General features: G+C 68.0%; 77 protein-coding genes and 1 pseudogene (1 of these 78 cut by a window edge). 34 read left to right on the top strand and 44 right to left on the bottom strand.

What is annotated here, in order from left to right; translation table 11 throughout:
- The 3 genes and pseudogenes from OL599_RS13480 to OL599_RS13470 all read right to left on the bottom strand — a co-directional run.
- Positions 1-333: pseudogene (locus tag OL599_RS13480) on the bottom strand (hypothetical protein); the annotation flags it as partial.
- Positions 334-384: 51 nt separating this feature from the next.
- The gene (locus OL599_RS13475; RefSeq protein WP_264714303.1) at positions 385-1698 is read right to left on the bottom strand and encodes a glycosyltransferase; all 1314 of its coding nucleotides are present in this window, start codon (positions 1696-1698) and stop codon (positions 385-387) included.
- Positions 1695-2330: a TetR/AcrR family transcriptional regulator gene (locus OL599_RS13470; RefSeq protein ID WP_264714302.1), complete on the bottom strand. Its 636-nt coding sequence runs from the start codon at positions 2328-2330 to the stop codon at positions 1695-1697. The genes OL599_RS13475 and OL599_RS13470 overlap by 4 nt, the downstream gene beginning before the upstream one ends.
- 200 nt (positions 2331-2530) lie before the next feature.
- On the opposite strand from OL599_RS13470, the gene OL599_RS13465 reads away from it, so the two are divergent.
- Entirely contained in the window at positions 2531-4243 is a 1713-nt protein-coding gene (locus OL599_RS13465; protein ID WP_264714301.1) for a calcineurin-like phosphoesterase C-terminal domain-containing protein, read from the top strand.
- 216 nt (positions 4244-4459) lie between these two features.
- Here OL599_RS13465 and OL599_RS13460 read toward each other — a convergent pair whose 3' ends face one another.
- Positions 4460-5179: an FkbM family methyltransferase gene (locus OL599_RS13460; RefSeq protein WP_264714300.1), complete on the bottom strand. Its 720-nt coding sequence runs from the start codon at positions 5177-5179 to the stop codon at positions 4460-4462.
- 18 nt (positions 5180-5197) lie between these two features.
- Between OL599_RS13460 and OL599_RS13455 the strand changes: the two genes are divergently transcribed.
- Together OL599_RS13455 and OL599_RS13450 are read left to right on the top strand one after the other, a co-directional pair.
- On the top strand, positions 5198-5680 hold the full coding sequence (locus tag OL599_RS13455) for a hypothetical protein (RefSeq protein ID WP_264714299.1): 483 nt from the start codon (positions 5198-5200) through the stop codon (positions 5678-5680).
- A gap of 53 nt (positions 5681-5733) precedes the next feature.
- Positions 5734-6480, top strand: a complete 747-nt coding sequence (locus OL599_RS13450) for a tyrosine-protein phosphatase (RefSeq protein ID WP_264714298.1) — start codon at positions 5734-5736, stop codon at positions 6478-6480.
- Between the two features lie 230 nt (positions 6481-6710).
- Here the strand turns inward: OL599_RS13450 and OL599_RS13445 are convergent, their stop codons facing one another.
- A complete protein-coding gene (locus OL599_RS13445; RefSeq protein ID WP_264714297.1) occupies positions 6711-7391 on the bottom strand; it encodes a haloacid dehalogenase type II in 681 nt (226 codons plus the stop codon).
- Positions 7392-7407: 16 nt separating this feature from the next.
- Positions 7408-8121, bottom strand: a complete 714-nt coding sequence (locus tag OL599_RS13440; protein ID WP_264714296.1) for a DUF1223 domain-containing protein — start codon at positions 8119-8121, stop codon at positions 7408-7410.
- 13 nt (positions 8122-8134) lie between these two features.
- Here OL599_RS13440 and OL599_RS13435 point away from each other — a divergent pair, with 13 nt between their 5' ends.
- Both OL599_RS13435 and OL599_RS13430 read left to right on the top strand, forming a co-directional pair.
- Positions 8135-8356: a hypothetical protein gene (locus OL599_RS13435; RefSeq protein WP_264714295.1), complete on the top strand. Its 222-nt coding sequence runs from the start codon at positions 8135-8137 to the stop codon at positions 8354-8356.
- Positions 8353-9861, top strand: coding sequence for an ABC transporter substrate-binding protein (locus tag OL599_RS13430; RefSeq protein WP_264714294.1), 1509 nt, complete (start codon positions 8353-8355; stop codon positions 9859-9861). Before OL599_RS13435 ends, OL599_RS13430 begins: the two co-directional genes overlap by 4 nt.
- On the opposite strand, the gene OL599_RS13425 is transcribed toward OL599_RS13430, so the two are convergent.
- The 10 genes from OL599_RS13425 to OL599_RS13380 form a co-directional block, all read right to left on the bottom strand.
- On the bottom strand, positions 9830-10765 hold the full coding sequence (locus OL599_RS13425; protein WP_264714292.1) for a Gfo/Idh/MocA family protein: 936 nt from the start codon (positions 10763-10765) through the stop codon (positions 9830-9832). The genes OL599_RS13430 and OL599_RS13425 overlap by 32 nt on opposite strands.
- A gap of 3 nt (positions 10766-10768) precedes the next feature.
- The gene (locus OL599_RS13420; protein ID WP_264714291.1) at positions 10769-11359 is read right to left on the bottom strand and encodes a DUF3501 family protein; all 591 of its coding nucleotides are present in this window, start codon (positions 11357-11359) and stop codon (positions 10769-10771) included.
- Positions 11360-11373: 14 nt separating this feature from the next.
- Positions 11374-12717 (bottom strand): heterodisulfide reductase-related iron-sulfur binding cluster, encoded by a 1344-nt coding sequence (locus tag OL599_RS13415; RefSeq protein ID WP_264714290.1) that lies wholly within the window; start codon positions 12715-12717, stop codon positions 11374-11376.
- Between the two features lie 59 nt (positions 12718-12776).
- Positions 12777-13196, bottom strand: a complete 420-nt coding sequence (locus tag OL599_RS13410; RefSeq protein ID WP_264714289.1) for a rubrerythrin family protein — start codon at positions 13194-13196, stop codon at positions 12777-12779.
- 160 nt (positions 13197-13356) lie between these two features.
- Positions 13357-14370, bottom strand: coding sequence for a succinylglutamate desuccinylase/aspartoacylase family protein (locus OL599_RS13405; RefSeq protein ID WP_264714288.1), 1014 nt, complete (start codon positions 14368-14370; stop codon positions 13357-13359).
- A gap of 14 nt (positions 14371-14384) precedes the next feature.
- On the bottom strand, positions 14385-15365 hold the full coding sequence (locus OL599_RS13400) for an ABC transporter ATP-binding protein (RefSeq protein WP_264714287.1): 981 nt from the start codon (positions 15363-15365) through the stop codon (positions 14385-14387).
- The gene (locus tag OL599_RS13395; RefSeq protein ID WP_264714286.1) at positions 15362-16333 is read right to left on the bottom strand and encodes an ABC transporter ATP-binding protein; all 972 of its coding nucleotides are present in this window, start codon (positions 16331-16333) and stop codon (positions 15362-15364) included. Before OL599_RS13395 ends, OL599_RS13400 begins: the two co-directional genes overlap by 4 nt.
- Positions 16330-17241: an ABC transporter permease gene (locus OL599_RS13390; protein WP_264714285.1), complete on the bottom strand. Its 912-nt coding sequence runs from the start codon at positions 17239-17241 to the stop codon at positions 16330-16332. The genes OL599_RS13395 and OL599_RS13390 overlap by 4 nt, the downstream gene beginning before the upstream one ends.
- Positions 17228-18178 (bottom strand): ABC transporter permease, encoded by a 951-nt coding sequence (locus OL599_RS13385; protein WP_264714284.1) that lies wholly within the window; start codon positions 18176-18178, stop codon positions 17228-17230. The genes OL599_RS13390 and OL599_RS13385 overlap by 14 nt, the downstream gene beginning before the upstream one ends.
- 23 nt (positions 18179-18201) lie before the next feature.
- Complete coding sequence (locus tag OL599_RS13380; protein WP_264714283.1) at positions 18202-19788, bottom strand: ABC transporter substrate-binding protein; 1587 nt, start codon at positions 19786-19788, stop codon at positions 18202-18204.
- Positions 19789-19886: 98 nt separating this feature from the next.
- Here OL599_RS13380 and OL599_RS13375 point away from each other — a divergent pair, with 98 nt between their 5' ends.
- Genes OL599_RS13375 through OL599_RS13365 form a run of 3 tightly spaced genes read left to right on the top strand, consistent with a single transcriptional unit; the run spans position 19887 to position 24411 of the window.
- On the top strand, positions 19887-22079 hold the full coding sequence (locus OL599_RS13375; RefSeq protein ID WP_264714282.1) for a N,N-dimethylformamidase beta subunit family domain-containing protein: 2193 nt from the start codon (positions 19887-19889) through the stop codon (positions 22077-22079).
- Positions 22076-23119, top strand: coding sequence for a malate/lactate/ureidoglycolate dehydrogenase (locus OL599_RS13370; protein WP_264714281.1), 1044 nt, complete (start codon positions 22076-22078; stop codon positions 23117-23119). The genes OL599_RS13375 and OL599_RS13370 overlap by 4 nt, the downstream gene beginning before the upstream one ends.
- A 14-nt stretch (positions 23120-23133) precedes the next feature.
- On the top strand, positions 23134-24411 hold the full coding sequence (locus OL599_RS13365) for a Gfo/Idh/MocA family protein (RefSeq protein WP_264714280.1): 1278 nt from the start codon (positions 23134-23136) through the stop codon (positions 24409-24411).
- A gap of 34 nt (positions 24412-24445) precedes the next feature.
- On the opposite strand, the gene OL599_RS13360 is transcribed toward OL599_RS13365, so the two are convergent.
- Entirely contained in the window at positions 24446-25582 is a 1137-nt protein-coding gene (locus OL599_RS13360; RefSeq protein WP_264714278.1) for a M20 family metallopeptidase, read from the bottom strand.
- A gap of 122 nt (positions 25583-25704) precedes the next feature.
- Here OL599_RS13360 and OL599_RS13355 point away from each other — a divergent pair, with 122 nt between their 5' ends.
- The 3 genes from OL599_RS13355 (at position 25705) to modC (ending at position 29346) form a co-directional block, all read left to right on the top strand.
- Complete coding sequence (locus OL599_RS13355; RefSeq protein WP_264714277.1) at positions 25705-27405, top strand: M28 family metallopeptidase; 1701 nt, start codon at positions 25705-25707, stop codon at positions 27403-27405.
- A 178-nt stretch (positions 27406-27583) separates the two neighbouring features.
- Positions 27584-28270: a molybdate ABC transporter permease subunit gene (gene modB / locus OL599_RS13350; protein ID WP_264714310.1), complete on the top strand. Its 687-nt coding sequence runs from the start codon at positions 27584-27586 to the stop codon at positions 28268-28270.
- On the top strand, positions 28267-29346 hold the full coding sequence (gene modC, locus OL599_RS13345; protein ID WP_264714276.1) for a molybdenum ABC transporter ATP-binding protein: 1080 nt from the start codon (positions 28267-28269) through the stop codon (positions 29344-29346). The genes modB and modC overlap by 4 nt, the downstream gene beginning before the upstream one ends.
- Before the next feature lie 33 nt (positions 29347-29379).
- Here the strand turns inward: modC and OL599_RS13340 are convergent, their stop codons facing one another.
- From OL599_RS13340 to OL599_RS13320, 5 genes are all read right to left on the bottom strand, one after another.
- Positions 29380-31107 (bottom strand): tetratricopeptide repeat protein, encoded by a 1728-nt coding sequence (locus OL599_RS13340; protein WP_264714275.1) that lies wholly within the window; start codon positions 31105-31107, stop codon positions 29380-29382.
- A gap of 30 nt (positions 31108-31137) precedes the next feature.
- Positions 31138-32313, bottom strand: coding sequence for a TIGR03118 family protein (locus OL599_RS13335; RefSeq protein ID WP_264714274.1), 1176 nt, complete (start codon positions 32311-32313; stop codon positions 31138-31140).
- Positions 32314-32628: 315 nt separating this feature from the next.
- Positions 32629-33522, bottom strand: coding sequence for an efflux RND transporter periplasmic adaptor subunit (locus tag OL599_RS13330; RefSeq protein ID WP_264714273.1), 894 nt, complete (start codon positions 33520-33522; stop codon positions 32629-32631).
- A gap of 8 nt (positions 33523-33530) precedes the next feature.
- The gene (locus OL599_RS13325; protein ID WP_264714272.1) at positions 33531-33731 is read right to left on the bottom strand and encodes a DUF1656 domain-containing protein; all 201 of its coding nucleotides are present in this window, start codon (positions 33729-33731) and stop codon (positions 33531-33533) included.
- Positions 33728-35779, bottom strand: a complete 2052-nt coding sequence (locus tag OL599_RS13320) for an FUSC family protein (RefSeq protein ID WP_264714271.1) — start codon at positions 35777-35779, stop codon at positions 33728-33730. The genes OL599_RS13325 and OL599_RS13320 overlap by 4 nt, the downstream gene beginning before the upstream one ends.
- A gap of 218 nt (positions 35780-35997) precedes the next feature.
- On the opposite strand from OL599_RS13320, the gene OL599_RS13315 reads away from it, so the two are divergent.
- From OL599_RS13315 to rpiB, 9 genes are all read left to right on the top strand, one after another.
- Positions 35998-36741: a FadR/GntR family transcriptional regulator gene (locus OL599_RS13315; protein WP_264714270.1), complete on the top strand. Its 744-nt coding sequence runs from the start codon at positions 35998-36000 to the stop codon at positions 36739-36741.
- A gap of 22 nt (positions 36742-36763) precedes the next feature.
- Positions 36764-37657 carry an NAD(P)-dependent oxidoreductase gene (locus OL599_RS13310; RefSeq protein WP_264714269.1) on the top strand — a complete coding sequence of 298 codons (894 nt, stop codon included), beginning with the start codon at positions 36764-36766 and terminating at the stop codon, positions 37655-37657.
- Positions 37657-38562, top strand: coding sequence for an amidohydrolase family protein (locus OL599_RS13305; protein WP_264714268.1), 906 nt, complete (start codon positions 37657-37659; stop codon positions 38560-38562). Before OL599_RS13310 ends, OL599_RS13305 begins: the two co-directional genes overlap by 1 nt.
- A gap of 133 nt (positions 38563-38695) precedes the next feature.
- Positions 38696-39592 (top strand): NAD(P)-dependent oxidoreductase, encoded by an 897-nt coding sequence (locus OL599_RS13300; RefSeq protein ID WP_264714267.1) that lies wholly within the window; start codon positions 38696-38698, stop codon positions 39590-39592.
- Positions 39593-39605: 13 nt separating this feature from the next.
- Positions 39606-40283, top strand: a complete 678-nt coding sequence (locus OL599_RS13295) for an amino acid ABC transporter permease (RefSeq protein WP_264714266.1) — start codon at positions 39606-39608, stop codon at positions 40281-40283.
- Positions 40284-40285: 2 nt separating this feature from the next.
- Positions 40286-40960, top strand: a complete 675-nt coding sequence (locus tag OL599_RS13290; RefSeq protein ID WP_264714265.1) for an amino acid ABC transporter permease — start codon at positions 40286-40288, stop codon at positions 40958-40960.
- Positions 40957-41694, top strand: coding sequence for an amino acid ABC transporter ATP-binding protein (locus OL599_RS13285; RefSeq protein ID WP_264714264.1), 738 nt, complete (start codon positions 40957-40959; stop codon positions 41692-41694). Before OL599_RS13290 ends, OL599_RS13285 begins: the two co-directional genes overlap by 4 nt.
- A gap of 25 nt (positions 41695-41719) precedes the next feature.
- Positions 41720-42505: a transporter substrate-binding domain-containing protein gene (locus tag OL599_RS13280; RefSeq protein ID WP_264714263.1), complete on the top strand. Its 786-nt coding sequence runs from the start codon at positions 41720-41722 to the stop codon at positions 42503-42505.
- Between the two features lie 70 nt (positions 42506-42575).
- On the top strand, positions 42576-43025 hold the full coding sequence (rpiB, locus tag OL599_RS13275) for a ribose 5-phosphate isomerase B (protein ID WP_264714262.1): 450 nt from the start codon (positions 42576-42578) through the stop codon (positions 43023-43025).
- A gap of 136 nt (positions 43026-43161) precedes the next feature.
- On the opposite strand, the gene OL599_RS13270 is transcribed toward rpiB, so the two are convergent.
- The 5 genes from OL599_RS13270 to OL599_RS13250 form a co-directional block, all read right to left on the bottom strand.
- A complete protein-coding gene (locus tag OL599_RS13270; protein ID WP_456306701.1) occupies positions 43162-44037 on the bottom strand; it encodes a dihydrodipicolinate synthase family protein in 876 nt (291 codons plus the stop codon).
- Positions 44038-44157: 120 nt separating this feature from the next.
- Positions 44158-44406, bottom strand: a complete 249-nt coding sequence (locus OL599_RS13265) for a MoaD/ThiS family protein (RefSeq protein ID WP_264714260.1) — start codon at positions 44404-44406, stop codon at positions 44158-44160.
- 5 nt (positions 44407-44411) lie between these two features.
- On the bottom strand, positions 44412-46688 hold the full coding sequence (locus tag OL599_RS13260; RefSeq protein WP_264714259.1) for a xanthine dehydrogenase family protein molybdopterin-binding subunit: 2277 nt from the start codon (positions 46686-46688) through the stop codon (positions 44412-44414).
- Between the two features lie 7 nt (positions 46689-46695).
- Positions 46696-47172 carry a (2Fe-2S)-binding protein gene (locus OL599_RS13255; protein WP_264714258.1) on the bottom strand — a complete coding sequence of 159 codons (477 nt, stop codon included), beginning with the start codon at positions 47170-47172 and terminating at the stop codon, positions 46696-46698.
- On the bottom strand, positions 47172-48032 hold the full coding sequence (locus tag OL599_RS13250; RefSeq protein ID WP_264714257.1) for an FAD binding domain-containing protein: 861 nt from the start codon (positions 48030-48032) through the stop codon (positions 47172-47174). Before OL599_RS13250 ends, OL599_RS13255 begins: the two co-directional genes overlap by 1 nt.
- A 227-nt stretch (positions 48033-48259) precedes the next feature.
- On the opposite strand from OL599_RS13250, the gene OL599_RS13245 reads away from it, so the two are divergent.
- Positions 48260-49435, top strand: coding sequence for a BaiN/RdsA family NAD(P)/FAD-dependent oxidoreductase (locus tag OL599_RS13245; protein ID WP_264714256.1), 1176 nt, complete (start codon positions 48260-48262; stop codon positions 49433-49435).
- 11 nt (positions 49436-49446) lie between these two features.
- On the opposite strand, the gene OL599_RS13240 is transcribed toward OL599_RS13245, so the two are convergent.
- Positions 49447-50466 (bottom strand): threonine/serine dehydratase, encoded by a 1020-nt coding sequence (locus OL599_RS13240; RefSeq protein WP_264714255.1) that lies wholly within the window; start codon positions 50464-50466, stop codon positions 49447-49449.
- Between the two features lie 144 nt (positions 50467-50610).
- On the opposite strand from OL599_RS13240, the gene OL599_RS13235 reads away from it, so the two are divergent.
- Entirely contained in the window at positions 50611-51366 is a 756-nt protein-coding gene (locus tag OL599_RS13235) for an SDR family NAD(P)-dependent oxidoreductase (RefSeq protein ID WP_264714254.1), read from the top strand.
- A gap of 81 nt (positions 51367-51447) precedes the next feature.
- Here the strand turns inward: OL599_RS13235 and OL599_RS13230 are convergent, their stop codons facing one another.
- The 4 genes from OL599_RS13230 to OL599_RS13215 form a co-directional block, all read right to left on the bottom strand.
- Positions 51448-52092, bottom strand: a complete 645-nt coding sequence (locus tag OL599_RS13230) for a TenA family protein (RefSeq protein WP_264714309.1) — start codon at positions 52090-52092, stop codon at positions 51448-51450.
- 78 nt (positions 52093-52170) lie between these two features.
- The gene (locus OL599_RS13225; RefSeq protein WP_264714253.1) at positions 52171-53199 is read right to left on the bottom strand and encodes a phytanoyl-CoA dioxygenase family protein; all 1029 of its coding nucleotides are present in this window, start codon (positions 53197-53199) and stop codon (positions 52171-52173) included.
- Between the two features lie 36 nt (positions 53200-53235).
- Entirely contained in the window at positions 53236-54420 is a 1185-nt protein-coding gene (locus OL599_RS13220; RefSeq protein ID WP_264714252.1) for a MalY/PatB family protein, read from the bottom strand.
- 160 nt (positions 54421-54580) lie between these two features.
- A complete protein-coding gene (locus OL599_RS13215) occupies positions 54581-56095 on the bottom strand; it encodes a M81 family metallopeptidase (RefSeq protein WP_264714251.1) in 1515 nt (504 codons plus the stop codon).
- A 154-nt stretch (positions 56096-56249) separates the two neighbouring features.
- Between OL599_RS13215 and OL599_RS13210 the strand changes: the two genes are divergently transcribed.
- The 11 genes from OL599_RS13210 (at position 56250) to OL599_RS13160 (ending at position 69998) form a co-directional block, all read left to right on the top strand.
- The gene (locus OL599_RS13210; protein WP_264714250.1) at positions 56250-57860 is read left to right on the top strand and encodes an ABC transporter substrate-binding protein; all 1611 of its coding nucleotides are present in this window, start codon (positions 56250-56252) and stop codon (positions 57858-57860) included.
- 5 nt (positions 57861-57865) lie between these two features.
- On the top strand, positions 57866-59317 hold the full coding sequence (locus tag OL599_RS13205; RefSeq protein WP_264714249.1) for a M81 family metallopeptidase: 1452 nt from the start codon (positions 57866-57868) through the stop codon (positions 59315-59317).
- Between the two features lie 85 nt (positions 59318-59402).
- The gene (locus tag OL599_RS13200; RefSeq protein ID WP_264714248.1) at positions 59403-60653 is read left to right on the top strand and encodes a sarcosine oxidase subunit beta family protein; all 1251 of its coding nucleotides are present in this window, start codon (positions 59403-59405) and stop codon (positions 60651-60653) included.
- Between the two features lies 1 nt (position 60654).
- Entirely contained in the window at positions 60655-60930 is a 276-nt protein-coding gene (locus tag OL599_RS13195) for a sarcosine oxidase subunit delta (RefSeq protein WP_264714247.1), read from the top strand.
- Positions 60927-63857 carry a sarcosine oxidase subunit alpha family protein gene (locus OL599_RS13190; protein WP_264714246.1) on the top strand — a complete coding sequence of 977 codons (2931 nt, stop codon included), beginning with the start codon at positions 60927-60929 and terminating at the stop codon, positions 63855-63857. The genes OL599_RS13195 and OL599_RS13190 overlap by 4 nt, the downstream gene beginning before the upstream one ends.
- Positions 63844-64437 (top strand): sarcosine oxidase subunit gamma, encoded by a 594-nt coding sequence (locus OL599_RS13185; RefSeq protein WP_264714245.1) that lies wholly within the window; start codon positions 63844-63846, stop codon positions 64435-64437. The genes OL599_RS13190 and OL599_RS13185 overlap by 14 nt, the downstream gene beginning before the upstream one ends.
- Positions 64438-64512: 75 nt before the next feature.
- Entirely contained in the window at positions 64513-65535 is a 1023-nt protein-coding gene (locus tag OL599_RS13180; RefSeq protein WP_264714244.1) for an ABC transporter ATP-binding protein, read from the top strand.
- Positions 65528-66499 carry an ABC transporter ATP-binding protein gene (locus tag OL599_RS13175; protein ID WP_264714243.1) on the top strand — a complete coding sequence of 324 codons (972 nt, stop codon included), beginning with the start codon at positions 65528-65530 and terminating at the stop codon, positions 66497-66499. Before OL599_RS13180 ends, OL599_RS13175 begins: the two co-directional genes overlap by 8 nt.
- 9 nt (positions 66500-66508) lie before the next feature.
- A complete protein-coding gene (locus OL599_RS13170; protein WP_264714242.1) occupies positions 66509-67462 on the top strand; it encodes an ABC transporter permease in 954 nt (317 codons plus the stop codon).
- Positions 67459-68424, top strand: coding sequence for an ABC transporter permease (locus tag OL599_RS13165; RefSeq protein WP_264714241.1), 966 nt, complete (start codon positions 67459-67461; stop codon positions 68422-68424). The genes OL599_RS13170 and OL599_RS13165 overlap by 4 nt, the downstream gene beginning before the upstream one ends.
- Positions 68355-69998, top strand: coding sequence for a peptide ABC transporter substrate-binding protein (locus tag OL599_RS13160; protein WP_264714240.1), 1644 nt, complete (start codon positions 68355-68357; stop codon positions 69996-69998). Before OL599_RS13165 ends, OL599_RS13160 begins: the two co-directional genes overlap by 70 nt.
- Here the strand turns inward: OL599_RS13160 and OL599_RS13155 are convergent.
- A complete protein-coding gene (locus OL599_RS13155) occupies positions 69977-71197 on the bottom strand; it encodes an NAD(P)/FAD-dependent oxidoreductase (RefSeq protein WP_264714239.1) in 1221 nt (406 codons plus the stop codon). The genes OL599_RS13160 and OL599_RS13155 overlap by 22 nt on opposite strands.
- Positions 71194-72774 (bottom strand): FAD-dependent oxidoreductase, encoded by a 1581-nt coding sequence (locus OL599_RS13150; RefSeq protein ID WP_264714238.1) that lies wholly within the window; start codon positions 72772-72774, stop codon positions 71194-71196. The genes OL599_RS13155 and OL599_RS13150 overlap by 4 nt, the downstream gene beginning before the upstream one ends.
- A 55-nt stretch (positions 72775-72829) precedes the next feature.
- Between OL599_RS13150 and OL599_RS13145 the strand changes: the two genes are divergently transcribed.
- Positions 72830-72994, top strand: a complete 165-nt coding sequence (locus OL599_RS13145) for a hypothetical protein (protein WP_264714236.1) — start codon at positions 72830-72832, stop codon at positions 72992-72994.
- Positions 72995-73085: 91 nt separating this feature from the next.
- On the opposite strand, the gene OL599_RS13140 is transcribed toward OL599_RS13145, so the two are convergent.
- The 10 genes from OL599_RS13140 to OL599_RS13090 all read right to left on the bottom strand — a co-directional run.
- Positions 73086-75884 carry a tetratricopeptide repeat protein gene (locus OL599_RS13140; RefSeq protein WP_264714235.1) on the bottom strand — a complete coding sequence of 933 codons (2799 nt, stop codon included), beginning with the start codon at positions 75882-75884 and terminating at the stop codon, positions 73086-73088.
- 63 nt (positions 75885-75947) lie between these two features.
- Entirely contained in the window at positions 75948-77489 is a 1542-nt protein-coding gene (locus OL599_RS25900) for a Hint domain-containing protein (RefSeq protein WP_283949699.1), read from the bottom strand.
- A 434-nt stretch (positions 77490-77923) separates the two neighbouring features.
- A complete protein-coding gene (locus OL599_RS13125) occupies positions 77924-78472 on the bottom strand; it encodes a hypothetical protein (protein WP_283949698.1) in 549 nt (182 codons plus the stop codon).
- Between the two features lie 172 nt (positions 78473-78644).
- Positions 78645-80270, bottom strand: a complete 1626-nt coding sequence (locus tag OL599_RS13120) for a class I adenylate-forming enzyme family protein (RefSeq protein WP_264714234.1) — start codon at positions 80268-80270, stop codon at positions 78645-78647.
- 67 nt (positions 80271-80337) lie between these two features.
- Entirely contained in the window at positions 80338-81153 is an 816-nt protein-coding gene (locus OL599_RS13115; protein WP_264714233.1) for an enoyl-CoA hydratase/isomerase family protein, read from the bottom strand.
- 31 nt (positions 81154-81184) lie between these two features.
- Positions 81185-82183 carry an ABC transporter ATP-binding protein gene (locus OL599_RS13110; protein ID WP_264714232.1) on the bottom strand — a complete coding sequence of 333 codons (999 nt, stop codon included), beginning with the start codon at positions 82181-82183 and terminating at the stop codon, positions 81185-81187.
- Positions 82180-83187 (bottom strand): ABC transporter ATP-binding protein, encoded by a 1008-nt coding sequence (locus OL599_RS13105; RefSeq protein ID WP_264714231.1) that lies wholly within the window; start codon positions 83185-83187, stop codon positions 82180-82182. Before OL599_RS13105 ends, OL599_RS13110 begins: the two co-directional genes overlap by 4 nt.
- Positions 83184-84116, bottom strand: a complete 933-nt coding sequence (locus OL599_RS13100; protein ID WP_264714230.1) for an ABC transporter permease — start codon at positions 84114-84116, stop codon at positions 83184-83186. Before OL599_RS13100 ends, OL599_RS13105 begins: the two co-directional genes overlap by 4 nt.
- Positions 84109-85050 (bottom strand): ABC transporter permease, encoded by a 942-nt coding sequence (locus OL599_RS13095; protein WP_264714229.1) that lies wholly within the window; start codon positions 85048-85050, stop codon positions 84109-84111. Before OL599_RS13095 ends, OL599_RS13100 begins: the two co-directional genes overlap by 8 nt.
- A gap of 73 nt (positions 85051-85123) precedes the next feature.
- Positions 85124-86628, bottom strand: partial view of a class I adenylate-forming enzyme family protein gene (locus tag OL599_RS13090; protein ID WP_264714228.1) — the 3' portion only. It continues 112 nt past the right edge of the window; only the last 1505 of its 1617 coding nucleotides appear in the window; its start codon lies off the right edge, out of view; it ends in the stop codon at positions 85124-85126.

The following is an 86628-nucleotide window of genomic DNA, read 5'->3' as shown; positions in this document are numbered from 1 at the left end:
GGTGGCGCCGATGGTGGCCGCGCACAGGGCGGCGATCGCGAGCGTTCGGGCCCGCCAGCGGGCTTGCGCGGCCAGGAGCGCGGCCAGGCCGCCATAGACCAGGGCGGCCGCGGCGGTGTGGCCGCTGGGGCTGCGCAGGTCCGGCAGCACCGGCGGCGCGCCGAACGCAAAGACCGCGAGCTTGAGCGCGCCGACCGCCGCGAAGGTTGCGGCGATCGCGGCGCACCACGCCAGCGCGCCGCGCCCCCAGCCTGCCAGCCAAAGCGACAGGGCGATGGCGACAGCGAGAGGCAGGACCACGGCCTGGTCCGCGAAATCGGTGACGAACAGCATCGGCCGTGATCCTGCCACGGAAGGCGCGGGCGACGAAGCGGCCGCCCGGCATCAGCAGGCGTGGGCGAGCGGGCCAGGCCGGACGGCGGGCGCGGCGGCTTCCTCGATTTCCTCGACAAGGCTCGCGGTGCGCCCAGGGGCGGCGATGGCGCCCGACAGGCGGGAAGCGGCGGCGTGGAAGGACGGTTCGTGCAGCAGACGGAGCAGCGCCGCGCGGATCTGCTCCGGGGCAGCGTCGCGGGGCAGTTCCAGCCCGGCGCCGTGGCTGACGACGCGGGCGGCGTTGTCGTGCTGATCGCGGCCCATCGGCAGGACGAGCAGCGGCACGCCATGCGACAGCGCGCGGATCACCGTGCCATGGCCGCCATGGGTGACGACGACACGGGCGCGACGCATCACCTCGTCATGCGGGGCCGCGGGGACGATGACGACATTGGGCGGGGTGGGCAGCGGCGCGTCGCCGAGACCGGGGCCGGTGGTGACGAGGCCGCGCACCGGCAGGTCGCCGAGGGCCGTGGCGATGGCTTCGATGGTGGCACCCTGGTTCTGGAACGTGGTGCTGAAGGCGACCAGGACGAGCGGATCGGGGTGCAGATCCGGCCATGGCGACTCCCAGTCCCCGGCCCAGGCAGGCTGGCCCAGCAAAGGGCCGACATAGCGCACGGGCGGGGGCAGCCAGGCGGCCTGGAAGTCGAAATCCGGGCTGGTCGCCAGCAGCACGCGCCGCGCGATTGCGGCCTGGTCGCCGACGAAGTGCAGCGGGCCGAGGCCGAGGGCCATGCGGGCGGCGTTCACCGACGGCAGGCCGCCGTTCAGCATATCCGCGAAGCCGGCCTGGATGCGGGCGTGTTCCTCCTGCTCGGCCGGGGTGCGGGCCGGAAGCAGGCCGAGGCCCATCGGCGGCATGCCGGGCAGCGGGTACACGCTGATATTGGGGCATAGCAGCACCAGCGGCGTGCCGGACGCCTCGGCGGCGGTCATGACGCCGAACAGCAGCTCGTTGCCGACGATGAGGTCGGCAGGGCGGCGGGCGAGTTCGTCCAGCACGTCCTGCGCCTGCGCCAGGGCGGGGCCGCACATGATGGTGTCGCGCAGCCGTTCGAAGCCTTCGAGGCCCGATCCGGCCTCCCAGTCGCGCAGCGTGTCGGAGGCGCTGCTGCGGTCGGTGCGGTTGGGGGCGCGGCGCCAGGGGGTGAAGGCGGCGCCAGTCTCCATGGCCTCGGGGCCGATGACGGAGTCGGCGATCAGGCGCACGCGGTGGCCGCGGGCGACCATCTGGCGGATGGCGGAAAGGATGGGAGGCACGTTGCCGCCCCCCTCCCAGGTTGCGAAGAGGATGTCGCGCGGAGGGCAGGCGGCGGTCATGTATCTCCTCCTGTCTTCGGGGTGTTCGCTTCGGGTCGTGGCGGGCAGGCCAGCAGCTTGCGGGCCATGTCGGTCATCAAGGCGGCGGTTGCGGCGGCGGAATGTCCGAAGTCGCGGCGCAGCAGCTTCCAGACCTGGACGTCGGTGGCGGCGTAGAGCTGGTCGCAGAGGCGGGCCCGGTCCGCTTCCGGCCAGCCGGCGAGGCCGTCGGCGAAGGTATCGGCGACCCAGGCGCGGTGACTGGCACGGCCGCTGTCCAGCATCTCCTTCAGGATGCCGGAGCCGGGCTCCTGCGCCTGCATGCGCACCACGATGTCGCCTACCAGGTCGTAATCGGCGACCAGGGCGGCCATGCGGCGGTCGATCTGCGCACCCGCAGGCACGGCCCGGCGGGCGTTGATCTCGTCGGTGAGGCGTTCGGCCAGGGCCCGCAGCAGGCCGTCCTTGCCGCCGAAATGGCGGATCACGGTCTGGCGGGTGGTGCCGGCGCCGACGGCGACCTCGTCGAGGGTGATCTCGTCCAGCATGCGGTCGCGCAGGAGGGCGAAGAACACGTCTATGCTGCGGTGGCGGATGTCCGCGGTAGCGGCGGCGCGGGCGACCTGTCGGTAGCGGCGGGGCGCGGCGGGCATTTCTTGTTACTTAGAGTTATTCGAATAACTACGCGTAACGTGGAATTTCCCGTGGAGTCAAGCCTGCGCTGGCGGGGCAGCATCTGAGTCTCGCATGGCTCCATCGCAATTCTTGCAAGCCGTCCCCATGCGCCCGGTCGGGCGCAACCGCATCGTCCGAAATTCCGGCTAGACTCTCCTCGACAGTGCGGGAGGCGCGCATGGCCAACGACATCCTCCACTCCCACGGCATCACCCGCCGCGACGTCATGGCCGGCGCGGCCGCATCCGGCGTGGTGCTGGCCGCCGGTGCGGCGCAGGCACAGGGGCGCGCGGTGCGGCCGGCGCAAGGGATGGTGTTCGAGGACGCCGATGGCAGCCGGCGCCGCAACGCCGCGAGCCGGGGGGTACCGGGGGTGATGGTGTCCAACGGCCGCGACGTGGTGAAGACCGATGCCGACGGACGCTGGGCCTTGCCGGTGGCCGACGGCGATTCGCTGTTCGTGATCAAGCCCTCGGGCTGGATGACGCCCGTGGATGCGGCCGGCCTGCCGCGCTTCGCTTATGTGCACGCCCCGGTCGGCACGCCGGCGGCGCTGGATCTGCGCTTTCCCGGCCTGGCGCCGACAGGGCCGCTGCCGGAGAGCATCGACTTCCCGCTGCGCCGCCAGGACGAGGCGACGCGGTTCGACGCCGTCCTGTTCGCCGATCCGCAGCCGGAGAGCCTGGTGGAGCTGGGCTACGTTCGCGACGACGTGGTGGCACAGCTGGGCGCCCTTCCCGCCTCAGGCGTGACGCCGGCCTTCGGCATCACCGTCGGCGACCTGATGTTCGACGACCTGTCGTTGTACGAGCGCCATAACCGCATCGTCGGCACCATCGGGCTGCCCTGGTACAACTGCCCGGGCAATCACGACATGAACCTGGAGGCACCGGACAACCGGCATTCGCGTGAGACGTTCAAGCGCGTGTTCGGGACGCGCTACCATGCCTTCCAGTACGGCGGGGCCACCGTGTTCGTGCTGGACAATGTGGAGTATCTCGGCGCCGATGCGGCCAAGCCCGGCAAATCCGGCGCGTATCGCGGCTTGTTCGGCCCGCGGCAGCTGGCCTTCGTGCGCAACGTGCTGGCGCAGGTGCCCACCGACAGCCTGGTGGTGTTCACCTTCCACATTCCGTTGCGCACGCTGTCGGGCACCGATCCGATCTTTGCCGCCGTCGATGCCCAGGCATTCCTGGAAGCGATCTCGACGCATCCGCACAGCGTGAGCTTCAGCGGCCACACGCACACCAACGAGCACTGGTATTTCGGCGCCAGCGACGGTTTCGCCGGCGGCACACATCACCATCACGTGCTGGCGGCGGTGAGCGGAAGCTGGTGGAGCGGACCGGCCGACGCGCGGGGCATTCCCGCGGCTCTGGAAATCGATGGCAGCCCGAACGGGTTTCATATCCTGTCGGTCGATGGCACGCGCTGCGCCACCACGCTGGTGCCGGCGCACGAGCCACAGCGCGGCCAGATGCGCATCGTGCTGGACAGCCAGTTCCACGGCGGCGCGCGCGAGGTGATGCGCGACTCCCAGCCGGGCGCGCTGCTGGGCAGCCCGATCGCGCGGGAGGCGGTGGCCTCGACGCGGGTGGTGGTGAATGTGTTCGATGGCGGGCCGCGCACGCAGGTGGAAATGGCCGTGGGGCAAGGCGGGGCGTATGTGCCGATGCGCCGGACCGAGCGGACGGATCCGTTCGTCGAGGCCATGTATGCCCGCAACGCCGGGACCATGAAGCCCTGGGCCAAGCCGGGATTGTCGAGCCATGTCTGGCAGGCCCCCCTGCCCGCCGGCTTGCCCTCGGGGGCGCATCGGATCGCCGTGCGCGCGACCGACGAATACGGGCGCACCCACCAGGGATGGATGGTGCTGGAGGTGACGGCATAAGCGGCAGCCCGGGCCGGTTGCCTGGGCCCGGGTTGTCCTGTCTGCTGCGGTACGACGGGCACGGGGGGTGGATCAGGAGGGGCCGCGTCCGCCGGACCGGGCGGCACAGGCGGCGCGGGTGCCCCTCCCGTTGCGGTCTTCTTCGAGCAATGACCAACAACAACGCGGACGGCCGTCAGGAATCTCCCTGGTCGCCGTTCGGCGCTCGGTGTGGGATCAGGCGATCCGACGCAATCCTGAACGCACAGCCGCTACATGCGCGGTTCCGCGCTCGGCAGCGATGCGGTCCATCAGCCGCCGATGCGCGAACAGTGCATCCACACCCAGCGCGCCGATCAGCTCATATCCCCGCGGCTCCAGCAGCGCTCTGGGCTCTGTCCACTTGCCGGCGTTGTCCTCGATGGTGAACAAATCGATCGTGACCTTGGAGAAATCGATGGATCGGAGCACATCCATCTCCGCACCTTCGACATCAAGGCTGAAATAATCGATATGCGTCACGCCCGCCTCAGTCAGCACGTCGCTGACCGGACGCACCGCCACCCAACCGACGCGAAATGTCGGCTTGTCTGGCTTGCTGGCGTAATGCCGCTCAAGGTATTCGATATCGCCGTGCGGCATATAGCGCATCAAGCTCGACCGGTCCCCGGCTTCGAGATACATCAGATCTATCGGTTGGGTACCAAGCGCGCACCGGAAGCATTGCGAATTTGGCCGGCGTTCCACGATCTTGGCGAACAACTGCGGCTGCATCTCGACCAGCACGCCGCGCCAATCCAAGGCTTTCTCGAAGAACCAGGTGTTTGAGATGGTGTAGGCGTCGTGTGCGCCGGCCTCGAAGAACGTTCCGCCGCGATGGGGCATCAAATTCTCATGAATGAAGCGGTCTTGGCGCCACTGCGAGCGATATTCGACGGGCGGCTGCTGGTTTGGCATGTGCGGCCTTCGAGATAAGTGCTGCAGCAGAATGGCCCGACGCGTAGGATGACTGCAAGTCGGACGGGCCCGCAAATCGTCGCCCCTACCGGTGCCGGCTTCGTCCGCTCCGCCCCGGAATACACGATCACGTTCGGCCCCATCGAGCGCACGACCGAACTGCCCACCATCGTCCGCACCGCGCGGCTCCCCGAGATCGCACGCACTGTCCACCTGCACAGAGAGGCGTCCATGGCAACGAAATGGGTTTTTGAACTGTGGACGCCGCAAGGTGTCACGGCGCAGATCTACCGCAATTTCGGTTTCACCCTGCCATTGGCCGGCGACTCCATCGCCTCGATCGTGAGTATCAGCGCCGTTGGCGCGGTGACCGGAGCGGCGGACGATCTGGTGTTTGCGGAGCAGGCAATCGGCCCGAACGACGCGGGACGAGCGGGACAGATCGTTTCAGCGAAAGTCAGCGGCGGGTCGTACAACACGGGCAATCAGCCAGAGCGGTGATGGCAGGAAATAACGATGGGCCGGTTCCTCCGCGATCAGGCGGGGAGCGCCCGATGCTCGACGCGGACCTGCCGCGCGCGCTGCCGCTGCAGGGGGCGTCCAATGTGCGCGACCTCGGGGGATGGCCGGCCGCCGGCGGGCGGCGGGTGCGGTTCGGGCGCGTGTTCCGGGCGGCGGCGCTGTCCGGACTGACGCAAGCCGATGCCGCGGTGCTGGCGGCCACAGGGCTGGGCACGGTGTGCGACCTGCGCGGGGAGAAGGAGCGGCAGAAGGCGCCGTCACGCCTGCCTGGCGTGACCACGCATGCGCTGTCGATCGAGCCTTCGCTGGGGGCGTCGTTGCGCGACATCGCGGCGCGGCGCACCGCCACCGGCGCGGACGTGATGATGCTGATGCGGCGCGCCTACACGGCCTATGCGCTGGAATGGGCGCATCGCTACCAGGCGATGTTCGCCCTGCTGCTGGCCGAGGACGCGCCGCCGCTGTTGTTCCATTGCTCGGCCGGAAAGGACCGCACCGGGTTCGGGGCGGCGCTGCTGCTGACCGCGCTGGGCGTGGAGGCGGATGCGGTGCGCGAGGATTATCTGGCGACCAATCGCCTGTGGCGCGGCGACGCCGAGCTGGCGGCGGCGCTGCCGCCGGCCGTGGCGGACGTGCTGCTGCGCGTGCATCCGGAATTGCTGGACGCGGCGTTCGGCGCGATCAGGGAGTCGCACGGCACGCTGGAGGCGTATCTGGAGCAGCGCATCGGCGTGGATGCCGGGCGGCGCGCGGCGTTGCAGGCGCGCCTGCTGGAGTAGCGACAGGCCGGCGGCGCGGGCCTTCGCCTTCATATGCTCCGGGGTCGGCGTGTGGCGCCTGCCGGCTCATACCAGCGGCCATGAAGAATGACCGCTGGTACGAGTCGTTATTTTGCGCGCCGCCGCCCACCAAGCCCGCGACAGGCACGCGCTTGCGTGCCGCAAGCGGATCGGCGCGCGATACCAACGGCCCTTGACGATGGAAGGGTCATCGTCAAGGGCCGTTGGTATCAGACCAGGAGCGGCAGCGCCTGGTCGAGCGTGCGCAGTTCGGCGTCCGGCCGGCCCGGCAGGTTCTCGGGCGGATGGGCGTCGCGGTTGCACCAGACGACGCGCAAGCCGAAGGCGGAGGCGGCCCAGGCATCCCAGGCGTTCGCGGAGAAGAAGCAGATTTCGCCAGCGCTGACGCCGAGGCTGTCGACGGCGAGCTGGTAGACGCGGGGATGGGTCTTGAAGACGCGCACCTCGTCGACGGAGAGCACGGCGTGCAGGTTGCCATCGATGCCCGGCTGGGCGACCAGCGGCGCCAGCATCGCCGGCGAGCCGTTGGACAGGATGGCGGTGCGGTAGCCGGCCGCGACGAGGCGTCGCAATACGCCAGGCACTTCGGGGAATGGCGACAGCGTCAGATAGAGGTCCAGCAGCCGGGTCCGCAGCGCGGGGTCGTCGATGCCCAGGGCATGCATGGCGTAGTCGAGCGCGTCGGCGGTGATCTGGTCGAACGGGACGTAGCGGTCCTGCAGGCTGCGCAGCCAGGAATATTGCAGCTGCTTGTCGCGCCACAGCGCCGTCAACGGCCCGGCCTTGTCGCCGAGCGTGTCGCGGCAGCGCGCCGCGGCGGAGGCGAAGTCGAACAAGGTGCCGTAGGCGTCGAAGACGCAGGCGCGGATGCCCGTGAGGCGGCCGGTCATGCGGTTGCTCCGGGACTCAGCTCTGGCGCTTTGCGGGGGCGTCCGGGACGCGGGCGGCGGCGAGGATGCGGCCGTCCGGCGCCTGGACGATGACGGCGGCGTGCTCGCCCGCGGGGGCGGCGTGGCGCAGGCCAAGCTCGGCGCCCTGCCAGTCGGCCACCGGTTCAAGCGCGCGGACGATGTTGGATTCCAGCAACGTGGCGCCGGCGTTCTCGCCGCGCCCGACCTTGGTGACGTGCTGGCCATCGTAGCCGATCAGCAGAACCTTGCCGGCGCCGGCGCCGCTGCCGACGGTGATGGCGATCTCGTCGCCGTCGCGGGTGACGCCGAGCGGCAGGGCGGTGGCGGTGGCGGCCGCCTTGTCGAGGGCGGCGATGACGCCGTCGCGGTCGGAGCCCACGATGTCGCGCGTGCCGTCGACGATGGCCTGCGGGGTGTAGATGGTGCCGAGCCCGGAGACGCCGGTGTAGCCGCGCTGGCGGGTGGTGGCGGCGTCGAGCGAATACGGGTCGCGCCAGCCCAGGTTGTTCCAGTAGGTGACGTGGAAGGCGAGCGGCAGCACGTCCGGGCGGGTGCGGGCGAGCTCGGTCAGCAATTGATCGGCCGGCGGGCAGGACGAGCAGCCTTGCGAGGTGAACAGCTCGATGACAACGGGGCGGACGCCGTCCGCGGCATGGACCGGCAGGGTGGCGACGGCGAGCAGCACGAGTGAGAGCCCGATCTTGCGCATGCGATCCCCCGATATGACCATCCAGGAAGGACTCGACGGCGGCAGCGGCGTTACGGAGCGGCTTTGCGGGTGGAAGCCGCGTCGTTACCATAGCATGATCGACGGCCGCGCACATGCGGATGGAGGCGGCATCTTCGGCTCGCGCGACCGTTTCATGCAGCGGGATCGCGAGGGCTTCGTCATCCTGACATCAGCCTGGCGTGCAAAATCAAGAGCGGAGGAAGAAACGTCATGAGATTGCTGAAGGCGGCCATGCTTGGGCTGAGCGTGTTGACGGCGGCGGGCGCGGCGCAGGCCGCGGGCACGCTGCGCATCGGGCTGCAGGATGACCCGGACCGGCTGGACCCCGCGCTCGGGGGAACGTTCGCGGGGCGCATCGTGTTCGCGAGCCTGTGCGACAAGCTGGTGGACCTGACGGCGAAGCTGGACTTCGCGCCGCAACTGGCGACGGCATGGTCCTGGTCGGCGGACGGGCGGGCGTTGACCATGACGTTGCGCCAGGGCGTGACGTTCCATGACGGCGAGCCGATGACGGCAGAGGCCGTGCGCGACAACCTGGAACGCTATCGCAGCGCGCCGGAGAGCGTGCGCAAGGCGGAGCTGAAGGCGGTCTCGGCGATCGAGGTGGTGGATGCGCAGACGGTGCGGCTGGTGCTGTCGCAGCCCTTTGCGCCGCTGATCGCGGTGTTGTCGGACCGCGCGGGCATGATGGTGTCACCGAAGGCGGTGGCGCGGCTGGGCAAGGATTTCTTCACCGCGCCGGTGTGCTCGGGGCCGTTCAGGTTCACCGAGCGGGTGGCGCAGGACCGGATCGTGCTCGACCGGTTTCCGGGCTACTGGAATGCGGGGGCAATCCATCTCGACCGAGTGGTGTTCCGGCCGATCGCCGATACGACGGTGCGGCTGGTGAACCTGCAGGCCGGGCAGCTGGATATGCTGGAGGAGCTGGCGCCGTCCGATGCCGGGAAGGTGAAGGCGGATGCGAAGCTGCGGCTGGCGGCGGTGACGGGGCTGGGTTACGCGGCGATCAACTTCAATGTCGGCCATGGGCCGCGCGCGGATACGCCGATCGGGCGCGACCCGCGCATTCGTGCCGCGCTGGAAGCGGCGATCGACCGCGATGTGATCAACAAGGTGGTGATGGACGGGCTGTTCGTGCCCGACAACCAGACGGAGCTGCCGGACAGCCGGTATTTCAACCCGAAGGTTCCGGTGCCGCCGCGTGACCTGGCGCGCGCGAAGGCGTTGCTGAAGGAGGCAGGAGTCGAGCATCCCAGCTTCGAGTTCAAGGTGGCGAACACCCCGCGCGACGTGCAGGTGGTGGAGGTGATCCAGGCCATGGCGGCCGAGGCCGGGTTCGACATCAAGGTGTCGGCGGGCGAAGTGAACGCGAATATCGAGGCGATGAACCGCGGCGACTACCAGGCGCACCTGAATACCTGGAGCGGGCGGTCCGATCCCGATTTCAACATCTCGATCTTCATCGCCTGCGACGGGTTCCAGAACTGGGGCAAGTACTGCAATCCGAAGCTGCAGGAGGTGCTGGAGCGTGGCCGCGCCGTGACCGACCCGGCGCAGCGGCAGGCGCTGTATCATCAGGCGGTGGAGATCTACGCGCAGGACCGGGCGATCCTTTACCTGTACCACCCGACCTGGCTGTTCGCGCATAGCGCGGCGCTGCAGGGGTTCGTGACGGTGCCCGACGGGATCATCCGGCCGCAGGGGTTGCGGCTGGAGTGATCCAGGCCCGCTCGGCGGCAGCCAGCGCCGCAACCGCGTCCGCGGCGCTGGCGCCCTGGGCGGGACCGCCGCCGACCCAGGCGGCGAAACCTTCGGCCTGACGGCGCAGGGCGTCATGGAAGACGGCGTCGGCGTCGGGGGGCCACAGGAAGCGGCATTCGGCGGCGTCCTGCGTGCCGAAGACTTCGACGCGGCAGATGTCGCCGGCCGGGAAGCGGCGGCCGAGCGACACCAGGGCCGTGCTGCCGCCGGACAGGTCGCACAGCGCCTGGGCGCTCTCGGCGTCGCCCGGGACCGGCGGATCGGCCGAAACGGTGGCGGCGGATGCATGCAGGCGGGTGATCTCCTGGCCGGTCAGCCAGCGGATCTGGTCGAATTCATGCACGCCCATGTCGATGAAGATGCCGCCGCTGCCGGTGCGGAATGCGGGCGGCGGGGGACTCGCGTCCCACTGGTGGCAGGCGACGTGGTAGAGGGCGCCGAGTTCGCCGGCCATGATCCGGGCGCGCAGGCGTTGCAGGGAAGGAACGAAGCGGCGCCAATAGGCGACCTGCAGGGGAATGGCGCGCGCGGCGGCGAGATCGGCGGCGTGCTGGGCCTGGGCCGCAGTGAGGCCGCAAGGTTTTTCGCACAGGATGGGCAGGCCGGCCTCGGCAAGGCGGGCGACGGCGGACAGATGCAGCGTGCTCGGCACCGCGACCAGCGCGCCGTCGAGGCCGCCGGCGCGGAGCATGGCGTCGACGTGCGGATGCACGACGAGTCCCGGGGCATCGAGCGCCGCACGGGTTTCGGCTGAAGGTTCCGCCACCGCGACGACACGCACGGCGTCGCTGGACGCGAGGGCGCGCAGATGGGTGCGCCCCATCCGGCCGGCGCCAACGAGGCCGAGGCGGAAGACCGTCATCGGTCAGTCGAAATCGGTGGCGAGTTCCGCGCGGACGTCCTCGGGCATGGCGGCCATGTGGCCGTATTGCGGATGCGACAGGCCGAGGATGACCGGGGTGCCCGGCGTGCGGAAGGCGGCGATCTGTTCCGGGGTGAAGTGGAAATGCACGAACTGCACGGACGACGCCTTGCCTTCGGCGGTGGTGCGGTCCTGGTCCTGCTCGGGGTCCCCTTTCACGTCGTGGGCGCCGAAGCGCAGGAAGGCCGTCTCCTCGACGCCGCCGAGGCGGCCGAGGATGCGCTTGCGGCGATCGGGGTCGTCGATCTCGATCATGAAGGTCGCTGACAGGTCGCGGCCTTGCGGCACCAGCGGGTTGTAGGCGGCGAGCTCGTCGGGGACCTGGCCTGCGCCGCCGCGTTCGATGAACAGCATTTCGTGGATCTGGTGCCACATGGTGCGCCAGCTCTCGAAATAGAAGGTGACGTGCGGGCCCACTTCGATGCGGCGGCGGCGCTTGATGGCGGTCATGGTGCGCCGCCATTCGGCCCGCGTGCGGGCGTATTCGTCGATCGGCAGGATGTCCGATGTGTCGATCAGGTGCTTGTTCGCCATGCGGGTTTCCATGATCAGGCGCCGATGCCGTAGGCGCGGGCGAGGAGCTGGATCGGGTGGGTCACGCGCTCGGGCTTCGCGGCGTCGCCGCCGAGCTTGTCGATCCCTTGCATGATGTGCACGCCGGCCAGCGGGCATTCGGAGGTGACGAAGGATTTGCCGCTGTCGCGGGCCTGGCGGGCGACGGGGCGGCCGACCTTGAGGGCGGTGGGGAAATTCGCGGTCTTGAAGCCCCAGGCGCCGCCATGACCGGAACAGCGCTCGATCACCTGCACGTCGGCTTCGGGCAGCAGGCGCAGCATTTCCGCGGCTTTCTGGCCCATGTTCTGCGCCCGCGCGTGGCAGGCCATATGCACGGCCATGCCGCCGCCGACAGGCTGCAGGCCCGGGGCGAGGCCTTCCTTGCGGGCGATGTCGACGACGTATTCGCTGATGTCGTAGGTGGCGGCGGACAGGCGTTTCACATCGGCATCATCGGGCAGAATCAGCGGCCATTCGGATTTCAACATCAGCGCGCAGGACGGCACCAGGGCGATGACGTCGTAGCCCTTGTCGATCCAGCCGCGCAGCTCACCGGCGACGATGCGGGCGTTGTCCGCCACCTTGTCGATACGGCCCTGTTCCAGCAACGGCATGCCGCAACAGGCGGGGTAGACGACCTCGGTCTGCACGCCGTTGCGCGCCAGCACGGCCTGGGTGGCCACGCCCAGGTCCGGATCGTTGTAGTTCACGTAGCAGGTGGCATAGAGCACGGCCTTGCGGCCGTAGGCGGGGGCATCCTCGTTCACGGATGGAGGCCCGGCTTTCGCGCGGGCGGTGAAACTCCTGGTCGTGTAGTCCGGCAATTCGGCTTCGGGATGCAGGCCCGCGAACTTGTCGAGCAGCTTGCGGGTGCGGGTGTTGGCGCGGTCGGTCGCCCAGTTGGCGATCGGCGCGGCCAGGGATGCAAGCTTGCCGTTGCGGTCGGTCTGCGCGAGTTCGCGGTCGGCGCGCGGCAAGGCTCCCTGTTTCGCTTCCACCGCGCGATAACGCAGCATGAGATGCGGAAAGTCGACGTTGAAGGCGTGTGGCGGCACGTAGGGACATTTCGTCATGTAGCACATGTCGCAGAGCGTGCAGGCGTCGACGACCGGTGCGAAGTCCTTGCTTTCGACAGTGTCGAGCTCGCCGGATTTCGAGGCGTCGATGAGGTCGAACAGGCGCGGGAAGGAATCGCAGAGATTGAAGCAGCGCCGGCAGCCATGGCAGATGTCGAAGACCCGGCGCAGCTCGGCGTCGAGCTTCGCTTCGTCATAAAAATCGGGGTCCTGCCAGGCCAAGGGATGGCGTGTGGGCGCCTCGAGGCTGCCTTCTCTCATGTTCGTCCCTGCGCTGCTCGAAAAATGGAAAGGGGGCAGAGCCCCCCTTCCCGGCCGCGTTATTTCAGATCGTCGAAGGCACGCTGGAAGCGCCCGGCATGCGAACGTTCTGCTTTCGCTAGCGTTTCGAACCAGTCGGCGATCTCGTCGAAGCCTTCCTCGCGGGCCGAACGGGCCATGCCCGGATACATGTCGGTGTATTCGTGCGTCTCACCGGCGATGGCGGCTTTCAGGTTGTCGCCGGTCTTGCCGATCGGCAGGCCGGTGGCGGGGTCGCCGACGGCTTCGAGGAATTCCAGATGGCCGTGCGCATGGCCTGTCTCGCCTTCCGCCGTGGACCGGAACACGGCCGCAACATCGTTGAAGCCTTCGACGTCGGCCTTCTGGGCGAAATACAGATACCTGCGATTGGCCTGGGATTCGCCGGCGAAGGCGTATTTCAGGTTCTCTTCGGTCTTGCTTCCCTTGAGCGCAGCCATGGACACTCCCCTTCGGCTCGGTTGACGACCCGGATCGGCGGAGCCGCCGGGACTGAGCTACATTAGGGGTGGAGGCGCGCCTTTTCCAGCGCGTGCCCGCCTGCCATTTTGCCGAAATGACGGCCCTTGATGCTGAAACGATCATCAAGGGCCGCTTGCATCAGTCGCTGCCGAGGTGGAAGAGGCAGTCGCCGCGCACGGTGCGGCCGGGGACGCGTTTGCACATCACCAGGCCCGCGTGCTGGAACGAAACGACGGCCGGCGGCGCCCAGGGGGTTTCCGGCGTGAAGATGCGGGCGGCGGGTTGGCCGGCCTGGACCGTGTCGCCCAGTTCCACAAGCGGCTCGAACACACCGGTTTCCGACGCGTAGACGAAATGGTCCGGGCCGGAGACGTTGACGAAGCGGGTGGGCGCTTCGCCCGCGATGCGTTCGGATGGCGGCAGGATGCCGGCATGGACCAGCAGGTTGCGCAGGCCGCGCTCGGCGATCTTGAGGCCGGCCGGCGTGAGCGTGCCGCTGCCGCCCAGCTCGGTGCCCAGGGCCGGGATGCCGAGGCGCTCGGCGCCGCCGGAGAGGGTGTGGTCCTCACCGGTGCCGCTGCCGCCGACGGTGATGTAGGCCAGCGGCGAGGCGAAGGCTTCAAGCATGGCCTTCATCTTGTCGAACCGCTTGGGGTTGGCCGGGCGCTTCATCAGCGCACAGGGGACGTACATCAGCGATGAGCCGCCGGAATGCAGATCGCAGACCAGGTCGGCCATCGGCAGCAGCGTGCTCTCGATGAAATAGGCGATCTGCTGGGTGACGGTGCCGTCGGGATCGCCGGGGAAGCTGCGGTTGAGGTTGCCGTCGTCGATGGGCGAGGTCCGGCGGCCGGCCATGCCCGCGGGGAAGTTGGCCATCGGCAGCAGGATGACGCGGCCGGTGATCTGCGCGGGGTCCAGCGTGCGAGCGAGATTGCACAGGGCGATCTGGCCTTCGTACTCGTCGCCATGATTGCCGGAAACGAACAGCGCGGTGGGGCCGGCGCCGTTGCGGATCACCACGACGGGAATGGGAATGAAGCCATAGGCGGACGAATGGACGGAGTGGAACAGCCGGATGAATCCGGTCTGCTTGCCGTCCTTCTCGAAATCGACATCGGGGACCAGGCGGCTGCGGCGGGGGTCGAGCATGGTGGGGCCTCTTCTCAGACGGGATTGACCAGATGGCATGCGACGTGATGCGCGGGTGCGGGTTCGGTCAGGGCCGGCTCCTGCACGCGGCAGATCGGCATGACATGCGGGCAGCGTGTGTGGAAGCGGCAGCCGGACGGGGGATTGAGGGCGCTGGGAATGTCGCCGGCGATGCGCACGCGCCGGCCGCGGGCGCGGTCCTGCGGGCGGAGCACCGGCACGGCGGCGATCAGCGCCTGGGTGTAGGGATGCTGCGGGGCGCTGTAGATGGCATGCTTTTCCGCGACCTCCACGACCTTGCCGAGATACATCACGGCGACACGATCGGAGATGTGCTTCACCACGCTGAGGTCGTGGGCGATGAACAGGAAGGTGAGCCCGAGTTCCTTCTGCAGGTCCTGCAGCAGGTTGACGATCTGGGCCTGGACGGACACGTCGAGTGCCGAGACCGGCTCGTCGCACACCACGAATTTCGGATTCAGCACGAGCGCGCGGGCGATGCCGACACGCTGGCGCTGGCCGCCGGAGAATTCGTGCGGGAAGCGCTGCGCCGCGCGGGCCGGCAGGCCGACCAGGCGCAGCGCTTCCGCGACCTTCGCCCGCGTGGCCGCGTCTGCGCGCGCGCCGTGGATCAGCAGCGGCTCCATGATGATGTCTTCCACGGACATGCGCGGATTGAGCGCGCCGTACGGGTCCTGGAAGATGATCTGCATGGCGCGGCGGTGCTGGCGCATCGCCTTGGTGCTGAGGCCGGTGATCTCGTGGCCGTCGAAATCGATGCGGCCGCCGGTGGGCTCGATCAGCCGGATCAGCAGCCGGCCCAGCGTGGACTTGCCGCAGCCGGACTCGCCGACCAGGCCGAGCGTTTCGCCGGACCGGATCTGCAGGTCCACGCCGTCGACGGCGCGCAGGGCGGTGGTGTGGCGGCGCAGGAAGCTGCCGCCGCGCACGGCGAAGTGCTTGGTGAGGCCGGTGGCGGAAACGAGCGCGGTCACGCGAGGATGTCCGTGCGTATGCACGCCGAGGCGTGGCTGGCATCGACCGCCACCAGCGGCGGGATGGCGGCGCTGCAGGCATCGATGCGGTGGCCGCAGCGCGGGGCGAAGCGGCAGCCGGCCGGGCGGCGGGCGGGCTCGGGCAATGAGCCGGGGATGGCGACGAGGCGGTTGCGGTCCTGCTCCAGCGTCGGCACGCAATCGAGCAGGCCGCGCGTGTAGGGATGCAGCGGCCGGTCGAACAGGCGGGCCACCGGGGCCTGTTCGACGATGCGGCCGGCATACATGACCAGCACGCGGTCGGCGGTCTCGGCGATGACGCCCATGTTGTGGGTGATGATCATGATGGCCATGCCAAGCTCGTCGCGCAGGTCCATCAGCAGGTCGAGTACCTGCGCCTGGATGGTGACGTCGAGCGCGGTGGTGGGTTCGTCGGCGATGAGCAGACGCGGGCGGCAGGCGAGCGCCATGGCGATCATGACGCGCTGGCGCTGGCCACCGGACATCTGGTGGGGATAGTCGCCGAGCCGGCGGACCGCCGAGGGGATGCCGACGCGGTCGAGCATCTCGATGGCGCGCAGGCGCTGGTCGCGCACGGAGATGGCTTCGTGGGCGCGCACCGTCTCCATGATCTGCTCGCCGATGGTCAGCACCGGGTTGAGCGAGGTCATCGGCTCCTGGAACACCATGGAGATGCCGGCGCCGCGGATGCGTTCGAGGCGCGTTTCGGACATGCCCGTGAGCAGTTCGCCGGCGAAGTGCACCGAGCCGCGCACCACGCGCGCCGGCGGCTGGGGCAGCAGGCCCATGATGGTGAGCGCCGTGACGCTCTTGCCGCTGCCGGATTCCCCGACGATGCCGAGGATCTCGCCTTCATCGAGGTCGAAGCTGATGTCTTCGACAGCGGTGACCTCCCCGCGTTCGGTCTTGAACGCGGTGGTGAGGTCGCGGACTTCCAGCAGGCTCATTGCTGGATCCGCAGGCGGGGATCGAGCACGTCGCGCAGGCCGTCACCCAGCAGGTTGAGGCCCATGACGGTGATCATCAACGCGATTCCGGGAATGGTGATGATCCAGGAGGCTTCGGACATGTATTGGCGGCCCTCGGCCATGATGTTGCCCCAAGTGGGCGTGGGCGGGACGGCCCCGAGGCCGAGGAAGCTGAGCGTCGCCTCCGACAGCACCGCGTAGGCGAACAGGAAAGAGAGCTGCACGATCAGCGGGGCCATGGCGTTGGGCAGGATGTGGCGGCGCAGGATGCGCCAGTGGCCGGCGCCGGCGGCGACCGCCGCCTGCACGTATTCCATCTCGCGCAGCACGATCACCGAGGAGCGCACGATGCGGGCGGTGCGCGGGATGTAGACCACCGCCAGTGCGAGGATGACATTGAACGTGGACGGGCCGAGCACGGCGGTGACGCCGATCGCGAGCAGGATGGCGGGGAAGGCCATCAGCGCGTCGTTCACGCGCATGAGCCCGTTGTCGAGACTGCGGAAATAGCCCGCGAGCGCGCCGATGAGGGTGCCGAAGATGGCGTTCAGCAGAACCACGGAGAAACCGATCACCACCGAGAGCTGCGCGCCCCAGATGACGCGCGACCACAGGCTGCGGCCGAAATTGTCGGTGCCGAAGATGAAGGTTCCGTCGGGTGGGCGGAACTTGTAGCGCATGGCGAGCTTGGTGGGATCCACCGGAGCGATGATCGGCGCGAGTATCGCGGCGGCGAGGATGATGCCGAACAGCCCGATGCCGGTGAGGAACAGCTGGTGGCGGAACAGGCGCCGCAGCGTCATCCAGGCCGGATGCTGCCGATGGATCGGCACATCCTGGATATCGGCCTCGGCATCCGGGCGGGACGGGGCATCAGGGAGATTCATAGCGCACCCGCGGATCGAGCAGAGCATAGCAGGCATCGACGGCGATGTTGATCATCACCAGGAAGGCGGTGGTGAGCAGCAGGCCGCCCTGCACCATCGGGTAGTCGCGGTTCAGCACCGCCTGGGTCAGCAACTGGCCCATCCCGGGGATCGAGAACAGGGTCTCCGTCACCACGGAGCCGGAGATCAGCAGGCTCACGATGATGCCGACGACGGTGGTGATGGGGATCAGCGCATTGGCGAGCGCGTGCTTCATCACGACGACGCGGCGCGGCAGGCCCTTGGCGCGTGCCGTGCGGATGTAATCCTGGCGCAGCACTTCCAGCATCGTCGAGCGGGTGATGCGCGCGAGCAGGCCGACCTGCAGCAGGGCGAGCGAGATCGCCGGCATGGTGGACGTGCGCAGCCAGCCCACCGGGTCGTCCGTGAAGGCGATGTAGCCGCCGGTGGGCAGCCAGCCCAGGCGCACCGCGAACAGGATGATCATGAGCAGGCCGAGGAAGAAATTCGGCACCGAGATGCCGAGCATCGCGAACATCATGGCGAGCTGGTCGATCACCGTGTTCTGCCGCAATGCCGCGAACACGCCGCTGCAGAGCCCGAAGACAACGGTGATGACCAACGCGTACGCGGACAGCGCCAGCGTGACCGGCAGGCGCTGCAGGGTGGCGCCAACCACATCCTGGCCGAGCAGGATGGAGCGGCCGAGGTCGCCATGCGCCAGGGCCGTGTACCATTTCAGCATCTGCAGGAAGAACGGCTCGTCCAGCCCGAGATCGGCGCGGATCTGGGCGAGCTGCGCGGGGGTGGCGCTGAGCCCGCCGATGACCGAGGACGGGTCACCGGGAATCAGCCTCATCATCCCGAAGGTGATGAGGCTGACGATCAGCAGCACAGGCACGGCGCCGGCGAGGCGCCGCAGGATGACTCCAGCCAAGCTCTATCGCTCCCTCGCGGTGGTCAGTTGCTGAACCACACGTTGGACATGCGCGGGATGCGGAAGGGCTTGAAGCCCTGCACATTGGCGCGCACGCCCTGAACCTTCGTCAGCGAGCCGAACGGCAGCGCGTAGACCCGCTCGTAGATCAGCGCCTGCATGCGCGCGAACGCCGCCTGCCGGTCCTTGGCGTCCGGCTTGCTGTTCATGTCGTTCCAGGCCGCCATCAGATCGGGATCGTCCTTGCCATCCTTCGGCTTGTAGTTGGCGTTGGGCGGGGTGAAGAACTGCATGGTGGCGAGCGCGCCCAGCGCCGGCTGGGTGCCGTAGCCGGTGAAGAAGAAGTTCCAGCCGGTGTCGGGCTTCAGCTGCATGTTCACCGAGGTCGGCCAGTCCACCACCTTCAGTTCGGCCTTGATGCCGACCGCCTTGAGCTGCTCGGCCATTACCAGCGCCGCATTGTACATGGACGCGTAGTCCTTGTTGGTGAGCAGCACAACCGGCTCACCCTTGTAGCCGGACTGCGCCAGGAGCTGCTTCGCCTTGGCGGGGTCCTTGATGTTGTAGAACTCCTTGCCCGCGTCCGTATAGCTGGGCTGGTTCGGATACTGGAAGCCGACATTGAGCCGGTAGTTGCCGTCGGTCGCGGCATCCATGATCTCGTCCATGTCCAGCGCCGCCTGCACCGCCTTGCGGAACAGCACGTTGTCGGTGGGCGCCACCGACGTGTTGGGCGCCGCGACCTGGATCCACCAGTTCAACAGCGGCACGATGGCGATGTTCTTGTCCTTCTTGAGGTCATCGAGCGCCTTCGTGGGCAGATCCTCGACGCCCTGCAGCTCGCCGGTCTTGAGTCCGGCCACGCGCGCGCCAGGTTCGGTGACGATGCGGAACGTAACCGTATCGAAGCAGGCCTGCTTGTAGCCGCCGAAGCCGGTCCGCTCCTCGAAATGGGTGTTGGGCGTGTAGCCGTCGTAGCGCTTCAGCTTCACGTGGCTGCCGGGGACGAAATCGACGAGCTGCCACGGGCCGGTGCCGATGGTCTTGAGCTGCATCGGGGCATCGTCCTTCTGCTCGGCGGGCACGATCACCACCGGGACGGAGAACGAGCTGAGCAGCTCGATGAAGGTGGGCTGCGCTTCCTTCATGCGGATGATGAAGGTGGACGCGTCGGGCGCTTCCCACTTGTCGACGTTCTTGAACATGCCGCGCTCAAGGCCGAGGCGCGCATAGCGGTCGAACGAGGCGACGACGTCGGCCGAGGTCATCGGCTTGCCGTTGTGGAACTTCACGCCGTTGCGCAACTTGAACGTGTAGGTCAGGCGATCGGGCGATTCCGTGTAGGAATCCGCGAGATCCGGGATCGGGTTGTTGTTCTCGTCGCGCGTGATCAGCGTCTCGAAGATGTTCATCGCGACGTTGCGCGTGGAAATCGTGTTCGAGGCCGGCTGGTCGAGGCTGTTGACGTTGGCCTCCTGGCCGAAAACAAAATCGCCGCCGACACGTGGGCACTTGAACGGAGCCGCAAGGGCTGGAACTGTGCCGAACGCCATCGCGACGCAGGCCACGGTGGCTGCCAGGCCTGAGCGGGCCAGGATCGCTTTCTCCATCGACGTGTCTCCCGGATGTTGCGACGCAGCAAGGCGTCGAGATCCAAATCTTCGTGGACGGTTGGTAGTGCCGTCAAGCCAGACCCCGGAATGAATGAATGAAAAACCAGGAACTCCCGATCACCGGCTATCTCGACCGCTTCTCCCACCGGCCAGGCGAACGCTTTTCCGCGCATGTCAGCCTGCGCGACCCTGGCGCCTATCGGGCGCGGCTGGTGCGCGTCATCGGCGGCGACGCGAACCCGGCCGGGCCGGGGCTGCGGCTTGCCGATCTCTCGCACGTCTTTGCCCGCGAACTGCAGGGGCGCCGGCAGGCTATCCGGTTGGGATCGCACGGCATTGTCGACCATGGGCCGGTGCGGGCGGCGGGTGCGGCGTGCACCTGGACGGCGCTGGTCTGGACCGCGATCCCCCAGTCGGGCGGCACCGTCCTGGCCGAAGAAGGCGGTGGCGCGGCGGTCGCCTTGGCGGTGGGTGCGGCGGGCGCATGTGCGTCCCTCGCCTGGCCGGGTGGAGCGGTGCGCGTGGAGACGGCCGTGCCGCTGCAGCCACGCCGCTGGTACCGGCTGTGGCTGTCGGCCGATCCGGCGACAGGGCGGGTGGTCGTCGGGCAGCGGGCGCTGGGCGATGACGCGGCGGTGGCCGTGCCGGCGGACGCGCCGGGCATTTCGCTGCCGTCCGGCGGCGTTGTGCTGTTCGCGGCCGAGCATGCCGTGGAGCCGCGCGGGCATTTCACCGGCAAGATCGAGGATCCGGCGATTATCCCCGGGTTTCACGCCACGTGGCCGGAGGCGCTTGTCATGCCGGATGGCGGCGCGCTGGCGGCCTGGGACTTCGCGGACGGTATCGGCAGCCAGAGCGTGACCGACACCGGGCCGCAAGGCTGCCACGGGCGGCTGGTGAACCTGCCGACGCGCGCCGTGGTCGGGGCCCGCTGGAGCGGGCGGGAGATGTGCTGGCGGCACGCGCCGCGCGACTATGCCGCGATCCATTTCCACGACGACGACCTCGACGATTGCGGCTGGGAGGCGGATTTCGACTGGACGGTGCCGGACGACCTGCCCAGCGGCGCCTATGCGCTGCACCTGTCCTGCGCCGGCGGCGAGGACTGGCTGCCGCTCTACGTGCTGCCCAGGCGGGCCGGTCCGTTCGCGAAGGTAGCGTTCCTGGCATCGACGTTCACCTACCAGGCCTATGCCAACCATGCGCGCGGCAATGCCGACGCCGCGTATCTGGAGCGGGCGCAGGCATGGGGTGCGTATCCGCACAATCCCGATCAGTATCCGATCTATGGCCGGTCCACCTACAACCGGCACAGCGACAACAGCGGCATCGCATTTTCGTCGCGCCGGCGGCCGGTGCTGACGATGCGGCCGGGGTTCATGACGTTCAACGATCCGCGCGGCTCGGGGCTGCGGCACTATCCGGCGGACACGCATCTGCTGGCCTGGATGGAGGCGAAGGGAATCGCCTTCGACGTGATCACCGACGAGGATCTGGATGACGAGGGCCCGGCGCTGCTGGCGCCGTATCGGGTGGTGCTGACCGGATCGCATCCGGAATACCACACGGCGAACACGCTGGATGCGCTGCAGGCCCATACGCAGCATGGCGGCCGGCTGTGCTATCTCGGCGGCAACGGGTTCTACTGGCGGATCGCCCGCGATCGCGACCGGCCGCACATGATCGAGCTGCGCCGGGCCGAAGGCGGCATCCGTGCCTGGGCGGCCGAGCCGGGCGAGTATTATCATCAGATCGACGGCCAGTACGGCGGGCTGTGGCGGCGCAACCGGCGGCCGCCGCAGATGCTGGCGGGGGTGGGATTCTCGGGCCAGGGGCGCTTCGAGGGGACCTATTACCGCCGCCTGCCCGCCTCGTTCGACCCCGCCTTCGCCTGGATGTTCGCGGGCGTCGACGGCGACACCATCGGCGATTACGGCCTGTCGGGCGGTGGCGCAGCGGGGTTCGAGCTGGATCGCGCCGATCCGGTGCTGGGCACGCCGCCGCAGACGGTGATCCTGGCACGGTCTGAGAATCCGCCGGCCTCGTTCGTGACCGTGCCGGAGGAGCTGCTGTCGCATCTCGCCACCGTCACCGGCGAGCCGCCGGCGGAGTTGATGCGCGGCGAGATCGTGTATTTCGACACGCCCTCCGGCGGCGCGGTGTTCGCTGTCGGCTCCATCACCTTCTGCGGCAGTCTGTGGCGGGAGGGTCCGGATGGCGGAGGCTTCACCGGGCCCGTCTCAAGACTGCTGGAAAACGTCGTACGTCGCTTCTCGGGGGAATCATGATCATCGACCATACGTCTCTGCGCGCGCTGACGGTGCGCATCCTGCGTGCCGGCGGCAGTGCGCCCGAGGAGGCGGACACCGTCGCGGACCACCTGATCGAGGCGAACCTGTCCGGCCATGACAGCCATGGCGTGGGCATGCTGGTGGCCTATTGCCACAACCTGGAGACCGGCACGCTGGTGGCGAACCAGGCGCCGGAGATCGTGCAGTCGTCGGACAACATGGCGGTGTGGGACGGGCATGGCGGCTATGGCCAGGTGATCGCGCGGCAGGCGATGGCGTGGGCGATCGCGGCCGCGCAGAAACATGGCGTGGCGGTGCACGGATTGCGCAACTCGCATCATATCGGCCGCGTCGGCACCTATGGCGAGATCGCTGCGCGCGCCGGGCTGGTGTCGATCCATTTCGTCAACGGTGCCTCCGGCCCGCCGCCGGTGGCGCCGTTCCGCGGCCGTGAGGGGCGGTTCCTGACCAACCCAGTCTGCATCGCCATTCCCGGCACCGCGCAGACCGCGCCGGTGATCCTGGATTTCGCCACCAGCCGCATCGCCCTGGGCAAGGTGCGTGTGGCGAACAACGCAGGCAAGCCGGTGGTCGAAGGCGCGCTGCTGACGGCGGAAGGCCAGCCGACGACGGATGCCGGCGTGATCTATTCGCAGCCGCGCGGCGTGGTGCTGCCGTTCGGCGAGCACAAGGGATCGGGCCTTGCGCTGATCTGCGAGATCCTGGCCGGCGCCATCGTCGGCTCCGGCACGTTGCAGACCAATACGCCGCCGGATCGGGGCATCGCCAACGGCATGCTGACGATCGTGATCGATCCCACGCGAATGTCGACGCGCGAGTACATGGAGACCGAGATCGACGGGCTGATCCGGTGGGTGAAGTCGGCGGCACCGGCCGACCCCGATCTGCCGGTGCTAGTGGCGGGCGAACCGGAGCGGATGGCACGGGCGGAGCGCATGGCGAACGGCATTCCGGTCGACGACACCACCTGGGCGCAGATCCGCGACGCCGCGGCCCGGTTGCAAGTGGCGATCTGACAGGAGGCCGGGCGATGACGATGACACCACTTGCGGAGCTGCGCGTCGGCTTCGTGGGCGCGGGGTTCATGGCGCGGTTCCATTTGCAGTCGCTGCTGGGCGTGCGCAAGCTGCGGGTCGCCGGCGTGTTCGCGCCGACGCCGGCGCGGCGGCAGGCCTTCGCCGACGACGCCAACCTGATGGACCTCGGGCCGTGCCGGGCGTTCGACAGCCTGGAGGCGATGCTGGCGAGCGGCGAGATCGATGCGATCTGGCTGGTGACTCCGAACCACGTGCGGCTCGATGCGATGCGGGCCATTCATGCCGCGCGGCGGGCCGGGCAGACCGGCGTGTTCGCCATCGCCTGCGAGAAGCCGCTGGCGCGCACGCTGGCGGAGGCGCGGGAGATGCTGCGGCTGGCCGAGGATGCCGGCCTGATCCATGGCTATCTGGAGAACCAGCTGTTCTCGACCGCTGTTCAGCGCGGCCACGACATCATCTGGCGCCGTGCCGTGCCGAACACGGGACGGCCGTATATCGCGCGGGCGGCCGAGGAACACAGCGGGCCGCATGAGCCGTGGTTCTGGAACGCCGGGCAGCAGGGTGGCGGCGTGCTTTCGGACATGATGTGCCATTCCGTGGAGGTCGCGCGCTATCTGCTGACGGCGCCGGGCGAAACCCGCGACGCGCTACGGCTGCGCAGCGCCAATGCGAGTGTCGCGACGCTGAAATGGCGGCGCCCGGCCTATGCCGAGAAGCTGCGGCAATCGTCGGGCGGCGCGGTGGACTACGTGAACCGGCCGGCCGAGGATTTCGCGCGGGGCATGCTGACCCTGGAGGACCCTGACGGGAACGAAGTGGTGATCGAGGCGACGACGTCCTGGGCCTATGTGGGGCCGGGTCTGCGGATCACCCTGGAGCTGCTGGGGCCGGAATACGCCATGGAATACAACTCGCTGGGCACGGGGTTGAAGGTGTTCCTGTCGCGCGCCGTGTCGGGCCGCGCCGGCGAGGACCTGGTGGAGAAGCAGAACGCCGAACAGGGCTCGATGCCAGTGCTGGAGGACGAAGCGGGCGTCTACGGCTATACGCTGGAAAACCGGCATTTCGCCGACTGCTTCCGCCGACGCGAGGCGCCGATGGAAACGTTCCGTGATGGCGTAGCCGTGGTCGAGATGCTGATGGCGCTGTACCGCTCCGCCGAACTGGGCCGTACGGTGATGCTGCCGGATCCCGCGCTGGAGACTTATGTGCCGGAGGCGGCCCGCCGCGACCAGAGCACCATCGCCATAGGTGGAACCACCGGACGATAACGTTGTTCGTGGAAACAGGAAGCCGGACCGGCGGTCACGCCAACGTCTCGAACAGGCCCAGCAGAAGCTGCGCGCGCGGGACCAGCGAGGAGACGTAAAGCTGTTCCTCATGGGTGTGGGCGCCCTTCCCGTCCACACCCAGGCCGTCGAGCGTGGGGGCGATCGCAGCGGTGAAGTTGCCGTCGCTGCCGCCGCCGGTGGCGAGGTCGGCGAGCTCGAAGCCGAGGCCGGCGGCGATGGCCTTCGCGTGTTCGAACAGCGAAGCGATCTCGCCCGATTTCTCGTAGCCGGGACGGTTGAGGCCGCCGGTGATCTGCAGCGTCACGTCGGGGTCGTAGGGTTTGAGCGCCTGCACGCGCGCGATGGCGGCGGCAGCGATTTCGGGGTTGGGAACACGCATGTCGAACTCGGCATGCGCCTCGGACGCGACCACGTTGGCGCGGGTGCCGCCGGCGATGACGCCGACATTCACGGTGAGGCCGGTGGCGTAGTCGGTCATCGCTTCGAGGGCGAGGATCTGGCGCGCCAGTTCCTTGATGGCGCTGCGGCCGTCCTGGTGGCGGGTGCCGGAATGGGCGGGCACGCCGCGGACATGGATCTCGAAGCGCGCGGTGCCTTTGCGCGCGGTGACGACTCGGCCGCCTTCGCGGGCGGGTTCCGTAACCAGCACATAGCGGGCGCGGCGGGCTTCGCGCTCGATGATGTCGCGAGAGGTGCCGCTGCCCACTTCCTCGTCGGACAGCAGCAGGTGGCGGATGGGCAGGCTGGTCTCGCGGCCCGTGCGCACGAGGTGGCGCATGGCGGCGAAGGCCAGGTGGGCGCCACCCTTCATGTCGTAGATGCCGGGACCGAAGGCGCTGTCGCCTTCCACCCGGAACGGCAGCTTCGTGGCCAGGGTGCCGATATCGTGCACGGTGTCGGTGTGGCTGAGCACCAGGATGCCCGGGCCGTCACCGCCCCAGGGGGAGGTAATCAGAAGGTGATCGCCGAAGCCGTCGCGGCCGGGAATGCGCTCGATGCGCGCGCCGATGGCCGCGTAGTCCTGCTGCACCTGGTCGGCCATGCGGTTGACGGCGGCCGCATCGGTGGTGGGGCTTTCGATTTCCACCCAGCTGCGGATGCCCTCGAGGATTTCGGTCTGGTCCAAAGGCGGCAGGTTCGATGTCGGCATCCGGCTCTCCGTTCGCGCGTATCGGTGCACGGTAGGACGCGTTCCGGCGTCGTGGCCACCCTCTTTCCCCGCGCGTGCGACGCCGTTACGGTTGACGCCTTCCGACAGCAGGACATCACCCCATGCCCGATCCCACTCTCGTTTCGCTCGTCGAGTCCGTCAGCGCCCCTGCCATGATGGCGCATCTGCGGGAATTCGCCCGCTGGGTGAAACTGTCGGGAACGGCGGAAGAAATGGAAAGCCTGCGCTATGTGCGGGCGCGGCTGGACGAATACGGGTTCCGCACACAGATGCTGCTGCACGATGCGTATATCAGCCTGCCCGGGCCGGCGCGGGTGACGGTGGACGGCTCGGCGCTGAAGGCGCTCACGCATTCCCATTCGCAGGCCTCGCCGGCCGGCGGGGTCTCAGGGCCGCTCGTGGATGTCGGCGAGGGCACGGCGGCCGATTTCGCCGGGCGCGACCTGCGCGGCTGCATCGTGCTGGCCGAGGGGATCGCCAATCCGGCGGTGGCGCGGCGCGCGTCCCTCGCCGGCGCGGCGGGGCAGTTGCATATCAGCCCGCATCATCACCTGCATGAGATGTGCATCTCGCCCGTCTGGGGCAGCCCGAGTGCGGAGACATTGGCGGAGATGCCGACGACGGTGGCCTGCACGGTGTCGCATGCGGACGGGATGGCGCTGCGTGAGCGGCTGGCGCGCGGCGAGCAGCCCGGCGTGGTGTTGCATGCCGAGGTGGATACGGGCTGGCGCAAGACGCCGATCCTGGTGGCGGAGATGGACGGGCCGGATGGCGGCGCGGACGAGCCGTTCGTTCTGTTCTCCGGCCATCACGACACCTGGTATTTCGGCGTGATGGACAACGGTGCCGCCAACGCGACGATGCTGGAGACGGCACGGCTATGCGCGAGCAGGCGGGGCGAGTGGGCGCGCGGCCTGCGGCTGTGCTTCTGGTCCGGGCATTCGCACGGGCGGTATTCCGGTTCGACCTGGTATGTGGACGAGCACTGGGACGAGTTGGAGCGGCGATGCGTGGCCCATGTGAACGTCGATTCCACCGGCGGCATGGGCGCCACCGTGCTGGAGAACGCAGCCGCGGTTTCGGAGCTGACGCCGCTGGCGGCGGAGGCCATTCGCGAGCGGACGGGGCATCAGTACCTGAGCAAGCGCAAGTCGCGCTCCTCGGACGATTCGTTTCCCGGGATCGGCATCCCCTCGATGTTCGGGGCGCTGAGCGAGCAGCCGCCGGGGCCGGTGAAGATGCGCAACAGCCTGGGCTGGTGGTGGCACACGCCGGAAGACACGATCGACAAGCTGGACGAGGCGTTCCTGGTGCGCGACACGAAGGTGTTCGTGCACGTGGTGTGGAAGCTGCTGTCCGATGCCGTGCTGCCGCTGGACTACGCGACGCACGCGCGGGCGCTGCTGGCGGAGCTGGCGGGCATCGGCGCGGCCCTGGGCGGGCGGTTCGCGCTGGAGACGCTGGTGCAAGGGGCCGAGGCGCTGCGCGACAAGGCCGAGGCCGTGGCGGCGCGCGCCGAGGCGGCCGGGCCCGAGGAGACCGCACGGATTAACCGCGCGATCATGCATGTGTCGCGGGCCCTCGTGCCGGTGGACTATTCGCGTGGCGACCGGTTCGCGCATGACCCTGCCCTGCCCCAGCCGCCCTGGCCGGCGCTGCAGCCGGTGCGCGACCTGGCCGCGACCGCGCCAGGGTCTGATGCGGCGCAGTTCCAGACCGTGAGCGCGATGCGCGCGCGCAACCGCGTGGCGTTTGCCTTGCGGCAGGCGAACGAAGCGCTCGACAGCGTATTGCACGATTGAGTCGCGCACCGACCGGCAACCGCGCTTCAGTGCCCCCGGGCTACAGCAGCGTCTCCACCATATGCGGGAGCATTGCCTGGCAGCCTTCGCCGTAGGGGCCGAGTTGTTCGATATGCACAATCCACTATAACGTTCGCGGCCCGCCACAGGTCGCTGCGGGCCGAGACGGAGGTGGCCGATCCTATCGCCGGAGGAATGGGACGCGGTACGGCTGACGCTGGCCGTGGCAGCGCGTGCGGTGGGCTTCGGCCTGCCCGTCGCGGTGCTGGCGGCCTGGGTGCTGACGCACGGCCGCTTTCCTGGCCGCACGCTCATGGACGCGCTGGTGCATCTGCCGCTGGTGCTGCCGCCCGTCGTCACCGGTTGGCTGCTGCTGATCGTCTTTGGTGTGCGCGGCCCTGTGGGCGCGGTGCTGCATGACTGGTTCGGCGTGCGACTGGTCTTTACCACGGCGGGGGCCAGCCTGGCCTGCGCGGTGATGACCTTCCCGATCATGGTCCGGTCCGTCCGGCTGGCGCTGGAAGCCGTGGATCCGGGGTTGGAACAGGCCGCGCGCACGCTCGGGGCCAGCCGGCTGGACCGGCTGTTCACCGTGACGTTGCCGCTGGCTGCACCGGGCATCCTGGTCGGCGCCGTGGTCGCCTACGCCACCTGCCTGGGCGAGTTCGGCGCCGTGATCACGTTTGCCGCCAACATCCCCGGCGAGACCCAGACCCTGCCGCTGGCCATCTATGCGGCGTTGCAGACGCCGGATGGCGAGGCGGTGGCGGCACGGCTGTCGCTGGTGGCCATGGGGCTGGCGATGGGCGGGCTGCTGCTGTCGGAATTCCTGGGGCGGCGGCTGAACGCGGCGATCGGGCGATGACATTGTCGGTCGCGCTGCGGCACCGGTTCGCGGGCGCCGCCATGGATATGCGGTTCGAGGCGCCGACCCCCGGCGTGACCATGCTGTTCGGCCCGTCCGGCGCGGGCAAGTCCACGGTGATCGCGGCCGCCGCAGGATTGCTACGGCCGGAGTTGTGCCACATCGCCGTAGACGGGCGGGTGCTGGCCGACACCGAGGCCGGCATCTGGTTGCCGCCGGAGCGGCGGCGGGTGGGGCTGGTATTCCAGGACGCGCGGCTGTTCCCGCACATGTCGGTGGCCACCAACCTGCGCTACGGGCAGCGGCGGGCGCCGGCGGGGCCGATCGGGTTCGACGATGTCGTGGAACTGCTGGGCATCGGCGCGTTGCTTGAGCGCCGGCCACGGACGCTGTCGGGCGGCGAGCGGCAGCGCGTGGCCATCGGCCGGGCGTTGCTGGCGCAACCGCTGCTGCTGTTGATGGACGAGCCGCTGGCGAGCCTGGACGCCGCGCGCAAGGCGGAGATCCTGCCCTACCTCGCCCGCCTGAAGACCGCCTTGCGGCTGCCGGTGCTGTACGTGACGCACGCGCTGGAGGAGATGGTGCGGCTGGCGGACTCCGTGGTGCTGATCGAGGCCGGGCGCGTGGTGGCCGCGGGGTCGCTGGCCGAGATCGCCGCGCGCGGCGACTTGCCGCTGGGCCTGCGCGACGACGCGGGCGCGGTGTTTGCCGCCCGTGTCGCGGCGCATGACACGGCGCGGCGGCTGACGCGGCTTGATGCGGCGGGTACGCCGATCCTGGTGCCGCTGGTGGCCAATGCGATCGGCACCGGCGTGCGCGTGCGCGTTCCGGCACGCGAGGTGATCCTGGCCCGAGAGGCGCCCGTGGGGATCAGCGTGCAGAATGTGCTGCCCGGGACGGTGCGCGCGATCACCGAGGACGCGCCGCGCCATGCCGCACTGGTCGAGGTGATGACGGGCAGCCGCGCCGTGCTGGCCCGCGTGACGCCGGATGCGGTGGAGCGGCTGGGCCTCGCGCCCGGCGCCGGCGTGATCGTGATGTTCAAGTCGGTCGGCGTGGAGGTGACGCCGGAATAGGGCGTGGCGACAGCTTCTGCGCCGGCGCACCGGCTACGACAACGGTGCCAGTTGCCGCGCGGCTTCCGGCAGCCCCTGGTCGGCGGCCTGCTTCAGCCATTTTCGGGCCATCGGGATGTCGCGCTCACCCGCCACCCCGCGCGCGAGATACCAGCCGAGCAGCATCTGCGCCTGGGGATGTCCGCGTTCCGCCGCGGCGAGGAACCAGCGCTGCGCCGCCTTGGGATCGGCCGCCACCGCATAGCCGCCGTTGTGCAGCGCCCCGAGTGCATACATGGCCCCCGCGTGCCCCCGCGCCGCCGCGCGCTCGAACAGCGCCTTGGCGGCTGGATGGTCGCGCGGGCCGCCACTGCCGCTGACCATCATCTCCGCCAGCGCCACCTGCGCATCGACGACGCCGATCGCGGCCGCCCGCGCGATCCATGTGCGGCCTTCGATTGCATCGGCCGGCACGCCGCGCCCATCGGCAAGCATCCGCCCGTACCAGTATTGCGCAACCGGGATCGCCCTGGCGGCACGGCGCAGCCATGCCACCGCCTGACGTTCGTCGCGCCTCGCACCGATGCCCTCGGCCAGGCAGACGCCGAGGTTGCAGGCGGCCATCAGGTCGCCGGACGCGGCCGCGTCCTGGAACTGCTGGCGAACCGCCACGAGGTCTTCGGGCTTGCCGCCGGCGCCGGTCAGGACGAGGTTCGCGAGGTCGGTTTGCGCCAACCGGTCGCCCGCTTCGGCGGACAGGCGCAGCCAGTGTGCCGCCTCGTCGGGATCGCGCGGCACGCCGGCGCCGGACAGGTGCAGCCGCCCGAGCCGGCGCCCCGCGGTCCTGTGTCCGGCTTCGGCGGCGCGGCGCAGCCAGATCGCCGCCTCCGCGAAATTCGCAGGGAGCTTGCCGTGCCCGGAATACAGCTCGGCAACCAGTGCGGCGGCGGTGGGTTCGCCCGCCAGCCCGGCGCGCCGCAACCAGGTTTCGGCCTCATCGGGATTCCGTGCAACGCCGCGCCCCTCGAGCAGGGCCATCCCCCAGCGCGCCTGCGCGACGTGGTGGCCTTTCTCGGCGGCCGTGCGATAAAGTTGCGCCGCGGCGACTTCGTCGCGCGATGTGCCGGTGCCGCGCTCGGTCATCACGCCAAGCATGCAGATCGCCGCCGGCAGGCCCGCCTCGGCCGCGCGACGCAGATACGCGACGATCAGCCGCTGATCCTTTTCGTCCTGCGCCGCCTGGGCAAGCGACTGCGCGTAACCGAGGGCGCCCTGCGGGCAGCCGGCGTCCGCCGACCGCTTATACCAAAGCCACCCCTCCTCGGGATTGCGCATCTGCTCGGGGCCGCAGGTCAGCAGGAAACCGAGCACCGCCTGCCCGTCGGGCGAGCCGGCCTCGGCGGCCCGTCGGGCCCATTTCTCCGCCGCGGCGAAATCCGGATTCCCCACGGCGCCGTCGGTGAACAACGCGCCCGCCAGCCGGTCGGGCGCCGCGCACCCACCGTGGGCGTGCTGCAAGGCGAGCAGCCACTGCGCCGCGACGCAGCCCAGTTCGGCGGCGCTTTCGAGCCAGCGCATGGCTTCGACCCGGCTGGGGGGGACGCCCGCGCCCTCCAGGTAGCAGCGCCCGACCCGGTATCGCGCCTCCGCGCTGCCCGCCTTCGCGGCGCGGACGAACAGCGCAAACGCGTCCGCCGCCCGCGCCTGATCGAACAGCCTGTTGCCCCGCCGCAAGGCCGCTGATGGAGACAGGCGGCGGACGAGCACGCCGAGCAACGCCATGCCGCCGATCCCCGCACGCCGGATCTATGGTCAGCCGTTGCCCGAATGGGCGGACGGACCGGTCATCTTCCCCGGATCGGTGTCGGGGGCCGCGGTGAGGCTGCCGAACAGGCCGTGGGCCTCGTTCAGCACGCCCGCCGTGAAGTAGAGCGCGTTCGGGTCGCTGCCGGCGGAGGCATTGCCTGTGGAAAGAGCCCAGAGATCGCCAATGACGATTGGCTTGCCGTCGGGACCGAGCAGCTTGCCCTCGAAGTGGTCGTTCTTCGGATTGAAAGCGTCGATCTTGCCGTCGCCGAAGTTGCCGATCAGCAGGTCATTGGAAAACTCACCGAAATGGGATGGGGCAATCGCCAGTCCCCAGGGCGAATTCAGCACGCCGCCCGATGCAACCCGGTGCAGCATATGGCCGTCCAGGCTGAACTCATCCACGAAGCCGTGGCCGGCGCCGGCCACGTCGTCATGCTTGTCGGCATTCTGCAATGCGAAGGTGACGAATAGCTTCCCGTCGAGGACCTGTACGTTGAACGGCGCGTAGCCCGCGGGCAGCTTCGGGTCGGTGAAGCTCTTCACCGGCATGAAGTTCTGGTCGAACACGTCGACAGTACCGTGGCGGAAATTCGCCGCATAGAGGAATACCCCCTTGGCGGTCTCGCCGATCGCGAGGCCCTTGTAGACGGCGCCTTCGCCATCGCTGCCGGCACTGGGATTGCTGGAATTGTCGACGGCAAGGATCGACTGCGAGCCGCCGTTCCAGCCGGAAATCGTCCCGTCCTCGGTCGCGAAAAGGAAGGCGGCCGGAGATCCGTTGGACAGGGTGAACGCACCCTCGGTTCTGAAGGCGTTGAAGACCTGGCCGGTCGGGGAGGCCGTACCCGGCTGCTGGCCAGGGGGGGTGGCGATCGTCTTCTCGCTGCCGCCGGCAACGACAACCGGATTGCCGGCGCCATCGTTGATCGACGCGACACCGGCGCCGTTGTCCGACACCCAGAACGGGCCGGTTGGGCTGAACGACATTCCCCACGGGTTGATCAGGTCCGGATTGATGTTCGCGGCGGGAACGAAGCCGTCGGAGATCAGATTGGTTTGCGTGTAGGCATTATCGCGATCGTTTTCATGGTGATGGCCATGGCGCCCGTGATCATCGCCACCTTCATGATCGAGCATCGAATCGTGCAGACGGCTGAACATTGAGAGGAGCGAATCCATCATGGTGTCTCCACGCCGATTGCAAAGATCACCCTGGCCCTCGGCGACTCGCCGGGCACCCCGGGCTTCTTCCGCAACACAGACGCCGGTCCCGGCCACTTATTCCCATGCAGTTCGAAGCTCACGCAGAGGTGCGCGTACCGATGCCCGGCCCATTTGCCAAGGACACAGTGTTTCGGCTTCCGCCTGTAGCTGGCTGAAGAAAGCAGGGTCGTCGTCGAGGGCATTGAAGCATCGATTGCTGGCGGACAGCACGGCTGAAGCCGCCATGACCGCCTCGTGATGTCTCTGGCATTGGTGCTGGCGACGTGCCTTCTATTTCGCCGCTTGCGCCGCCGCCTGCTGCGGCAGCACTTCGACCGTCGCCGTCCGCCCGGCCACCAACTCGACTTGCGGCGGCACATGGTCGAGCGTGATGCGGACCGGGACGCGCTGTGCCAACCGGACCCAGGTAAAGGTCGGGTTCACGTCGGCAAGCAGCGAACTGCTCAAGGTCCGCTCGCGGTCGGCGATGCCGGCGGCCACGCTGTCAACGTGCCCGATGATGTCCGCATCCTGGCCCATCAGATGCACCAGCGCGCGGTCGCCGATCCTGATGCGCGGCAGCTTGGTTTCCTCGAAGTAGCCATCGACATGAAAGCTGTCGCTGTCCACCAGCGCCGCCACGCCTTCGCCGGTGGTGACGTAGTCGCCCGGCCGCATGCCGAAATTGGTGATCGTGCCATTCACCGTCGCCTTGACCGCGGTGCGTTCGAGGTTCAGCTGGGCGAGGTTCCGCTCCACCAGGGCCTGCTGGTATGCGGCGGTCGCGATCTGGTCCGCGGCCGCGCGTTGCTGCTGCGCCTCCTCCGACACCGAGAGGTTGGAGAGCGAACGGTAGCGTTTCATCTCCCGTTGCGCCTCCTGGGCCGCCGCCGTCTTGCTGGCCAGGACGGCTTCGGCCACCTGCAGCGCCAGCTCATAGCGTACGGGGTCGATGCGGAACAGGATCTGGCCGACGTGCACCGTATCGTTGTCGTGGACCAGCACCTCGCTGACCAGGCCGGACACATCGGGTGCGACCTGGACCACGTCGGCGCGTACTCGGCCGTCGCGTGTCCAGGGCGCGTCCATGTAGTAGATCCAGAGCTGCCAACCGACGACGGCGGCCATGGCGACCATGACCAGTGTGACGGACAGGCGGCCAAGAATAGCGAGCAGGTTTCTCATTGTGCCAATCAGAGCGGGATCAGGGCGACGATGGCGCCCAGGACGATGACCAGAAGGGCAAGGTCGAACAATGGCCGATGCCAGACGAAACGGTAGAAGCCGAGCGCGCCAAGCCCACGGCGGACGGCCCCACAGACCAGCAGCGCGGCAACCATCCACAGCAGCAGCGGCGAGACGAAGATGCCGTAGAGATCGACTTCGCGGATCATACCGCGGCCTGCAATGCCGGCGGCACAGGAGCAGCCCCCGGCTCATAGGGCGGCGCATCAGGGAACAGGCCGCGCCGGATGCCGACGATCTGCAACAGGACGTCGCGGGTGTTCGCGTCCGGTGCCGCGGTGACGTCGCGGATGGCCCGGTCGATCGCCTCGCGCAGTGCCACCGCCGGTGGTGCCGGCACTTCGCTGCGGTAGTACTTCGCCACCGCCTCAAGCAGCTGACGCACGGCATCGCCCGCCGGGCCGGCCAGGAGTGCGGCGCCGCGCTGCAGATCGACCACGTTCAGCCCGATGCGCAGATCGGTCAGCATGTCCGTGGCCGCCAGCCCCCTGCCGGCCTGCACCGTGGCAAGCCGCGAGACGAGCATGCCGAGCCGATCGATCATCACGCCAGCGAATGCTGACCGGTCACGCGCATCGGGATGGGTGGCGGCGCTGGCGATGTCCGACCAGCCCGCCCGCAGCAGCCGCCACGCGCTCCATTCCGCGCCGACAGACCGCACGATGCCCGTGACCACGGCCGCGGTGCCCATGCCTACGACCAGCCCCAGGCCGTTGCCGGCGAAGCTCGTGAAATCCCCCGAGTAGCGGCCCTGCAGGCCCATCAGCGACGCGCCATTGGCCGCCAGCGCCATGCCGGTGCCGAAGGTTGCCGGCAAGGAAATCAGCAGGCCGACGGGGATGAAGAACACCGCCAGGGCAAGCGCCAGCATCTCGAAGTCGTGAACCATCGGCAGCACCGCGAACAGGTAGACGGTATCGACGATCACCGCCGCGACCGAGACGTAGAGAAGGTTCACGATGGCCGGCGCCGGATCGTCCTGGGCCGCGAAGAACGAGCAGGCGATGGCCGCCATCTGCGCCGCCATCGCGCCGTCCGGCCAGGCCGAGGCGATCCAGAATGTGCAGATCAGGCCGATCGTGAGGGCGGCGGAAAAGCCCGACAGCAGGGCCATGCCGTGGTCCCGATGCTGCAAGGCGGTTGCCGCCTCCTTGCGCGGAATCACGAGCGTCGTGGGCATACGGGGGCTGCCGGACGCGATCTGATCGAGCAAGGCGTGTGCGTCCTGTTTGATCATCGTCAGCTCGCGCAACCGCATGAGCAGGCTCGTCAGCATGATGTCGTTCCAGCGTGATTGCGGACCGAGCGGCAGCTCGAGCCCGGCGATCGTCTGCCGCAGGCGCACGCCCTCCGCTTGCGGCGCGTTCACTCCGGCGCGGACCCAGGCCGCCAGCTCATCGAGCAGACGCCGCAGATCGGGCGTTATCCCGCCCGCCTCGCGCAGTGCTGCAACGCGATCGCCGACGCCGCTCAGCGCCGGAAGGAGCATCAGGATGCGCTGCTGTAGCGCCGTTATCGGCCGGGTGGCGACCTGCAGCTTGGAGGTATCGAAGGCAAGATAGGAGATCAGCATCCCGATCTCCACCGCGTCGGCCGCGAGCCGCCGGCGGATGGCGCGAGTCTGCGCATCCTCGGGCAATCCCGCCAGCGCCTGCAGGGCCCAGGCGTTGGCATCGCGCAGCCAGGACTGGATCCGGAAAGTCAGCACCGAGCCGGCCGGCCGCGGCAAGACGACGCTGCCGACCAGCGTCGTGCACATGATGCCGAGCGAGATCTCCTCGGTTCGCGAGAGCGCACTCTCGAAGATCGCGTCGGGCGCGGCGACGCTGGGGAAGCCGATAATGGCCGCGGTGTAGCCGGCCAGCATGAAGATGTAGCTGCGCGGCGAGCGATCGAGCACCGCGGCGTAGAGGCACAGCCCGGTCCACAGCGCCATTGCGGCGCTCAGCAGTTCCGGCGCGCTCGCGAGGTTGGGGACCAGTACTACGGCCGCCGTCGCGCCCAGCAGCGTGCCGCAAAAGCGATAGAGGGACCTGGAGCGCATGGCGCCGGTCAGCGGCTGCGCCACGATATAGGCGGTGGCCATCGCCCAGTAGGGCCGCTCCAGATCCAGCGCGAGCGCGATCCAGAGCGCGAGCATCGCGCCCGCGAACGTCCTGATCGCGAACAGCCAGTCACGCAGGCCAGGCAGTGTCATCGACCGACCCTCATCCCGCCGGTCCTGCCTGTAGCATAGGCCGACGGGCGCCCTTCAGCACAGATGCGCGCACGCGGGCGGGTTTCCAGATCCTGCGCGGGGCCCGTCCCGGGCATCCGTACGCGGACCGGCCGGAATGTCCTCGCTGATGCCGTGCAGGCTGGTTGACCGCCCATCAGGTGGTCAGTAGTGTGGTCATACCACATCAGGTCAGGCACGTGGAAAAGCCGCAGATCACCCGCCCGGAGGACGCCTGCGGCAAAGGCTTCGACAAGGTCTTCGCCTTTCTGCGTGAACAGTTCCTCGCCGGGGCCATCAAGCCCGGCGACCGGCTGACCCCGGAGCGTGAACTCTGCCAGCGGCTCGGCGTGTCGCGGCCGGTCTTGCGCGAGGCGTTGCGCGCGCTCGCCATGATCGGCGTGGTCGAGATCCTGCACGGCGTCGGCACCATCGTCCGCCGCCCGGATGTCTCGGTGCTGGGCGAGTTTTTTGCCTTCGCCCTCGCCCAGCGGGCGGACATGACCGACGACGTGATGCAGGCGCGCATCGCCATCGAGTGCCAGGCCATAAGGCTGGCCTGCCAGCGCGCCACGCTCGCGGATATCGAGCGCCTGCGCGGCGCCCTCGACCATATCCGGTCCACGATCGACGACCCGACGGCCGGCGCCGAGGCCGATCACGCGTTCCACGACGCGATGGTGCGCGCGAGCAAGTCGGAGACGTTGCTGTGCCTGTATCAGGCCATGGGCGAGGTATTGCGCCAGTCGCACCGCGACCGGCGCGATCTCGTGCGCCGCTACGGCAACATGAAGGACCACGTCGCCCAGGATCACGAACGGCTGTTCCAGGCGATCGTCGCCCGCGACGAGCGCAACGCCGACGACATCCTGCGCAAGCATTTCGCCATCGGCGACGAGTATCGCCGGCGGGCGGCGCTCGCCGATCCGTCGGCGCCGACCTGACCGCATTCCGGGGAGCGCGCATATGAGCAACGCCGCAACGAAGGATGTCATCGGCTTCATCGGCATCGGCCTGATGGGCACCCCCATGACGCTGCGGCTGCTCGACCAGGGCCGGAAAGTCGTCGTGTGGAACCGCGAACCCTCCCGCGCCGATCCGGTGGTGGCGGCCGGTGCAGTCTGGGCCCCGTCGCCGCGCGCGGTGGCCGAGGCCAGCGACATCGTGCTGCTCTGCGTGCTGAACACCGAGGCCGTGTCGGACTGCATCTGGGGCTCCGATGGTGTGGCCGAGGCGGCGCGGGGTGCGCGCCTGTTGATCGACCATTCCACCATCGATCCCGCGGCGACGCGCGATTTCGCCACGCGCCTGAAAGCCAGGACGAGCGCCGGCTGGGTTGATGCGCCGGTCTCGGGCGGGCCGGCGGCGGCGCGGACGGGCACGCTGACGATCATGGCGGGGGCGGGCGACACGGATTGGGTAGCGGCGCGGCCGGTGCTTGCCGATCTCGGCGCCAATATCACGCGCGTCGGCGGCGTGGGTGCCGGGCAGGTCGCCAAGATCATCAACCAGGCGATCGTCGGATCGGGCTTCGTGCTGATGGCGGAAGCGCTGCGCCTGGCCGAGCAGGCCGGGATCGACGCGGCGGCGATACCCGCGTGCCTGGCCGGCGGATTCGCGGACAGCACGCTGCTGCAGCGCGTGTATCCGCAGATGCAGCGCCGCGCCTTCGATCCGCCGTTGAGCTTCTCGCGGCAGTTGCTGAAGGACATGAAGGCGGTCACGGCATTCGCGGACGGCCTGCAGCTCTCGCTGCCGATGGTGCAGACCGCCTGTGCGCGCTACGCCGCGCATGTGGGGCGCGGCCACGGGATGGAGGACAGCGCCTCCATCCTGCGGCTCTATGAAGAGCAGCCGTGATGCAGACGACGCCGCTTCCCATCGTCGATGCGCACCAGCATTTCTGGAATCTCGACCGCAATCGCCATCCCTGGTTGAGCGATCCCGAGCCGATCCCGTTCCGTTACGGCAGCTACGCGGCGCTGCGCCGCAACTACCTGCCGGCCGACTACCGCCGCGACACCGCGCGCCACCGCATCGCGGCGACGGTCCATGTCGAGGCAGAGTTCGAGCCTGCGCGTCCGGTGGCGGAGACGGATTGGCTGACCGCGCTGGCGGCTGCGGAAGGTCTGCCGAGCGCCTGCGTGGCGCAGGCCTGGCTGGACCGGGACGACGTCGCCGATGTGCTCGCGGCCCAGGCGGCTCGGCCGCTGGTGCGCGGCATCCGCCACAAGCCGCGCAGCGCGGCAACGCCCGATGCCGCACGCCGCGGCGCGCCCGGCTCGATGGATTGCCCGGTGTGGCGCGGCGGCTACGCGCTGCTCGCCAGGCATGGCCTGAGCTTCGATCTGCAGACGCCCTGGTGGCACATGGATGCGGCCGCAGCACTGGCCATCGATTTTCCGGACACGCCGATCATCATCAACCACGCGGCCCTCCCGTCGGATCGGTCGGCGGAGGGATTGGCGGCATGGCGCGCCGGGCTGGCGACGGCGGCGCGGGCGCCGAATGTCGCGCTGAAGATCTCGGGGCTCGGGCTGCCGGGGCAGGACTGGCGCTATGACGCGAACGGGCCAGTGATCCGCGACGCCATCGCGATCTTCGGGCCCGAGCGATGCCTGTTCGCGAGCAACTTCCCGGTGGACAGCCTGATCGGCAGCTATGACGCAATTGTCGACGGATTTCTCCGCGCTATCGCCGACCGTCCGGAAGCGGAACAACGGCTGCTGCTGCACGACAACGCGGTGCGCGTCTACCGGCTGTAGACGGCGTGCCCAAGCAAGACCAGACGGAGGCGACAACAATGATCATCACGCGACGCCGCCTCGGCCTCTCCGCCGCCCCCACGTTGGCGGCCTTCCCTTGGCTATCAATCAGACCCCTGTGAACAAGAGACCCATGACAGAACACGCGACACCCGGAACAGTCGGCTTCATCGGCCTCGGCACGATGGGCTGCCACATGGCCCGCAACCTGCTGAAGGCCGGCCACGCCGTGCATGCGTACGACGTCCGCCCCGAGGCAGTGGCGGAGATTTCCGGGGCCGTGCCCGCCGCCAGTATTGCCGAGGCCGCGCGCGCGGCGGACATCGTGATCACCATGCTGCCCGATACACCGGATGTGGAGGCGGTGGTGCTCGGGCCGGGCGGCCTGGCCGACAATCCGCCGCCTGGCGGCATCGTCGCGGACATGAGCACGATCTCGCCGCAGGCCGCACGGCGCATGCACGGGTTGCTGGCCGGGCGCGGCGTGGAATTGATCGACGCGCCGGTCTCCGGCGGGCCGGTCGGTGCGCTCAACGGCACACTGACCATCATGGCCGGCGGCAGCGCGGCCGCCTTCGCCCGCGCGCGGAGCTTCTTCGCCGCCATGGGCACGACGGTTACGCATGTCGGCGGCCCCGGCGCCGGGCAGACGGTGAAGCTCTGCAACCAGGTGATGGTCGCCATCAACATCCAGTCCTGCTGCGAGGCGCTGGCTCTGGCGCGAGCGTCCGGCGTGGATCTTGCGCAGATGCGGGAGGTATTGATGGGCGGATCGGCGGCGTCGTGGATGCTCGATCGGCTCGGGCCGGCCATGATTTCCGGTGACGCCAGCGCGGGTTTCCGCATCGACCTCATGCTGAAGGATCTGCGCCTCGTTGCCGAAATGGCGCAGTCCCTGGCCGTGCCCCTGCCTGGCACCGCACTGGTCACCAGCCAATACGTGGCCGCGCGTGCCCATGGCGAAGGTGGCAACGGCAACCAGGCATTGTTCCGCGTCTACGACCGCATGACCAATCAGGTCCGGGACTGAGCCAGAGGTGGGCGTGGAACTTGATTTCACCACGGTCCTCTCGCGGTGGCCCATGCTGCGCGACGGCGCGCTGCTCACGCTGGAGCTCGCGCTGATCGCGACCACGATCGGCTTCGCGATCGGCGTCGCCTGCGCCGTCGGGCGGCGGGGGTCGGTGCGCTGGATCGCGGCCGCCTGCGGCTTCTACGTGGAGGCTGTGCGCAACACGCCGTTCCTTGTGCAGATCTTCCTGGTCTATTTCGGCCTCTCCAGCCTCGGCCTGTCCCTGCCCGCCTTCACCGTGGCGCTGGTGGCCCTGTCCATCAATGTCGGCGCCTATGCGACCGAGATCATGCGTGCCGGCTTCGACGCCATTCCGCGTGGGCAGATCGAGGCGGGCGAATGCCTCGGCCTGTCGCGCCTGCAGGTGTATTGGCACGTGATCCTGCTGCCCGCGGTGGAACGGGTCTACCCTTCCCTGACCAGCCAGTTCGTGCTGCTGATGCTCGCTTCGTCCGTGACCTCGCAGATCTCGACGGAAGAACTGACGGCGGCTGCCAATTTCATCCAGTCCGACACGTATCGCGCATTCGAGACCTACATCGTCGTCGCAGTCTTCTATGTCGCGCTCTCGCTGCTGATGCGGGCGGGCTTCTGGGCGCTGGGGGGGGCTGTTTTCCCGCGCCGCCGCCGGCTGGGCACGGTGATCTGACCATGATGGGCGGGCATCTCAATGCATTCCATCTCGCCTACCTCGCGAATGGCGCGATGTGGACCGTCGTACTCTCCGCCATGGCTTTTCTTGGCGGCGGCGTGGCGGCTTTCCTTGTGGCCCTGTGTCGCATCTCGCCGCTGCGCATCGTGCGCGTCGCCTCCGGCGCGGTGGTGCAACTGGTGCAAGGCACCCCGCTTCTGGTGATCCTGTTCCTCGCCTATTTCGGCCTTCCGGCGATCGGCTTCTCCGTCCCGCCGCTGCTCGCCGCCGGCGCCTCGCTGACCATCTATGTCGGCGCCTTCCTCGGCGAGGTCTGGCGCGGCGCGATCCTGGCCGTGCCCGCCCCGCAATGGGAGGCCGCCGAATGCCTGGCGCTGTCGCGCACGCAGCGCCTGTTCCAGGTGATCCTGCCGCAGGCCGTCCGCATCGCAACACCGCCCACGGTGGGGTTCCTCGTGCAGATCATCAAGAGCACCTCCCTCGCCTCGGCGATCGGCTTCGTCGAGCTTGCGCGCGCAGGCCAGATCATCAACAACTCGCTGCTGGAGCCTTTCCTGATCTACGTCATCATCGCCTGCGTCTATTTCGCGCTGTGCTATCCGATATCGCGCTGGAGCCGGCGTCTGGAGCGCAGCACCGGCTTCGCCCGGTCGGCGCGGGTGGCCGTGCCATGACCGACCCTGTGGTCCGGCTACACGAGGTCCACAAGAGCTTTGGCGCCCTGAAGGTGCTGGACGGCGTCTCGTTCGACGTTCATCGCGGCGAAGTGGCGGCACTTATCGGCCGCAGCGGTTCCGGCAAGAGCACGGCGCTGCGCTGCATCGACCGGCTTGAACGCATCGACAGCGGGATGATCACGGTCTGCGGCCATGACGTCGCGGACCCTGCCCTCAAGCTGCGCGCCCTGCGCCTCGATGTCGGCATCGTGTTCCAGAGCTACAACCTGTTCCCGCATCTGACGGTGATGCAGAACATCATGCTCGCCCCGCGCTCGGTGAAGGGCCTTGGACGTGCCGAGGCGGTGGATCTCGCGCGCGGCGTGCTTGCCAAGGTCGGGCTCGCAGACAAGGCGGATGCCTATCCCGAGCAGCTTTCCGGCGGCCAGCAGCAGCGCGCCGCAATCGCTCGATCGCTGGCGATGCAGCCGAAGGTGATGCTGTTCGACGAAGTCACCTCGGCTCTCGATCCGGAACTGACGGGCGAGGTGCTGCGGGTGATCGAGGATCTGGCTGCGGGTGGCATGACGATGATCATGGTGACGCACGAGATGGGGTTCGCACGCCATATCGCGAGCCAGGTCCTGTTCATGCATCGCGGGCGCGTGTGGGAGGCTGGACCGCCGGCGATCATGTCGGATCCGGCGACGCCGGAGCTGAGGCAGTTCGTGGGAAGCGAACTGCGGAGATGAGATCCACAAGAAAAGGAAAGTGCCGATGAAACGCCTGATGACTCTCGCGCTTGCGGGATTGTGCCTGTGCGCCCTTGCCCCGGCCCATGCCGACGTTCTCGACAACATCATGGCTGCGAAGAAGATCCGCATCGCGACCGACCTCGCCATTCCGCCGGCGGGCATGGTCGACGACAAGATGCAGCCGACCGGCTCGGACGTGGAGACGGCGCGGCTGCTCGCGAAGGATTGGGGCGTCGAGCTGGAATTCGTGCAGACGACGGGTGCCACACGCATCCCGAACGTGCAGACGGGCAAGGCCGATATCATCATCTCGACGCTCTCGGTCACGGCCGACCGGGCGAAGGTGATCGACTTCTCCAAGGCCTACGCGGTGCTGCAATCCGTGATCGGAGCCAAGAAGGACCTGGCCCTGAAGGGATGGGCCGACATGAAGGGCCGCACCGTCGCGGTGACCCGCGGCACAACGCAGGACACCGAACTGAGCGCGATGGCGAACGACCACGGTTTCCGCGTCGTCCGTTACGACGACGACGCGACGCTGGTGACTGCGGCCGTGACCGGCCAGGCCGACATCGTCGCCACCTCGGCATCGCTGGTGAACCAGATGGGCCAGAAGAACCCCGCGCGCGGGTTCGAGCCCAAGTTCGTCATCCGCAACTTCGATCTGGCGGTGGGCATCAAGAAGGGCGAGCCGCGGCTTGTCGAGAAGCTGAACGAGTGGATCTCGGTGAACCTGAAGAACGGCAATCTGAACGCCATCTTCAAGAAATACTACGGCACCGATCTCCCCGCGGAAATGCGGGGCTGACACTGGCTGCGGCCGTGCGGGCGATGGCTCGCGCGGCCGCGAACTATGCAACTGTTCAAAGGATGGACTCATGAAGCTCGTCGTCGGATCGGACCACGCCGGATGGATGCTGAAGACGCAGGTGCTCGAACATCTCGCCTCGCTCGGTCACGAGGTCATAGACGTCGGTTCGCATGATGATAAACCCGTGGACTTTCCGGACATCGCCCGCAGCCTGGCGGCGAAGGTGACCTCCGGCGAGGCGGCACGCGGCATCATGGTCTGCGGCACCGGCGTGGGTGCTTCGATCGCCGCGAACAAGATGAAGGGCATCCGGGCGGCGGTCTGCCACGACGTCCATTCCGCGCATCAGTGCGTCGAACATGACGACGTCAATGTGATGTGCATCGGCGCGCAGATCGTCGGGCCCTGGCTTGCCAAGGACCTGATCAGCGCCTATCTCGCCGCGGAATTCTCGACCGACGAGGATTTCCGCCGTCGCGTCGCCAAGCTTCATGCGATGGAACAAGGCGCCGGCTGACCGGCGCGCGGCGCCCCCTCTGCCGGCGAACCGCGCAGCAGGGGGCGCGCACTCCGGGTGCGCCGCGCCAGGCCGGCGCCACTCGATGGCGTTCCTCCTTTTTTGATATTCAGGATGCCACGGAGCGGCCGGTGGATCAGGCCGCCTGGTGGAGTTGAACCGACAGCCCCGCAAGGGCCGTACGGATCGCCGCCTTCTGCTTCTCGCTGGGCAGCGGCATGGGCTTGCGTGGCGCCAGCGCGGGCACCCCTTGCAGGGTCTGCGCATATTTCACGCAGGCCGGCAGGTTGTCGGCGGAGATGGCGTTCCACAACCGCAGCAGGCGCTCGTGCAGGTCCTTGGCCGTGGCGTGGTCGCCCGCCTTCACGGCGTTCCAGAGCTGGACGTTTGCGTGCGGCGCCGCGGACAGGATCGCGGCGATGGAGCCGCGTGCGCCGAGCGTGTAGGACGGATAGAGCAGCGCATCGACGGCGGTGAAGATCTGGTCTTCCGGCCGCGCCGCGATGAGCAGGTCGGACAGCAGCTTCAGGTCGCCCGCGCTCTGCTTCACACCGACCACGCCCGGCACTTCGCGCATGATTCGCAGCAGCAGCGCCGGTGACAGATAGTTCCAGGGGACCACGTTGTAGATGATGATCGGCACGCCGGTTTCTTCCGCGACAACGCGGAAATGCTCGATCGTGGCGTCCTCGTCCGGCTTGAACAAATAGTGCACGGGCGTGACCTGCAACGCGGCCACGTTCATGCCTTTGACCATGTTGCCGCGGATGACTGCTTCCTGCGTGCTGTTGACAATGACGCCGGCGAGGAACGGTACGCGCCCGTGCACGGCGGCGCCGGCGACGTCGATCAGCTTCGCGTATTCGTCACGTTCGAAGGTGTGGCCCTCACCGGTGCTGCCGCCGCAGACGACGCCGTGCACACCCGCCTCGATCAGGAAGTCCACCTGCTCGCGCAGGGCTGTTACGACGACGTTCCCACGGGTGTCGAACGGCGTGGCCATTGGTGGCATGACACCAAACGGCTGGACGGACATGGTCGCTTCCCCCCTGTCTGGCAGCATTGCCCGATATTCGTGTTGCTCATCGGGCATTCAATGATTGCAGGAATACGGCAGCAATATTCGGCGCGGTCAGCCGCCGGCGATCTTTGGAATCAGGTAGATCTCGCTGCCGGGCCTGAGCGGCGCGGCATAGGCGTCCTGGAAGATCTCGCCGTCGATGGCGATCGCCATCCCCTCCTCCACCTGCCGGCCAAGGCCTGGAAAGCGCCGGTCGAGTTCCAGGATCAGGCGGCGGAAGCTGGTTGCCTCCACCTCGAACTCGGTCTGCCCGCCGGTGAAGCGGCGGCAGGCCGAGCCCGAGATGGTGACATGCGGCATAATCGTCAGCCGCTGCCTGTATCGACCGCCGCCCGCACCTTGGGCGGCGACATCGGCAGATGGTGCATGCGGATGCCCAGGGCGTCGCGGATCGCGTTGCCCACCGCGGCCGTCGGCGGCACGATCGGTACTTCGCCGACCCCGCGCACACCGAACGGATGGCGCGTGTTCGGCACCTCCACAAGCACCGCGTCGATCATCGGCAGGTCGGAGGCAACGGGCACGCGGTAGTCGAGGAAGCCCGCGTTATCCATCCGCCCCTTGGCGTCGTAGACATATTCCTCGTTCAGCGCCCAGCCGATGCCCTGGGTGGCGCCGCCCTGGATCTGCCCTTCGACATAGCCGGGATGGATCGCGCGGCCGACATCCTGCACCGCCGTGTAGCGCAGGATCTTCACGTAGCCGGTCTCGCGATCGACCTCCACGTCGCAGATATGCGCGCCGAAGCCGGGGCCGGCACCCTGGGCGTTCAGCGACACCTCGGCGCCGATCGGCCCGCCGGTCTTGCCCGCCTTCAGGGCGATGGCGGCCAGCGGCAACGGATCGAAGCCGCCCGCATTGGCGCCGGCGGGCACGGCCTCGCCGTCCTTCCATTCCACGGCGTCGGGTGGGATGTCCCAGATCATCGCGGCGCGCTGCTTCAGTTGCTCCACGACCTTCTCGGCCGCCTGCACGGTGGCCATGCCGGTCGCGTAGGTGACGCGGCTGCCACCGGTCATATGGGTGAACCCAACCGAGGCGGTGTCGGCCACGATCGGCCGCACATGCTCGACGGGAATGCCCAGCACCTCGGCCGCCATCATGGCCATCGAGGCACGCGAACCGCCGATGTCCGGGCTGCCTGATACAACGTTCACCGAGCCGTCCTCGTTGACATAGACCGCCGCCGAGGACTCGCCGCCGATGTTGAACCAGAAGCCGGTGGCGACGCCGCGCCCCTGGTTCGGCCCCAGCGGCGCCTTGTAGTGCGGATGGTTCCTGGCCGCGGCCAATGTCTGCTGATAGCCGATTTCCGGGAAGACCGGGCCGTATGCAGTTTTGGTGCCGGCCTTCGCCGCGTTCTTCTCGCGCAGGGCGATCGGGTCCATGCCGAGCTTGCGGGCCAGATCATCCATGGCGCTTTCCACCGCGAAGGCGGCGATCGGCGCGCCCGGCGCACGATAGGCCGCGACTTTCGGGCGGTTGCTGACGACGTCGTAGCCGGTGACGTCGACATTCTTCAGGTCGTACGTGGCAAATGCGCACATGCAGGCAGGCTGCACCGGCGAACCCGGGAACGCCCCGGCCTGGAACTTCAGCACGGCCTGGGCCGCGGTGATGGTGCCGTCCTTGCGGGCGCCGATCTTCACTTCCACCACGCCGCCCGAGGTCGGGCCGCTGGCACGGAACACCTCCTCGCGCGTCATCACCATCTTCACGGGGCGGCCGGACTTGCGCGACAACGCCAGTGCCAGCGGCTCAAGATAAACCACCGTCTTGCCGCCGAAGCCGCCGCCGATCTCGGCGGGGATCACGCGCAGGTTGGAGATCTCCATGCCCAGCAGCTTGGCGCAATAGGCGCGGACCATGAACTGACCCTGGCTGCTGCCCCAGAGCTGGCTCTGGCCGTCGGCGCCGACGCTGGCGATGCAGGCATGCGGCTCGATATAGGCCTGGTGCACCGGCTGGGTGGTGAAGCGGCCGTCCACCACGACCTCGGCCTCGCGGAACCCGGCCGCGATGTCGCCCAGCCTGAAATGCACGCGCTTGGCGATGTTGGACGGCTTGGCCGGCGCCGGCTCCGTGTTCTGGGTGAACAGGTCGTCGTGCAGCAGCGGCGCGCCGGGGGCCATGGCCGCCTCCACGTCGATGACGTGCGGCAGGACCTCGTAGTGCACCTCGATCAGGTCGAGGGCCGCGTCGGCGATAGCAGAGGATGTGGCGGCGACGGCGGCGACCGCATGGCCCTCGTACAGCGCCTTGTCGCGCGCCATGCAGTTGCGCGACAGATCGCGGAAATTCATCGGCCCCTCGCCGACGAACGCCTCCTCCGACGCGATGTCGGGAAAGTCGGTGGCGGTGACGACGGCTTTCACGCCGGGCAGCGCCAGCGCCTTGTCGGTGTCGATGGACAGGATGCGGGCATGGGCGTGCGGGCTGCGCTTGATCTTGCCCACGAGCATGCCTGGCATGGCCATGTCCGCGCCGAACGCCGCGCGGCCGGTGACCTTCTCGACGCCGTCGGGGCGCACCGGGCGGGTGCCGACGACTTTCAGGTCCGACTTGTTGCCGATGAACGTCATGACAGGCTCACTCCCCTCGCATTTCGGCAGCGGCGTCGAGAACGGCGCGGATGACCTTGTCGTAGCCGGTGCAACGGCACAGATTGCCGGCCAGCCAGTAGCGGGCCTCGGTTTCGGTCGGGTCCGGGTTGCGGTCCAGCAGCGCCTTGGCGGCCACCAGCAGGCCGGGGGTGCAGAAGCCGCATTGCAGGGCGGCGTGCTCCAGGAACTTGCGCTGCAGCGGATGCAGCACCTCGCCTTGGGCCAGGCCCTCGATGGTCTCGATCGCATGGCCGTCGGCCTCGACCGCCAGCATCAGGCAGGAACAGACCAGGCGACCATCGACGATCACGCTGCAGGCGCCGCAGTCGCCGGAGCCGCAGCCTTCCTTGCTGCCGGTGAGCTTGAGTTCGTCGCGCAATGCGTCCAGCAGGCTGTGATGCGGCTCGCACAGGAATTCGGCCGGCTCGCCGTTCACGGTGGTGGTGACGTGATGCTTGCTCATCAGCGGGCTCCCGCGCGTTCGAAGGCGATGGCGGCGGCGCGGCGTGCCAGCACGCCGGCCACCTTGGTCCGGAACGCGATGGTCCCGCGCTTGTCGTCGATCGGCTTGCAGGCCGCGCGCGCGGCGGCGTCAAGCTTCGCCAGCGCGGCCTCGTCGAGCGTGTGGCCGATCAGAGCGGCCGCGGCGTCCGGGACCAGCACGGCCGTCGGCGCCACCGCGCCCAGGGCCACACGCGCATCGGTGCAAACCCCGGCCGCATCGAGCGTGACGCTCACGCCGGCGCCGACCACGGCGATGTCCATTTCGGTGCGCGGGATGAACCGCAGATAGGCATCGGCCGCGTGCGCGGGGCGTCTGGGCAGATGGAATGCGATGATGAACTCGTCGCGCGCCAGCGATGTCCGGCCCGGACCGATGACGATGTCCTCCACGGGCACCTCGCGCCGGCCCTTCGATCCCACGACCACGCAGGTGGCGCGCGCGGCGATCATGGCGGGCACGCTGTCCGCCGCCGGCGAGGCGTTGCAGAGATTGCCGGCGAGAGAGGCACGGCCCTGCACCTGGGTGGAGCCGATCAGGTTGGCGGCCTCCACCACCCCCGGCCAGGCCTGCACCAGTGCGGCGCATTCGCCGATCTCCGCCCCGGACGTGGCGGCGCCGATCACAAAGCCGTCATCCGTCACGCGGATGCCGGTGATCCCCGGCAGCTTCTTGGTGTCCACGATCAGTTCGGGCCTGGTCCGCCCCGAGCGGAACTGGACCAGAAGGTCGGTGCCGCCGGACATCACCTTGGCCAGGCCAGCCGCGTTGGCGAGCAGGCCGATGGCTTCAGGAATCGTCGCCGGCGCGGCATAACTCATTTTCGGCATGGTCGCTCCCGGGTTCGTGCGCTGAAAACGCTTCTTATTCTCGGACACGGCGTGCCGTGTGGGCGTTGGTAAACGTTATGCCGCTATTCCGCCCCGGTCGAGAGCCAAGGTGAGGCTGTGCCCCGGCCGAATGCCAGCCGCCTGGCGATGGGGCTTGATCTGCGGGGCGATCTCGATGTTCTTCGCGTTCCCACGGGCAGCCGACACCGACAGGCGAGATGGACCAGTTCGACGTTGTGATCATCGGGGCCGGCGCGGCCGGGCTGATGTGCGCCCTGACCGCGGGGGCACGCGGGCGGCGCGTACTGCTGCTGGAGCATGCCGCGCAGGCGGGCGCCAAGATCCTGATTTCCGGCGGTGGGCGCTGCAACTTCACCAATCGCGACACGGCGCCCGACCGGTTCTTCTCCGGCAACCCGCATTTCTGCAAGTCGGCGCTGAAGCGATACACGCAGCATGATTTCATCGCACTCGTGCAGCGGCATGGCATCGCCTATCACGAAAAGACATTGGGGCAGTTGTTCTGCGACGGTTCGGCGCGGGCGATCGTCGCCATGCTGCTGGCCGAATGCGCTGCCGCCGGCGTCGATCTGCGGGTCGGCCATCGTGTCATCGATATCACCAAAGCCGACCGGTTTCGCGTCGAGACCGACCATGGCGATTTCGCGGCCGGCGCGGTGGTGCTCGCCACCGGTGGGCTGTCGATCCCCAAGATGGGCGCCACCGGCTTCGCGCATGACATGGCCGCGCGCTTCGGCCTGAAACTGACCGAGACGCGGCCCGCTCTGGTGCCGCTGACCTTCACCGGCGAAGACCTGGCCGTCATGCAACCGCTGAGCGGCGTGGCCGTGGACGTGCAGGCGCGCTGCGATCGGCGCGCGTTCAGGGAAAGCATGCTGTTCACCCATCGCGGCCTGTCCGGCCCGGCGGTCCTGCAGATTTCCTCCTGCTGGCACGAGGGCAAGAGCATCACGCTCGACATGACGCCGGGCTCGGATGCCGCCGCCTTCCTGCTGGAGCGCAAGCGGACGCGGCCCAATGCCGAGCTGAAGACCATCCTGGGCGAGATCCTGCCGCAACGCCTGGCGCAGAAGCTGGTGGAGACCCGTTTCGTCAACCGGCCGATCAACGCCATGCGCGACAAGGAACTCGCGGCGATCGCCGGCTTCCTGAAGGCCTGGCAGGTCGTTCCCAGCGGCACCGAGGGCTATGCCAAGGCGGAAGTCACGCTTGGCGGCGTGGACACCGCCGGGCTGTCGTCCAGGACCATGCAGGCCGGTGACGTGCCGGGCCTCTATGTCATCGGCGAGGCGGTGGACGTCACCGGCTGGCTCGGTGGCTACAATTTCCAGTGGGCCTGGTCGAGCGGCTGGAGCGCGGGACAGGCGGTGTAGGCGGCCCGCGATCAGGCCGCCGCCTGGGCCGCCTGGATATGGCGCATGAACGTCGCGGGATCGGTGTTGGTGCCACACAGCAGCACGCCCACCCGTTTCCCGGTGAGCCGTTCCCGCAACGGACCGAACAGCGCCGCGGTCGCCGCGGCGCAGGCGGGCTCGGTGGCCAGCTTCAGCTCCTCGGATAGGCGCAGCATGGCCGCACGCAACTGGTCGTCGGTGACAGTCACCAGGGCGTCGATGTTTCGGCGGCACAAGCCGTAGCTGTACGCCTCCGTGTGCGGCGCCATCAGGCTGTCGGCGATGCTGGTCATGGCGCCCATCTTGACCGGGCCGCCGCTGGCGAAACTGCGGGCCATGGCGTCGGCCCCCACCGGCTCCACGCCGTAGACGGCAATGTCCGGTCGGGCGAGCTTGAACGCCGTGGCAACGCCGGCGGAGAGCCCGCCGCCGCCGATGGGCAGGATCACGGCGTCGAGATCACCCATGCCGGGGCCGGCGCATTGCTCGGCCCATTCGGCACCCAGAGTCGCCGTGCCCAGCACCGTGCGGTAGCCGTTGAACGGGTGCACGAAAAAACGGCCTTCTTCGCGTTCGAGCGCGCGCACCATGGTGAAGCCCGTGGCGCCGTCCTCGGCCAGCAGCACCTCGGCACCGTATTGGCGGCACAGGGCCACCCGGGCCGGACTCGCGGTCTTGACCATCACCACTTTCGCACCGATGCCCAGCCGCATCGCCGCATAGGCAACGGCCACCGCGTGGTTGCCGGCGGAAATGCAGGTCACGCCGGCAGCCCGTGCGGCTACGTCCAGCGCCAGCAGGTTGGAGAACGCGCCGCGTGCCTTGAACGTGCCGCTGGCCTGCAGCAGTTCGAACTTGAACTGCAGGGTCGTGCCCGCCAGCGGCGCGATGTCGTCACGCTCGAACACCGGCGTGGTCCGGACATAGGGGCGCAGTTCTGCGCGCAGGGCCGCGATCGCGGCCAGGTTCGGCACGGCGATGCCGTCGATTTCATGAGCTGTGTCGGTCATGGCGTTTCCGTAGTGAACCAGGTTCTTCCGGCGTGAGTTTGCCAGCCCGGGACCGCTGCGGCAAATGCCGGCCCGCTTTCCAGACGGACGCCTGGCTGCTTCGATGCCGGCGTTCTACCGAATCGCAACAGGACTGGATCATTCATGGATATCGATGTCAGGGGTAAACGGGTCGTCGTCGCGGGCGGCAGCCGCGGGATCGGGCGCTCGATCGCGCTCGGATTCGCCGCCGCCGGCGCGCATGTGTCCATCTGCGCCCGCGGCGCCGCGGCGCTGGAGGCCACGCGCGCAGAGCTGGCCGCATTCGGCGGCACCGCGCATGCGGCCCCCTGCGACCTGTCAAGCGAGGCCGCGATTGCCGGATACATCCCGCAAGCCGCGGCCGCCCTGGGCGGCATCGACGTGCTGGTGAACAACGCCACCGGCTATGGTCGCGCCGACGACGAGGCGAGCTGGGAGGCGAGCCTGTCCGTGGACCTGCTGGCGATCGTGCGGGCATCGCGCGAAGCCCTGCCGTTCATCGCGGCGGCGCGGGATGGCACGATCATCAATATCGCATCCGGATCGGGCCTCAACCCGTCGGTGCGCACGCCCGCCTATGGTGCTGCCAAGGCAGCAGTGATCCATTACACAAGGACGCAGGCGGCAGCGCTGGCAGCGAAGGGCATAAGGGTCAATTGCGTGGCACCGGGTTCGATCGAGTTCCCGGGCGGCAGCTGGGACCGGCGCAAGACTGACGATCCCGCGCTGTACGGCAGTATTCTGGCCTCGATCCCCGCCAAGCGCCTCGGCCGGCCCGAGGAAGTCGCCAACGTCGTGCTGTTCCTGGCCTCGCCTCTGGCAAGCTGGGTAACGGCCCAGATCATCAGCGTGAACGGCGGCCAGGGCCTGGTGCGATAGCGCGACCGGCGGCCGGCTCAGTCCGGCCGCCGGCATCCGCAAACCGTCATCGGTGACAAGCGCCCGATGACGAACGGCGAGTCAGGCGGCGGCCAGCCCCATATCCCAGAACGACGCCTCCAGCCGGGTCGCGGCCGTGAACGTGGCCAGCAGATCGGCATAACGCGCCTCCGCCCCGCGCGTGGCACCCAGCCTGTCGAGGTTCCCGATCGCCGCCACCGCCAGCGCGCGATAATCGGCGCCGGCATAGGTTTCCATCCAGGCGGCATAGGGGTTGCCATGGGTGACGGTGCGCGGATTGCGCAGCAGCCGGTCGACCGCCTCGGCATACCCGACCACGCACGGCACGAGCGCGACCTCCAGGTCCAGGCGATCGCCGGACATGCCGCGTTCGAGGACGAAGCGGGTATAGGCGACCGTCTCCAGCGCCTCCGGCTCCGCGGCCATGTCATCTTCGGTCAGCCCCCACTCGCGGCAATAGGCGACGTGCAAGGGCATCTCGACATCGACGATCGCCGCCACCGACGCGGATGCCGCCCGGAGATCGCGCAGATCCGCACTCTTGTAGCCGGCGAGCGCGTAGGCCCGCGCGAACTGGATCAGGAACAGGTAGTCCTGCCGCAGGAAATGCTGGAACGCCGGCTTGGGGAGCGTGCCGGCGCCGAGGGCCAGCACGAAGCCGTGCTCGACATAACGCGTCCAGGCCTCCCCGGTGTCACGCCGCAGACGTCCGAACAGGCCGTGGTCGAGCGGAAGATCCTGGGAGATGGCAGGGACTCCTTGCAGCGGTTGAGAAACGCACTCTCAGTGAACGGAGCCGGCCGGCGCGAGCGGCGGCAATGCATCCAGCAGATGCTGGGCGCGCATGCGCTTCGTCGGGTCCGCATCACGCGCGACGATGCGCTGCAACACGGAGCGTGCCCGCGGATCGCCGGCCTCGCCGAGCTCGAACGCCAGCGCGTCGCGCTTCTCGAACCATTGGGGGTCGAACGCCTTCAGGGTCAGAGGCAGCCGTTTCCAGTAGTATTTGAGCTCGTCACTGCGCCAGTCCGCATACACCTCCTCCCACGACAGCGGCTGGCCGTCCGGGTTTGCGTTGTCCGGGTTGAACGGCTCGCTGACCAGCTGGAAGCGTACGTCCATCGACATGCGCAGGCGGTCGCTTCGGTTCGGCACGCCTTTGTGTACGGTCATGCTGTGGAAGATCAGCACGTCGCCCACCGCAAACGCGCCGGAGGCCCATCGCCCCTCGAGCCCGTCCTTGATCTCGATCCCGCCGGCGCCCGCGCCGATGTGAAAGTCATAGACCCCATCGTCGTGCGTTCCTGCCGCCACCTGCAGCGGACCGACCTCCATGGGACAGTCGATCAACGGAATCCAGGCGGTATAGACCTCGGTCGTGCCCTGCACATTCGGGAAGTCCTGATGCGCCTTGGTCGTGATCTCCTCGCGGGCCGGAAAGATGTTGCGCATCAGCACGCGCGGATGCGGCAGGATCGGCCCGCCGAGCATGCGTTCGAAGACTCCGATCAGCGCCGGATGGTGCTTCAGTTCGTGATAGTCCTGCAGCCGGTTGATCTTGCGCAATGTCGTCAGATAGGCAGGCTCGGGATCGACGCAGAACCCGGCCGGGTCCGCCACCGCCTGCTCCACCGGCCGGTCGTTGCGCAACCAGCCGGCGGCACGAACGATCTCCCCAACCTGGCGCTGCACCGCCGCCACATCCTCGCGCGGCAGCAAGCCACGCAGGAACAGATAGCCGTCGCGGCGCATGCGCGCGGCCAGTGCGGCGCCATCCTGGACGATATCGTTGGACTCGGTGAACGGGACCATACGCCTGCCTCCCTGATGGCTGCCGCGTGATTGAGCCTATCCTCTGCCGGCGCTGCGCGCGGCATCGGCCATGCGCCCCAGAATCTCGTCGAGTATCCGCGACGATGTCGCGAAGTTGAAGCGGATGAAGCTGCGGCACGCCGGATCGAACGCTTCGCCCGGGCTGAAGGCCACCTTCGCGCGGTCGTGGAAGAAATCGAACGCGCTCGTCTCCAGCCCCAGGGCCGAGCAGTCGAGCCAGGCGAGATACGTGGCCTCCGGCACATGCAAACGGATTGCCGGCAGCTCGCTGGCGAGGAAGCCGGCAAGGCGCTGGCGGTTGGCGTCGAGATGGACAAGCACCTCATCGAGCCATGGCTGGCCGTGCGTCCAGGCCGCCACCGTCGCGTCGATGCCGGCGATGCTGGGGCTGCCGAGCATGCGGGCGGGTACGCGCGCATGGAAGCGGTCGCGCAGTGCCCGCGTCCCGAAATGCAGGACGCCACAGCGCAGCCCGGGGATGTTGAAGCTCTTGGTCGGGGACGTGATCGTCACCGTTCGCGCGGCGATCTCCGGGCTGATCGACGCGATCGGGATATGCTGCCGGCCGGGATAGACCAGATCGCAGTGGATCTCGTCGGCAACGATGACCAGGTCGCGCTCGATCGCGATGCGCCCGATCTCGGTCAGCTCGGCGCGATCGAACACGCGTCCGGTCGGGTTCTGCGGATTGCACAGCAGGATCATCCGCGTCTGCGTATCGACCAGGGCCTCGAGCCCTTCGATATCGAGCGTGTAGCGTGTGCCGTCGCTCTTGAGCGGGTGCGGCACCAGGCGCCGCCCCGTCGCGGAGATCGATTCGTGGAACGGCGGATAGGCCGGAAGCTGCAGGATGACTTTGTCGCCGGGGTTCGAATACGCCCAGATCGACGCGAAGGTGCCTTGCACCAGGTCGGACAGCGGCTGGACAAGGTCCGTATCGACCGACCAGCCGAACCGGGACTGCATGCGTGCGGCGAACGCGGTGGCGACGGCATCGTCGGCGCTCCTGCCGTCGCGCTGGGGGTAGCCGTATTCCTGGGCCTGCACCAGGCGATCCATGGCCCTGCGGATCGGATAGGCGACGGAAAAATCCATCTCGGCAACCCAGGCCGGCAACACGTCGGCGCCGTACTTGGCCCATTTCACGTTCTGACGCGCACGCAGAACGTCCAGCGGCAATTCGAAGCCGGTATTGATCACGAACGCCCGCCTTCTCTGCCTTGGCCGATCAAATGCTGCATGCTTCGCTCTCCCGATAACGCCGTTGTCCTTCGCGCGCCGGCCGTTCCGCCCGACGGTTCCACGCCCGCTGTCGTACGGGGGTGGATCGAAGCACTATGTGGCCATCGAACATTCAGGTCTACTCGCCGGATGCTGTCGTTGCGGCGCGCACACGATCGGCGTCATCCAGCGGGAAGATTGGCCGGCGTAATCTTGCATAGGGCAGCGCCCGGGGATCCGAGGTGCACGGCCCGCGCGTGCGCACGGTGTAGCTCGCCGCCGCGATGGGGTCGTAGGCGCGGCGATGGGCAACCGCCGCCTTGATATTGATGACGGCGAGCGCCGTTGGCTCGATCCCCTGGCTGCGCCATTGGCCCAGGTCCCAGGGCGGAGTCTTGCGCGTGGTCAGAAGGATGGTGATGCCGCGATGCCGCACCACCGCGCAGGGCCCCATATCGATATGGACGCCTTGCGACGCCGCGAGATGCGAGTGCCGATCCTCCAGCATGAACCGGCCGTCGCTTCGCGACAGCAGGGTCACATCGAGCTCGACCGGCCCCGGATCGAGCCGGCTGCCGCGGCCGCCAAACGCCAGCCGGACGGTGCCGCCGATCGGAATCTCCTGCAGCGCCGCAGCGGCCGGGGCATCCGCCAGGATCACGCCGCCGCCCTGCACGTCATGGCGCAGCATGGCCCTCAGCACGTCGGTGCAGTCGCCGGGCGATCCGCCGCCGATATTGTCGGCCGGCTCCACCAGCAGCACCGGCCCTTGCGCCCCCGGCGGGATGCGGCGAAGCACGTCGTCCGGATCGTCCTCCGCGGGCAGGCCATGATGGCGCAGCGACCAGGCAAGACTCGCCAGGCGGTCGAGCGCGGCCTCTGCTGCCGCATCGTCCTCGGTGATTGCTGCGAAGGACATGCCAGCGTCGTGGGCGTCGGCGAAACAGAAGCCGCCGACGACGTTCATTGCCAGGATCGACGGAGTCTCCGCCTCGATCACGCGCGCCAGCGCTTCGAGGTCCCGCATCGGGCGGTCGGCGGTGCCGGTCCCGGTCGGGGGCAGTATGATCGGCGTCCCACGGAAGCGCATCCGCGGCCGCACGCTCCGGCGCAGGCAGCCGGCAAGCAGGTCCGCTGCGCGCACGGCCGCGTCGAAAGCATCCGTGTGCGGGTTTTCACGGTAGCACACCAATCCGTCGGCCAATGCGCACATCGCCGGCGTCAGTGTGGCATGCAGGTCGAACACGCCGAACAGCGGCAATGCTTCCGCCCCGGGGATTGCGCGGATCTGGCGCAGCAACTCGCCTTCAGGATCGTCCTGCCCCGTGGTCACCATGGCCCCGTGCAGGCCCAGGAATATCGCATCGAGGCCGCTCGCGACGGCCGCCCGCAGGATCGGCCCAAGCTCGGACCAGAACGCCTCGAACACGGCATGATCGACGATCCCGGAGGGGAAGGCGCCGTAATCGACGGCGGGGATCACCGTCCACCCTTCCCGCTCGGCCACCGACAGGAATCCGTCCAGCTGCGATCCGTCGCCGCGCCGGGCGATGATTGCGTCGCCGCGCCGAATCGTGAAGCCGTCCATGCCCGTGACATCGTCCGTGAAGCAATGGGTCTCGTGGAACAGGCCGGCCAGCAGCACACGTGTCATGGCATCGTCTCCCTGCCGTATTAGAGGCATCACGGGCGTTCGCCGGCAACCGCCGACGGAGGTTGACTCCCCGGGGCGCCCCCACGCTAAGCTTGCGGCCGAAAGCGCCAGCATACAGCGACGAGAACCGCGAAACGGCGCCGAGGGAGGCTTCATGAAGGCGATGTTCCGCACGGCCCTCGCGGCCGGCGTCCTGGCCCTGGCGGCCCCGCCGCTCGCTGATCCGGCCTCCGCGCAATCCGATCCGAAAGTACTCCGTGCGGTCATTTCGGGCGAGCTGCGCAGCATCGACCCCGTGTGGACCACGGCGGTCCAGACCCGCTACCACAGCTTCATGGTCTACGACACGTTGTTCGGTCTGGATGCCGAGCAGCGGATCAAGCCGCAGATGGTCGATACCTGGACCGAAAGCCCGGACCACCTCACCTACACCTTCACCCTGCGCGACGGCCTGCGCTTCAGCGACGGCGCGCCGGTCACGGCCGAGGATGTCGTCGTCTCCTGGAACCGCTGGGCCGAGCGTGACGGCGCCGGGCAGATCATCGCGGGGTTCCTGGCGGGCCTCGACGTGGTGGACGCGCGCACCGTGCGCGTCCGGCTCAAGGAGCCGATGGGCCAGTTGCTGTATGCGCTCGCCAAGCCGATGGCGATGCCGATGTTCGTGATGCCCGCGCGCGTGCAGCGCGGCGTTTCCGGGTCCGAACAGATCAAGGACCCCACGGGCTCCGGCCCGTTCATCATGAAGCGCGACGAGTGGGTGGCCGGCAGCAAGGTCGTTTATGTCCGCAACCCCGGCTACGTGCCGCGCGCCGAGCCGGCCAGCGGCATTGCCGGCGGCAAGCGAGCCCTGGTCGAGCGGGTGGAATGGATCAACATTCCGGACCCCGCGACCCAGGCCGCCGCCCTGCAGCGCGGCGAGGTCGATTTCGTCGAACAGCCATCGCTCGACCTGGTGGCATCGTTGAAGCGTGCTCCAGGCCTTGTGGTGGAGCCGCTCTGGCCGACCGGAACCGAGGGCACGTTGCGGGTGAACCACCTCAACCCGCCCTTCGACAACCCGCTGGCGCGGCGCGCGCTGCACAACTTCATCCTGCAGCCGGACATGATCATGGCGGTGCTGGGCGACCCGGCGCTGGGCCAGGTGTGCGGCGCGTTGCTGGTCTGCGGCTCGCCGAACGGATCGGAATACGGCGCGGAGCTGCTGGTCTCCAAGGATCCGACGGAAACCCGCCTGAAGCGCGGCATGGAGATGCTGCGGGCGGCCGGGTACAATGGCGAGAAGATCATCATCCTCGACCCGCAGGACCAGCCCATCCAGCACGGCGCGACGCAGGTGCTGGCCGATGCCATGCGCAAGGCGGGCGTCAATGTCGACATGCAGACGATGGACTGGGCAACACTGGTGACGCGGCGCACCAACAAGGCCCCCGGCGCCAATGGCTGGCACATATTCCTGACGACCGGCGGCCCGCTCGGCCCGGCCAATCCCGCCTTCCACATCCAGATGTCGGGCGGCTGCGACAAGGCGTTCTTCGGCTGGCCCTGCGACCCCGAGATGGAGCGCCTGCGCGCCGCCTGGGTGCGCGAGACCGATCCGGTGAAGGCGCGCTGGCTGGCGGAGAGCATTCAGCTTCGGGGGATGCAGATCACGGTCTATCTGCCCTTCGGACAGTATCTGCTGCCGGCGGCGTGGCGTGACAACGTGCAGGGGCTGCTGCGGGTGCCGGAGACGGTGGTATTCTGGAACGTCGCGAAAAAAAGCTGACGCCATTGCGCATCTTCGCCGCCAGCCTGGGCACCGAGACCAACACCTTCGCGCCGATCCCCACGGATCGGCGCAGTTTCGAGACGGCGTTCTATTGTCCCCCCGGCACGCACCCGGATACGCCGACCTTGTGCAGCGCGCCAATCGTCGCGGCCCGGCGGTTCGCGGCGGAAGGCGGGCACACGCTGATCGAAGGCACCGCCACGTGGGCCGAGCCGGCCGGTATCGTCGGCCGGAGCACGTATGAAGGCCTGCGCGACGAAATCCTCGGCCAGTTGCGCGCCGCCCTCCCGGTGGACGTGGTGCTGTTCGGCCTGCATGGCTGCATGGTCGCGCACGGCTACGACGACTGCGAAGGCGACCTGCTGACCCGCGCGCGTGCTTTGGCACCAGGTGCCGTCATTGGCGCGGAACTGGACCTGCATGCGCATCTGTCGGACGCGATGGTGCAGGCGGCCGATGTGATCGTGGCGTTCAAGGAATTCCCGCACACCGACTTCCTGGCCCGCGCCGAGGAGCTGACGGCGCTGTGCCTGCGCACCGCCGAAGGCCGGATCAAGCCCGCCGCCGGACTTTTCGACTGCCGCAGCATCGGCGGCTACATGACCAGCCGCGAGCCGGGCCGCTCGTTCGTGGACCGCCTGATGGCGATGGAAGGGCGTGACGGCATCCTGTCGATCTCCGTCATACACGGCTTCCAGGCCGCCGATGTCTACGACGTCGGGACCAAGGTGCTGGTGTATGCGGATGGCGACCAGGCGAAAGCAGCGGCGTTGGCCGAGCAGCTGGGGCGCGAGGTCATTTCCTGGGGCGCCTCCGGCGTTCCCGTGCATCTCAAGCCTGCCGAAGCCGTGGCCGAAGCCCTGCGCACGCCCGGCGGCCCGGTGGTGCTGGCCGATCGCTGGGACAACCCGGGCGGCGGCGTTGCCGGCGACAGCACGTTCCTGATCGAGGAGCTTCTGAAGCATCCCGATATCCCGTCGGCAGTCGGGGCGCTTTGGGACCCAGGGGCCGCCGCGTTCTGCGTTGCCGCCGGCCCGGGTGCGGAGCTGCCGCTGCGCTTCGGCGGCAAGGCCGCCGCCACGTCGGGCCGCCCGATCGATGCCCTGGTGCGCATACGTGCGGCCACGGATGATCTGCGCATCCCGTTCGAGCAGAGCATCGTCTCCCTGGGACCGTCTGCTGCCGTGACGATCGGTACGCTCGATGTCGTGCTCGCCACCGGCCGTGCGCAGACATTCAATCCGGCGGTGTTCACCGAGCTCGGGATTGATCTCGGCAGCAAGAAGATCGTGGTGGTGAAATCGTCGAACCATTTCCACGCGGCCTTCGCGCCCCTTGCCGCTGCGATCATCTACGTCGATTGCGGCGGCCCCTATCCGCCCGATCCCGCGAAGATTCCCTACACGAAGATCCGCCGGCCGATTGCGCCGCTCGATCCCAATCCCTGGCTGTGACAAAACTTGTCTTCCTGCGAATTGAAGCCGACGCGGCCTTGCTCGTCTTGGACCTGCACCGCATAGTCGAGTCTGCGAGGCGAAAATGCGGTATTCGGGACTCAGGCTTCTCACGCAGGCATTGACGGGCAATCGCGGCTGGACGCCCGCCTGGCGCGATCCTCAGCCAAAGCGGGCCTACGATGTCGTCATCATCGGCGGCGGCGGGCATGGCCTGGCAACCGCCTACTACCTGGCCAAGGAGCATGGCATCACCAACGTGGCCGTGTTGGAAAAAGGACCGATCGGCCTGGGCAATACCGGGCGCAATACCACGATCGTCCGCTCCAACTACCTGCTGCCGGAAAACCACAATTTCTATGAATGGTCGCTCAAGCTCTGGGAAGGGCTGGAGCAGGACCTGAACTACAACGCCATGGTCAGCCAGCGGGGCGTGCTGAACCTGTTCCACTCCGACGGCGCCCGCAACGCCGCGGCGCGCCGCGGCAACGCCATGCGACTGGATGGCATCGATGCCGAACTGCTCGACAAGGAACAGGTGCGCGCCTACTGCCCGCTGATCGACGTGGACAATGGCCGGTTCCCGGTGATGGGCGGCCTGCTGCAGCAGCGGGGCGGCACGGCGCGGCACGACGCGGTGGCCTGGGGCTTCGCCCGCGCGGCCGATGCGCGCGGCGTCGATATCATCCAGCATTGCGAGGTCACCGGCATCGATGTCGAGGGTGGGCGCGTCACCGGGGTGCAAACGACGCGCGGCCCGATCCGCGCCGGGCGGATCGGGCTTGCGGTTGCCGGCAATACCTCGCGACTTGCGCAGATGGCCGGGCTCGACGTGCCGATGGAAAGCCACGTTCTGCAGGCCTTCGTGTCGGAGAGCGTGAAGCCGCTGGTCGATCAGGTCATCACCTTCGGCGCCGGGCACTTCTACATCAGCCAGTCCGACAAAGGCGGCCTGGTGTTCGGCGGTGGGCTGGATGGCTGGAACACCTATGCCCAGCGCGGCAACCTGCCGGTGGTGGAGCATGTCTGGGCAGCCGGCATCGCCATGATGCCTAGCCTGTCGCGCCTGCGCGGCCTGCGGCAATGGGGTGGAGTCATGGACATGACGTTCGACGGATCGCCGATCATCGCCAGGACGCCCGTTGCGGGCCTGTACATGACCGCCGGCTGGTGCTACGGCGGATTCAAGGCGACACCCGGCTCCGGCTGGTGCCATGCCTGGACCATCGCAAAAGACGAGCCGCACCGGCTGAACGCGGCCCATACGCTGGAGCGCTTCCGCGACGGGCGCCTGCTCGACGAACGTGGCAACGGCCCCTTTCCATGGTTGCAATGACGTGATCCGCATCGATTGCCCCTATTGCGGGCCGCGCGACGAGGTCGAGTTCGCCTATCGGGGCGATGCCACAGTCCGGCGTCCATCCGCCGACGCGCCGGCCGACGCTTTCTACGACTATGTCTACACACGGCGGAACCCGCGCGGCTGGCACGTGGAGTGGTGGCATCATGCCGCGGGTTGCAGGCAGTTCCTGAAGGTGGTGCGCCATACCATGACGCATGAAGTGCGGCAGGTGGCACCAGCCACGACAGTCGTGGATGTGCCCTCGGAATGACCCAGCGCTTTCGCACCGCATCCGGCGGACGCATCGACCGCAATCGCGTCCTGCGCTTCCGCTTCGACGGACGCGCCTATGAAGGTCATCCCGGCGATACGCTGGCCTCGGCTCTGCTCGCCAACGGGGTGCGTCTGGTCGGGCGCAGCTTCAAGCTGCATCGGCCGCGCGGCATATTCAGCGCGGGCACCGAAGAGCCGAATGCGCTGGCCGAGTTGCGCAGCGGCGCCCGGCGCGAGCCGAACACGCGCATGACGATGGCGGAGCTGTACGACGGGTTGGAGGCGGCCAGCCAGAACCGTTTCCCCTCGCTGCGCTTCGATCTGCTTTCGCTGGGCGCCCTGGCCGCGCCGGTTCTGTCGGCCGGATTCTACTACAAGACCTTCATGTGGCCGGCCTCGTTCTGGGAAAAGGTCTACGAGCCGCTGATCCGCCGCGCGGCCGGCCTTGGCCGCGCCGCCCGCGAGCCGGATCCTGACCAGTACGAGACCATGCACGCGCATTGCGACGTGCTGGTCGTCGGAGCAGGCCCGGCCGGCCTGGCCGCCGCGCGGGTCGCCGGCGCCGGCGGTGCGCGCGTGATCCTGTGCGAGCAGGACTTCGAACTCGGCGGCGGCCTGCTGATGGAACCCGAGCACGCGGCCTGGCGTGACGAGACGGTGTCGGCGCTGCAGTCCATGGCCGAGGTCACGATCCTGCCGCGCACCACCGTGTTCGGCTATTACGACCACAATGTCCTGGGTGCGGTGGAACGTGTCGCCGACCACGTGGCGGCGCCACTGCCGAACACGCCGCGCCAGCGCTATTGGACCATCCGCGCGAAGACTGTCGTGCTGGCGACCGGGGCGCATGAGCGTCTGATCGCCTTCCCCGGCAATGATCGCCCTGGTGTGATGCTGGCCGGTGCCGCACAGGCCTATGCGACGCGGTTCGGCGTGAAGGCGGGCGCACGCGCTTTGCTCTTCGCCAACAACGACGCGGCCTATGACAGCCTGTTCGCGCTGCAGGACGCGGGCGTTGCCATCGCCGGTGCGGTCGATCCGCGGCCGGAGTCGGCCGGTGCGTCCGCCGCGCGCGCCCGGGGCATCTCCGTCTGGGCCGACAGCGAGATCGCCGGAACCTCCGGCGGCACCGCTTTGCACGGCGCCCATGTGCGCCGTCGTGGCGGCGCCGGCACCGATACTGCGGTCGTCGCCGACCTGCTCTGCGTCTCCGGCGGCATCAATCCGGCCGTGCATCTCGCCAGCCAATCGCGCACGCCGCTGCGATGGAACGAGGCGCTCGCCACCTATGTTCCCGGCGTCCCCGTTCTGGCGCAGCATTCCGCCGGCGCCGCCGCGGGCGTCACGGGGATCGCCGAGGCGGCGGCCGATGGCGCAAAGGCAGGCGCCGCGGCCCTTGGCGCGGCCGCACCCGCCATCCCATTGCCGACCGGCACGACTGCCGACGCCCGCGTGCTGCCGATCTGGGAGGTGAAGGCCCGCGGCAAGGCCTTCGTGGACATCCAGGACGACGTCACCACCGACGACATCCGCCTGGCGCATCGCGAAGGCTACAAGCATATCGAACACGCCAAGCGCTACACGACGCACACGATGGGCACCGACCAGGGCAAAACCGGCGGCATCGTCGGCGCTGCGGTATTGGCGGAGGCGCGCGGCGAGCGCGTGCAGGATGTGGGCCTGCCGACATTCCGCCCGTTCGCGACGCCGGTCACCTGGGGCGCGATCGCCGGCGCGCATGTCGGCAAGCACTTTGCCCCAACCCGCCGCACGGCGCTGCATGAATGGCATGTGCGCAACGGCGCCGAATTCATGGATGCCGGCCAGTGGCTGCGTCCGGCCTACTACCCGATCCCCACCGATACCGACGCGTGGGAGAGCGTGCTGCGAGAGGCCCGCGCCGTGCGGCGTGCCGTCGGCATCTGCGACGTGTCCACGCTGGGCAAGATCGACGTGCAAGGCCGCGACGCCGCGACATTCCTCGATCGCCTCTACACCAATACGTTTTCCACCCTCGCCGTCGGGCGCGCCCGTTACGGGCTGATGCTGCGCGAGGACGGGATCGTGTTCGACGACGGCACCACATCGCGCCTGGCCGAGGATCGTTTCTTCGTCACCACCACCACCGTGAATGCGGCCGCGGTGATGGCGCACATGGAATTCCATCTGCAGACGGCCTGGCCGGACCTCGATGTGCAGCTCGCCTCGGTCACCGACCAGTGGGCGGCCATGTCGATCGCCGGCCCGAAGACGCGCGACACGATCGCCAGGATCGTTGACGGCATCGACCTGTCCAACGGGGCGTTCCCGTTCATGGCAGTGGGCGATGGCACCGTGCAGGGCCGCCCGGTCCGCGTGTTTCGCATCAGCTTCTCGGGCGAGATGGCGTATGAGATCGCCACTCCGTCAGGATACGCCGAGCAAGTCTGGAACGCGGTCCTGGCGGCCGGCCGCGAATTCGGCATCACCCCTTACGGGGTTGAAGCGCTCGGCCTGCTGCGCATCGAGAAAGGTCACGTCGCCGGCTCGGAACTGAACGGCCAGACCACCGCCGCCGATCTCGGCCTCGCCAGGATGCTGAAGAAGCGCGGCGACTTCATCGGCCGAACCCTGGCGCAGCGGGCCGGCCTGACCGACACCGGTCGGCCGACTCTCGTCGGGCTGCGCGCGGCTCGCCGCGACGAGAAGCTGCGTGCTGGCGCACATCTCGTCGAGCCGGGCAGCACCACCAGCCATGGTTGGATCACCAGCGTGACACGCGCGGTCGAGATCGAGGGCTGGATCGGGCTTGCGATGCTGCGCGGCGGCGCCCAGCGTATCGGCACGCGCATGCACGCAACATTTCCTTTGAAGGGCGAAGTGGTGGAAGTGGAGATCGTAAGCCCGTATTTCGTCGATCCGGAGAACCAGCGTGTCCGCGCCTGAACCGGTCAGCCCGCTCGCCCGCCATCTCACCGCCGGACGTTACGGGGCGCCAGGCGACGCCCCTGTGTACATCAGCGAGCGCCAGTGCGTGCTGGTGCAGCTCTTCGCACGCAAAGGCCGAGGCGACGACGTCGCCAGTGCCATGCAGGCTGGATTCGACCTGCAATTGCCCTCGCCCGGTAACGCCGCGTCGGCCGGCGAGATCACGGCGCTTTGGATTCAGCCTGACGCCTGGATGCTGGTGGCGCCACGTGGCAGCGAAGGCGCACTCGCCGCCAGGATAAAGGCGGCATGCGGCGATGCGGGCTCGGTGGTCGACCAGACGCATGGCCGGACCGTACTCCACATTTCCGGCCGCCGCGCTGCCTGGGTGCTGGCCAAACTCTGCCGTGTGGATCTGCATCCCAGCGCATTCGGCCCGGGCCGTGTCGCCGTGACGCCGGTCGCGGATCTGGCCTGCGTATTGCACCATAGCGATGCGGCACCCGGATTCGACCTGATCGTGTTCTCCTCCTACGCCGTGTCGTTCCTGGAATCCCTCACGCACGCCGCATTGGAAACGGGTTACGACGTCGCATGACCCCGCAACGCTGTTGCGGCGATCGCAAGGCCCTGGCAGCATCCTTGTCCTGATCCCAGTTCGACGAGGCCCTTGATGACGCTCGCCGATACGACCGCGCCGGATCTCTCCTCGGCTGCCAATACAGCGCCAGTGCTTCGCGTCGATGATCTGCACGTGCATTTCCGCATTCCCGGCGGGGTGATGCGTGCCGTCGATGGAGTCTCCTTCGATCTGCGCCGGGGCGAGACGCTTGGCCTCGTGGGCGAGAGCGGCAGCGGCAAGACCATGACCTCCCTCGCCCTGCTGCGCCTGCTGGAAACTCCGCCGGCGCAAATCGACGGCAAGGCGGTCATGTTCGAGGGCCGTGACCTGCTGCGGCTGCCCGAGCGGGAGATGACGGATCTTCGGGGCTCGCGCCTGTCGATGGTGTTTCAGGAGCCGATGACCTCGCTCAATCCGATCATGACGATCGGCCGGCAGATCGACGAGCCGCTGGTCCGGCATCTTGGTCTGACAGCGGCCGCCGCGCGTGCACGCACGCACGAGCTGCTCGGGCTCGTCGGGATCCCTCGCCCTGCGCAGGCAGCGACCGTCTATCCGCACCAGTTGTCCGGCGGCATGCGCCAGCGCGCCATGATCGCCATTGCACTCGCATGTCGCCCCTCGGTCCTGGTCGCCGACGAACCGACGACGGCGCTGGACGTGACCATCCAGGCACAGATCCTGGAACTGCTGGAGCAGCTGCAGCAGGAAATGGGCACGGCGATCCTGCTGATCACGCATGATCTGGCAGTCATCGCGGAAACGGCGCATCGCGTTGCGGTGATGTATGCCGGCCGCATCGTTGAGACCGGGCCGGTGGCAGCGCTGTTCGCGGCGCCGTTGCATCCCTACACGGAAGGGCTCCTGCGCTCCATCCCACGCGTCGTCCGCACGCCGGCCGCGGAGTTGCCGGAAATCCCGGGATTCGTGCCTGCGCCAGGCACGTTGCCTGCGGGCTGCGCCTTCGCGCCCCGATGCGCCTATGCCGACGCCGCATGTCACGGCACCCGCCCGGCCCTGCAACCGGCCTTGTCCGACCGGGAAGTCGCCTGCTGGAAGCCGCGTCATGGCTGAGCAACTGCTTCGGGTTCGCAATCTGCGCACGTATTTCCCGATCCTGTCGAAAGTGCTGCGCCGCCCGGTCGGCCATGTCCGCGCGGTCGATGGCGTGGACCTCGATCTCGCCGCCGGCGAGGTGTTGGGCATCGTCGGCGAGAGCGGCTCCGGCAAGACCACCACGGGCAAGACGATCCTGCGGCTGACGGAGCCAACCGACGGTGAGATCCTCTTCGAATCCCGTGACATCACCCGGCTGCCCCAACGCGAGATTATGCCGCTGCGCCAGCGTATGCAGATCGTGTTCCAGGACCCGATGTCCTCACTGAATCCGCGCATGACCGTGGGCCGCATTCTGGCCGCGCCGTTCGAGATTCACGGCGTCGCACGCGGCGCCGAAGCCCGGGACCGCGCCGCCGCGTTGCTGCGCCTCGTGGGTCTGCCCGCCGAGGCGGCGCAACGCTATCCGCACGAGTTCTCCGGCGGCCAGCGCCAGCGCATTGGCATCGCCCGTGCCCTGGCGTTGCGGCCCCGGCTGATCATTGGCGACGAACCCGTCTCCGCGCTGGACGTGTCGATCCAGGCGCAGATCATGAACCTGCTGAAGCGGCTGCAAGGCGAGCTCGGCCTCACCTACATCTTGATCTCGCACAATCTCGGCGTGGTCAGCCATATCTGCGACCGGGTGGCGGTCATGTATCTGGGCCGTGTCGTCGAAAGCGGCCCGCGAGAGGCGCTGTTCTTCGACCCCAAGCACCCATATACCGAGGCCCTGCTGGCCGCCGTGCCGTCGCCAGACCCGGGCCACACCAGACGGCGCGTCGTGCTGGGCGGTGACATGCCCTCGCCCGCCAATCCTCCTGGCGGATGCGCCTTCCATCCGCGCTGCCCGCGTGCCATGGCCCGGTGCGCACAGGAGGCGCCGGCCACGACCACCCTTCCCGGCGGTCACATGGTCGCTTGCCATCTGTATCCGGCATAGGGGGCTCCGATGCTGTCCTATATCACTCGCCGCCTACTGCAATCGGTGCCGCTGCTGGTCGGCGTGTCGATCATCGGCTTCGGGTTGATGCACCTGGCGCCGGGTGGGCCATTGGCCGTCTACACGCTCAATCCCACCATCACGAACCAGGACATCGAGCGCATCCGCCTGGTGCTCGGCCTGGACCAGCCGGTGCATATCCAATACCTGAAATGGGCCGCGGGCATGTTCACGGGCAACTGGGGCAACACGTTCTTCGGCGGTCGCCCCGTGCTGGATGTGATTCTCGAGCGCATGCCGGCGACGTTCCTGTTGATGGGATCCGCACTTTCGCTGGCCATCCTGATCGGCGTCACCATCGGCATCCTCGGGGCGGTGCGGCGCTACTCCGTGTTCGACACGCTCGCCACGACGGGCGCGATGGTGGCGCTGTCCTTCCCCACATTCTGGTTCGGCCTCATGGCGATCTACTTCTTCGCGGTTCGTCTGGGCTGGCTGCCGAGTGGCGGCATGTTCGAGCTTGGCGAGGAAGGCAATCCGCTCGATCTGCTCCGGCACCTGGTTCTGCCGGCGATCGTGCTGGCGCTTGTCATCACCGCCATCTGGAGCCGCTACGCAAGGTCGTCCCTCCTCGAAGTGCTGCACCAGGACTATATGCGCACTGCCAAGGCCAAGGGTCTGCGCCCTCGCGAACGACTGCTGCGCCACGCCATGCCGAATGCGCTGAAGCCGTTGATCGCATTGCTGGGCATCGAACTGCCGGCGCTGTTCTCGGGCGCGCTGGTGACCGAGACGATCTTCGGATGGCCGGGAATGGGGCGGCTGTTCGTGGATGCCCTGAACATGAAGGAATACCCGATCCTGATGGGCATGATCATGTTCACTGCGCTGTTCGTCATCGCCGGCAATCTCATCGCCGATGTCATCATTGCGCTGCTCGATCCTCGGGTGCGCCTGTCATGAGCAGCGCCGCCCGCGCCGGTGTCATGCGCCGCTTCACCCGCCACCATCTGGCGCTGTTCGGCGGCGTGACAGTGGTTCTGCTTTGCCTCTCGGCGCTGCTTGCCCCCGCGATCGCGCCGCGCGATCCGTTGTTGCTGGATACCTCAGTGCGGTTCCTGCTGCCGTTCGCCAGCTGGACGTTCCCCCTGGGCACCGACGAACTCGGCCGCGATACGCTCAGCCGGTTGCTGTACGGCGGGCAGATCTCGCTGACCGTCGGCCTGGTGGCCATGGCGACCACGGTGGTGACGGGTTCGGTTATCGGGCTTCTGGCCGGCTATCTGGGTGGCTGGACGGATACGCTGCTCATGCGCTTCGTCGACACCATGCTATGTTTCCCGCAGGTCTTCCTGCTGCTGGTCGTCGCGGCCTTCATCCCGCCCACCCTGATCTCGATCTCGCTGATCATCGGGCTTACATCCTGGATGGAGGTCGCGCGCATTGTCCGGTCGGAAATCCTCCACTTGAAGGAACAGGACTTCATCCAGGCCGCCCGCGCGCTCGGAGCCGGCAAGACGCGTATCATGTTCCAGGAATTGCTGCCCAACATCGTCGCCCCGCTGCTGGTGGCGGCAACGCTGAAAGTGGCGGCGGCGGTGCTCATGGAAAGCTATATCAGCTACCTCGGCTACGGCGTGCAGCCGCCTTTGGCCAGTTGGGGCAACATGCTGACCAACGCCCAGGGTTATTTCGACACCGTTCCGTGGTTGGCGATACTTCCCGGCGTGATGATCACCCTCACCGTCATGGGCTTCAACTTTCTGGGCGACGGCCTGCGCGACGCGCTCGACCCGCGCCTGCGCATGGAGTCCCGACCAGCTAACGCCCCGACACTCAGAACAAGGAGGCTTGCATGTCTGGAACAAAACGATTCGGCATCACGCGCCGGCAAGCGCTGGCTGGTAGCCTGGCGGCGCCGCTGATCCTTCCGGCCGGGATCAGGACCGGCCACGCACAATCCATCAACCGCGAACGCGTGATCCTGGGCATGACGCAGGAGCCGGTCCAGTTCAACCCGCTGCTCTGGGTGAATGCCGGCACCGAGAACGTGCCGGAGACCTGCATGTTCGACGCATTGTGGGACGTGAACGAGAAGGGCGAGTTCATCGCGAACCTGGCCACCAAAATTCCCAGCAAGGAGAACGGCGGCATCTCCGCCGATGGCCTGGTCTGGAAGATCGAGCTTCGTCCGGACGTGAAATGGACCGACGGGCAGCCCTTCACGGCCAAGGATGTCGAGTTCACCTACCAGACCATCATCAACCCGGCGGTGGCGATCCGCAGCCGCAGCGGGTTCGATCTCATCAAGAACTTCAAGGTCGTCGATTCCACCCATATCGAGATCGAGCTGTCACGGTCTTATGTGCCGTTCGCCTGGGCATGGCAGAACATGCACATCGTGCCGCAGCACCTGCTGTCCAAGGAAAGCAACATCAACACCTCGGGCTTCAACAGCCAGCCCGTCGGCACCGGCCCGTTCCTGCTGAAAAGCCGGACCGCCGGCAGCCACATGATCTACGAGCGCAACCCCAATTATCACCGGGGCGCCGCAAAGTTCCGCCAGTTCATTCACAAATTCGTCCCCGACCAGCTCGTGCTGTACGGGCAGGCGAAGACCGGCGAAGTCGATTACATGGGGTTGTCGGGCGTGCCGGGGGACCGTTGGCGTGAAGCGGCGGCGATACCCGATCGGGACCTGCTTACCACGCCGCAGCCCTGGGTGCAGTTCGTCTACTTCAACTGCGGCAAGCCGCAGTTCAAGGACCCGAAAGTGCGCAAGGCGCTGTACATGGCGCTGGAGATGCAGAAGTCGATCGACGACGTCTATTTCGGTACCTACAAGCGCACGCTGTCCTATCTGCACACGTCGCACTGGGCGTACAATTCCAGTCTCAAGGACCCCACCCCGAACCCCGAGGCGGCGACGAAACTGCTCGACGAGGCCGGCTGGAAGGTCGGCGCCGATGGTGTTCGCGAAAAGGACGGCGTGAAGCTGAAGTTCACGATGTCCACCACCGCCGGCGTCCCGGCGAGGCAGAACGCGCAGGCACTGTTCCAGCAGAACTGGAAGCGCATCGGCGTGGAGATGGAGATCCGCAACTTCCCGGCCTCCGTGGTGTGGGGCGAGTACACGACAAAAAGCCAGTTCGACACGCTGCTTGTGTCGTGGGAGCCCACCGTGGGCATGGACCCGGACTACACCGCGCGCGCCCATTCGAAGCAGATCCCGGCGAAAACCGGCGTCGGGTCGAACTACGTGCAGTATGAGAACGCCGAAGTCGACCGGCTGCTCGAACTCGGCGTGACACAGGCCAATATCGAGGACCGCAAGGCAACCTATGCCAGGATTCAGGAGATCCTGGCGGAGGAAGTGCCCTTCGCGCCGCACGGCGGGACGTACCAGGGCAACCTGAAGAAGAAGCAGCTCACCGGCATCAAGCCGAACGGCTACACCGTCAACGCCGCCTGGAATCTCTACGAGTGGGCCTGGGCCTGACCTGACGCACTCAGGGGGCCCGCCGCATCGGCGCGCGCGGGCCCTCGCTCTCCTTCCGCTCCATCGGGCGACCAGGGCACCCAGCCGTTGCGGGCCTGCCAGTCGGTCGGAAGCCCGGCAAAGCGCGACAGCGTGAGCTGGCTCAGATCGGCGAAGTCGCACCGTCCCTGCGTCACCAGTTGCATGATCGCCCGCCCCGACGCCGGCGACAGCCCGAACCCCACGCTGGACATCGTCGCGATGACCAGGTTCGCCGGAGCATCCAGCCGATCCAGGATCGGCCGGCCGTCCGGCGTGTTCTCAACAACGCCGGCCCAGCTGCGAATCACCCGCGCGTGCGCGACTTTCGGGAACAATTCATGCAGCCGCCGCGCCAGGCTGCGCACGACCGGCGAGTTGACCGCCTTGGGCGTGCGCGCGTCGGGAAGCTCGAGCCACTCATGCGGTCCGCCGCCATAGGCGAGGTTTCCACGCAATGTCTGGCGCCCGTAAAGCCCGTTGCCATCCGCGCCGCCATGCCGGATCAGCGGCAACGGCTCGGTGACGATCATCTCCGCCCGCGCCGGCGCAATCGGCACGGTTACGCCGACCATCGCCGCCAACTGCGCCGTATGCGGCCCCGCGGCAATCACCACGGCGTCGCAGCCAAGGGGGCCCTGGTCCGTCTGTACCGCCACAACCTTGTCGCCGCGCAGATCGAAGCCCGTCACCGCGGTGTGTTGCAGGATCGTGCCACCGAGATCCTCGATAGCCCAGGCATAGGCTTGCACCGTTCGCTGCGGATTGGCGTGGCCGCCGAAGTGCCACAGCAGGCCCCCCGCTACGCTGTCGGGCACCCAGGGCACCAGTTCCTTCAGGGCGTGCGCGTCCAGCGCCTCGGCACGGAAGCCCTGCTGCACCGCCAGATTCGTCACCCGCCAGTATTGCTCCAGCTGGGCCGGATCCAAGGCGATACGGATGCGCTGCGGCTGATACTCCGTGGGATAGCCGAGCAGTTCATCCATCATGGGCCAGAGCCGCTGCTCCTCGCGGAACAACGGCGAATAAGCATGCGTCGCACCACCGCCGTTGCGGCCGGATGCCTCCCATCCGACGATGCCTCTTTCCACCAGCGTCACCGCGACCCCTTCCCGCCGCAGCCACCATGCGGTGGACAGACCGGTGACGCCACCGCCGATCACGACGACATGGCCGCTCATTTCGCGGCATCCAAGAAGATACGTCCGCCCCAGTACTCCGGGTTTTCCGGAACCTTCTCCCAGTGCGGCAACCATTGTGGGGCGATGCCGAACCAGCCCGTCCAGTTGGCCCGCAACGCCGCACTCTCGTCATGCGCCGACAATACCGACAGCGGCAGCGGGCGCAGCGGCGCCCGATAGCTGGGCATCGGCACACTGCCGCTGGGCTGGTTGCCTTGCATGGCCAGCAGCGTCTGCACCTGCTCCCGGCAGCGGCGCCCCTGGCAGGGTCCCATGCCTGCACGGGTCAGGCGTTTCACCTGATCCTGATTCACCGGTCCGTCGCCTGCGAGCGTCCGCACATCGCGCCCCGCGAACTTCGCATCGTCGTAGCTGAGATAACGCGGCGGGCGAACGCCAAGCAGATCGCGCAGCGTCACGTCCTCGCATCGGCAGATCGTCAGCGCCGCCGCCGGCCCCGCATGCACTTGCAACCAGTGCCGCCGCCGAGCCTCACGGTCGCCCCCGTGTGTCCGGATTGTCCTCGCCGGCGCCGGCGCCGCGAACCCGGCATCACGTGCGGCCGCGCGTGCCGCCTCCCGCCCGGACGAAGCGGCCAATGCGGGATCACGCGGCTCTGCGTCACCGATCCCCGCGCAATCGCCCGCCGCATAGATCCCATCGACCGAGCAGCGCCCGTCTGCATCCGTCACCGGCACGTGCCCGCCCCACTCAGGGCGGAACGCCATGGCGCAGCCCAGCAAGTCGAACATCTCGACATTCGGCACAGTGTCGAGGGCGGACACGATCGTGTCGCACGCGATCGTCACTGCGGCGCCACCGCCAACCGGCACGATCGAGATCCCCTCGACCTCCGCGCCGCCCTCCACGCCGCGCACGGCGCAGCCCGAATGAACCGTCACGCCATGGGTGGCGAATTCCTCGTGAGCGGCAGCCGCGACATCAACCACCGCGGCCACCTCGATCCCGGCCTCCCGCGCCTGCTGCACGCAGCGCAGTCCCGTCACACCGGCGCCCAGGACCACCACGCGCCGTCCTGCAAATGCGCCGTACAGTCCGATTGCGGCGGCGAAGCCCTGCGCCCCCATCACCCCCGGCCGGTCCCAGCCGGGAAAGGCGACCGCCAGATCGCGCGCGCCCGCCGCGACGACCAGCCGGTCGAAACCGATCAGCCATGATTGCGTCTCATCGGCCAAGGCGAGCATGCGGCAGGGCAGTGCCCTGCTGGTCGGCCCTGTCACGAAGGCAGCCCAGACATAGACACCCAGCCGTACGTCCACGCCAACCTCGAATGCCTGCTCAAGCTCCGGGCGTGCAGCGACGATGCGCTCCAGCATGCGCGGCTGGTTCTGCACGGATGCGGTCATGCGCTCGCCGAACATCCAGGGCACGTCGATGCCCATCAGGGCCGAGGCCACGGGATGCTCGTCAACCAACATCACCCGCAGGCCCAGCCGTGCCGCCTCCACCGCAGCGGCCACACCGGCGGGCCCGGCGCCCAGCACGACCAGTTGAAGGTGATCGGTGGCGGGAAATTCCTTCCCCGCAACGGAGGTCCGGTCGATCGGCCTGGGCATGGGCAGCTCCGTGTGCGCCGCTGATGTGCAAGAATGCTGTCCCACGAGCACGCGCATGGCAACTGCCTCGCGTCCTCCGTTGCGCACGCTGCAACAGCCCGAAGGCGCCGTGTTGCTGATCGACGCGGTGGACAAGGTCGACGAGGCGTTGGAGGCGTTGGAGGCGCTCCTGCTTGAAATGCCATCGGATCACCAGGTGACCATTCCGGAAATTTGCTAACCACCGGCTGAACAAGGCGCAACCCCGTGGCCGTGGTCCATCATGGGCACGCGCGAATTGATCTGCCGCCTGCGATAAGCTGACGGGCGGCTCAAGCGGAGCGACGTTCGGCCAGCGGGGCGCCCGGTTTGTGCCGGCCCCGGGTCACGAATGCGCCCCGCAACCAATGGGCGTTGCTGCCTTTGTAGCTGACCTGCAAGTGCATGGCCGTGGCGTTCGTCGCCACGCCGCGCTCCAACACCGCCACATCTGCCAACCAGGCACGCGCCGGATGTTCCGAGGCTGCCATCTCTTGCGCGAAGGCCCGGGTGAGCAGCCCGGGGCCGGTGGCAAGCCAGACAAGGTCGGTGTCGCCGCGCAGCACGCTTTCAGTGGCCAGTGCCAGCGCGCGGCGGATCACCGGATGGCCCGGCGCGGCGCCGATCAGGTTGTTCCCCAGCGAGGCAAACTCTTCCTGGTAGCACAGCAGGCCCGTGTTTGGCGGAACCAGGTGGTCCAGCGGCGCCAGGCAGGCATCGTCGGCATCGGCGTAGAGCCCACCCTCTTTCGCCAGGAAGGCGAGCCGGAACAGATCGCTTCGCTGGGCGGGCTCGCGCGCGCGGCGATAGGCACGCAGCACATCGTGCATCCCGTGCTGCTCCAGCCAGGCCATCGCCGAAGGATCATCAAATGACCTCCAGTCATGACCGGGATGCCATCGTCGCCAGGTTTGCATAAGGGCGGCAATTTCGGGCGGCGGCGCGCCCTGTGCCCAGAACTGAATGATCCGGCGCGGAATGCGCCGTTGCGCCATGCTTGTTGGCACCGCCAAATCCAGCATTCCAGCTTGGCGCAACGCCAATAGCAGGGCAATGGCGACCGGGGTGGAGTCCGGATTGCCGCGGACCAGCGACAGCAGCTGTCCCAGGCGTGCCCCCGGCGGCAGAGCCTGCACTTTGCGGAGCTTGCCGATCAGCTCCGCATCCAACCGATACTCATCCATCACCTGGCCGAGCAGGCTCTGGCTGGCGTTGCCGGACTGGCCCAGCAGCCGCCGCCGGCTGCTCTCAGCACCGGCGTGGTGGCGCAGGGCCGCATTGGCGGTTTCGATGTCCAGCAAGAGCAGCGCCACCCGGCCCAGTTGCTCGGATGGCGCTGCGGCACCGGGGTCCAGCGCCTGTGCCGCCCGGAAATGGCCGACCGCATCCGCCAGCCGCCACTGCGACTCGGCCAAAGTGCCGCGCAACAGTTCCGCGTGCATGCGTTGCCAGGCGGCGGCCGGCTCCCATCCATCGAGCAGGGCGGCCGCCGCCACCAGGCGATGCTGGCTGAGATGCAGCCGGGCCGCCATCAGCCGGAGCTGTGGCTCATCCACCAAACGGTCCGCCATGGCCTCACACACGGCGAGTGCCTCGGCGAAGCGCCCGTAACGCATCAGCAACTCCAGCCGGTACGCCAGCAGCGCAGCATTCGGACCCAGCTCAGCCTCGGCTCGCAGGGTCAGCGCCAACGCGGCGGCCGTGCCCTCGGCTTGGGTTGTCGCGCGGCATCTCAGGATCCAGGCGGCGGCGGCGTGGTCGGTCGAGGCCCGAATGCGGCTGCAAAGCGCGCGGCATTCGTCGTAGCGGTTGGCCAACAGGTACAGTTCGGCCAAGCGCAACAGCGTGCCGGCATGCCCCGGTTCCCGCTGCAGCGCCTCCTCACAGACCGTGATAGCCTGGTCTGGCGCCCCCAGGCATTGATAGCAATGGGCCAGGTTGGCCCAGCAGTCTGCCGGTGCCCCCGGCAATGCCGAGACGGCACGAAAGGCTTCCAAAGCCGCGGTGTGCTCGCCCATCGCCATGGCGATATGGCCGCGCTCGGCTAACAGCAAGGACGTCGTGCGCAGGGATTCGGGCAGACGCTCAATCCACTCCAGTGCCTGCTCCGGGCAACCGTGGGCGCGATGTTCCGCCAACACGGCACGGTGGTATATTGGGTTTTGTGGCACCGCTGCCGCCGCGGCAGCGGCAGCGGAGAACGCCGCCTGCGACGCGACCCGGTCGCCCAGGCGGCGGTACAGATAGCCCCGCACGGTGAGCAAGAACGCCCGTTGCGGCTTGCCGACCGCGTCCTCGGGCAGGATCGCCAGGGCTTCAGCCAACTGCCCGGCGAAGCGCAGTTCCTGCGCCGCCTCAAGCCGTCCGGCCAAATGATCCGGACAGGCTTCCACCGCCGCACGGAACAGGACCAGGGCCGCGGCACGGTCTCCCCGTTCGCGTGTGAGGATGGCCCGCAAGGTGAGCAACGACGCCCGTTGCGGCTTGCCGACCGCGTCCTCGGGCAGGATCGCCAGGGCTTCAGCCAGCTGCCCGGCGAAGCGCAGCTCCTGCGCCGCCTCAAGCCGTCCGCCCAAATGATCCGGACAGGCTTCCACCGCCGCGCGGAACAGGACCAGGGCCGCCGCACGGTCTCCCCGTTCGCGTGTGAGGATGGCCCGCAAGGTGAGCAAGAATGCCCGTTGCGGCTTGCCGACCGCGTCCTCGGGCAGGATCGCCAGGGCTTCAGCCAACTGCCCGGCGAAGCGCAGTTCCTGCGCCGCCTCAAGCCGTCCGGCCAAATGATCCGGGCAGGCTTCCACCACCGCACGGAACAGGACCAGAGCCGCCGCACGGTCTCCCTGTTCGCGTGTGAGGATGGCCCGCAAGGTGAGCAAGGACGCCCGTTGCGGCTTGCCGACCGCGTCCTCGGGCAGAACCGCCAGGGCTTCAGCCAGTTGCCCGGCGAAGCGCAGTTCCTGCGCCGCCTCAAGCCGCGCCACGATCTCGGTGGGCGCAGCCTGGATGGCGGCGAGGAAGTGCTCCAGTGCAGCGGGCCGATTACCATTGCGCCGGGCCTCAACGCCAGCGGTTATCAGCTCGCGATCGTTCATCATTCCAGTACCGCCCAAAGACCCTCCGGGCAGCCTGAAAGGCCCGCCCGCGTCGAGGCTTCTTCAGGCGGCGATGCTGCCGGTCAGCCGGGCGCGCAGCGCGGCAGGAAGCTGGCGGGCGGATTTGGCGCGAGGCAGGTCCAGTTCCGTGATCGAGGGCAGATGACCATACAGGGCCTCATGCTCGTCCCAGTTGTCGAACGCCAAGCGGTCGATGTTGTCGACGAACGTTTCGGCTGGCGTACCTTCCGCCAGGATCAGCTGCTGGTCGGCAAGTTCGACATGGTGATAGGTGAAGATCACCGGGACCGTCCGCTCGCGACGGATCGTGCTGCCGTTCACCAGCGCCCCGGCGTGGACCAGGATACCGTCGACCAGCAGGGCGTGGTCGGGCGAGACCAGCAGGTCGCGCACCGGCATATTCTCGCCCAGCGCCCCAGCGGTGACGCGGATAGGAAGTACCCGCTGCGGATCGGCAAACAAGGTGCAGACAGTCTGGCGGCCCATCCAGCGCACCGGCTCGGCCTTGCCCTCACTAGTCAGCACGAGGTCGCCAATCTTGAGGGTCTCGACTGCCACCTCACCCGTCGGTGTGGCGATCATCGTACCGGGATAGAAGCAGATGATGAGGGGCGAACCGGTCGGGCTGCCGGAATAGCTGACGACGTTGCCGGCCGCATCCGTCACGCCCGAGACACTGGTGACGGTGATATCGGCCGTCGGTGTATCGCCATCCGCAACGGTGTATTTGAACACGAGCGACTGGGCGGTGGAGCTGATGCTGTCGTAGATCGCTGTCGCGCCGTTGCTAAGCGTCAATGTCGGCGTGCCGGTGACGACCACCGCCTCGTCTGTGGTCAGGGTAAAGGTTGCGACTTCGCCGACAAGAATGTCGCCGCTGGTCACGCTCGCCGCGGTTACCGACGGTGCGACTGTATCAATGGCCACCGCATAGACGGCGGAGGCGGTTCCGACGTTTCCGGCAAGGTCGGTTGCGGTTGCGGTGAAATTATAGGTGGTGCCGTTGGTCAGGATATTGGGGTTGGCGGCGCTCCAGACCCCGGAACCATCCGCGGTGACGGTCGCAATCAGAGTGCCATTCTGATACACCTTGACGACGCTGTTCGCTTCGGCGGTGCCGCTGAGGGTCAGTGAGGTGTCGTTGGTGAGATGGTCACCAACCACGCCGCTGTCGGTCGTGATGGCAGTAATGGCCGGCGCCGCGGGTGCGGTGTTGTCGACCACAATAGGGTTCGCCGGAGCGGACGAGGGAACCCCGGCCGTATTATATCCGGTGGCATAAGGAGTGGTGGAGTTACCTGGGTAAATTCTGGTATCGGCCAGCATCAGGTTGGCTATATTTACCGAAGATCCTGCACCAACCGTATATGTGAACGTGACTGCTGTGGTGTTGCTGCCACTGGAATAAATGGCATACTCACCGTTGCTCAGCAGAATCCTATCACCGCCGTGCATGCCCGTAGCGACAGCAAAATTATAGACGATCTTGATCGTATCGCCGGCGTTGGCATAAGTCTTACCGCCGGTTGAGGTCGTGCCAGTCATGGCGCCCCAGGAAATAGACTGCAGGACCGGATCAGCCATCTGGCACTCCCTAATTCAATACAGATTCCGCATAGTCTTCGCGCGCTGCCAAAAGTCTCGACCACGCGGGTGTGATTTCTTAACAGATTCGGATACCCGAAGGAAGAGTGAGCGGGCCGATGCGCCGCAACTTTCGTCCGCATCTCGATGATCCGCATCATGCTGCGCAGGCAAGCAAGGCGCTCAGGATAGATTCAAGCCTCCTGGATGGGCCTCAGCCTACCGCCCGCTGCGCCTGTTCGTCTGGCCGTCTTCAATCTTCGACACCGCAGGCAAGCCCAACCCGCCAGCGCCGGACCGAAGCCTGGGCCAGACGTGAGCCCTCAGCCCATCAAGGCGCCGGCACCTGATCCGCCTTCGCCCATGGCGCAACCCTGCGAGGCGCTGACGCCACCTCCGGCAGCGTGCCGGAAGCCTGACCCGCTCCTGATGGCCTATCGCGTTTCCGTCCAGCTTTCCGAGAACGCCAGCGCACAGGTGCTGAACGGCCGCCCCTCGCGCTCGCGCGGCTGCGCCCGCCCGGCGGCATGCACCCCGTTGCGCACCAGCCTCGCCCCCAGCGCCGGCACCAGCACCGTGCAAACACCGTACCGCCGACCCGGATCCTCGTTCGGCTGCGTATGGATCAGCACCGGATCGCCGATGTCGTACCAGGTCAGGGCGATGTCCTCGTCCCACGAGGTCACCCGCTCGGTCCAGAATGTCCTCGCGTCGCCGGACCGCTCGAACTCGGCATCGATCACGGGAATCGCCGTCTCCGCCGTCTCCGCGTTCAGCATCCCCTGCACTGTTGCCTGCAGCCAGCGCGCCATGGCGATATTGTCGGAATAGATGCGCCAGCGATCCTCGGTCAGCTCGCTGCGGAGATACAGAACATGCCCGGGTCCGGCCGGGCAGAATTGGATGCGCCAGAAGCTCGCATTGGTGGTGGCCGGTGCGTCAACCCCGTCGCTCAGTCGGATGAACGGATTTTCGCCAGTCAAGATCACACGATTCGCGTCAGCGCCCATCGGATGTCCTCCCCTGTTGCCATCAGCATAGCACAGCTGCCGCTCGCGCCACCCGGCACGTGCATTTCGCGCGAGCTGGCGGAACCAAGAGACGCTCTGTGGCCCCTCCTCTTCCTCTGTGTAACCCTGGCCTCGCTTGCGCCCCCTATCGCCAGACGCCATCAAGGGCGTCGAAGCTTCCGTCGCGCAGATCGCAGCGGCGACGCTTGAGGTCCTGTTTTGCGATCTTGTTGGACGCGGTGCGGGGGAATTCAGCCACGTATTCGATGTAGCGCGGAACCTTGTAAGGTGCCAACGACCTGCGGCAATGGTCCAGGATCTTCTCGGGCGGAAGATCGTGGCGGTCCAGCCCTGGCTGCAGGGCGACATAGGCTTTCACTTCTTCGCCGCGATACTCGTCGGGGACCGGCAACGCGGCGCTCTCGAAAACCTCGGGGATATCGTTCAGGGCCGTTTCCACCTCGATCGCGGAGATGATTTCGGCGCTGCGGCGGATGACGTCGCGGAGGCGCCCGAGCCAGAAGTAGAAGCCATCGGAATCCTGGACGAACAGATCGCCGGTGCGGAACCATCTTCCGGCAAAGGCTTCCTCGTTCGCTTCGGGCCGCTTGTGATACCCCTTCAGCATGCCGCGGCCGGTGACGAGCAACTCGCCCGTCTCGCCGCGCCGGACATCCTGCCCATCCGCTCCGACGATTCTGCACTCCCGCGAGGCGTTGGGCAGGCCGCAGGATCCGCTGCCGATCATCAGTGTCGCCGTGGTGGGAAACGAGATCGTGGCGCCCAGCTCGGTGCTGCCGTAGATCTCGCGGATGGGCGCGCGGAAGCGGCTCTCCAGCGGCCGATGCAGATCCTTGGGCAGGCCCGACGAGGTCATCCAGGCAAGCCTGAGCCGGCTGAAGCGCTCGTCGGGCGGCAGCTTCGCGTGAAGTTTCGACGCGGCGCAGAAATCGATCCCGTGTGCCAGCACCCGATCGAGGAAGCGTGTGAGGCTCGGCCGCAACGCCACGCAGACGGCGGCGCCGAGGAAGAAGGCCATCACGAAACGCCACTGCCCGCCCATGTAATAGAGCGGGGTTTCGATCAGGATGCGCCGCGCCGGCGGTCCCTGCCTTGCCCGTTCCCAGCCAAGCGTCAGCCAATAGGAGTGCGGCAGCAGGCAACCCTTTGGCAGGCCGGTCGACCCCGAGGTGTAGAGAATGGTCGCGGTGTCCTGGGCATCGACCGGGGGTGCCGCGACGGATGCCGGCGCCGCCGCGACCAGCCTATGCCAATCCTGCCAACGCGGCGATCCAGTTCCGCCATGCACGATCAACCGGTCATCCGGCACCCGCCGGTCGGCGGCGCCGATGGCTTCGATGATGGGCAGAAAGGACTGGTCCAGAATCAGCGCCTCGGCGTCGCCCGCATCGAGCGCACGGCGAACCTCGGCGCTGGTCAGTTGGGTGTTGACCGCGACCACGACGGCGCCAAGCCGCACCAGCGCCATCCAGGTGATCGCCATGGGCGGGATGTTCGGCATCATCAGGCCGACATGCTGGTCCTTCTGTATCCCGAACCGCGTCAGCGCCGCGGCGCATTGCAGCACCGCGACGTGGAACTCGCGATAGGTCAGCGCTGGGCCGTTGTCGTCGATCGGGACCCACAGAAGGTTGTCGGGATAGCGGGCCGCGGCCTGCTCCACCAGGGCGCCCAGGTTGGGCGGAAGCCTGTCATGCTCCGCCGCGGCGCGGTGGCGCTCGATCAAATCCAGTTCGTCGCGGACAGACATGGTGCGGGCTCTGGGTGGATCTGAGATCGGGCGGGACGCTGGCAGATTCAGGGCAAGCCGATCCCCGCTATTCGAACGGGGCGAACAGCGACTTGCGCCAAGCCAAGGCAACGGCCAGCCCCTCGGTCCGGCGCAGCTCGTCGAATGTCTCGCGCTCCGGCGACCCGATGGCGCGCAGGATGGAGGCGGCGTCGATGCCGTGGCGCAGGGCCGAATGCAGGCCCATGATCTCGAAGGTCTGGTTGATGGCCCGCTTGTTCCAGGTCTGACAGCTTGCCGCGACCCGCGACATGCGCTTCGCGATCCGCATGGTCTCGGCGGCCAGATCGGCCTGCGGGAACACCCGGTCGACCAGGCCGATCCGCAGCGCGTCCTCGGCCGGCAGAATGTCGCCCGTATAGACCAGCTCGCGGCATTTGTTGCCGAGGATCCACGGCAGCATCAGCGTGCCCATGCCGCCGCCGAAACGGGCCTCCAGCGCGCCGATCCTGGAGGTGTCGGAGCAGTATCGGATGTCGCAGCAGGCCGCGAGCTCCAGCGCCCCGGCCAGGCAGTAGCCGTCGATCATGGCGATCACCGGCTTGCTGCAATGCCAGACCGACAGGTTGAAAGTCTGCTGCCAGTCGTAGCGCTCGTTCAGCTCGGCGATGGAGCGCTTCGGTGCCTCCGCCCCGTCCCGCAGATCATACCCCGCCGAAAACGCCTTTCCGCCGGCACCGGAGACGATGATGACCCGCACCGCCTCGTCCTTCTCCACGGCGGCGATTGCCTGCTTGAACTCCACCAGAAGCTCTTCGGTGAAGGCATTCATACGCTCCGGACGGTTGAGCGTCAGGCTCGCCACCCGGTCGTCGACGACGAGTTCCAAGGTCTGGTAGGTCAAGATGGTCTCCTGATTCAAGGACGCATGACAATCAAGGACGGGCGATCGTTGCGTCGGGCGCGAAATGGCAGGCGACCCGTCGTCCCGGCGCGATCTCCTGCAACGGCGGTTCCGCCTCTGCGCACACTGGTGCGGCCAGCGGGCAGCGCATGCGGAAGCGACAGCCGCTCGGCGGGGCGATCGGCGTCGGCATGTCGCCTTCGAGAACGATGCGGTTGCGCGCCGCCCCCGGCACCGGGCGCAGCACGGCGGACAGCAGCGCCTGGGTATAGGGATGCAAGGGCGTCTCGTACAGCGCCGCCCGCGGCGCCTCCTCGACGATCTTGCCGAGATACATCACCGCGACCCGGTGCGACACCTGGCGGACAACGCCGAGGTCGTGGGCGACGAACAGGTAGCTGATCCCGAGCTGCTGCTGGATGTCCTTGAACAGGTTGATGACCTGCGCCTGGACCGACACGTCGAGGGCGGAGACCGGCTCGTCGCAGATCACCAGCTCCGGCGACAGGGCCAGGGCGCGGGCGATCGCGATGCGCTGGCGCTGGCCGCCGGAAAACTCGTGCGGATAGCGGTAGGCATATTGCGGATCGAGCCCGACGAAGCGCAGCAGCTCCCCGGTGCGGTCGCGGATGCGGGATTTCTCCCAACCCGCCAGCCGCATGGGTTCGGCGATGATGCGGTCAACCGTGAGGCGCGGACTCAGCGAGCTGGCTGGATCCTGGAACACGATCTGGATCTTGGGCCGGATCGGTCGCAGCGCCTCCTGCGACAGGTCGGTAATGTCACGGCCGTTGAACAGGATGCGCCCGGCGGTTGGCTGCAGCAGCCGGATGACGGCGCGCGCGACGGTCGACTTGCCGCAGCCGGATTCACCGACCAGGCCGAGGGTCTCGCCCGGCTGCATCATGAGCGAGACGCCGTCGACCGCGCGCACCACCTGAACCGGCTTCCATGGCGCCCGTGCGACGCGGGTGCGGAAGTGAACCTTGAGGTCGTCGACCTGCAGCATCGGCGCGGAAGGTGCGGTCATGGCGCATAGCCCCGGTGGCGGATGCAGGCGGCGCGCTGGCCCCCGCCCAGGGGGATGAGCGGCGGCTCACCCTGGTCGCAAGCCGCGCGTGCATACCCGCAACGCGGCGCGAAACGGCAGCCGGGCATTACCAGGCCCGGCGCGGGAACGGTGCCGGGGATGGTGGGCAGACGCTCGACATCGACGTCGATCGGCGGGGCGCTGCGCAGCAGCCCCTCGGTGTAGGGATGCATGGGCCGGGCGAACAGGGTCGCGACCGGCGCCTGTTCGACGACGCGCCCCGCATACATCACCACCACCTCGTCGGCGAGGTCGGCGACGACGCCGAGATCATGGGTGATGATGAGGACGGCCATCCCGAACTCGGCCCGCAACTGCCGCAGCAAGTCGAGGATCTGCGCCTGGATGGTCACGTCGAGTGCCGTCGTCGGCTCATCCGCGATCAGGAGCTTCGGGCGGCAGGCCAGCGCCATGGCGATCATCGCCCGCTGGCGCATGCCGCCGGACATCTGATGCGGATAATTGTCGACGCGGGTGGCCGGCGACGGGACGCCGACCTTGGCGAGGAACTCGATCGCGGTCGCGCGTGCGGCCCGGCGGCTCACCGCGTAATGGGTGCGGATCGCCTCCGCGATCTGGTCGCCCACGGTGAAGACCGAGTTCAACGAGGTCATCGGCTCCTGGAAGACCATCGCGATCTCGCCGCCGCGAACCTGCCGCAGGCGCTGCGCGCCGACCCGAAGCAGGTCTTCGCCGGAGAACAGGATCTGTCCCGACACGCCGATCGCCGGCGCCGTCAAGCGCAGGACCGAGAGTGCCGTCAGGCTCTTGCCGCAGCCGGATTCACCGACGATCCCCACGACCCCGCCGGGTGGGACATCGAAGGAGACCCCGTCGACCAGCGGGCGCCCTGCCCCCGCGACCGTCAGCCGCAGGTCCCGCACCGACAGCAAGGGCGCGCCAGCCGCCGGCAGGCTGCCGGTCGCCAGAGGGGCCTCGCTCATCGCCGCTCGCCCCGCTCGTTGCTCGCCGCGGCGATGTCGCGTGGGTCGAGCACATCGCGTACGGAATCACCGATCATGTTGAAGGCGAGAACGGTGAGGGCGAGAGCGAAGCCGGAGATCAGCGCCATCCAGGGTGCGGCCAGGATCGCGCTGACCCCGTCGCGGATGATGTTGCCCCAGCTCGGCTCGGGTGGCTGGATGCCGAGCCCGAGGAAGCTCAGCGCCGCTTCGTCGCGGATCGCCCCGGCGATGCCGAGGGTGGCCATTACGATCAACGGCCCGATGATGTTGGGCAGGATGTGCTGACCGAGGATCCAGCCGTCGCGGCCGCCGAACGTGCGGCTTGCCGCCACATAATCCAGCTCGCGCAATTGCATGGTCGAACTGCGCGCGAGCCGGATGAACAGCGGGACATGGGCGATGCCGATGGCGATCACCAGCGTGTGCAGGCCCGAGCCGACCAGGGTCACGATCATCAGCGCAAGGAGCAGCGAGGGGAACGACATCATGACGTCGACCACAGCCGACACCGCGAGATCGACGCAACCACCTTTCAGCCCGGCGACCATGCCGAGCGGCACGCCCACGATCATGGAGACCAGAACCGACAAGACCCCGACGATCAGGGCCGGGCGGGCGCCCCAGATCACGCGGCTGAACAGGTCGCGGCCATATTCGTCGGTGCCGAACCAGTGCGCGGCACTCGGCCCATGAAATGATTCCACGATCGATTGGGCTGTCGGATCGTACGGCGCCACCCAGGGGGCCAGCAAGGCAGCCAGCGTCACGACCAGCAGGATGCCGGCGCCCATTCGCGTGCCGGCGTCGCGAAACAGGACGAAGACCCGGGCGCGGCCGCGCCCGGTGCTCCGCCGCGCTGGCGCGGCCGCCTCGATCGGAGTCGCCGCGGGCGAGGTCGGGTCAGCCATTCTTCACCCGCGGATCGAGCAGGCCGTAGCTGAGGTCGACCAGCAGATTGACCAGGATGACGATGCTGGCGAAGACGATCAGGCCGGACTGGATCAGGTTGTAGTCGCGTTGTGCGACGGCGCCGATCAGCAGCTTGCCGAGCCCCGGCCGGTTGAACACGGTTTCGGTCAGGATCGCCCCGCCGAGCATCGCGCCGGTATAGAGGCCGATCGCGGTCACCACCGGGATCAGCACGTTCCGCAGCGCATGCTTGAAATAGACCTTCCACGGCCGCAGCCCCTTGGCGAAGGCGGTCCGGACATAATCCTGGCTCAGGGTTTCCAGCATGGTCGAGCGGGTCAGGCGAGCAATGTAGGCCGCCTGCACGAAGCCGAGGCTCAAGGAGGGCAGCACGAGCTTGTAGAGCGTCTCGCCGATGGTGCCGGTGCGCGGCGCGTGGATCACCGGGAACCAGCCGAGCCAAACGGAAAACACGATCAACAGCACGATCCCGACATAGAAGGACGGAAAGGACAGTCCGAGCAGCGAGAAGAAGCGGCCCGAGAAATCGAGCCGTGTGCCGCGCCTGACAGCGGTCACAACGCCGATCGGAATGCCGATCACCACGCCCACCAGAAGCACGCCGAGTGCCAAAGCGAGCGTATGCGGAAAGGCGGCGGCGATCTGCTCGCCGATCGGCTGGTTGGTGATGATCGAATGCCCGAGATCACCGTGAGCCAGGCCCGCAAGCAGGTCGAGATATTGCTTGAGCAGCGGCTGGTCCAACCCGGCCTGCTGGCGGAACGCCGCGAGCGCCTCCGCCGATGCCTGGTCGCCGAGCACGACCTCGGCGGGATCGGCCGGAATGATGCGCATCGAAAAGAACACGATCGTCACCACGGCCCAGACAATCAGCAGGGCCGCGAGAATCCGACGAAAGACAAACATCAGCATCCGGCGGTGATCCCGGAACGGTCGCTTCCCCCGTGGGCGTCGACGCAAGTCCGAAGCGATAGCGGGGTGGGCATCAGATCGCCCGCCCTGCGACCCGGTCCCAACTGCCGACCCGCAGGTCGGGCCGTTCGGCGACCAGCTCGCTCTTGCGGATCTTCCCCGAGGGGGTACGGGGGAAGTCGACAATGCGGTATTCGAGGTACCGGGGCACCTTGAACACGGCGAGATTGCGGCTGCAATGTTCGAAGACGGCGGCTGGCGGCAGGGCTTCGGGCGTCACCCCGGCCCGGAGGCGGATATAGGCCTTCACTTCCTCGCCGCGCAGCGCGTCCGGGACGGGAACGACCGCAGCCTCCTCGATCTCCGGCAGCGCGATCAGGACCTCCTCGACCTCACGGGCGGCGACGCTTTCGCCGGCGCGCCGGACCATGTCCTTGATACGTCCGACGATATAGATGAAACCATCCTTGTCCTGGCGAGCGAGATCGCCGGTACGGAACCAGTCGCCGTGGAATCCCGCGGCGTTGGCATCTGGCCGGCGGTAGTAGCCGGTCAGCAGCCCCGGGCCGCGGAAGAGCAGTTCGCCCACCTGGTCGGCCGGCAGGGTGTTCCCATCCATATCGGCAATCCGGCATTCGCGAAACGGCGCCGCCAGTCCGGCCGACCCCGATCCGGTCATGCATGACGCTTCGGGCGGCATGAACAGTCCGGAGCCGATTTCGGTCATTCCGAACGCCTCGCGGGCGACGAAGCCGAAACGCCGCTCCAGTGCCGCATGGTCCTGTTTCGGAAAGCCGTAGATGGCGACCTTCTTGATGTTGTTGTCGGCGTCGTCGGCCGAGGGCGGCTGATCGAAGATGATCTTGCCCACCAGGGCGAAATGGATCCGGTATTTGCGGATCCACGCCATCGTGCTGGTGCCGCTGCGATGCGTCGCGACGAACAGGGTGCCACGGCGGAAGAACGCCATCAGCGTGAGCCATTGCGGCGTCATGTAGAAATAGGGATTGGACGCCAGGATGTTCTGGTGCTCCATCCCGTCCGCGTCGGCGTGGACCTTGGCGCAGGTGAGCCAGTAGCGCTGGGTCAACAGGCAGCCTTTCGGCAGGCCGGTCGTGCCGGAGGTGTACTGGATGTTCATCAGGTCGTCGAGCAGAGGCTCGCGCGCCGGCGTGAAGCGGGCATCACCGCCGGCGACGACATCGTGCCAGCCGAGCTGTCCCGCGCCCGCCTCACCGACGACCACGACGGTCCTGAGCCGCCCACCGGTGAGCTCGGCTGCCACCGGGAGGTGCTGCTCGGCTATCACCAGATGCTCGACCTCGGCATCGTCGATCGCGAATTGCAGCTCGCGGCTGGTGTAGCGGACGTTGATCGGGACACAGACGGCGCCCAGGCGGGCCAGCGCCAGCCAAGTGATCGGCCATTGCGGGATGTTCGGCATCATCAGGGCGACATGGGTGCCGTAGCCGACCCCGAGCGCCGCGAGACCGCTCGCCGCCTTGTTCACCACGTCGCGGAGGGCGCGATAGGTATAAGTCTGGTCGTCGGCGATGAAATGCAGCGCCACCTGATCGG

It is taken from the genome of Limobrevibacterium gyesilva (genome assembly GCF_025989185.1).
GTDB lineage: Bacteria > Pseudomonadota > Alphaproteobacteria > Acetobacterales > Acetobacteraceae > Limobrevibacterium > Limobrevibacterium gyesilva.
Note: the sequence above shows the minus strand (reverse complement) of the source record. Positions and strands in the feature narration are given on the sequence as shown.

What these genes read in the sequence shown, in the direction of transcription:
- OL599_RS13475 (WP_264714303.1), bottom strand. Translation starts at nt 1,698, where the DNA reads ATGACCGCCGCCTGCCCTCCGCGCGACATCCTCTTCGCAACCTGGGAG.
- OL599_RS13470 (WP_264714302.1), bottom strand. Translation starts at nt 2,330, where the DNA reads ATGCCCGCCGCGCCCCGCCGCTACCGACAGGTCGCCCGCGCCGCCGCT.
- OL599_RS13465 (WP_264714301.1), top strand. Translation starts at nt 2,531, where the DNA reads ATGGCCAACGACATCCTCCACTCCCACGGCATCACCCGCCGCGACGTC.
- OL599_RS13460 (WP_264714300.1), bottom strand. Translation starts at nt 5,179, where the DNA reads ATGCCAAACCAGCAGCCGCCCGTCGAATATCGCTCGCAGTGGCGCCAA.
- OL599_RS13450 (WP_264714298.1), top strand. Translation starts at nt 5,734, where the DNA reads ATGCTCGACGCGGACCTGCCGCGCGCGCTGCCGCTGCAGGGGGCGTCC.
- OL599_RS13445 (WP_264714297.1), bottom strand. Translation starts at nt 7,391, where the DNA reads ATGACCGGCCGCCTCACGGGCATCCGCGCCTGCGTCTTCGACGCCTAC.
- OL599_RS13440 (WP_264714296.1), bottom strand. Translation starts at nt 8,121, where the DNA reads ATGCGCAAGATCGGGCTCTCACTCGTGCTGCTCGCCGTCGCCACCCTG.
- OL599_RS13435 (WP_264714295.1), top strand. Translation starts at nt 8,135, where the DNA reads ATGACCATCCAGGAAGGACTCGACGGCGGCAGCGGCGTTACGGAGCGG.
- OL599_RS13430 (WP_264714294.1), top strand. Translation starts at nt 8,353, where the DNA reads ATGAGATTGCTGAAGGCGGCCATGCTTGGGCTGAGCGTGTTGACGGCG.
- OL599_RS13425 (WP_264714292.1), bottom strand. Translation starts at nt 10,765, where the DNA reads ATGACGGTCTTCCGCCTCGGCCTCGTTGGCGCCGGCCGGATGGGGCGC.
- OL599_RS13420 (WP_264714291.1), bottom strand. Translation starts at nt 11,359, where the DNA reads ATGGCGAACAAGCACCTGATCGACACATCGGACATCCTGCCGATCGAC.
- OL599_RS13415 (WP_264714290.1), bottom strand. Translation starts at nt 12,717, where the DNA reads ATGAGAGAAGGCAGCCTCGAGGCGCCCACACGCCATCCCTTGGCCTGG.
- OL599_RS13410 (WP_264714289.1), bottom strand. Translation starts at nt 13,196, where the DNA reads ATGGCTGCGCTCAAGGGAAGCAAGACCGAAGAGAACCTGAAATACGCC.
- OL599_RS13405 (WP_264714288.1), bottom strand. Translation starts at nt 14,370, where the DNA reads ATGCTCGACCCCCGCCGCAGCCGCCTGGTCCCCGATGTCGATTTCGAG.
- OL599_RS13395 (WP_264714286.1), bottom strand. Translation starts at nt 16,333, where the DNA reads ATGAGCCTGCTGGAAGTCCGCGACCTCACCACCGCGTTCAAGACCGAA.
- OL599_RS13390 (WP_264714285.1), bottom strand. Translation starts at nt 17,241, where the DNA reads ATGAATCTCCCTGATGCCCCGTCCCGCCCGGATGCCGAGGCCGATATC.
- OL599_RS13380 (WP_264714283.1), bottom strand. Translation starts at nt 19,788, where the DNA reads ATGGAGAAAGCGATCCTGGCCCGCTCAGGCCTGGCAGCCACCGTGGCC.
- OL599_RS13375 (WP_264714282.1), top strand. Translation starts at nt 19,887, where the DNA reads ATGAAAAACCAGGAACTCCCGATCACCGGCTATCTCGACCGCTTCTCC.
- OL599_RS13370 (WP_264714281.1), top strand. Translation starts at nt 22,076, where the DNA reads ATGATCATCGACCATACGTCTCTGCGCGCGCTGACGGTGCGCATCCTG.
- OL599_RS13365 (WP_264714280.1), top strand. Translation starts at nt 23,134, where the DNA reads ATGACGATGACACCACTTGCGGAGCTGCGCGTCGGCTTCGTGGGCGCG.
- OL599_RS13360 (WP_264714278.1), bottom strand. Translation starts at nt 25,582, where the DNA reads ATGCCGACATCGAACCTGCCGCCTTTGGACCAGACCGAAATCCTCGAG.
- OL599_RS13355 (WP_264714277.1), top strand. Translation starts at nt 25,705, where the DNA reads ATGCCCGATCCCACTCTCGTTTCGCTCGTCGAGTCCGTCAGCGCCCCT.
- modC (WP_264714276.1), top strand. Translation starts at nt 28,267, where the DNA reads ATGACATTGTCGGTCGCGCTGCGGCACCGGTTCGCGGGCGCCGCCATG.
- OL599_RS13340 (WP_264714275.1), bottom strand. Translation starts at nt 31,107, where the DNA reads ATGGCGTTGCTCGGCGTGCTCGTCCGCCGCCTGTCTCCATCAGCGGCC.
- OL599_RS13335 (WP_264714274.1), bottom strand. Translation starts at nt 32,313, where the DNA reads ATGGATTCGCTCCTCTCAATGTTCAGCCGTCTGCACGATTCGATGCTC.
- OL599_RS13330 (WP_264714273.1), bottom strand. Translation starts at nt 33,522, where the DNA reads ATGAGAAACCTGCTCGCTATTCTTGGCCGCCTGTCCGTCACACTGGTC.
- OL599_RS13325 (WP_264714272.1), bottom strand. Translation starts at nt 33,731, where the DNA reads ATGATCCGCGAAGTCGATCTCTACGGCATCTTCGTCTCGCCGCTGCTG.
- OL599_RS13320 (WP_264714271.1), bottom strand. Translation starts at nt 35,779, where the DNA reads ATGACACTGCCTGGCCTGCGTGACTGGCTGTTCGCGATCAGGACGTTC.
- OL599_RS13310 (WP_264714269.1), top strand. Translation starts at nt 36,764, where the DNA reads ATGAGCAACGCCGCAACGAAGGATGTCATCGGCTTCATCGGCATCGGC.
- OL599_RS13305 (WP_264714268.1), top strand. Translation starts at nt 37,657, where the DNA reads ATGCAGACGACGCCGCTTCCCATCGTCGATGCGCACCAGCATTTCTGG.
- OL599_RS13300 (WP_264714267.1), top strand. Translation starts at nt 38,696, where the DNA reads ATGACAGAACACGCGACACCCGGAACAGTCGGCTTCATCGGCCTCGGC.
- OL599_RS13290 (WP_264714265.1), top strand. Translation starts at nt 40,286, where the DNA reads ATGATGGGCGGGCATCTCAATGCATTCCATCTCGCCTACCTCGCGAAT.
- OL599_RS13285 (WP_264714264.1), top strand. Translation starts at nt 40,957, where the DNA reads ATGACCGACCCTGTGGTCCGGCTACACGAGGTCCACAAGAGCTTTGGC.
- OL599_RS13280 (WP_264714263.1), top strand. Translation starts at nt 41,720, where the DNA reads ATGAAACGCCTGATGACTCTCGCGCTTGCGGGATTGTGCCTGTGCGCC.
- rpiB (WP_264714262.1), top strand. Translation starts at nt 42,576, where the DNA reads ATGAAGCTCGTCGTCGGATCGGACCACGCCGGATGGATGCTGAAGACG.
- OL599_RS13270 (WP_456306701.1), bottom strand. Translation starts at nt 44,037, where the DNA reads ATGCCACCAATGGCCACGCCGTTCGACACCCGTGGGAACGTCGTCGTA.
- OL599_RS13265 (WP_264714260.1), bottom strand. Translation starts at nt 44,406, where the DNA reads ATGCCGCATGTCACCATCTCGGGCTCGGCCTGCCGCCGCTTCACCGGC.
- OL599_RS13260 (WP_264714259.1), bottom strand. Translation starts at nt 46,688, where the DNA reads ATGACGTTCATCGGCAACAAGTCGGACCTGAAAGTCGTCGGCACCCGC.
- OL599_RS13255 (WP_264714258.1), bottom strand. Translation starts at nt 47,172, where the DNA reads ATGAGCAAGCATCACGTCACCACCACCGTGAACGGCGAGCCGGCCGAA.
- OL599_RS13250 (WP_264714257.1), bottom strand. Translation starts at nt 48,032, where the DNA reads ATGAGTTATGCCGCGCCGGCGACGATTCCTGAAGCCATCGGCCTGCTC.
- OL599_RS13245 (WP_264714256.1), top strand. Translation starts at nt 48,260, where the DNA reads ATGGACCAGTTCGACGTTGTGATCATCGGGGCCGGCGCGGCCGGGCTG.
- OL599_RS13240 (WP_264714255.1), bottom strand. Translation starts at nt 50,466, where the DNA reads ATGACCGACACAGCTCATGAAATCGACGGCATCGCCGTGCCGAACCTG.
- OL599_RS13235 (WP_264714254.1), top strand. Translation starts at nt 50,611, where the DNA reads ATGGATATCGATGTCAGGGGTAAACGGGTCGTCGTCGCGGGCGGCAGC.
- OL599_RS13225 (WP_264714253.1), bottom strand. Translation starts at nt 53,199, where the DNA reads ATGGTCCCGTTCACCGAGTCCAACGATATCGTCCAGGATGGCGCCGCA.
- OL599_RS13215 (WP_264714251.1), bottom strand. Translation starts at nt 56,095, where the DNA reads ATGACACGTGTGCTGCTGGCCGGCCTGTTCCACGAGACCCATTGCTTC.
- OL599_RS13210 (WP_264714250.1), top strand. Translation starts at nt 56,250, where the DNA reads ATGAAGGCGATGTTCCGCACGGCCCTCGCGGCCGGCGTCCTGGCCCTG.
- OL599_RS13200 (WP_264714248.1), top strand. Translation starts at nt 59,403, where the DNA reads ATGCGGTATTCGGGACTCAGGCTTCTCACGCAGGCATTGACGGGCAAT.
- OL599_RS13190 (WP_264714246.1), top strand. Translation starts at nt 60,927, where the DNA reads ATGACCCAGCGCTTTCGCACCGCATCCGGCGGACGCATCGACCGCAAT.
- OL599_RS13180 (WP_264714244.1), top strand. Translation starts at nt 64,513, where the DNA reads ATGACGCTCGCCGATACGACCGCGCCGGATCTCTCCTCGGCTGCCAAT.
- OL599_RS13175 (WP_264714243.1), top strand. Translation starts at nt 65,528, where the DNA reads ATGGCTGAGCAACTGCTTCGGGTTCGCAATCTGCGCACGTATTTCCCG.
- OL599_RS13170 (WP_264714242.1), top strand. Translation starts at nt 66,509, where the DNA reads ATGCTGTCCTATATCACTCGCCGCCTACTGCAATCGGTGCCGCTGCTG.
- OL599_RS13165 (WP_264714241.1), top strand. Translation starts at nt 67,459, where the DNA reads ATGAGCAGCGCCGCCCGCGCCGGTGTCATGCGCCGCTTCACCCGCCAC.
- OL599_RS13160 (WP_264714240.1), top strand. Translation starts at nt 68,355, where the DNA reads ATGTCTGGAACAAAACGATTCGGCATCACGCGCCGGCAAGCGCTGGCT.
- OL599_RS13155 (WP_264714239.1), bottom strand. Translation starts at nt 71,197, where the DNA reads ATGAGCGGCCATGTCGTCGTGATCGGCGGTGGCGTCACCGGTCTGTCC.
- OL599_RS13150 (WP_264714238.1), bottom strand. Translation starts at nt 72,774, where the DNA reads ATGCCCAGGCCGATCGACCGGACCTCCGTTGCGGGGAAGGAATTTCCC.
- OL599_RS13145 (WP_264714236.1), top strand. Translation starts at nt 72,830, where the DNA reads ATGGCAACTGCCTCGCGTCCTCCGTTGCGCACGCTGCAACAGCCCGAA.
- OL599_RS13140 (WP_264714235.1), bottom strand. Translation starts at nt 75,884, where the DNA reads ATGAACGATCGCGAGCTGATAACCGCTGGCGTTGAGGCCCGGCGCAAT.
- OL599_RS25900 (WP_283949699.1), bottom strand. Translation starts at nt 77,489, where the DNA reads ATGGCTGATCCGGTCCTGCAGTCTATTTCCTGGGGCGCCATGACTGGC.
- OL599_RS13120 (WP_264714234.1), bottom strand. Translation starts at nt 80,270, where the DNA reads ATGTCTGTCCGCGACGAACTGGATTTGATCGAGCGCCACCGCGCCGCG.
- OL599_RS13110 (WP_264714232.1), bottom strand. Translation starts at nt 82,183, where the DNA reads ATGACCGCACCTTCCGCGCCGATGCTGCAGGTCGACGACCTCAAGGTT.
- OL599_RS13105 (WP_264714231.1), bottom strand. Translation starts at nt 83,187, where the DNA reads ATGAGCGAGGCCCCTCTGGCGACCGGCAGCCTGCCGGCGGCTGGCGCG.
- OL599_RS13100 (WP_264714230.1), bottom strand. Translation starts at nt 84,116, where the DNA reads ATGGCTGACCCGACCTCGCCCGCGGCGACTCCGATCGAGGCGGCCGCG.
- OL599_RS13095 (WP_264714229.1), bottom strand. Translation starts at nt 85,050, where the DNA reads ATGCTGATGTTTGTCTTTCGTCGGATTCTCGCGGCCCTGCTGATTGTC.